Origin of the sequence: Anabaena sp. PCC 7108 (genome assembly GCF_000332135.1) — a bacterium.
Lineage (GTDB): Bacteria > Cyanobacteriota > Cyanobacteriia > Cyanobacteriales > Nostocaceae > Anabaena.
Map to the genome: position 1 here is coordinate 1,313,403 of NZ_KB235896.1, position 115,343 is coordinate 1,428,745.

Here is a 115,343-nt window from a genome sequence, read left to right on the forward strand (position 1 = left end):
GACTCAATCGTCAGGGAATACGCCTTAGAGTGCAACTTAATCCCCTCATCCATCGCTTCCTTAGCCTGACGTTCCCCCCTAGAGAGAATCACCCACCGCTTCTTCCTACCCATCGCCTGAGATGCAAAGCAGCTATCAACAACCTCCAAAGTCGTTGTAAAAGTCTTGCCAGTTTGACGGGCAAACATCCCAATTTTGAATCGGTTCTTATCCTTCAACCACAACTTTTCATAATCGTATAAAGGTATTGCAGTCATAATTAAAACAGTCCGTAGACTTCCTCACGCACCCGCTTTAAAGTCTTTAAGTGCGGATTCTCATCTCCTTCACCCCCAGCCTTAATCGCTTCAGCCTCCAAAATCTTTAATTTCTCATCAATTTTCTTCCGCACTTCAGCCGAGTATTTCTTCACCGTCACACTAGAGCGGTTCAAATCCGCCACCATTCGCCCTAACTGAGGCAAAGACATCTCCCTGACATCAGACATCTCCATTAATGCCTGATAAGCCTTCATTTGCGTTAAGCGAGTGAGAGCATCCCCCAAGGCATTTTGATCATCTCCACAAGCATCTGCCAACGCTAAAGCCTGTTCGGTAGCTTCCTTCAATTCAGTTAATTGTGCCTCAAACTTTACGCCGTAACGATGGATTGATGATCGACTAATTTCATATCCCTTTTCCGCCAACGCATTAGCCAAATCCTGATATCCCGAAAATGCCTTATTAATCAAGCTGGCATTCAACCAAGCTCGAATATCTTCAGGTAACAGACTGATCGTTGACCTCTGAGGCATTGTTATCCTTTTCTTTTTTTAATAGATACCAAATATATCTTCGACTCAAATTAAATTCTTTTGCTAAAGCGTCAATAGTTCCAGACTGTCTTTTTTCAGCAATCTTTTGATTTCTGACGCTTTTTTCCATCGCTCTACATAGAGGGATGTATATAAAAGTACCCGCGAATTCTCGCACCAATAGTTCGATATGCTCATAAGCAAGGTAGGAGAGCTTGTGTCCCTCTTTTATGGATTTAGGGATGTAGAGCGCTGATCCGCCAAATTTCTCTACCAGGGAAAGAGTAGCATCTAGTCCAATTAATTTATTTAAATCTTTAAGAGTTTTGGGCAAAACTTCAGAAATATCGCTGTTTTCCATTGTTAAAAAGTCAAATAATATCTATATATTAAAACATTTGTACTACTTAATAACAAAATCCCTGACAAATAGTGCCAGGGATTAATTAATAATATCCAAGTTAAAAAAAACAAGTGTAAATCAGGAGAGTGGCGAAATTAAAATTACATCACAAAAAGGTATTTTCCGCCCTCCATAATCTAATCGCACATACCCATCCCCGACCTCATAAATCTCTTCTAATCTAAAAAAACTTCGCAGGTCAATCGCTCTCGTTCAGTCTAGTAAATTCTCCAACAAGACATTCAATACACAAAATATCGCTGTACCAAAGCAACTGTCCATCCACCCTATCGCTAAACCTTACGCCTTTCTCCGTAGGCGCATAGGCATTATTAGCAACTCTTTCCTGAAACCCACACTTAACTAGAATCATCTGAACAAGGCCATTGTGCCAGTATGGAAATTTGGGATATCGCTGCTTGATAATTTCTGTAAGTTCCGCCACAGTCAGCAAAGCACCACTACGAGCGTAAAGCCTATTAACGGCCGATACTACATGAGTTGCAACCTGCAATTCTGGGTAGTAATGTGCAACCAACAGCAATTTAATATTCGTCGCCTCATGTTCTGGAGTTTTTGTCAAAAATGCGTCTAACAACTCCGAAATTTGCTGAATTGAAGGACTAACCGGACTATCGGTATGATAGATTTTCTTAGAAAAAATCTCATTTTCTATAAAATTTGCTAATTCCTGTTTAATTAAATTTTTCAGAGTATTAGAATCAGTAGCAGCTTTTTCTCTTGACCGCAATTTTTTCTCGCACTCGATAAAATATTGCCTAGTCTTATGTCCTGTCTCAGTCTGTGCCAATAAACAAAAATGCTTGAAAGCGTCGCACGTCATTTTGATTAAATCGCTAGAACGCCCGCATAGCTCCGATTCGGTAGATCGGCGGAATATCCCTTTCTCTATTTGATAATCCTGATCTTGCTTCAAAAAACTCTTTTTAGAGACAAGCTTTCTTTTCCCAGTAGCTTTATCGCAATACCCCGCAATCTTCCAAGCTACATCAAAATCAACAGGAAACTGCACACCCTCCTCTTCTTGTTTTAGCCACTGCTCAATCAATACCTGCAAATTTTCCTGATATTCAAAACTTAAACCTGTCATTGTTTTTCTATATGTGTAAATTCTTGCTTTAGATTTGCTAATAAATTAATCGTCAAAACTTACGCCAAAATCTACACCTAAAACTTCTTCAATCTTGCGAAGCGTTTCTTCTGGGAGGCTTTGTTGTTCCTTCTCAATTCGATACCAATTCATTTGAGATATACCAGCCGCTTCGCAAATCGCTTTTAAAGACCGAGGATCGGATTCTCTGGTCAATTTTATTTTTGCGCCTAATCCGGGAGTCTCAATTGACAGCGTTTTCGTTACTTTCATTGCTTATACACGCATCATTGCTTTTTTCTGTTTAGCTTTAGGCTTAACGCAGCAATTTTATATTAAATTATCACGTTATGAGTTGACAACCTATAACGTGATGAGTTAAGTTATGAACATAAAGAAAGCGATCGCACAAGCCTGGAAAACTTCAAGCGATCACTTTCTCTTCAACCCATTCATGAAAAAGGATTTCCTTTATTATGTCACAGCCTTGCGATGAACACGCAATGGCTCAAATTGAGCTATATGCACACCTTGAGCAGCAAGCGTCCGCAATCTCCCCAATTCCCCCAGAAATCGAAATAGATTCCATTGACGACCCCGACTTTGGCTCAATGTACCGCGTTTGGCACGGTATGCGCTTGCTCGGTACATTTTATCGCCGACTGGATGGCTTTTACATATCCCAGCCCGTCAATTCCAATCAAGTTCAGGAATGGGCAACAGATACGGAAGCTATTGAAGCGATTGTTACTGCCTAGAAATTCGTACTTAGGGGGTTAAAATGCTAGACCCCCCAAATTCATATCTCATTAAAACCATGAACAGTATAACAATTCAAACACACTTCTACAACGATCACGTCATAGATCAGTTAGCTCAAGAAGCCAGAATTGCTAAATTCAACATTCCCGCAGGTTACGTAAATGCCACTCAGATGTGCGATGCAAGCGAGAAACAATTCAATGATTATGCTCGTTTAAAAGGCACAAAGGCTTACTGGGAGGCGCTTTCGACAGAAACGGGAATTCCCGTTTCTGAACTTGTACTCGTAGTTAGGGGTGGAAACGATGAGCAAAGGCGATCGCAAGGAACATGGGTACACCCTGAAATTGCCATTGATTTAGCCCAATGGGTAAGTGTAGAATTCCGCATCTGGGCAAACAGAGAACTAAAGCGCGTTATAGAACAAAAAGCCCAAGACCAAATAGAAACACCACACAACCCACCCAAACAGATTGAATCAGAAACAATCACAATCACGCCTGAACTGCCAGATACAGCCTTAGAGTTAAAACTCAAATTTGAAAACCACGAAATTCGTTTCATGGGTACAGCCGAAGATCCTTGGTGGTCTGCCGCCGATATCTGCGCCATTTTGGAAATCAGCTTCGACCACCAAACCAAGAAACTGGATGACTACGAGAAACGGCTACACCCACTGCCCACCACGCGTGGTCGTCAAAAAATGCTTTGCGTCAACAAATCCGGTTTCTACTCCCTCATCCTGTCAAGCCGCAGTCCCCAAGCCAAGCGACTCAAAAAGTGGGTAGTGTCAGCTATCCCCTTCATCCGCGAAATCACCAATCGCCAACCGCACGAAGAAACATTCTCCTTCGTCAACAAAATCGACAAACATCAATCACAGGAAAAGTCCAAATTAACCGAACCACAAACAAGCGGAATCATACTCACCACGCCCTCAATCAAAGACATATCCGACTTATTTGATACCACCCTGAACGACATAGACCCCAAAATAGTCGCTCAAATCAAACTCAAAGCCATAGCCAGTTGTTACCCAGAACTAACAGCTGCAACTGAAATAGCCAACCGCATCCTAGAAGCCCCGGTTGAAAGCCAACTACTTAACCCAACACAGCTTGCACAGATGCTCAATACCCGCACCCTGTGTAACTCCTGGACAGCACAGAAGGTGAACACACTCCTGATAGAGCAAGGCTTTCAAGAGAAAAATCCTTACGGCAACAATCCCCCGTACATCCCCACAGAAAAAGGCAAGCCATACAGCCGCATCATCCTCACCACTGCCACCACCAGCAAAACCACAATTCAAAATCTACGCTGGTTTCAAAACATTTTAGACGCAACAGAAATCTAACTCAGGAGTGCATAACAATGAAAAATTTCCCACTGGTCAACTTACCCTTCCGCAAATTTAATGTAGGCGATCGCGTCCAAAGCCTCATAAAAGATACCAATAGCGACTACTTACTAGAAGGTACAATTTTCGGCTACCAATACCAGCATCAGCTATGGTCTGATTTACTCAACTCAGGTAACGATTTATTTCTTGATGGAACTGGCTGGATCTATGCAGTCCTCATTACCTACGAAGAACCGGACGATGAAACTGTACAGAACTATCCTCTCTTAACACACTTTCACGAAAAAGAACTAGAACTAATCCAAGGACTAGGGCATACTGAACTGCTACTAGATAAAACCGAAATCCGTACACTATTCGGCTGTTTCCCTGTAATTACAGAAGCCTTACTACATTCTTCCGTATTCCTAGTTGGCAAAAGTGAAGACAGTGAAATATTGATAGATTGCGGTAATAACGAAAACATTGCCAAGCAACTATGGGAAAAGCAGTCAACCATCAAAAACATCCTGCGAGCAATAAACCTATCAACCAAAGTAAACTTAAAACTTGACGGACAAATTCAGGCATTTTTGAACACATCCCTTGATTTGAGTTCCATCTCACCCCTCAAAATCCCCGTGATCATGCCAGAAAACCTCGAAATCATCAAACGCGCTCAAAAGCACCAGTCCTTACTGCAAGCCATCAGCGCCTCATCCGTAGCCGTCACCCTGCATGGCAGCAACGAAACCAACGGATTCATCTACCTTGACCTCTGCGTAGATATCCCAGAAAGATTGAACAAACCCAGAGAAGAACTCATCGGCTACCCATCTAGCATCGTAGACCCGCAAATTTCCGAACCGCGCATACATCACATCAAACGAGCATTAGCACATGGACAATGTGAAACCTACAGCTACACCTACGAAGATCACAAAAACGATTGCCTGTGGAAATTTAACGTCAGTGTCACCCCAGTATTTGGGACAGAAGAAGTAATTACCATCGTTCAGGATGCAGAAGCATGGCAAAAAGGCTTCTGGCTTAATAAACTCAACAGAAAAATCCGCTAACTTGAACAACAAAAACCAATAACTGTAAGGGGTTTAGCGGTGCTAAACCCCTTTTTTCGGTTCCGATTTTAGTTTCGACTTAGCTAATTTGCCCATAAACATCTAAAATCTCTTCACCAGATATAGAAACAACCTTTTCCATAACTTCCAAGCCTCCTTAAACTCTTCTAAATCCTCAAAATCATGAGGGTCTGGCGGTTCCTCACTACAATCAAAAAAGATAGTTAATTGCAACCCATCCCGTAAAAATGGCGGCGGTTCGCCAAAGTGTGCAGGGTTCCACCTATCGGCATCAGTGAGATCAAGAATTTCCTCATCAGTCATGATGCCAACGCCCTCACTTGCTCCTCAGAGACATCCAAGAACATCAACACACCCTTTCCATCTGGAGTTTTCATGTAATGAAGCATCCAAGATTTGTCATCAGCCAGAATCGATTTACCAGCTTTGATTTCCCGCCACAAACGGCAGAAATAATCACCATCACGCACCATTTCCGGTTGTCGTTCAATCCGAGCCATAGCCGCGTCAGCTTCAGCCAACTCCTCAGCCGACATCTGCGAATATTTCTTAGGTTGCAAAGCTTGAATCACGTCCGCTGCGGTTTTTAAAGCATACGTCCAACTTACGTCCAACTTACGTCCAACTTACGTCCAACTTACGTCCAACTTACGTCCAACTTACGTCCAACTTACGTCCAACTTACGTCCAACTTACGTCCAACTTACGTCCAACTTACGTCCAACTTACGTCCAACTTACGTCCAACTTACGTCCAACTTACGTCCAACTTACGAATCCTAAATCCCGAAAACACCTGCCTGTAAACAATTCCAGTGTTTTCTAACAACGTCCAACTTTAAACTTTCACAGTAGCATCCCGACACATAAACCTACTGTCCCGGTCAATTACCAGCAAGCATTCTACCCCCCAACCCCAGCATGGCAAACCAAACCCTTGAACAAGCCCTAGCCAGTCTTCCTGACAGCGCACAGGAACCTGTAATTAGCTCATTATTCATGCCTCACTTGTTCAAGGCACTCGGCTTCACCCCCACAGAAGTATTTCCTGAATACCGCACAGGTCATGGTAACGAAGCAGTAGACTTTGCCCTACGCCACAACCCAGATGACACAGATATATTTCTTCACACCAAAACCAACCCCAAAATATTAATTGAAATCAAAGGCAAAGATATAAACCTTGCCGAAAGTACAACCGAATATCACAAAACCGTCAAACAACTAAAAAAATATCTGCTTTCCCCAAACTGCAAAACCGTAGAATGGGGTATCATCACCAACTCATCCCATTTGCAACTATTCAGAAAACACGGTAAAGTCATTCATCCCGCCACGCAATGTCTAGAAATAGACACTAATAACATCACTAAAATCATCAAACAAATCAAACAGAAAATACACAGTCCAGCCACAGCCTTAACCGTCACCATCTACAACAACAAAGGTGGCGTAGGCAAAACCACAACCACCGTCAACCTAGCTGCAATCCTCACCTTGCAAGGTAAACGAGTATTAGCCGTAGACTTCGACCCCAACCAAAGAGACTTAACATCATCATTAAATATTAAACAAAATAAAGATACTTTATATTCACTTTTAGAAGATAAAAAAGACCTTATTTCTATCAAAAATGTACTCCAAACTTACTCAATGGAATTTAAACCTATAAAAAAGACCTTCAGTTTTGACGTAATACCTTGTGACACAGAATTAGGCAACAAAAGCGAACAAGAACTCATCAAACAACTCAAAATTCCCAGACTCAAACAAATATTAGACAAAGTAAAAACCAACTACGACTACATCCTTATAGACTCCTCACCCAACTGGAGATTTTTCAGCATCAGCGCCCTCACCGCCGCAGACGTAATATTAATCCCCACCAAACACAACAACATCTTCTCTCTAACCAACGCCGCCACAGCCATCAAACACTACATCCCAAAAATCCAACAACTCAAAAAAGACGGCACACCCATAGCTCTACCCATATTTTGGAACGGTGAAAAAACTACCACACCCGCCAAAGAAGCCGCCCATAAAGCCATAGACTACATCATCAAACAGTCCAAAGCAGATTCAGAAAACCCCTTTAACCTTCTCCCCTACTTCTACCCACACTACACATCAACCACGCGAAATCGTGAGATATTTGAAATCCCAGGCTACGCAAACATAGCTAACGCCACCTTTGCTCAAATACCATCCGTTTACAAAGATAAAACCGCCCACCAATACTATTTAGACCTAGCCAAAGAATATTTTTTAGATCGCTAAACCCCTGCAACATCAGCAGTGTAGGTTGGGTAGAGGAACGAAACCCAACACTCAATCCTGTGCATCCTTAAATCCTGGGCATCCTGATTCAGACAAAAGCTCAAAACTTTTGCACTCATCCTCCCAAAAACCATCATCTTCAGAAGGATGATTGCAAAACTCAATACCCCACCAAAATGAATGATCAAAAAACTTACATTTCCTACACATTGTCATCCTGTTAATCCTTAAATCCTGGACATCCTGATTCAGACAGCAGCATTCACCCCAGGCTGTGACTTCAAAAACTCCAGAAACTCTCTCAATTCATGCTCAGATAACATCACCCTTCCACGTTTCCCATAGGTGTTGAGCAAGTAATTCTGTCCCCGTGCAGCCGTCCAACCAAGCCTTTGCATATGAACATCTGTCTGCGCTATCAAATCAGACAGATCCACAATCCTACCTGGCTGAGTTGGCGAAATAACTGGTTTAGGTATTTCCATAATCCCCAAAACAGCCAATGCCCTAGCTCTAGCTATATCTTCAGCAACAGTAACTCGAACATCCATAGCCAAACCCGTCGCGCGAGCAACACCATCAACAATTACAGTTACTCGCACCACAAACTCAGTTTTAAAAATATGCGTAACTTCAGAGGTTAAACACCCGTTGGGGTACACACTTCGGAATTGGTCTAACATAATAATTCTTGCTCAATTAAAGTCACATATTTATATAAATCAAGGCATTTCCATAATCTATAAAAATGCCTTGTCCAACATTTGCAATTACAGCTTAAAACTATAGCAATAATACAAACGTACTAAAAATTCACATTAAAAATGCCCTCTTTAGGAGGGCAGATAATGTCAAAAGTACATCACCAAATCTACCAGAATTAGCCTAATTCACCGTCTAAAGCAGGCGGGGGAACTTCTACAGATGGCGAGGTTGCAGCAAGAGCGGTATCAATTAGATTTTGAAGTGCTTCATTACTCACCTCAAGAGCTTGGGCATTAGCCTCATCAACCGCCAAAAGTTCAGCAATCTTAGCCTCAGCCTCAGCCCTAAACGCAGAATCATCAGGCTTAGATTTAATCAAGTCAATGAGAACATAAGCTAATGATTCCAGCAAAGTGCCTAGCTTACTCAAAGCCCCAGAAGTCTTACTCATAGTTATAAATACTTAAAAAACGCAGTCAGAACTAAACAAAATATTTATAGCACACCTGTACTATAAATAGAACCCTGCAATTTCACACTATAGACACACATCCCCTTATAGAAATTAGATAGAAATTTAGATCAAATAAAACCTAAATCACCTAAAAATGATTCTTAACGACCAAAACAAATTGCTGCCATATCTATCTGCTGGACTATCATCAATGGTTTTAGCCGCAATCCTCCATATAGCAACAATCACCCAGTCCACATCCCAGGGGCAGGTCCGTGTAGAAGAAAATCTACGGCAACTCAATAAACAAGTCGAATCTATTCAAGAAAAAGTCGATTACGCTTTCTTTACAACCCAACAGAACAAAGAGTCCCTCGACAAAATGAAAAAGTGAGTAACCTACTAGCTCAAATCATCACCACCGAAGATCAAGTTAGAGAGCTAATGAAAACCGTTTGCGATCATGGAGACTACGAAAGCTGCCACCTTACCGAAAAAATCTGGGACTTATTAAATCAACTAAAACTACGAGAATTAACCCACCTACAATTAGACAACCCACACTAAACAGAAACCCAGCCAAGCAATAGCCTAACTGGGTTTCTAGCATAAATGACCTGATAAAAGAGCGATCGCATAGAGCCTTACTACGCTTTTTGCTAGAGAAATCGCCACAAGCCTTGCCCTGCAAGAATAAAAACTTACTACAAAATCAAAATCAAACCAAGTGGCGCGTTCACCAAACCATCTGCCGTTTTAGCGACACCGTCCACCAAACCATCTGTCGCAACCAACCCTAGCGCGGAATCCCTAGAACCCCCTCATCCCAACACTTCCCACCACATCCCAGCACTTCTCGCCATTCACCAATCCATCTGTCATCCTACACCGAAATTTTTATCCATGTTAATCGTTTTTGCCCCCTCAACACCTTGAGTTATTCATATCCTAGTTCTCTCGCTAGATAAAGAACTTCAGGAAGAAATCCTTTTTTATCTTTAGACCAAGGCAATGGACCTGCCAATTTCGATATTTTACTAGTTGATGGACGAAAAACCGGGGACTTTTGAAATCCTGGATTGTTTCCCCATTCAGTTCCATATGGACCCATGCACGCATAAGGAGATTGCTCGGTACGTAACATAGCTTGATAAGCTGACTCATTCCAACTTAAACCTAACCAATGACAAATTTTATCTAGGTATGCCTCAGGATTACTAATGATTTCTTCCCCGCGGATAAACATCTGTTGATGAGCTGGAATTGTATTCAGAAAGTCTAAAATTCTGGATTGACTTCTATACCAGTCATATTGAGGATCAATCACAGGGGGATAGACAGAATAGTCAAGAGAGTCAGCGACGGCTAGCTCCGCAACAGCTTGGGGCGCTTTCATCATTGATTTTCCTTGTTCTCGGGGATGACGAGTAATGTAGAGATAATAAGCGTCAGGGAAAGTTTTATTGATACGTTGTAGTGTTGTAATTTGTTTGGGGTATGCGGGACTTTTATCGATAATTCGTAGAGGAGCAACTTTATTACAGAGATCCCAATAGATATCTGCTGTGTTGTAATCAAGTCGTTGTCCAATCCAGCGGCGAGCCATTGCCACTGATTCTATAGTCTGCTCACCGCTGTAAAGTTGTGCGATTGTCCTCAACAATCCATGAAGTATGAACTGGCGCGCGCCCTGGCTCACATCTACCAGTTCTTGCAAAGTTTCTTTGACAAACAAATTTATTTCTGGTACTCCATAAGCTTCTGGATGCTGACCCAGCATGGCACAGACTAGTGAAGTAAAAGAGCGCGGAGATGCCAGTATAATTACAGGTTGAGGAAATGACATGATGTAACTACAACATATTTGGATATTAAGGCAACCAAGACCATATTTCTATTTGAATGAATCTAACTAATGGCCGAGTCAGTAGTACGAATAATGGTTTTCTACCAGCATCAATTTTGGCATAGCCAGACATTCCAGTTTTTAATGTCTGGGGAGAATTAGCTAGATCAATTATAACTTTGAAAACTCGATTAGTTTGGGTAAGATTACTTTGAATCGAAGAGTTAGGGTCAGTTTTGGAATCAGTTTCAACTTTAGTCGCAGGTTCTATAGAAACAACTTTCCCGGAGAAAGGATTATTGGGATATAACAGTAACTTGACTTCAGCTCGATCTCCAATCTCAATTTCACCGGCATCATATTCAGGAACTCGAATTTCGCCAAATAGCAGATTACTATCTTGGACAACGGCAAACTTTTCTCCTTGCTTCAAGTAAGTGCCAATTTTCTGATTGAGATACGAGTCTACTAAGTATCCATTGAAAGGCATCAATAACTGAGTGCTTTTCTTTTGAGCTTGTTGATATTCCAATTCCTTGCGTAACTGCTTTAATTCTGACTGAGATGCTTTCACTTCTTGGCGAGCTGCTTCAATATCTTCTTTACGAGAACCACTAAGTATTAGAGTTAGTTGCGCACGAGCTTGCTTGAGACTATCTTGCTTGGCTGCCAATGTTTGATACATTTCATCCACGTTCTTCTTCTTGAGTTCTATGGTTTGCCGTGCTTGTTCAATTTGAATTAGATCCACTTCATGTTTTTTCTTAGCATCTTCATAAAGCTCACGGCCTATACCGCCTTCTCGATACAATACTTTTAGCCGATCTGCTGAAGCACCACTATATTGAGCTTGGGCATTATCTTTTTGCAAGCCCTTCCTGGCGATTTCAACTTCATCAATGGCTGCTTTTAACTGAGCATTTACAGCAGAAACTTCATTTTGGATAATGCTTACTTGTGCTTCTACTACAGCAACTTCCTCATTTCTCGCACCTGCTACCAACTTACTAAGTTCAGCCTGTCGCTTGTCAATATTGGCTTGTTGTTCCTTGACTTTTTCTTGCAAGGTTTGAATTTTATTCTCAATATCCGTGGAAAGCATATTGGCAACAACTGTTCTCTTACCGATTCGTTGGCCATCACCACCGTTAAAAAAGACTTGAGTAATTTTGCCTTCAACAGGCGCTTGAATTTGTTCCTGGCTTGGCGGTATTAATTGCAGTTCTCCACCAGGTGAGTAGGAGAAAGGAAGACAAAGAATAATAGCTAAACAAACTAATACTGTTAGCTGAATCCAATTACTAGACAGAAAATTACTGACACTTTGGACAGCTTTATCTTTTGTAGATATTAGTTTCTCTGAGTTTGTAGAAGTTGAACTTGTAACCGTTTTTTTTCGGTTGAACCTTGTGACTTCTGGAATCACGAAAGCAAGCCAACGTATAAAGGCAACTATAACAAGAAATAAGACTATATAACTAGTCACTCTTCCTAAAATTCCTGGAAAGATACTTTCGAGTTTAGTTGAGATATCAGGGACAATAGATAAAACCAGATATCCCCAAACTAATATTAGTCCAGAAGCATAGGCTAATAATATCTGCTGCTTACGTTGAGAAATAGTAGTTGGCAAGGGTCTAAATTTCAACTTAGCTAGCAGAATGTAGAATGCTTCCTGGAATAAATGGGGAGGTAAATTATAATAGGTTATTACCCATTTGAATACATCAGATTGACGAAGTGGTAAAGCGATTAGCAAAAAGGAAACCAGCCCAACTTGGCCTATCATTGCTGACCAATAAGCCAACTGAGTACCTGTTCCTCGAAATCCATACCAGGCAATAATTCCTACAATAAATATAAATGCTCTTGCCGCAGGAGCTGAACAGTAAGACCAGAGCTTTACAGATCGAGATGTCTTTCTGAGACCGTATCTACTAATAAAAAAGCGAGGAAGGATGCCAAAATGAAGTCGGATACCAAGTTCTTTAACTTGTCCACCAAAATGGGCGAATACTGCTCCTGCTACTATGCGGCTAAAAATATTGACGCTAATGAGAGACAACAAAAAGGAACTGATATAATCAAGTTCTTTATCAATACTAGTAAGGTCATACAAGAATAGAGCTTGTTGCCGGAAGAAGAGTTGGAGTGCAACAAAGAATCCTGGAATCAGCAGCCACGTTAGTGCAACAAATAGGAGATTAAATGGCCGAGTGACAGCAGCCAAAAAATTAAAAGTAGGTTCTGGGTTATACAGTACGAAGCGTAGTTCTGTAAATTCATTGTCTTCATCCTCTACAGCAGCAGAGGATTTTGCTTCAGAGGCACTTTCTGTGATTGCTCCTCCCCGGTCGTTAGTGATAGTAGGAATCCGCTCTAATAAGCCAAGTCCATTAATCTGTTCAATAAAATTCCGTAGATCTTCTTCTGTAAGAACTTTACTAAAAGACTCACTAAATGAGGAAATAATTTGTTGAGAATCAGAAGAGCCATCCAATAGTCGACAAATAAAGAGTTCTTCCTCCCTAAGTAAAAAGGTTTCTCCAGATGTAGGGTTTTTAATAAAATAGGATTTTGCTTGATCTCCTACTTTTTGGGTTTCCGTAATGACAAGATCTGGACGGAAGCGAGTTTGGGTCGTTGTAGACATTGGTGTTAATAAGATTAAGCCTGGCTACTATGCAAAAAAATTAAGTAAAATAACCTGTTTAGGAGCATACCTTATCTTTCCTCATTTTCTGTCGAATCAGAATAATTTGAAAAGAAAGCTTCAGAAACTTTTGATTGATTTGCCAAAAATTCTTGCATTAGTTCAAAGTGGAGATCAACTACTGATAACTGTACATCCGGTGATAATGGTGTTGTTCTACCTGCCACTGATGTAAATGAAGAACCTGGCGAAACAATTTCTTCTGCAACTCTCTGGGTCGTGACTCTTGTTTCTGAAACTGGAGAAAAATTGTCTAAAGAGATGCTATTTAGAGCAGGAGAACTCAGAGTCATATTATTAGACTCATTTTCTGTTGGTAATTGCAACTGGTTCAATCCAGGTTCATCTAACTTGCTTCTTACCTTCTCAATCAATTCTGAACTCAAACTCATTCTAGGCATCAGAAGATCCAGAACAGGAGAACTTTTTGGTTTGACCGTTCCCACATTAGACGCATCCAAATCAACTGGTTCAGCGGTTCGGTATTGATACAGAGGTTTCCAGTCAAGTTTAGTGCCTTTAACGAACAGTTGGGCTAGTAACAATAATAATTGCTCAAGTCCTGATTTTCGCTGACTGTTGCTGGCGATCGCTAAGAATTCTCGCTTACGCAAAATATCTTCTACAAAAGAAGTGAGGTTGTTACTAGGTCCGACTTCGATGAAGGTACGAATTCCTTCTTCATAAAGCCGCTCAATCATCTCGCAAAATCTCACTCTAGTTGACCACTGTTTCGCTACTAATTCTCTAATTGCATTAGCCTCAGTTGGGAATGGGGCTACGCTGGCACAGCTATAAAGTGGTGTATGTGCAGTTCCAACGGGCAAATCCTCATAATAGCGCTCTAAAACATTACCCATTTCCAGAAACAGAGGGGTGTGATAGGCTCGGTCAAAGGGTAGCTCTTGATAAATTCCTCCCCAAGCTTTAACTTGTTGGGCAACTTCTGTAATGACTTCAGGCGCACCAAATAGTATTTTTTGATTAGGGCAATTATCCATTGCTAGAAACAGTTTTCCCTCAAATTTTTGCAATAGATTTTCTACAACTTGAGGATCTAGAGCGCCAACTGTTAACAAAACCCCTCGCGGAACTGTGTTTGCCGCTTCCAGTTCCTTATATATTTGATTAAGATTACGTTTGATCTTGATTTGGTCATCCAAGTTATCTGCTTGAATAGTCCCGCTGGCTGACAGTGCTGCATACTCGCCAGTACTGTGTCCTACCATAACATCAGGTTTGATACCAAATTGACTTAATAAATGGTAGAGAGCAATATCAGCCGTGAAAACGGTTTCAGTTGCTACATCAATGTTGTACAACCCCTGAGAAAGCATTTGTTTTTCCTCACCAGTCAGGCAAGTTGGTGGAGGAAATACAAACTGGCTGGGAAGCGTTTCCCAAAGTCCTGTGAATGTAGCATCTGAAATGTCAAACCAGCTACGAACGCTGGGAAAATACAAGCACAGGTCAGCTAACATATTGACATATTGAGATCCTTCTCCAGGAAATAGGAAGGCAGTTTTCCCCTCCTTAGAGTTAACAGTAGGTGTAGCGTAATAAACACCATTTCTGGTTTGCAGACGCTCACAGTCCGGTTTAGCAATCTTCTCTAGCGCCTGTTTGAGTTTTTTCTGTAAATCAGTAGCGTTCTCAGCAACAATTGCCAGTCGGTAAGTTCCAGCTTGTTGACTGGCAAGGGTAACAGCCAGACCTACTAGAGAAGGCAGAGGGTTAGCTTGCAAATATTGCTGTACTTGCCGACCCAGCGTCAATATATCTTGTTTATTTTCACCAGAGAAGATAAACAACTCATGGCTCCATTGTGAATGAAATTGTTTATCAGCAGTATTTGGACCTGTGTACTCCTCTAGAATCGCATGAGCATTGACACCACCAAAGCCAAAGGCACTAATACCTGCTCTCCGAGGCGATTCTTGATTGCCATGAATCCAGGGACGAGTTTGGGTATTGACGTAAAAGGGTGTTTCTTCTAGTCCCAAATCTGGGTTGACTTCATCACAAAGGGTAGGTGGCAGAATTTTATGGTGAAGAGCCAATGATAGTTTGATAAAGCCAGCAATCCCTGAAGCTGGAATACAGTGACCAATCATAGATTTTACTGAACCTAGCCCGCATTGAGGAAGCTTTCCTTGGCGCGAGCCAAAGATTTGGGTTAAAGTTTTAATCTCTGTTTTGTCACCGACAGGAATTCCAGTTCCATGTGCTTCTATTAAGTTAACAGTTGTCGGATCAATGCCTGCCTCAGAATAAGCTCGTTCTAAAGCTAACACTTCCCCTTCTAAACGAGGTGCTAATAAGCCTAATGCTTTACCATCGCTAGAAAGCCCTACTTGTTTCAGAACAGCATAGATTTGGTCTCTATCTCTTTCGGCATCAGTTAGTCGTTTCAGGACTAAAAATCCGCATCCCTCTCCCAATAACGTTCCAGCCGCCTCTTTATCAAAAGGACGAATTTTGGTACGAGACAGAGCATTTAGCTTACAGAAAAGCATATATATCTGGGGAGTCATGGATGCTTGAACTCCACCGACCAACATCATGTCAGACCGATTACTACGCAATTCTTTCATTGCCAGTTCTACTGCAATTAAAGAAGAGGAGCAAGCAGCATCAATCATGTAGCTGGGGCCTCTTAAATCAAGACGATTAGCAATCCGTCCAACTGCAATATTAGAGACCAAACCCGGTCCTGCTTCCGGAGGCAGGTCTGGTATGCTAGCTTTTAACTCCTGACGAATTTCATTGAGGGTTTCTTGATCTAGTGTCGGCAGCAGTTTTTGTAACAAATCTATAGTTTGATCAAGAATCGCTCCATGCTGCAGACCTGTTAGTGTTCCACGATTTGGAGTAGCCCCCCTCCCAAGAATGACCCCAGTTTTTTCTCGACCAAGAGGTTTATCAAGATAACCAGCGTGTTGTAAAGCATCCCTAGCAAGCTTTAGAGCTAAAAAATGGTCTGGTTCACTACCTGGGATGGAGGTTGGTGGTACGCCAAATTCAAGCGGATTGAATTCAGCCAGTCCACCTAGCAATCCAACTTTACGGGTATAAATACGGCTGAGTTCTGTAGAACTAGGATCGAAGTATGGAACAGCCCATTCGTCTGGCGCATCCTGAACATAATCTGCTTTGTTAAGAATGTTATGCCAGAAAACATCGACGTTTTGAGAACCAGCGAATAGACCTGACATCCCAATAATCGCAATGTCAGCTTGCTGTTGGTTACTACTGATCATTTCCCTTCCGTTTGGTTGATATGTTATTGATAGTTTTTCTTCTAAATTTGATACATCACTCTCTAGCTGTTAGGCGGTTGAGCGCTTTACTACAGGTATTTTCCATGTCCTCAAGCCGCAAATAAAGACGGTTGCTTGAGTCCATAAACATAGCATCAAAGACCATAGTAGTGAGATTAAAAAGCTTGACACGTAATTCTACGCGCAAATTACTCTTTAATGGTATCTCTCCATAGCGAATGATACGTTTAAATCGTGCAGGTAATCCCCCCATATCGCCATGGATGCGAGTCCATATTAATGCCATCTGTAAGGAAGCATCAATAAGACCTGGATCAAACAACCAGCTCTTATTAAGTTGAGAATTATTCAACCAAACAGCAGGTGCGCTTGTGTTAACTTTTGCTTCCATACCTTGTTCATTAAAACGGTCTATCGATGTCAGAAGTTGAAAAAGCGGTCCATGAAAGCAATAATTTTGGTAAGCAGTAGAAATGTTTAATCCCGTATTGATATTCAAAGAAGGAATCTCTATTTCCTTAACTTCTTCCAGTTGTGGACGAAGAACAAAAAAGGCACGGTAATGAGCTGCACCATCTGAATCTAAGATTTCTGCAGCTACTTGCAGAGTGTCTCCATCTGTATGAGTAGAGGCACGCGCTTGCAGTTTAATTTCATGCCCTTTCTCTGATTTAAGGACAATACCTCTTAATACTTTAAGGTCACGGACTTCGCTGACAATCCAATCTGGCCAAGCTGATTGAACAAATTCGGCCATGAGTTCCATCGCGCAGGCAGCAGCTAGTACTGGCTTACCATCAAGGCAATGGTCTTGAAGATATGGATGAGATGACAAAGAAATGGTCTGATTGAGACTAACAGTTCCATTAGGTTGAATGGTAGGAATAGTGGGGATAAAAGGAAACAACAATTGTGTTTGTGTTGTTTGTCTACTTGAATCCTGCTTTAGCTTGTCATCACCACCAGCCATTGTGCTTTCAGGTGCTTCCCCCTCAAAAAATCCTGTGATTAATTCTACTTGGTTATCGTTTCCATAAAGAAGTTCATTGATAAAGAATTGTTTTCCTGCTGCTGGAGGAATAGGAATCACCCCTCGCTCTCTAAATTGACGGTTTACTTCTTCAGAAGCCATTCCTGTCACGTCCCAAGGACCCCAATTGATTGACAAAACTTTAGTATTCGGCCACTCATAGTGCATCCACCAGGCAAAGCGATTGATGACCTCGTTAGCAGCTGCATAGTCACATTGCCCTCGATTGCCTGTCCGACCAGCAACTGAGGCAAAAATAACCATTAACTTCAGAGATTCAGGACAAAGATAACGACTGAGAATAAAGGTGCTATTGACTTTAGTATTGAAAACTTGTTCAAAAGACGCAGTTGTTTTATCAATAATCAGTTTGTCCTGAATAATACCAGCACCCTGGACAACAGCATCAATTCGTCCATAGCGCTCATATACTTGATCAATTAGAGCGCCAAACAAGCCAACATCGGTTACATCAACAGAGTAATATTCAACATTAGCTCCTGCTTCTTTAAAGAGATTTAAGTTATCACGAATAGCGCGATCGCGCTGCAATTGCTTAACCTGTTGTTCAATTTGTGCAGGTGTTGGTGTTTGACCTTCCTCTCTAGCTTGCTGTATTAGTAATCGGCGCAAAATACCTATATCTTCAATTCCTTGAATCAGAGATGGTTCTTCGATTGGCTTTGGAGATCGGCCTACCAGAATTAGTGTCATACCAGGAACTAGCATTGCACTAACAATCTCAGATGTAATCCCTCTAGATCCACCAATACAAAGCACAATCCAGTCTTGACTAGGAAGAGCTAAAGTGTCTTTTTCTAAGTTGGTTATTAAAGGAGATATTATCGCATCAAAAACTGTGCGTTGCCCTTGAGGATATCCAATTTCAACATCCTTGTTCTGGCTGATTAATTCTCCTACAAGACTGGTCGCAATATCAGCAGCGCCAGTGTCAGCCGCAAAATCAATTGATTTCGCCTTGACGGTTGGCCACTCAATCATCATGGTTTTCAGCAGTCCATTGCTACTACCGCTCAGAGGAAGACTTGGACCACAATGACTGCGGCGACCAAAATTTCCTCCCAACATAGAAGCAGCCAGGACTTGGCCTTGAGATTGTTTTAAGTCATTTGCACACAATTGTAATAAATGAAACAAGCTCTTAGACTGAGTATCTGCCAACTCACACCACTCTTGAAAATTTGTTGGCATTGGAATGTTTGTTAAGCCAGCAAGGTGAATGATTCCCACTACTGATCCGTGGGATTCTTTTAGTTGGGAAACAACTTGAGCTAAATTTTCTTTCTTGCCTAGGGTAGATGTAGTTAGAATTGCTGCTGTAATCCCGTATAACTGGAGTGCTTCTACAAGATGAGCAGCTACTCCCAATTGATCCTCGGTGATTAAGTGTAGCCCTGTTAAGGTTTTAGCCTCAGCTATATCAATGAGCGGTAGTGGTTTGTGTGTCGCTTCCATCACGTAGCGCGGGGAAGCTACCGCGCTATGGGCTTTCCCAAGCCACTTGTCTCCGGTTCTGGCTGATAACCATTATTGTTGACGTTTTTGAGAACAACATCAACCACCCCGTTGAGGCTCTTTGCTTGGGTCAATGTTTCCATCTGATTCTGTACAGTAGCAGCCAAAGGTGCCGGCAAGTGGTTGAGAAGTGTGCCAAAGATTTCAACTCGTTTAATGGAGTCAATTCCCAGTTCCGCTTCCATGTCTTGATCAAGCCCTAGCATCTCTTGAGGATAACCAGTGCGATCGCTCACTAGGTCTAGAAGAATTTGGATTAATTGTTCACGACTGGGGATATTAGATTCTGTACTTGTAGGTGCAGGAGCAATAACATTTGGTTTATGCTCTTGAATGATTGGTGCTTCTACTTGTTTTTGAACAGATTGAACCTGGTGGATAGGATTAGTTTCATTAGGCTTTGCAGTCATGGATGAATTCTGAACAAAGGTATCATTTGTAAATGACACTGAAGGCACCGCAGGAGTCGAATTTACTGGTACTTGATGATTTTGAATTTGAGGAACAGAGGGTGGTGCAGCTGTACTGTTAGTAGGTATGGAATTAACATAAACAAGCTGTCCCGATGTAACGCTGCTCAAAAACTGTTTCATGACTTCTTCTTGAAGCTTCAGAAACTCTCGCATTGTGTGTTGGTAAGCCTGATATGCCAAGAGAGAAGCTTCTTTTGAGTCAGGAGTTGGTTGAATGGATTGAATTTGTGACATTTTCGATAGTTTTGCTTGATTGGGTACTACTAAAGATGTTGAGTTGCCGTTAGCATCTGTTGAAAAACCATTTGTTTGGTTAGATGTCATATTAATAACTTTTTTATCATTGTTATTTCCAGTTTTATCCACAGATATTTTTGCTAATTCCTGTACAGTGTCTAAGTTTAAAGGAGATATGTTCCCTGTCACTCCTACTACTTCATTACTCTGCCTAACTGAGCCACCAGTAACAAACCAAGTATTTGGAGATAATTCTTTTTGACGACTTGTTTCCTGAAGCTTTGATATCTCAAGCTGTTGGCAATGACGCTGTTCATAGAGAGCCAATAAATTAATTTCGATTCCCTGACTAACTAAAATTCCTAAAGCATCTAATAATCCCTTCAATCCTCTACTTTTGCCATCAAGAGAAACAGCAGTATATTCTTTACCTGCCAAAGTTTGGTTAACAAGTCTAGTTAAAATCTGCTTTGGTCCTACTTCAATGAATGTACGCGCTCCTGCCTCATACATGGCATTGATTTCTGAAACAAACTCTACAGGATTGAGTAGATGTTTAGATAATTGTTGACGAATTTTGACTACATCAAATTCATAGGGAATAGCTGTGACATTGGAATATACTGGAATATTTGGAATGGAGATAGAAGCAGAAGTAATGGCTTCAGTTAGTGGCTTTTGGGCTGTGGCGATTAAGTGAGAATGAAATGCTCCAGATACAGGCAACATCCGCACGGTGATGTTATCAGATTTTAGTCGTTCTACAACTGCTTCAACTGATTTTGTTTTTCCTGAAATTACTGCTTGCAAAGGAGCATTGTGATTAGCAATAATAACGTCCTCAATTCCTTCCAAATAAGTTAGTAAATCCTCACGGGACAATTGAACAGCAGCCATAGTCCCGTCAGAAATATCACAGGCATTTGCCATCACTTGTCCACGTATTTCTGAGAGTTTTAGAAACTCTTCACGAGTTAAAACTCCAGCTGCATACAGGGCAGTATACTCTCCATAGCTGTGACCTGCTACTAGATCAGGTTTCAATCCTAGCTTAGTTATAAGCGCTAGGTAACCTGTTTCTATAGCACCAATAGCTGGCTGGGCAATATGTGTGTTTGTTAACTGATGTTTGGCATGAGTTTTCTCTGCTTCAGAGTAAGCACTGGGAGGATAAATATATTGACTAAGCAATTTCGGAAAAACCGACTGCATTTGCCGATCTGCAATTTCAATTGCTTCTGCCATTTCCGAGAAATAAAGCGCTATTTCTTTTGCCATTCCTGGATATTGGGCAACTTGTCCAGGGAACAGAAAAGCAATTTTGCTCTTATTTGTTTTTGAGGCTGGTTTAACAAATAAATTCAAATAGATGTTAGGTGGAAGAGAAATAACTTCCTTGTTTGTCAATGAAGCCAGAACTAAATTTAATGAATCAGTGAGTTGTGAGAAATTTTCCACTACCAAACAGAGACAGGTACTGTAGTTCTTCTGCTCTTGAGCTTGTTTGGTTAGTGTATAAGCTATGTCTCTGAGTTTTAGTTTTGCGCCATTTAACAAGTTCTGTTGTAGTGTTTTTAGAGCCTGAATCAATGTTTCACGGCTAGACTCTTTCCACACAAGAAGTTCCTGTGGCCAAGTGTTTGTGCCTCGTGGCAGATTCCTATATTCACCTTGATATTCTTCTAACACAGCATGAAAGTTGGTGCCACCAAAACCAAAGGCACTAATACCTGCTCGTCGAGGATAATGAGGATGACTTAACCACGGATGAGCTTCCTGTAATAAATAGACAGGACTGGTATCTTGCTGTAAATTCTCTAAAGGTTTTTCGACATTATTATGGGGTGGTAATACCTTGTAATGTAGAGATAAAGCGGCTTTGACTAGAGCTACGATGCCAGCGGAGCTTTTCGTATGACCGATCATGGTTTTGACAGAACCCAAAACACAAGATTTGGGAGATGCTTGATTGTCCTTCAGGACACTGATAACAGTTTCTAATTCTGTGCGATCGCCTGCAACAGTTCCGGTTCCATGAGCTTCATATAAGCCAAGAGTGCTGGGAGAGAACCCTGCTTTACGATAAGAGCGATGAAAGGCTCGTTTTTGTCCAGCACTAGCAGGGGCTGTCATGCTTAAGCCTTTTCCATCGCTAGAACTGGCTACACTTTTAATAACGGCATAGATTCTGTCACCATCTCTTTCCGCATCGGCCAGACGCTTGAGGATGACAACTGCTACTCCCTCACTAATTACAATGCCATCGGCAGATTGATCGAAACTCCGAGTAACTCCTCGTGGTGAAAGAGCTTGAGTCTTACTAAAGCAAAAATAAGCAAATGGAGATTGAACTGTATCTACTCCTCCAGCAATTGCGACGTTGCATCGTCCCTGCTCTAATTCTGATACAGCCAAATCTATAGCTGCAAGTGATGAAGCACAGGCAGCATCTACAGTGTAGTTGGCTCCACCAAAATCAAAGCGATTAGCAATTCGTCCGGCTGTGACATTAAAGAGAATTCCTGGAAATGACTCCTCAGTCCACTGTGGTAATCGCTCCCAAGCCTGGGCATCTGGTTTGTCAACCATGCGGGGAACTTCAGATCTTGTAGCATACTGCTGCCCTAAATCTGCCATCCCACCGCTGGCTCCTAAAATAACTGATGTATTTTCTCGATCAAAGTCAGCGTTCTCATAACCTGCATCTACCAAAGCTAGTCGAACTGTTTCTAAAGCTAATAGTTGCATTGGTTCAATTGACTTGAGTGATTTAGGCGGAATCCCAAAGCGGATGGGATTGAATGCTACATCATCTAAAAAACCACCCCATTTTGAGTAAACTTTGTCTTTGGCTCTGCGGTCTGCATCATAGTACAATCTCCAATCCCATCGATGAGAAGGAATTTCGGTAATAGCATTCACTTTGGAGATGATATTTTCCCAAAAAGTATCAGGATCTTGAGCCTTGGGAAGCAATGTTCCAATGCCGATGATGGCGATATCAGAAGGCTGAGGCTGAGAATCTTCTGATGTTTTGACAGATAAAATTTGCGGTGATTTTACTTGTAGCCACTCCACACCACCAGATGAAACTTCTTCATGCAAGTCTTTAACTGTGCAGATATCGTTTCTTAAGGTTGCGACTTGCCCAATCATGTACATACCATCTTTGAGTTGGGTGGATTCATCAACGTTGGTAATCCCCAACTGAGTTCGCCTCAAACCTTTAGCTGCTACACGTAATCTTCCTAGTGTTAAATCTTCCAGAGTATTCTTAATTTCCTCTGAGCTTTTACCAGCTAATAACATACTGAGTCTGGTTTTATAGAACTCCTCTGCAAAGGGAGTGACAGCGCATCGGGAGGCATGACCTGGACCTGTTTCTAGGTTAATAGTTTCTGTACAAGTTAAGGCTTGATTCTGGTACTCTTTGACGATAGCACCACAATCTACAGCTTCTTGCGTAAATAGATATGCACTTCCCATGAGAACGCCAATTTTCATTCCCCGTTCAGCTAAGGGAGCGGCCATAGCACTAATCATTGCTGCTGAACAAGCATCATGAATCCCTCCAGCAAACAGAATATGAATTTCCTGCTCTGTACCTGAAGGGACTTTTTCTAACAATACTTCTATAGCACTTTCCCATAAAACAAAACTACTCAGGGGACCAACGTGTCCGCCACACTCTCGCCCTTCAAATATTAAACGCTTGGCTCCTTGTGATAGATACAAACGTAAAAGGCCTGGGGTGGGAACATGAATATAAGTAGCAATTCCCTCTGCTTCTAACTTGGCTGCTTGATCAGGTCGTCCGCCAGCAATCAAGGCAAAAGAAGGTTTAACATTTCTCACAACTTCTAGTTGCTCCTCTCGTAAGGCATGAGGTACAAAACCTAAAATTCCTACGCCCCAAGAACGATGACCAAGTAGTACTTTAGTTTGTCGTAGCAATTTATCAACTTGCTCTTTTTGCATCAGTGCTAAGGCCAGCATTGGCAATGCACCTGCTTGAGAAACTGCATTAGCAAATTCACCAACATCACTCACCCGTGTCATCGGTCCCTGTACAATTGGGTATTGTGTCTGATGGGAAATAGCTAAAGGCGATTCAGGTCGTAAAGGTTGAAGTTTATTGCTTGTTTCTATGTGTTTTTCACTCTTCTTTAGTAATGCCTGAATAAATTTACCAATGGTTCGATAACGATCACGAATGCCTTCTGCCAAACCTATGGTTTGTCCAATTGGCCAAGCATTTACGCTAGGAGATCCCCAACCAATTAACTGGTCAGCTTCTATCTGCCATTCTGAGCTGTCCTTGCCTTCAATCTCGGCTTTTTCTGCCAGCTTTTTCAAATTTTGAGCAATAGGAAGACTGGGATGGTACAACACTCGAACCGGATTACCTAATCTTTCTCCATAAACAGTCGCTTCTTGCCCACCCAGGTTATGAAGATATTTCTGCCAGTCTTTCGGTAAAGGAGATTCGGGCATCAACCATAGCTGATCATCTAATACTACACCTGATGCTCCGGCTGCACGGCAGGCGGCTGCAGTATGAATACTGATACCACCTTGTATATAAATAGGGTTGCATTGTAGCTGCACTAATTTCTGAAGCAGGATAAATGCCGGGTCATTTCCACCCCATCCCCCGCTTTCGCTACCTTTAGCAATTAATCCATGAATCTGGGAAGATACAGTTTCTAGATCAGAGACTTGATTAACATTAGTTACCTCAAGTAATAGCTGACGAGACGGAGTCTGTGGAAGTGCTGCGATCGCTTTTTGTAAGTTATCAGGAGTCCAGCGGCATAAAATTAAGCAGTGAGGCTGCTGATTTAACAACTCTAGCAAAGGCTGAATCAATGGCAGTTGGTTCACTCTTAGGCGTAACCCCACTGATTTTTGCAAACCTACTGAATTTATCAATTGATGAAGAGTTTGAGTTGCTTTCTCTAAATCAAAATCATTACAAAATTCCAGGTCTAGAATACCTACACCACCTGCGCGCACTGTGGCAACAGCTATTCCAGGATGAGGCATTGTGATCGGGCTAATGGAAAAGCAGGTAAACATATTCATGTTGCTCTAGTGTCTAAAATCCTTAACTTCTTTTTGCAAGTAGTTCTCAAAACTCATTGCTTAACGTCGTGCTAAAGCTATTATCAGGTCTTTCTAGATTTCAGAAGTACTCTAATCTAAAGTTTTTCATGCATCTCATGATTGTGCTAATTGCTGATTAATCTACGCATACTCTTTTTTATACATGGTGTGCTATATGATTAACTATACTTCTATGAGACGTATTTCGTCACCATTGAGGTAGGAAATCTCGTAGAAGAAATTATGGCTATTTAAAGGTTACATTATATCATACAAGTAAAAATTATCACGTTAGCATTGACTCAACTCTACAGGTTTTAGACCCAAAGCAGGAATTAAAGCCTCGGAATCGTCTTTAATCCCCAGTGAGTTTCATCCTGATACATATATCTAATTTGCTTGCTGAATCCAAATTCATCTTGTATGAGATTAGCACGTCTTTATACAGAAGAAGGATAAACTATGATAAATTTATAACAATTTTATAACAATTTTATATTAGTGGTTTATGGTAAAAAACACGGCTACTTACTCAGTAAATGTGTGATTTTAGCTTAAATTTTCCGTATTTGGTGGTAAATCGAAATCCTGAGAGTTAAGAATTTCGTGTTTAACTACATAATTTATAGCAATCCGATTTGATTTATAGCAGGTGACAGTCTCAAAAGTCTTTTGGTGTCTAGGTTTGATCATCAGTTGGTGTCCTAACTGCTCTGTCTTGTTGGTATAGTTGAGATAGGGAACTCCTTACAGAGAAGAAGGATTTTAGCCAAATTGTATTTGATACAAAGATATTCAATGTTATGGCAAACTTGAGAACAACATCGTCAAAAGTAGGGATGATGTAGTAGATTTATCCACTAATACCAATTCTATGTAAAGCTGCGCCAAATTTATTTGGTCAGGACTTACGCAACTGGCACATTGGTAGGGTGTGGTTCGGCAAGCTCACCAACCACGTCAGATATCAACAATCTGTTTATTTGCAGGATTTATGCAGTAGTAAAGCACCCTACAACAGATTTTCGGTGTGACACTTGCGTAAGTCCTATTTATAAGGAAACAGTATAAATTGCAGGAGCTACAACAATTCTCAACAGCACTGTATCAATTTCAACCTGATCCAAGTTGAGAACTGGAGTTTTTCAAAAGGGAACAGGGAACTCTTAACAGGGAACTCTTAACAGGGAAGAGTATAAGATTTGGGAATAAAACCCAATTCTAAAAAAACTAAGGATTTCAAAGTAGACGTGGTTTCATTTTAATTAAGATGCTTACTAGACAATAAATATTAATTAAATATAAAAAAATATTTTTTGTAACTTGGGCTACAGTTTTTCCTATCTGGTAACGCTTCAATACAAAAACAACTTATTCTTATAAAATGAAAAACAACAGCATCTCAAGGATAAAGTAATGGGGATCACTACAAAGCTAGAAAATCACAAGTAAATTTATATATCTAAAGTGTGATGACAAACAGTATCAAAGTGACGATGATAAAAGCGAATATCAATTTTTTCTTTGTTAAAATTTGTTAAAAATCATTAGCCTAAATTAAGACGGAAATATTTCCTGATTAGGATTGCAGTTTTTTTCTAAAAATTTATTAAATCCAGGGGTTTTAAAATGCAAGTTTCACAAAAGATTCACTGCCCAAACTGCGGTAGTTCAGCTGAACGTCACTATATTGCTGAGAGTCAAGTCACGCGGACACAATGCCCAAATTGTGACTATTTAATGATAACTTGCACTCGCACTGGTAAAGTAATTGAGGCTTATGCCCCTGGTATTTACGCTAAAAGATAGGGGACTGGGGACTGGGAAAAATTAAGATATTACCTTCTTGCTTCTTACTCCTATTAGCTGTCACCTGTCACCTGTCACCTTTTCCTTGTTCTCAATTGTCCACAAGCCGCATCGGCTTCTAAACCGCGAGAATAACGAACACTAACAGCAGTATTTTGCTGCTGGAGAACGTTAACGAATGCTTGAATGCGATCGCGGTTTGGTCTTTTGTAGTCTACTTCTTGAATGGGATTGTAAGGAATCAAGTTGACATGACTTTGAAAACCTCGCAGACGTTTTGATAGTTCTAAAGCGTGTTCTGGTAAATCGTTCACCCCAGCTAAAAGAATGTATTCAAAAGTAACTCTGCGTCCAGTAATTTCTACATATTCTCGACATTCATCTAGTAAATCTTCTATGGGGTAGGGTTTAGCACTAGGGATAAGTTGTTCACGTAATGCTTGATTTGGTGCGTGGAGACTGACAGCTAAAGTGACTTGAAAATGGTGTTCAGCTAATTGACGAATGCGATCGCGGATGCCTACAGTAGAAACAGTCAGAAATCGCGCTCCTATACCCACATCTTGATTAATAGATTTGATTGCAGAGATGACATTTTGTGTATTCAGCAAGGGTTCACCCATGCCCATAAACACCACATTACTTACCCGTTCCTGAAAATCTTCTTGCACAGTCAAAACTTGATCAACGATTTCCGCACAGCTAAGATTACGCTTATAACCACCTTTACCAGTAGCGCAGAAATCACAAGCCATCGGACAACCGACTTGAGTAGAAACACAGACTGTTAAACGCTTACCGCTGGGAATACCAACGGTTTCCACAATTTCCCCATCTGCAAGCTTGAGTAAGTATTTGACTGTGTCATCGGGGGCAACGGAACGGTAATGTAGAGATGAGCGGCCAATGGGGATATCTGCAACTTGGGTGCGCCAATTTTTAGGAAAGACAGAAATATCAGCGAGCGATCGCACTCCCTGATTATAAATCCAATCATGCAATTGTTTTCCCCGATAAGCAGGTTGTCCCTGTTGCTGCACCCAAACAGTTAACTCCGCTACCGAAGCACCGAGGAGGGGGGGAATAAATTGAGATTTTGCGGAGTTGGGTGAATCTACCGGAGATACAAACGATGTAGCAGACATAAAAAATTCAGAATTAATGCTGGATCTCTATCCTACAGCTGCTATCTCAACTTGTCGTGGCTTTGAGATTTAAATTGATAGGAATTTCAATTAAAAATTCTGTTCCCTGTTCAGGTTCAGAGATACACTCTATCTTACCACCATGCTTGTCTACGACAATTTGATAACTAATTGACAATCCTAAACCCGTACCTTCACCAACAGGTTTCGTCGTGAAAAAAGGATCAAATATACGTTGCTTAACTTCAGAACTCATTCCCATACCATTATCTTTAATCGTAATTCTTACCCAATTTTTGTTACTGATTTGAGTATGAATAGTAATATGACTAGAATTACTTTTTCGGATTTCTGGTGATAAATTCTGCTCATATGTATGTAGTGCATCAATAGCATTACTAATAATATTCATAAATACCTGATTTAACTGAGAAGGATAACAAGTCACTAAAGGTAGTTGAGCATAATCTTTAATAACTATATTTGGTGAATATCCTAACTTATCTTTAAAACGAGGCTGTAAAAGCATTAATGTACTTTCAATACCTTCATGAATATCTACAGGCTTCATCTCAGATTCATCAAGTCGGGCAAAATTACGTAAGCCCAGAACAATCTTGCGAATCCGCTCTGATCCTAATTTCATAGAATCTAGAACTTTTGGCAAGTCTTGAATCAGAAAATTAAAATCAATATTTTCTTTATTCTCCTGAATACTTTTAGTAGGATTTGGATACTCTTGTTGGTAGATATTGAGTAAATTTATTAAAGCCTGAATATAGTTACTAGCGTGTTCAACATTTGCATAAATAAAATTTACGGGATTATTAATTTCATGGGCAATACCTGCAACCATTTGCCCCAAGCTAGACATTTTCTCGGTTTGAATAAGTTGGGATTGTGTTAACTTTAATTTATGCAATGTTTTTTCTAAAAAAAGATTTTTTTCATTTAACTCCTGAGTTCTATAAGCCACCTTTTCTTCTAATTTACTATATAATTGAGCATTCTCTAACGAAATAGCTGCTTGGGAAGATAGCAGCTTTAATACTTTTAACCTTTCGGGATTGAATGCACCTGTAATTAACTCATTTTCTAAATAAATAATACCGACAATTTTTCCATGACTAAGAATAGGACTACATAATATAGACTTGGGCTGATATTTTATAATATAAGGATCAGCAATGAAATTACCTGCCGCACTAGCATTATTAATTAATAAAAATTCTCGTGTATTATAGACATAATTAATAATACTTAAAGGTATATTTTGACTGTTATTAATAGGAATGGATTGCAACCCAATCCCCTGAGCATCAATAGATTGCGCTACCAGGATTAAATTTCCCTCTTGTTGCAAAATCAAAGTTGCTTTTTTTGCTCCTACATTTTCTATAATTACTTGCAAGAGAGTATGCAATAATTTATCTATCTCAATTTCCGAAGAAATAGCTAGAGATGCTTTAGTAACAGTTTCTAAGTCTAAAATAGCTGAAACACTTGTAATATTAGGCTCAGATATAATCTTGCTAATAAAAGCAGGTACTTCACTTTGGTGCAGTATGATTTTTTTCTGCTTGAGAATGGGATCTAGCAATTGAGGGTAGGATTTTTCTAAATCCTCAATTTTAGCTTTAGCACCCCAATTAACGTAACAGTAATAAGCATCTATTAAATATGTTTGAGCAATTTTTTCCTTACCCAAATTTATAAAAAATTGAGCAGCTAATTTATTAGCTAGTGCTTCTTCCTGAATATATCCAGTTTCCTTAGCTCCTTTAATGGCTTGTTCATAAAGTTCTACAGCTTGCCAATTATTCCCTAAAACTCTAGCTTTTTCAGCTTCCACTAAATCATACTTATGTTTAAAATTACAGGGGGCATAATTAGTCCAAATTTGCATCTGTTGCTGATTAGCTAAAACTTGTTGTAAATATTGTTTTTGGTCATTGATTGATTGGTGATGATATTCAGCTAAAAGAGCCAAAGAGTAGTAGTAAGTATGTTCACAGACAATAATTTGTCCTCTCACAGAGGCTGTATATTGTTTGCCTAAAACAGCACTATTAATAGCTTGCTTATTTTTTCCAAACAAGTAAAAGAGTATGGTCTCAGCTAGATAGAATGTGAAAAGACAATTATAATTTTTAGTCTCAAGCAATGATAAATATAATTGTTCATTGACAAAATCACCATTTAGTTGGTGTTGATTGTCAGTGAGTTCCATAAGATTAAATATCATTTGCTTCCAAATTTTTTGATTACTAATACTCCATTGTTGTTGAAGATTAATCATTAAAGCAATATGCTGATCTATGGATTGGGATATATCTATTAAATTCTCACCAGCAAGTACTAACTTAAATACATAATTAGCAGAACAGTAAGCAACATATTCTATTTCTCCCATTTCCAAACCGTAATAGATATTTTCTTGTAAAGGAAGAAGTAATTCTCGAAAATGCTGCTTCCAACATTTAATACCTCCATACCAAAAAAGTATGACTCTAAATCTGATATTGCCAGCGTTAAATTTATCAGACAAATTTAATGCTAATTCACCATAACGATATCCAGTATCTATCTCTAAAAAAGTACCGCATAGGAGGAAACCATAGAAAACATATCCGTAAGCCGAAGTGGAAGAGTTTCCATATTTAACAGATATATCTATCATAGTAAATATAATTGGCAGTAAGAATTCTGAATTCACAAAATAGGCTGCTGCAATCATACTCATTAATATCCGCATGACTGCCAGTTGATCAGGATCTGTCATGATTGGTAAATTGATTAAATCCTCAATGTTTATGATTTGTGGAGGTGATTTTTCTAAAATAACTCCAAACATTTGCAGTAAATTTAACCCTGTATCAATTGCTAATTGCATCTTTACTTGAGCCATATACATCTGCATTTGAGCTTCATAAACTCTGACTTGATCAAGTAGACTAATTGCATTTTGCTTGACTATTTCTACATAAATGCTAGATTGCTCAAAGTTAACGTTTAAATATTCTGCTTCTACGGCTTCTACATAAAGATTTAATGTCAATTGATATTGATGCTGCCAACTATCTGTAGGTAAAAATCCTAAACCCATATTCAAATATTTAACAGCAGCATCATAAGCTGTAGAAGATTTGGCTTTAGAACCAGCAATTAAATTAAGTTGAGCTAATTTATATTTTTCTGAATCAGTTGTAATTAAATCAATTCCAAAATTAAACTGATTTACGATAGTAAATATATGTTCTTCTAGTTCAACAGAATTTGTGTGTTGTAAAATGAGTTGACCAATTTTTAAGTGAATTGCTCGTTTATCTCTTTCAGGAATAAGATGATAAGCAGCTTGTTGAACTCTGTCATGTAGAAATTTGTATTTAATTATTACTTGTTCAGAGTTATTAATTTCTAAATCTGCGGTAGATACAGAAACATTATCTGTAAAGAACTTGTAGACTTGATTTTGTGGTAGAATAAGCCCTTCTTGTAAAGCTTGCCACAACTCTGCGGCTGTTTCTGCATGGGGTCTTCCATAGACTATAGATAAAGTATGTAAATCAAATTGGTTGCCAATACAAGCTGCTATTTTTAATATATTCTGTGTATTATTTGGTAATTTTTGTAACTGGATGGCTAAAAATTGCAGTACATCATTATATTGATGTAAAGCCTTAGCTTCATTAATATCACATTGCCAATAACCGAGATTAAAATTAAAACTAATTAACCCATCTTCATAAAGAGATTTTAGTAATTGGTTACTAAAAAATGGATTACCTTGTGCTTTTGTTAAAAGTAATTTAGTTAAAGTTATGGCTTCTGCCTGTGAGCAACCTAGAGTATCTGTAATCAAAAGATTAAGGTGAGATTTATCTAAAGGTCTCAGGGTAATTTGATTAACTACAGCTTGAGTTTTACGAATATTATCTAATGTGATGATGAAAGGATGTCCAGGGTAAACTTCATTATCTCGATATGCACCAATTAATAAAAGATATTGTACATCTGTTTCATTCATCAATAATTCTATTAACTTTAAAGAAGTAGCATCTGCCCATTGTAAATCATCCAAAAAAATCACCAAAGGATGTTCTTTAGCGGCAAATACTTTAATAAAATTACCAAATAGCAAATTAAAGCGATTTTGAGAAGCAATCCCTATCAGTTCTGGAACATTAGGTTGCTTACCAATAATATTTTCTAATTTAGGAATCACATCAATTATTACTTTTGCTTGCTCCCCTAAAGCTAATAAAATCTTATCTTTCCATTGTTGTAGATTGGCTGCGCTTTCAGTTAATATTTGATTTAATAAGCTTTCTAATGATTCCAAAAACCCAGAGAAAGGAATATTACGTTGAAGTTGGTCATATTTACCAGAAATAAAATAAGCTTTGTTAAGAATAATAGGTTTATGAACTTCATTAATAACAGATGTTTTGCCAATTCCAGAAAAACCCCCAACTAGCATCAATTCCTTGGTGCCATTGCTAATTCTTTCAAAGGCATTTAATAATGTTGTAATTTCATTTTCTCTACCATAAATTTTTTCGGGAATCAGAAAGCGTTGTGATATATCACTGGTTCCTAATTGAAAATTAGAAATTTCTCCACTATTTAGTAACATCTGCTGACAAATTTCTAAATCATGTCTAATTCCTTTTGCAGTTTGATATCTGTTTTCAGGCATTTTTGCCATTAGCTTTGTAATGATATCTGCAATAATCTGAGGAATGTGAGGATTAATTTCTCTAGGATTTTTTGGTTGTTTTGCTAAATGGCAGTGTAGTAATTCTAAGGGATTATTACTATCAAAAGGTAAGTTGGCTGTGAGTAGTTGATAAAAGGTAACACCTAGAGAGTAAAAATCGGTACGGTAGTCTATGGCTCGATTCATTCTTCCTGTTTGTTCAGGTGACATATAAGCAAATGTCCCTTCCAATACATTCGGGCTTTTTATTTCGGCGTTTTCTTTAGGCAATAGACAGGAAATACTGAAATCTATTAGCTTAATTTGTTTATTTTCTGGATTAATAATAATATTTTTAGGCTTGATATCTTTATGAATAATATTTTGTTCATAAATAAAATCTAATGCTTTAGTAATTGGAATAGCAATAGTAAAAAAAAGCTCTAGGCTTAATGGTTGAGAATTAGCATATTCATGTAGAGATATTCCGCCAATATCTTCTATAATCAACGCATAACTATTAGCATAGGGTTCTAGTTTATAACATTTAATAATATTTGGATGTTCTATTTTTTGGGCAATGGCAAATTGATTTTTTAGCGAAATCAATTCGCACAATTGAGGATACTGTGCATTCAAGGTTTTGATAATGACAGGAGTCTGTGTCTTCTCTTGCTCACCACGATAAACAGTAGTTCTGGGACTAACATAAATAACTTCCGTAATCCGATAACCAGGAATAGTAATAGCAGAAATTTTGCTTTTGCTCATAAAGCTGGGTACAAATCAATTCCAAATCAAAAATTGTTAACTTAAACAATGGAAATTATGCTATTAATTTTACCTTCCTCTTGATTATTTAATGATGAGATGAACGAAATAAATGATTATGTTCAGGGTGGTATAAACGAGAGCGTCCATTTACTGCTAAGAGTGCAGGACTAATTATATAAAGTGTAGTCCGTAGCAATTGTTCTTGATGGGTACAGTTAGCCATTTCCGCAAGTGGGACAACCCGGATTTTTTCATCAGGCCAACCAACACGAAAACAAATGGCTACTTGGGTTTGTGGTGGATAATGTTCTAGTAGTTTAGCTTGTGCCTCAGCAACATGACGCGCACTTAGATATAAACAGATACTAGCCTGATGTGCTGCTAAAGTGGCTAATTCTTCTGTAGCGGGAACCTCTGTGCGGCCACTAATGCGGGTAAGGATAATAGTCTGTACCAACCCAGGGATAGTTAGTTCGATTTTCAGTTGAGCGGCTGCGGCTTGAAAGGCACTGATTCCAGGGATAACTTCAAAGGGGATATGATCTGCTGCTAAAAGCTGCATTTGCTCTTGTATGGCACTGTAGAGACTAGGATCACCAGAATGAAGACGAACCACAGATTTATGCGATCGCACCCTTTCAATCATAATCGGTAAAATCTCTTCTAAAGTCTTATTGGCAGTTTGAATGATCTCCGCATCTGAGCGACAAATATCTAAAATCTGTGCTGGTACTAAGGAATCAGCAAATAAAATTACATCAGCCCTGGCCAAGAGTTTGTGCGCTTTAACCGTTAATAAATCAGGATCTCCCGGTCCTGCACCCACAATATAGACAGCGGCTGCTAAGGAATTTAACTGAGCTTTATCACTCAAATTACGCATATATTCACTCATACACAACTATAAATTAATGTCGCTAAAAAATTCTTTTGGCATTTCTGCCGCAGCTTTCCGGATTCACCCCCTTGAGGTTGTAGAAAGAAATGGTAGATGCACCCTGGTTAAGCCCTAGAGAACACTCTGGGGCATTTTTTATGGGGATAGAGGATAGGTAATATCATGTCCCCAGGTCAGTCGTAATAATTAAGTATTCAACCAGATACAATATCACTCTTTGAGGGGGGAACTACATCGGGTAAAGAGCGTTTTAGCAAATAAAGCCAAGCTAAACCAATTATTCCGAAAATAATGCCACTTAAACTGACTATTTGGGCAATTCTCAGCGGACCTAGCATCAAGCTATCTGTGCGTAAGCCTTCTATCCAAAAGCGTCCTAAGCTATAAGCCACCCAGTAAACTAGAAATAGCGTCCCTAGCTTCAGCCGTGGGCGATTAGATAGAGTGCGAAAAAATAAAGTCAGCAGCAGGGCAAACACCATTAAATCCCACAAAGACTCATAGAGAAAGGTGGGATGGAAATATTCAAAATTAGCCAAGCTGAGGGGACGACGCTCTGGGGGAATATATAATTTCCAAGGTAAACTTGTGGGACCACCAAAAGCTTCAGAGTTGAAAAAATTTCCCCAACGTCCAATCGCTTGCCCTAAAATCAACGAAGGCGCTACCAAATCGGTTAATTGCCAGAAAGATATGTGTTTAAGTTTGGCAAAGATTAACGCCGCAGTTACACCACCGATAATCGCACCATGTATGGCAATACCTCCCTGCCAAATAGCAATTATTCGCTCTGGGTGTTGAGAGTATTCTGACCATTGAAACAAAACATAATATATCCTAGCTGCTGGAATAGCGCCAATTACCAGCCAAATGGACAAATCGCTGAGTAAATCTGGATTAACGTGACGACGCTTTGCTAAGTATTGGGAAAGACTCACACCAATTAACACAGCCGAGGCAATCAACAAGCCATACCAGCGGATAACTATTGGTCCTATTTTTACCAGAATCGGTCCGGGAGAAGTAAATTGAAACGCTAAGGGCAATGCCGAAAAATCCAGTTCCATGCAAAATTACCTTAAATATTTTGATGACGAGAGGATTTTAAAATCCTTATTCCCTTTCTAGTGTAGGATTACGTATCTTTTTCCTTTGCATCCTACTCTTTGAGACGTTTCGCTAATACAGTTCATTTAATCGGTATTCTTTTGGTGGGAACGAGGTAGGCGCGACCCACCCTAAAAATCATAAGCTGTAGTGATTTGAATTTCTACATTTTGGGAAGATGAAGATCAATCAATTCAAAATGCCAAAGCACTCCTACCAACTTCATTCTGGTTTTTAGCTTCTACTTGTAATGCTAGATTTAAGTAAGTTAAATTAGATTATGTCGATATAATCACCTAAAGTACATTGATGCATCTACGATTGTGATTGCGATTTATCCTGGTAGTTTTGATCCCATTACCTTGGGACACCTTGACATAATTCGGCGCAGTAGTCGGCTGTTTGAGCAGGTGATAGTCGCTGTATTGGGAAATCCTAACAAAATGCCACTGTTTACAGTGCAGCAAAGGTTAGCACAGATTCGCCTAACTACAAAACATTTACCAAATGTGGAAGTAGATAGCTTTAATGGTTTGACTGTCAACTATGCCAATTTGCGACAAGCACAAGTTTTAATCAGGGGTTTAAGAGCAGTTTCTGACTTTGAAATCGAGCTACAAATGGCGCACACTAATAAAACACTTTCGACTCAGATAGAGACGGTTTTTCTGGCCACCTCGAATGAGTATAGTTTTTTAAGTAGTAGTGTGGTAAAAGAGATTGCAAAGTTTGGTGGCTCTGTTGATCATCTTGTTCCTCCACACATTGCCCTGGATATATACCAATGCTACAACCAAAACTCTCCAGTCCTGAGTCCAATCACAACGGAAACAATCCTCTCCCCCAGGAGCATCCCAATGGACAACCAGGGGTAGATATTCAGCAGGAACTTAACCGTCTAGAGGATATGGTTCTCTCTAGTTTAAGAATTCCGCTGACGGGACGTACGCTCATAGATGAAGAAAAGCTCTTAGAACAGTTGGATTTTGTCCGTCTTTCCTTACCATCTGTGTTTCAGGAATCAGCAGAGTTACTCCAACAAAAGGAGGAAATCATGCTGGAAGCTGAGGAATATGGACAGCAGGTTGTGGAAGCTGCACAAGCTAAAAGAGCGCAAATTTTGGCGGAAAGCGATATTATCAGACAGGCCGAACGGGAGGCTGAACAATTGCGGCGCAAAGTCCAGCAGGAATGTGACGCAATGATGCAAGACACTGAGGCAGAAATTGACCGCAAACGGCGTGCTTGTATGCAAGAATTGGAAGAAATGCGCCAAAGTGCGATCGCACAAGCTCAAGAAATTGAAGATGGTGCTGATCAATATGCTGATAATGTCCTGGAAAATATCGAACAGGATCTTCAAGAAATGTTGCGAATTATTACTAATGGCAGGTTACAACTGCGTGGAGATATACCAAAGCAGCGTAATTCACCCAATCCTAAGAAGAGATAATCATTCGTAATTCATAATTGTGGGAAAGTTGAAAATCATCTTGATGCCTTACCTTTTTTGGTATTGCATCCAATTTTGATTACATTGATGATGATATATTTTAAACATTAAAATGTCAGAATCAAGATTTATAGGATTTAAGGATTTGCAGGAATTTTATTGTCTAAATCAGATACAGCATCAATTAATAATTTACTTTATTAATATCGGTGTGGGTAAAGTCATTACCTTTGAATAATAAAGGTTGATTTGTAGATTTTGCCAAAGCATAAGAAAAACAATCTCCCATATTCAGTTTTGCTGGATGACGACCCTTACCAAATTTCAAGAATGCTTCACTTGCTAATTGTGCCTGTTCTACACTGAAAGGTACGATAATTATAGACAATGCTGCAATTAATAAATTTAAATTTTCTACACCCTGCTGACCATGTTTAGTACCCAAAACTATTGATGCTTCAACATAACCTGGAGAAGAAAGTAAACAATCTTCGCTTTCGTTAATAAGTTACAGAAAAATCAGTTCTTCAGGTTCAGCATAAATAATTGCCATAATAGCAGAAGTATCAATAACCATTATTCTGGGATTCCAAACTCGTTATAACCAATAATTTCATCAGGAGTTCTGCTATCAAGAACTGGTAAACTTCTAATTTGATGACAAATACTACGAACAAGATTAATATCTATTTTGTTCTCTTTTCGATTTGGTAAGGAAATAGGATGAGCTTGATATAAAAGTTTTCCTGTTATTTCCACCCCGGCAAAATTTTGGGGCAGTTTCAGATATAAAAAACCATTTTCATCTACACGAGCATCAAAATTAATTTGTTGCATTGTCTTTTCTTCTCAATTTAATTACGGAATTTTCGATTTTAGCTCTCTTCAGATTGTAACATATTGTCTGAATCAGGATAACCAGGATTATAGGATTTACCTGAAGGGGAGACAAACAAGGCTGAAAGCAAGGCAATGTAAAGAATGTGACGATTTATGGTAAAAAAAGATAGGTCAAGTATTGTCAATAAGACCTATCTAATGAAAATGATACCAACATTCTATCAAAACCATCTCAGAAGTCAATTAAGTCTAGCAGAATACCTATTGTTAAAAATCCTGCTTCAGATTTTACAGTCAATTAAACAGGTAAGTCTAGAAAGTTTAGCGAATGCCTTACCAATACCCATAAAATTTGAAAGTAGACGCAGAAAAATACAAAGATTTTTATCATTGCCAAAATTAACAATAAAGAAGATATGGTTACCCATAATTGAAGTCTGGTTAGAGACATACCTTCAAGAGAAAGAAACAATATATCTAGTAATAGACCGGACTAAATGGTCATGTATAAATTTATTAATGATCAGCATGGTGTGGGAGAAACGAGCAATACCGATATATTTTGAATTATTGAAGCAAAAAGGAAATAGCAATCTCAAACAACAAACAGAAGCGTTGACCGAGATTTTAGCGATAGTAAAAAAATATAAAATATGTGTATTAGGAGATAGAGAATTCTGTTCTGTCAAATTAGCGAACTGGTTGAAGCAGCAAGGTTTAAGCTTTTGTTTAAGGTTAAGAAAGAATGAATTTGTCAAAAAAGAATCAGATATTTGGTTAGAGTTGAAAGATTTGGGATTAGCACCGGGATTATCGTTATTTTTGCCGGGAGTTAAAGTTACGAAACTTAGAGGTTTTGGATATTTTAATTTAGCCTGTAAATGGAAAAGGAAACTCCAGGGTATAGCACCAAAAGAAGGATGGTTTATTCTCACAGATTTACCAGAGTTAGGAGCAGCTATTACAGCTTATAAACAACGCTTTGATATTGAGGAAATGTTTAGAGATTTTAAAACAGGAGGTTATAATTTAGAAGATACGAAAGTCACGGGAGAACGGTTGATTTCACTAATTTTATTAATAGCTATTGCCTACACATCAGCCACAATTCAGGGACAACAAATTAAACGCAAGGGAGTACAAGAATATGTCGGAAGAGTTAAAGAAAACAGCCGTAGTACCAGACGACATAGCAGTTTTTATATTGGTCTATATGGTTATACTTGGATCAGTTTTATGGATAATTGTCAACCTTTAGTAGCCCAATTAATGAGACTTAATCCTAATAAGCGCAAGTATTATCAACAAGGTCTAAGAGCTATGAACCTTATACAGTCAGTCTTTTAGTTGATTTTGTCCCCCCTTCAGGTTGCAATTTATAAGATAAAATAATTTGTAATCAATAATGAGTCTTCACTACTTGTTATACCAAATATAAGTCTATTCACACCGCTTTAGCAACAAATTTTTTATGAAAAAACCATCCCTATTTAGATTTAAAAGTATTACCCATCGGTTAATATTTAGTTGTGTTGTCGCAGCAATCGCTATTTATGGAGTTTCCTATTGGCAAGCACGTAAACTGTTGCAAAAAAGTGTAGATGGTTGGTTGATTGATTTATCTCAGTCCCGGATTGACACTGTTGCAAATGAGATGGAAGGGAAACTGCAAGCCATTGAAAGAAGTATTCTACTGTCGATTTATGGTATTGAAAAATCTGCACAAAATGCCAATGCTGTTAATCAAAATGAACTGTTACCATTACTAAAAACCCTAGTCGAAAAACAGCCTCAAATTCAGGCAATTGCACTCATCAATGCCAGCAATATTGAAACTGGATGGTACTATGATCGACAGGGAAAATACACCAAACTTAATCCAGAAACAAGCAGAAATTGGCTTAACCGTTGCCAAATCAAGGACAATACCCCAACTTCATCGTTTTGGACACAACCCTATCCCCTAAATCATCCATCAGCTATCACTTATTGCGTTCCTTTATCTGCTAATAGTAATCCAGAAACTAGCCATTGGTTGGCGATTTCAGTGAATTTAGATTGGGTATCTTCTAATATGGCAGAAAAGTTAGCCCAGTCAAATCAATCTCATGGTCTAGAATTGGGCAATTATTTTGTGTTTTCACCATCAAATGCACAATGGATTGTCAAACCAGAAAATCTCCCATTGCTTCAGCAGTGGTTATCTCAGCAAAATAATACTTTAAATAACCTGCAACAAAATCGGGGATTGATTAATACCAGAACTAATTCCCAAGGCATTTTGGTGACGACAAAGGTGAACTCTACAAATTGGATTGTCGGCATCATATTTCCCGCTGCAAAGTTAGAGGAGTTTCAGCAGCAATACCTGTGGTTGATAATTATTTCTATGTCGAAAGATATGTTATTGATATGTGTGGTAATTGCCTTCATTTCTCAACTTACAATCCGTCCACTGCGTCAACTCAACAGCAGCACACAAGAAATGGCTAGAGGCAACTTAGATACCATTCTACCAACAGTTACTTCCGACGATGAAGTGGGGCGGTTAACCCAATCTTTTCGCCAAATGCGCGACTCTCTGCAACTCTATATCAGCAATCTGCAAGAGACAACTGCTGCTAAACAAAAACTAGAAAGCGAACTTTCTATTGCTGCCCAAATTCAGCGCACAATGGTTCCCAAGACTACTGTGGACAGTAGTTGCAATTCGCCATATCTGATATCTGCTTTATTGAAACCTGCGCGGATTGTGGGTGGTGATCTTTATGACTTTTTTCTTTTAGGAAGCGATCGCTTGTGCATAATTATTGGTGATGTCGCTGACAAAGGATTCCCAGCAGCATTACTGATGGCACGCACAGTCACCTTGATTCGCACTCTCACCAAACCCTTCAATACCCCTAGCGAAATCCTGCACACCGTTAATCAGGAACTATGTGCTGAAAATGAAGAATGTTTATTTGTTACCGTATTTTGTGGTGTGATTGATTTACGCAGTGGTAATTTTACTTACGCCAGTGGCGGTCATGATGCCCCTTTATTGATACATAATCGACAAGTTCAGTATTTAGATTTGGAAACTAGTTCACCCCTGGGGTTATATGAAGATTCCGTATTTGTAGAAAGTGAGTGTATACTAGCACCTAATGATTTAATCCTACTTTATACTGATGGCATCACAGAAGCGATGAACTGCGAGGGTGAGATATTTTCTGAGGAACGGTTAATTGAGATTATTACCTCTTATCCACCCACCAATCCAGCCCGTGCAGTACGCACAATTGTACATTTTTGCCAGCAGTTTGTGGGGGATGCACCGCAATCAGATGATATTACTTTGTTAGCTGTGCAGTATTTACCGTCAAGTCCTTTTTCTCAAGCAGTAAATGTTATGGAATGGAACCTGACTCTCAACAGCGAGTTAACCGAGTTGGAGGAAGTGAAACAAAAGTTAAGTGAGATTTTGCAAGCTGCTAGTCTGACTGTGGAATTGATTGAAGATGCCCAGTTAATTGTGGAAGAGGTTTTGGTCAATATTATTGAATATGGTTATGAGAATCGCAGCGACGGTTATATCGATTTGCGGATTGAAATCAATAATCAACAGTTGATGATGACTTTTAAAGATAGTGGTAAGCCTTTTAATCCTTTAACTGACATTGCCTCACCAGATATAATGATGGATGATGAAGAGCGATCGCTAGGAGGATTTGGCTTTTTCTTGGTGCAAGAACTAGCAGAGCAAGTAGACTATGTTTATCTCCACGGTAAGAACATTTTGACAGTCCGGCAAGCGATCGCTCAATTAGCTTAGTACAGCTTTACATAACATCATGGCGAATTAACTATGAAAATTTAAACGCAGAGTGGCGCAGAGGTACACGCAGAGATACGCTGATAATCTGCTATGAATTAATGAAATATTATACTTAGAATCACCCAATTTTAGCTAAACTACAAATAAATACTTAATTGCAAAATAAAACCTATGGCATTGCAAATCTACGTAGAAAATACTGACTCTACCACCTTGTGTTTAGCTTTGGATGGTAAGCTTGATACGCTGACAGCTACTGATTTGGATACATCTATTCAAAAAAGCTTGACACCGAACATCCAGACTCTGATTTTAAATCTCCAGAACTTGAGTTTTATCTCCAGTGCTGGACTACGTGTGTTGGCCAAGGCGCGAAAAACTATGACATCAAGAAAAGGCAAAGTATTTTTCACCCATCCTACCCCTCAAGTTAAGAAAGTATTTGATATTGTCAAAGCTGTTCCTCTCTCTGAAGTGTTTGCCAATACTCAGGAGTTAGATGCCTACTTAACAGCTATGCAAGCTGATGTAGATGGGGAAAATGATTAAAAACCTCATTGAGCAAGCCAAATCTGTAAATGCTTTTCGCCACTCAGCTCCATTACTTCGAGAACAAATAGTAAGCCAAAGGCTGTAGACATAGCCTCTTGTATCTTTACTTGGTAATAACTAGTGAGTTCATTTGGAGGAAATAGAAGCCAATTCTCACCATCCTGACTAGACCAAAGCTGAAATCCATCCTCATTATTGGCTCCAAGATACAGATGTTGAGAATGAGCTACGAGGCACTGAAAAATAGCACCACTTCCCATGTCGAAACTTGGTCCAGTTCCTGATAGAGGAACTCTCAGACCATCAGGTGTACATCTGGGTATACCAGCAATTACATCCCAATCATTATTTGAATAGAGTCGAGTTAATTCAAAAGAATTTAAGTACCAATCTTGAGTAATAGATGCCACACCAGGTACTATGCCACTAACAAAATACAAATCACTGTTAAAAACAGTCATTGCATAAATTTTTTGATTATGAGCAAATCGATAAGCACCATTAGTAATAGCTAATTCCCAAGTATTTGTCTTCTCATCATTGTCTCTATATTTCCATATTTGGAACCCCATCTTTTTATTTAAAGTCGCAATAACTAGAGAATTATTGAAATCTATAAAACCATACAAATCTAGATTGTTTTTATCTTCAAATATTCTCTGAAGATCGATTTCTTGCCAAGTTCCTGAAATGAGAGATTCTCTCGTTAAAATACAAGATTGGCAATTTTTATTGGTAAGACCTTTAAAAGCTAAAGCATATAACTTTTGGCTGGTAGTAAGGAAATGATGAACATCAATAGCCTTTGAGGTTAGATCATTATTGTTAGTAAGAAGCTGATAGTTTTCGCCATCAACTGAATATAAAATTTTTGAACCTAGAGAAGAAATTACACTTAATGTTAGTATAGAATTGCTACCATTCTCTAGGTTTAAGGTACTCAATTTAACACTTAATTCACTTGAACCTATTTCAGAGTCTTTCTTCTCATCTTCTGCTGGCAATTGGATTACTGATAAATCAGTCTCATCCCTATTTAAAACCTCATAATATACTTCCGTCCATTTATTTAAATTAGGTTGATAACGCAGGACTTTAATGCACCATTTTTGCCTTTTATCATCGCTATAACCCATAGCAAAGTAAAGGCATTTCTGGAAAAGAGATATTGAACAAGAATACTGATTTAGTACACTTGGTAAATCGCTAGGAGTAATTTTAGTTAAGTATTCTACTCCGAGTGTCTGTATTGTTAATATGCTATTCTGCATTATTTGTCAGGATTTAGTGATAGCCCATTAAATTTGCTAGTCTAGTTATCTCTTCGATAATTTCTTCATCTGAGGCCAACTGTAATTCGCTTTCCTCCAAAATCTTTTTAAATTCATCTGAAAACCAGTCTAGTTTTTCTTTCTTAAAAAACGCCTCTAAAGATGGTTCCTTAACTCTACCACTACGCAAACTGGGACTTTGCATAAATTTAGGGTCGTTACCACCTCTAGCTGGATAGGGACCAACATAAGCATATGGAGAATTTTCCGGATGTTTCATAGCCTCAATTGCCTCTTTATCAGTCCTCAACCCCATCCACTCAGAAATTTGAGGCAAATACACATCTGGCTCTGATAAAACGTCTTCCCCTTTAATTCGCATTGTTTGGCCTGCTGGCAACGAATTAGTAAAGTTAATAATATTGCAATGGATCTGATACCAACCAATTAAGGTCTCAATCCGACTTTCATTTTGATTATCTAGACGAGCTCGCCTATCTTGAGAAAACTCTTGCATTGATTTCCTTGCCGACACTGGATGCCGAGTTAAATGCAGAAAATACGCTTGGGGATAAAAGGCATACGCTCGTTCTATGTATCCCGGTTTTGCCGATGTCGGAGGGCTTTTCTCTACGCCAATTTTGGGTTTTACCCCTTCAAGTAGATAATCAAGTAGTTGTTTAGTAGTCCAATCTCGTCTTTCATTCAGCCATGCTATAGCCCTAACAATACTTCCTGTTGTTTGTATACCATCATGAAGTTGTGCTAAGGTTCGCAAAACACCAGGAGAACCAGCATATCGTTTAGCTTTTTTGTACTCTAAATCAATTACTTCCTGAACAGTATCTCCAACAAATAAATGCAGTTCTGGAAAGCAATATAACTGAGGATGCTCACCAATAACACTAGAAACAACTGACGAAAATGAGCGAGGAGGAGATAGGATTATTAAGAGATCATGCATTGCAAAACAACTGGTAAATAAAAAATCTTACTTCTTCTATTCCTTGGTATTATCAAGTCATAGCCTACTTTAATAATAGGAAAATCAGCGCTAATTTGGAAGTAATTAATAACAAGTTCAAACTGATCAAAAATTCTGGATATAAATCTAGAAACTTGGAAAGTTTCCGAATTTGGTGTTTATTAAATTAGTATTTTGTTTGCAATTTTAGCATAACAAGTACCGAAGAGTCTTTTTCTGTTAATTCTTTTATTCATTATCCTCGCCAAGTTACAGAAGATAGTTGTGTCCTTATTTTACTTGATATTCAGTCATTAATTACTATCGCAGCTGGTTGTGGTTTTGACCTATCTATTTTCAGGTGGAAGATATGAGATGAGTAATTCGCGGAATATTTCCGCGAATTGATTCCCCTGCTCTCTATTTCTCAGACGCTTAACCACTCTTGATTCTTCTAACCCTTATCCTCGTGCCATTCGGCTATGGGGTTTATATAGCAACCACTTTAACTTCTTTTTCCCCTCCTCCAGCCCTATTTTATGTGGCTTCATCCTAAGATTCGTATAACTCCTGAAAAAATGGGCGAACCGTGAGCTGTTAATAGGAGATATTGGAGTTTTCAGCAGTCACTCTTGCAGTGCTATTATCAACTTCACTATTTTGCTTGAAAGAAGCAGATTCTAGCTAATCAGAACCGCTTTTTCTTAGATAGCCTAGCTCTTCTAAGGTTGTTATGACTTTTGACACGCTCTCTTCCAAGGTTTCTAAGTCGGTTCTACATTCTACTTCTGGATTTGTAGGAGGTTCATATGGATCGTCGATACCAGTAAAGTTTTTGATTTCACCTGCTCTTGCTCTTTTGTAAAGCCCTTTAACATCTCGTTTTTCACAAACATTAAGTGGAGCATTCACATATACTTCAATAAAATTTCCAATACGTTGGCGAACTTCATCACGAATAACTGTGTAAGGTGAAATTGCCGAAACGAGAACGATGACATGGTTCCGAGTTAAGAGTTGTGACACGAAGCCGATACGGCGGATATTTTCATCGCGGTCTTCTCTGCTAAATCCCAGTCCTTTTGTTAAATTCTCTCGTACAATATCCCCGTCTAAAATTTCTACTTTGCAACCACGGGAATGCAGTTCTTGTTCTAATGCCCGAGTAATGGTAGTTTTTCCTGCTCCGCTCAAACCAGTAAACCACACAGTTACACCAGGTTTCTGCTGCTGTGTAAAGTTAGTACTGATTTCAGATTCTAAACTGGTCATTGACTTAACCTCAAAATGTATTGACATTGGACTTCAGATAAAAAGACAATTGCCTCTGGTCTATCACTCTGCGAAAACAAAAATCGCAGGCAACTTTTAAAACTAGTTCGACTGGATTTGTGGCTTTATTGTCTAATTTTGTTAATTTCGGCGACGCAAAATAAATTTGGTTTTTCGTAACTGCCCAGGTACGAAGGTCAGGATAATTCTTATCAGGGAAGAAATACGGTAGTGTTCAAGCATTAGTCCAGAAGAAAAAGATCAAAAAATCGAGAAGTTAGAGTAAGAGAATCAAGCACTGGGTGAAAGTATAGCTAGAGAGGCGTTTAGGGTAAGATAGCAAAACAAGTTCCAAACCAGCGACAAGCGACTGACTCAAAGAATCAAGTAAAATACGGACAAAAAGTTTAAGAGAAAAAGGAAAGCGCCCATCAGGGGGATTAACTGGTCATTCAGGGTAGATATTAGAACAAATTTTACAACCAGATAATATTATAGTCCAACACCATGCTTATGTCATGGATGTGATATTTCGATTGTATTGACAAAAAAATCATCAACCGAAAAGTATTTGATACGCCAGCCCCAGGAATTATCTCACAGAACACAGAGTAGCAGTCAAATTCATTCGCCAATATTTGGTTCTTTTCTTTCCACTGCTTCCAAAAGTTAAGTTTTATTTGACTTTTCTCCTTAATCAGGATATGATATTATGTTTTTTAATTCTAAAATATGGGGGAATTGAGAACGATAGACACTGGATGCTTGATTGTACATTCACTGACTGATCTAGCTAAATTGCTGTATCATTATCACCTTGATTTCTAGTATTAGACATTGCAACAGTGTTAGGATATTGAGTATCGGTTTTAAGCTGTTGATCTGGAAGACTATAATTCTATTACATCAGCGCTCTTTTCATACCCCTTTTTTTTGGCGAAGGTATCGACTAAAATGACTCAATTTGTTCCTGGTATTGAGCGAGTATTCACGCCTGATATTAAACGAGTAGAAGTTGATATTTCTCCGCGAGGAGATATAAAGCAAGGCCAAGAGCTTGCTAAGGCTACTAAATTTGACGAGGCTTTAAAGGAATTTGATGCTGTACTGAAGGAAGATCCTACTTCCATAAAAGCCCACCTGTCAGCAGGAAATGTAAAGTATAAGCAAAAGCAGTACCAGGATGCAATTGCCCATTTTGAAGCAGCCATTAGGCTAGATCCTATTTCCACTAATGCTTACTTAAGAGCAGCCAGAGTTCATTTAGAACAAGGGGGAGTAGAGCAAGCCTTAGAACACTTTCAAAACGCTCTCAAACTTGATCCAAACTTGGCAATGGCTTATGTAGGTCTGGGACAAGTGTTGCTAAAGCAAGAAAATTTTAATGAAGCTGTACAACAACTTACTAAAGCTTTACGTATTAATCCACGATTGTTGGCAGCTCGGAAGAGACTAGCTCAAGCGTATGATCATCAGGAAAAGCATTCCGAGGCTGCTGCTCAATTAAAAGCTGTACTGAGAATCAAGCCTACTGATGCTAACGCTTATGCAGGAATGGGCAAAATATACTTTATACAGCAAAATTATAATGCAGCAAGGGAAGCTTTTAAGAAAGCAATTGCCTTAGAACCTGAATCATCATCTAACGCCCAACTGGGGCTAGCAGTATCTCTTATTGAAGAAGAAAAAATTGAAGAAGCTAGTGCAATTTTAGCAAAAGTTGCGCTTGATTCTTCTAAAAATGAAGAATGAATAAAAAACATTAAAGATACTAAATGCCATCATCCTACTGGGTAAAAACATTCCCGTAATATTTTAAAGTGGCAATGGTAAGTAGGACTGAACACCCCTGCTGTATGCAAAGCATCAGCGTCGTCGGGTACTTCAAACAGTGTTTACAATAGCCTAGTGATCAGTGTAAAGGGAAGTTTCATGCAACTCACAGCAATACAAGTCCAACACGTAGTTGTAGATATTATAGAAACAACTGTCCAGTCTTGGGATGGAGAATTAGATGAACCAATCAGCCCAGATACCTTATTAATCCAGGATCTTAACTTCGCTTCTATTGATTTCATCCAACTTATTGTGACGATTGAGGAGAAAATTGGCAAGAAGTTAGGCTTTCACGATCTACTTATGCCTAATGACAAGTACATAGATGAATTAAGCGTTGCTCAGTTGACTACTTTTATCGAAAGCAGGCTCAATTCAGATCAAGTCTTCGATCAACCAATTAATCTATCACAATCATCTATTGCTGTAGAAAGTAAACCAATTGCTAATGAACGCATTGATAAAACTAAATTAGAGCAGTTTAGACAACACATTCCCATACCAAAGAGATGGGAGGGAGAAGATACTCCCAAGAACAAAAAAGCAGTTTTCGTTCTTTCATCTCCTCGCTCTGGTTCAACATTACTTCGTATTATTTTGGCAGGTCATCCACAACTATTTGCTCCACCAGAATTGCACTTGCTTGATTACAATACACTTGATCAAAGAAAAGCTGCTCTGGCCAATAAACTTAATAGTCATTTGCTAGAAGGCACTATCCGAGCAATTATGCAGATCAAAAACTGTAATGCAGAAGAAGCGCGGAAGTTGATGGAAGCTTATGAAGAGCAGAATCTTCCGAGCAAATCTTTCTACGGAGTACTACAGGAATGGATAGGTGATAGAATACTTGTTGACAAAACTCCAACTTATCCTTTTCATCTGGATTTTCTAAACCGTGCTGAGAACCAATTTTCTGAGCCACTTTACATTCATCTAGTCAGACATCCCTATGGCATGATTAGATCCTTTGAGGATGCCAAGTTGGATCAACTAGTTTTGTTTATGAGGGAAAGCTCTTTCACTAGACAACAACTGGGAGAATTGCTCTGGTTAGTTTCCCAGCAAAATGTCTTAAAGTTTTTAGAAGGAATTCCTCAGCACCGTCAACTTCGTATTAGGTTTGAAGATTTGGTGGATACACCAGAGATCACAGTCCAACAAATCTGTAATTTCCTCAATATAGATTTTAATACGGATATGCTAAATCCTTACAAAGAGAAGGAACAGCGAATGACAGATGGAGTGGAGTTGGTATCAAGATTTAGTGGAGATTTAAAATTCCATCTTCACCAGAGAATTGAGCCTAATGCAGCTTATAGATGGAAACAATTTCATAATATTGACTTCCTTGGAGACATCACTTGGGATATAGCAGCATCATTTGGTTATAAGGAGTAACGATTGCCAGTTGCAAATTTGAATGACTTTGATTGTCACTACCTGCAATTAGAACAACAAGGTAGGAGCTTAGAGTTAAATAGCTCTGAAAACAACCTGATTATGGTGCATGGGTTAGCCACGAATTTAGCATTTTGGTATCACTTAGCCCATGCTTTTACTAACACCCATCGAGTCACTCTATTTGATCTGCGCGGGCATGGTAAGAGTTCTATGCCCAAGAGTAACTATACTCCCAAGCAACTAGCAGATGATCTTAAGGACTTGATGGATCATCTCAATATTAAGACTGCAAGCTTAGTGGGACATAGCTTTGGCGGCACAGTTCTTCTACACTTTCTGGCAGAGTACCCCAATTATGCAGATCGCATTATTTTGGCAGATGTGCGATCAAAGTTATTTCAGCCTTTGCAAATGCCTTGTAACTGGCCTCGTTGGTCTATCTTACAACCTGCGTTAAGGGCGGCAGGTATAGATTTGGATGAAAATGAACCAGAAGCAGGCTATAGGATTCTAACAGAGATTGCTAAATTACAGTTGCGGACACCTCGTGGACAACATATTCCTGAAAACCAGCTATTATCTAGCTTATTCCCCTTAGGAAATAGCACGCGCACTGCTTCTCAGTGGTTGAAACTGCTAGAAACTACCACTGCTTGGGAAGACTTGATCAAATCGGAAAGTCTGATAATCGATCAATTACAGCTAGTCAAACTACCAACTTTAGCTATCTATGGAGAGAATTCTTCTACCTTACAAACAGCCCATGGACTTCAAAAACTTTGGCCTCATTTGCACCTGGAAATAGTTGATGAGGCTGGACATTTCTTTCCTGTATCCCATCCTCAAAAATTTATAACATCAGTTCAAAAGTTTTTATCTTTAGGGACAGACAAGCCAAGTCAAACCTAGACGATGAAGGGTTTTCAGCATTCCCTTTATAAAAGTAGAACGCTAAAAGGAGTCACAATGCGTGTTTACAACCCAGAACCACATCCAGGTCTCCGTAGGAATCACTTCCGTAAAGTTTGTGAGAACGGCTTTGGCGATCGCTACAACGGGTATGCCTATTCAATGGCCTGGTTTAATAATCATCTTTATGTTGGTACTTCTCGTGCTAATTTGTGTCTTCTCAAGTTTGCCATGCCATTTGTCACAATGGATCATTGGCCTGTTGAATGCCCTCACCTCAACTACACACCAGAATTCGAGCATAAATGTGCGCGGGGTGAGATATGGCGCTTTAACCCTTTATTAGACCAATGGAATCGGGTTTATCAGTCTCCTTTCATGACAGATGATGAAGGTGTTGAGTTTAGCCGGGACTTAGGTTATCGAGGAATGACAGTATTTCAGGGGAAATCAAATTCCGCGCCAGCTCTCTATGTATCAACCTGGTCACGTTCTCGAGGATCAGGTCCTGACATTTTGTGTAGTGAAGATGGTCAGACATTTATAACTACGCCCAAACCTCGTTTTACGACTCAAGGAAGGGAGATAACAGTAACGGCTATACGTGTACTAGTTTCCTTCAAGGGTAAGCTATATACAGCCCCCGTTGGTGCTGCCAAGGGAAATGTCAATGCTTCTGGTCTTTCCCTGGTTTATGAGAGCGACGACCCAGCAACGGGAAACTGGCGCTGTGTGAATGAGCCTGGGTTTGGAGAGTTACCAGATGTGATGACCATTTATGAAATGGCTGTTTTGGGCGAATATCTGTATGTTGGCACTGCTGGCTTAAGTGGATTTCAAATTTGGCGCACAGATGCAGAAGGAGTTCCACCTTATCATTGGGAACAAGTAATTACTAATGGTGCTGAACGTGGTGGCCTAAACCAGGGATCTGCTAGTATGATTTCCTTTAAAGGCGCTCTTTATATTGGAACAGGAATTCAGAATGGTGGATATGATCATCGTAATAAAATAGGACCAGCTGCCTCGGAAATTATCCGACTGCACCCTGATGGTTCTTGGGATATTATCGTTGGTAGTGCTAGGAACGGTAAAAAACCCTTAAGTGGGCTGGGTCCTGGGTTTAATAACTACTTCTGCGGCTACCTGTGGAGAATGGGAATTCACCAAGGCTGGCTTTATGCAGGTACAATGGACTGGAGTCTGATTTTACGATACGTCAAGCTAGAAGAAAAACCAGTAAAGGTTGCTCGAATGATTGCGGCCTTGGGAGTGGAAGAGTTTATTAAGAATAATGGAGGAGCTTCTCTCTGGCGGACTTATGATGGAGAGAATTGGCTTCCTGTCACTCTCAATGGCTTTAAAAATCCTTATAACTATGGGATTCGCAACATTGTTTCTACACCTCATGGTCTTTTTATTGGCACAGCTAACCCATTTGGTCCTCGTGCTGCTATAAAAACGAGCAAAAAAGAGTGGGAGTGGAGTTATGTTGATAATCCAGATGGCGGACTCGAAGTCTGGCAAGGTATTTCTTAGAGGTTTTTATGGAACAATTTCCTGGTGGAAGAAAGAAGCGCTGGCGTGCCATTGTTAATGAGATGTTGGGTTTAGAGAAGGAATCTTCTCCAAATGCGGTTGGAAATCAGTCTATCCAAATGGACGAAGTCCTTCCCCAAGATACAGATATAGCGATAGATGATTGGTTGGAACCGCATTATGTTGTGCTTGATCAGTCTGTTACTCTTCGCAATAAGCTGGCTGTTTTCTTTCCCGGTTCTTTTGGGAAAGGAATGCGGCAGCAGCTAATTATTCGGGAATTGGCTCGCCTTGGCTATCACACCATCAATTTGAGCTACCCCAACTCCTGGACAGTTGGTAGTCTATGTCGGCATCACTCAGATCCAGACTGCTTAGAGAAAGTCCGGTTAGAAATTATCTCTGGTCGAGGTTGTTGTGATGTTCTAGAAGTTGGTCGGCCTAACTCAATCGAAAATCGGTTAGTTAAGTTGTTGGCATACTTAGACCTCAAATATCCACACCAAAAATGGAGCCAGTATTTACATGGGAATATTCCTAAGTGGGATCAGATTATCGTCACAGGCCATTCTCAAGGAGGAGGTCATGCAGCGTTACTGGGGAAACAACATTGTGTCGCACGAGTGGTGATGTTAGCCGCTCCAGCTGATTTTAGTTGGGTGCTAGGCGAATCTGCACCGTGGCTATCGGTTCCTGGACAAACACCATCAGAACGCTATTATGGCTTTGCTCATATAAAAGATGAAGGGTATGATCGGATTCAAAAGGCGTGGAAGTTATTGGGAATGACAGCCTATGGTTCTATTATAAATGTGGATGAACAGCAGTCACCTTATCATCATTCTCATTGCTTAATTACAGACATAAAACCTGATCGACCAGATAAGTATCACGGTAGTGTTGCTACAGACAGACCAACACCCAAATTTTCTGATGGAACACCTGTATTTAGAGAAGCTTGGCACTATCTCTTTAGCATCTAAAACTCACCAATTCAAATACTGAACTTCAAAAAATTCACAAACAAAAATGGAATGAAATATTAGGTAGATTAATGATTAATGATTAGAGTAAAAATAAATTTATATTCCTCAATTTGGATGGAAATAATCATAAATCTCCTGTGCTAAACGTGTTCCAATTCCCGATACTTAAGCGAGTTGTGTAGGTGTCGCTTGACGGATATAATCAACAGAACGAAAATGAGCTAAAAGCAACTTTTGACGATGATTGCCTAAAGTTTGCCATAATATAAAACCTCTTGATTTGGTATCAAATAGTATTTTGACTAATTTTTTATGGAAAAATTTAAACTCAAATTTGCTGATCTCTTTGCAGGTATTGGAGGTTTTAGATTAGGTTTTGAAAAAGCCGGGTATGACTGTGTATATTCATGTGAGATTAATGAAGCTTGCCAAAAAGTCTATTTTAATAATTTTGGAGAAATACCTGAAGACGATATCAGAAAAATTGATTTTAAAAATTTACCTTATTTCGATGTTTTAACGGCTGGTTTTCCTTGTCAACCTTTTAGTATTTGTGGCAGAAAAAAAGGCTTTCATGATACTAGAGGAACTTTATTTTTTCATATATGTGAAATCATTGAATATATCAAACCTCCTGTAATTATACTAGAAAATGTTAAGCATATATTGCATCATGATCAAGGTAAAACATTAGAAGTAATATTATATTCTTTGGAAGATATAGGTTATGTAGTTAACTACGATATCCTTAACTCTAAGGATTTTGGTTTACCACAAAATAGAGAAAGAGTAGTCTTTGTTGCCACAAAAGACAAAAAATTTGATTTTGGGCTTCTGAAGAAAACTTATCCATTTCCCAAGCTAAGAGAATTTTTGTGTAGTTCTGGAGAATTTGAATATTTAAACCCTCAAGAATACACAATGATAGATAATCCAAAACAACAACCATCTGGATTGATTTTTGTAGGATATCGTAATAAAAGTATTTGGAAAACAGGTGTGAGGCCAAATACAGAACATTTATCAAGGGTTCATCACCAGCCTAATAGAATCTATTCTATAGAAGGGGTACATCCAACAATACCTTCTCAAGAAACTTCAGGTAGATTTTTTATTTATATACCAGAAGAAAATGCAGTTCGTAAATTAACGCTGCGGGAGTGTTATGGAATTATGGGTTTTCCTGATAATTTCAAAACCCACAATAATTTAGCAGAATGTTATAAACAAATAGGTAATTCTGTATCTATACCAGTTATGTATGAACTTGCTAATCAAATCAAAGAACAGGTTTTTTCTGATATAAAAATGCAACCTGAAATAATCAATTTCAAGGCTGAATATCATCTACAATCACACATTTCATTATAAAGTCTAGTGTTTAACAATATGAATCATAAAGAAAAATTGTTGCAAATTTATAATGAATTACCAGAATTTGATATTACACAAGTTAAAATTCTACAGGAATATCAAGATTATGTTATTGAAATTGCCAAAAAATGCTTTGCAAGAAAAGCAGTTTATACGGTACTAATCACTCTTTTAGTACATAAAATTCTATATCCATCTCAGGATATTAGATATCATCAAGCTGAAATGCCAGGTGGGTTTTCAGGGAGAAATATAGACTATAAATATATAACTCCTACATTAACAGAGTTAGGTTTACCTGCAATGGCGGAAAGTGGTTGGTTAACTCGTTCTTTTGAACAACCTTATCCTTATACGTTAGATTATAACGGAAACATAAGTCCTAAACCTCTGAAAACGGCATTTTAAACATTATTGATTTTGTACAAACCCATCCTGAACAATCAGAAGATGTATTAAAACTACTCCTAAAATTTATCCAATCAGCTAAGGATGCTAACTTAGTTGAAATTATTAAATTAACCAATCCTGAAAAGTTAGATATAAAAAGTTTAGTCGATGCGTTAGAAGATCATTTTAATGATAACTATAGAACTAAGGGTGGCTCAAAATTACCTGTTATTGCCTTCTATGCTATTTATCAAATTTTAGTGAGAGAAATTTCTAGGTATAATTCATGCACACTTGGAAAATTAGGTAGTCATACAGCTTCAGACAGAACTTCTGAGACTGCTGGAGATATTGAAATTTTTGATGAAAATAATCATCTTGTTGAAGCTGTAGAAATAAAACATGGACAAGAAATAACTCTGCAAATTGTTTATCGTGCTAAAGAGAAAATTCTGAAATATAATCCTGGCAGATATTATATTTTTGCTTCAAAAGATGTTAAACAATCAGAAGCTGCTCAAATTAATGAAGTTATTAACAAAATCGCATTAGAACATGGATGTCAAGTAATTGTTAATGGAATTATCCCCACAATTAAATATTATTTAAGGTTAATTATGTCTATTACTGATTTTATTGAGCTTTATTCTAAATTAATTGAATTAGATACTGAACTTCAAAAAATCCACAAACAAAAATGGAATGAAATATTAGGTAGATTAATGATTGATGATTAAAGTAGAAATAAAGTTAAATTCCTCAATTTGGATGAAAATAATCATAAATCTCCTGTGCTAAACGTGTTCCAATTCCCGATACTTCAGCGAGTTGTGTAGGTGTCGCTTGACGGATATAATCAACAGAGCGAAAATGGGCTAAAAGCAACTTTTGACGATGATTTCCTAAACCGGGAATTTCATCTAAATGCGATCGCTTTAATTTATCACTTCTTTGCTGACGATGAAAACTCACAGCAAATCTATGGGCTTCATCTCGCAACCTTCGCAATAACTGTACTCCTGGTTGTTCTGCTTCTGTTTTCAAAGGTAACGATGAGTCTGGTAAAAAGATTTCTTCTCGTTTTTTCGCCAAACTCACAACTCGCAAATCTGCTAATAAATTCATTTCTTGCAAAATACCAACCACCGCAGATAACTGACCTTTACCGCCATCAATCATAATTAAATCAGGCCAGTCAGCATTCCCCACTCGTGATAATTGAGGATTTTCAATATATTTACGAAAACGTCTATTAATAACTTCCGCTAAACTCGCAAAATCATCTGAATGTCCGATAGTAATATCGGGATTTTTGATTTTGTAATGACGGTAATATTGTTTAGCCGGTAAACCATCAATAAACACAACTTGAGAAGCTACCGCATTAGAACCTTGAATATGAGAAATATCATAACCTTCAATACGATGAGGTAAATCTGGTAAATCAAGAATAGCAGCTAAATCTTCTAGAGATTGTTGATTAATTGCACCCAATTTTTGGCTTCTTTGTAATTCATATTGGGCGTTTTTTTCCACCATCTCTATTAATTCTGCCTTAGTTTGCCGCAAAGGAGCTAAAATTGTCACTTTTCTACCTTTGCGTTCAGTCAAAACATCTGCCAAAATTTCCCCATCTGGTAAATCATGTTGTACCAAAATTTCGCTAGGAATTTCTACACTTTCCGCAGTTTGGTAATGTTCTTCTAAAACTCGTTGTAAAATAGCTCCAGGTTCAGGATGAGCATCAGCCATAAATGCTAAACGTCCAACTAACTGACCTGCACGAATTTGGAATAATTGAATATGGGCGTGTTGGTCATCTGTAGCTAACGCCACCGCATCCCGTGATACAGTATCATCTGGTAAAGAAACTTTTTGCTGTGCATTTAGAGATTTTAAACCAGTAATTTGATCACGAATTCGGGCTGCATTTTCAAAATTCAATTCTTCCGCAGCAGTTTCCATTTGTGCTGTCAAAATATCAATTAGTTCCTGAGTTCTTCCTTGAAAAACCATCGCCACTTTTTGGACAATTTTTCCATATTCTGCGGGAGAAACTAATTTTTGACAGACACCAGGACAGCGACCAATATCATAATTTAAACAAGGACGGTCTTTAAATAGGGGTTGAGGTCTTTGTCTGAGGGGAAATATACGTTTACATAAATGGACAACTTCACGTAATAAACCAGAATCTGTATAAGGTCCGTAATATTTATCTTTGGCTTTACCTAATTGACGTTTACGGGTGATGAAAATACGCGGATATTCTTCTGACCAAGTAATGCAGAGATAGGGATATTTTTTATCATCTTTGAGTAGGACGTTAAAATATGGCTGGTGTTGTTTAATTAAATTTGCTTCCAGTGCTAAAGCTTCCACTTCGGTGTCGGTGACGATAAATTCAATCTCTGTCACCAGCTTCACCATTGTGTTGATGCGTTCCGTCTTGTTAGTGGAGTCACGGAAATAGGAACGAACACGCGATCGCAATTTACGAGATTTACCTATATAGATTATGCGATCGCTCCCATCCCGCATCAAATACACCCCCGGTTCTGGGGGAATTTCCCCAAGACGGTTTTCCAGTCTTTCGGGATTTTTAACTAATGGTAGTGTTTGAGCAGATAGAGTCACGGCTAAAGTTAGGTAATTTTACAAATATACCCCAACTCTATTTTAAGAAATATTTCTGGGAAATTGGCTAACCCAATGTAGAACGTCAAAGAATTGTTTGTACATAAAATTTGGGCGTTGCATAATTGCGGGATGATTTAAGAATCCGCATCAATATATAATCACCGCGTCAGTCTCAATCATCCCCTTATTCAGCAACGCCAAAATTTGTAGGGGTAAAGCGCATTACTCATAAGTATCAACTTAAGCTCAAACGGCTTTCATGTTAAGTTAACACCAATGAGCATTGCTAAACGCCTACTTGCTGATCAGAAATCAGTCGTAATTAAGCAGATACTTTTTTAAACTTGCGTTTTGCAACAAAGATACCAGCGACACCAAGAATACCAAAAATAGCAGAAGGTTCTGGTGTGGCTTTATATCCAGGTGTATTCCAGGTATAAATTGCATTGTAAGATACGCCGTCATCAGAGGCTGTAATTCCAGATGCAGTCGGGTTAAAACTGTAAGCATAGTGAGTTTGACCACCAGTTACAACCTTAGCAATTTCACTCGCTTGCAGTGGTCCTTCATATCCGTTTAAGGTAGTTTGTAAGTTAAATACATCTTTAAACGTCTTCAGTCCATCTAACTGTAATTGCAAGGCAGCTTTTGTAGCACCTGTAGCTAAATTAACCTGTGTTTGCAGTGATGTAATCTTTGCGTCAATGGCTGTAATGGTTAATGAACTTAAGGTTGTTCCTGTGGGGAAAAGTGTTTTCACTCCAGCATTCCACGCAGTATTCATTTGACTAGAAACTGTAGTCTTAAGTTTTTCCTTCACATCCAAGTGACCAACTAATTTCAGTTCCACACCGCCATTTTGACCGAATGCGAAATTACCAATGTTAGGATCTCCCATGCCTAATGTAGGAAAATAACCTGTAACTAATGTTTTGGTATTTGCTGAAAAACTATTCCATACGGACTGAAATGGTGTATATGTACTTAGTAAATCATTTAGCCATTGAGAACCAAAAGTATTCCAATCAGTAGCTGTAACACTGCTGACTGTAGCACTATATGCTCCTTGTGTAGCGGTAAAGCCAACGTTAGCAGTTGGGTTTTCGTCAGAATACCAAAGCTCGACGTTGGAGGTGACATCCCCATCAGTTAGAGCTTTGGTAGCTTTGTTGGTATCATTGGCAATAAAAACTCCATCTGACCCACCAGTGTAGGTTTTAATTTGACTGGGGTTGTTGTAACTAAAAGATACAGCTTGTGCTGGGTTAGCTGCAACTGCACCGAAACCAATAGCCATTGACGCACTAACTAACAATTTACCAAAAGTGTTTTTCATTTTTTTAGAGTTGTGTTTAATACTGTATCTAGGTTTGAGCCGAGTTAACAAATCACATTTATCAGTGTTTTATTAATAGGAGCGGAATAAAATATTACTGTTATTCCCGATTTAGTGGTTGAACACACAAGTCTATCTTACGAAGATATAGCAGTTTATTTGATAAAGGTAGTGTATTTTTTTAATAAAAAGATGAAGAATATTTCTAGCTATTTCTACGTTTAATTACTTAAATGAGCCAATTACGCGGAATGTGGGTTTGTAGAACAGTCGTTAGTAGTAGACTCTATGGTGATCCTATTTGAGTTATGAACATATAGCAGGTGACAGGTGACAGGTAACAGGTGACAGTCTGAAAAGTCTTTTCGTGTCTAGGTTTTATAATTAATTGGTGTCCTAACCGCCCTGTCCGTTGCTATATATTTTAAGTAGGTAAACAGAAAAATTTAAAGGTATTTGAAGAAAAGTAAATAGGGCTGAAACCCTCTTTCCCCCTGCTCCCTGCTCCCTGCTCCCTGCTCCCTGCTCCCTGCTCCCTGCCTTACCCCAACGACAATTTTTAATGCCCACCTACTTATGTTGAATGTTGGTTTACATCATGTCTGCCTAATCACTTATCAAAAAAAATTCTCCGTGTCCCCGCGTCTCACCAAACCTACAAGGTATTCACTGAGTACAAAAGTCAAATTAATTGCACTCAGTACTAAAGCTGAACCACTGCTGAATTAAGAAATTCAGCCATTCTCTCGACAGCAGTTTCTAACACTTTTGGTTCTTGTACCAACGCAAAGCGAACATAACCTTCACCAGCTTTCCCAAAACCAGCACCAGGGGAAACCGCAACACCAGTTTTTTCAACTAACTCTGTACAAAATCCAATTGAATTATTACTCCATTGTGTAGGTAATTTTGCCCAAATGTACATTGTGGCTACGGGTGTGGGGACTTTCCAACCAATGCGGTGTAAGGCATTAATGAAAGCATCTCGACGTTGACGGAATGTATCAACAGCAGCTTTTACACTTTCTTGATTTCCTGTGAGTGCAGCGATCGCACCATTCAAAATTCCTAAATACTGATTAAAATCAACGGCAGCTTTTACTTGTCTTAAAGCTTGAATTAGTTCTGCATTACCAATTGCATAACCAATACGGAAACCACCCATATTGTAAGACTTGGATAGGGTAAAAAATTCAATTGAGACACTTTTTTCTGGGTCAGCTTGCAAAATTGAAGGGACTAGGGATTTTGGATTTTGGATTTTGGATTTTGGATTGGGGGTTTCGTCTTCTGTGAAAACTAAATCCACGTAGGGAAAATCGTGAACTAGGACGATATTATGTTGTTGACAGAAGGATACAGCTTCTTGGAAAAAAGATAAAGGAGCGATCGCACTGGTAGGATTGTGAGGATAACTCAACACCATCAACCGCGACTGAGCCAAAACATGAGGGGGAATCTCGCTAAAAACTGGTAAAAAATTATTTTCTGCTGTTAGTGGCATTGTGTAAACTTGACCACTAGCTAAATAAACTCCTCCCATATGAGAAGGATAACCGGGATCTAATAATAGGGCAAAATCGCCAGGATTGAGAATTGCTAAAGGTAAATGGGCTGTTCCTTCCTGAGAACCAATCAAGGGTAAAACCTCAGTTTCTGGGTCAACTGGGACACCAAATTTTTGTTCATACCATTGGGCTGCGACTTGGCGAAATTCTTGAGTACCACGAAACAGCAAATAGCCGTGAGTACTGGGATCATTAAGAGATTTAGCGATCGCTTCAATCACATGATTCTCAGTTGGTAAATCCGAAGATCCCAAAGACAAATCAATTAATTCTTTTCCAGCAGCCACAGCCACAGCCTTGGCTCTGTCCATATCAGCAAATACATTAGATTGTAAGGGTTGTAAGCGTTTTGCAAATTTCATTTTAGTCATTAGTCATTGGTCATTGGTCATGAGTCAGTAGTCAAATACTATTCACGACTGACTCATGACTACTACAGCATGGCAGAATTAAAAATTAAAAATCAAAAATTAAAAAAGCAGATTAAACCAGCTTTTCATTAATTTCTAATGGTTGATTGACTTATGCCGTAGTCTACTAGTTACTATTTAAATGCTGATCTAGAAGACTGAGTAATTTCTCTTTACTAATCACTCCCTCAGTTGATTCTAATAGTTGATCTCCTTTCATTAGTCTGAGAGCGGGGACACCTTCCACCTGGAACTGTTTGACAGTTAGGGGATTAGGGTCGATTTCCATTTTCACGATTTTCAAGCGCTCGCTGTACTTAGTAGCAGCTAAGTTAATCACTGGTGACATCAATTGACAAGGACCACACCAGGAAGCCCAAAAGTAGACTAATACAGGCTGCTCGGCTTTCAACACTTCGGTTTCAAATTCGGCATCAGTGATAGTGATTACACCTTTATTCATAACAGTCTCCATTAGGCGGCATTGATCAAAGTTGACACACAGAATACTCTATCCTAAAAAGTGCTGAGTTCCGAGTGCTAAGTTGTTAGAAATCAGCATCTGGATTGTTGTTTCCTACTAACTAACGTCAGTGATTAGTACACGGCGACGAAATGAAAAATCAAAACTTACAACTTAAAAAATTAGATTAAACAAGCTTTTCAGGAATTTTTAATGGGTATTTGACTGCGTTGTGTACTTACAAAAGAAGGGAACAGGGAACAGTGAACAGTGAACAGTGAACAGGGAACAGGGAACAAATAAAAAACTAAAGTTTAAGAGTTTAAAGCTCTGTCAAAAAAAAGGATGTTTTTACAAGGAGAGTGACACGAAAAAAACAGTGTCATTATTTCAATCTCATGTTTTTAAACATGAGTTTTTTCTGTTAAGAGTTGCTTCCTGTTCCCTCTGAAAAATTGGTGGACTCAGAACTGCATCAAAATTAGCAGCAAATAGAGCCATCTCAGAGAATAAAATGCTGACTCAGAACGCATAGATAGACTGTCAAATAAAACAAATATCCCATCGCTTTGAAGATAGGGGAATGATTTTGCCGGGTGAAAAAAAGTCGTTTTGATGCGGTGAAATTGGATAATTTATGTTTTGGATTTATCTAAATACCAATTTGAAATCCCACAACTAATGGTGTGGGATTCACTCAAATGATGTTTCTGCAAAGCTTACATATTATCCAATTGTTTCTTAAGTTCTGCCAATTCAGCATCAACTGGTTCAATAGGTTTAGATTGACTTGTTGGTTGTGTTGGGGATGCCGTACTTGGTTGTTCTGGGGTGAGTAGTTTTGGCTCAGGGGCAGGTGCTAAGGATGCTTTTAAAGCTGCCAATTCATCATCCACATCACTACCAGATTCTAAACGAGCAAATTGGCTTTCTAAATCTGCACTTGCCAACTCTCCCATAGATTGGGCGCGGGCTTCCTGAATCATCACTTTTTCTTCCATGCGCTCAAAAGCAGACATGGCACTGCTGGTATTCATCCCACTAACCATGCTTTGAAGCTGCTCTTGGGCTTTGGCGGTAGTAATCCGGGCTTTGAGCATTTCTTTCTTGGTCTTAGCTTCTGAAATTTTGCTCTCTAGCTGGATTAAATTGCGTTTGAGGGTATCTACTTGAGTAACTTGTTGATCAAGACTGGTTTTGAGAGCAGTACTAGTTTCTGTATAGGTCTTTTTGCGCTCCAAAGCTTGGCGTGCTAGATTTTCATCACCTTTTTGGAGAGCTAGTTGGGCGTTGCGTTGCCATTTATTGATTTCATTTAGTCCATCATTATACTGTTTTTCAGTGCGTTTTTGAGCAGCGATCGCTTGAGCAACGCCCTGACGCAACTGTACCAAGTCTTCCTGCATTTCCAGGAGAGCTTGTTCTAGCATTTTTTCTGGGTCTTCGGCTTTGCTGATCAAATCGTTAACATTAGCACCAACTACTCGTTTAAGGCGATCAAATAATCCCATAACTTTTTTCCTTTTGAGGTTTACGCGCTTTGTTGGACAATTAGCTTTTTTACTGTTTAATAGCTACCTATTTCAATTTAATCTTTTCAGTTTAGCTTGGTATCCTCTCTCCATTCTGAATCATGATGCGGTGGATCAGCCACATTAACTCCCAAATTTACAACTCTGAACTTTTGGGTAACTCCTGCTGGTGCTTCAACAGCTGACTGGTTTCTGCTTCCGTATTGTTGACCTCACCTAAAATCTGAGTTTTCATGGCTGCCAGTTCAGTCTCAATGTTATTCATAGATTTCAACTTAGTAAATCTTGTTTCCAGATCGTCACTACTAAGTTGAGAAATTGCTTGAGATTGCGCTTCCATCTGTAAAACTTTTTCTTCCATTCGTTCCCATGCATTCAAACTTGTTGTAGCAGAAACTCCCTGAAGCATTTCCTGTAGTTTATACGATGCTTCGGCAGAACGAGCGCGAGCAATGTACATATCTTTTTTGGTTTTGATCTCAGCAATTTTCAATTCGAGCGATCGCATTTGCTGTTTTAGCTGCGTCACCACATCTTTTTGCTGATCTATTTGATTAAAAAGGGCTGTAGCCGTTTCTTGGTAAATTTGGCGTTTGGTGAGAGCTTCCCGTGCTAGATGTTCACTACCTTGTTGCAGTGCTAGTTGAGCGCGACGATACCATTCTTCGGCTTGGGATTGGGCTGATGTTGCTTGGCGTTCAGTGCGTTTTTGGGTAGCGATCGCACCAGCTACACCTTGCCTTAACTGCACTAAATTTTCCTGCATCTTTAGAAAGGTTTGCTCCAGAATTTTTTCTGGATCTTCTGCACCGCTGACCAGACTATTGAAATTAGCACGAATCACCCGCAGGATACGCTTCATCACTTCCATTTTGGCTTTGCTCCATTCACTTTGTGCCAGCTGCTAGAAAGCTCCCTCCATTGAAGAAGACACGGAGAAAGAGGGACACGGGGACACGGGGATAATCTCTCCGCGTCACCGCGTCTCCCACTCTCCGCGTCCTCTTTGGTCATTGCTGTACGCGGGCTTGAATTCCCTTGGCCTGTAGCTGCTGTAACCTCAGTTTTACTTCATCTTTGGTTTTCAAAGCACCAAGATAAATATACTTTTGGTTAGGAGATAAATAAGCATCTGGAACAACTTGCCGCGCCGTAGCTAAAGCACCAACTCCTTTATTATCAACTACTAGATAATAGAATCCATCGGCTGATGGTTTAATTTCTCCATTTGGAACTGGTAAGGTTGTCGGTTTCTGAATCTCCGGTGCTGGGGTGACAAGAGGAATTGCACTGAGCGGTGGAACTGGTTTTAGAGATGGTTTGGTAGCAATAGGTTTAGGTATGATTGCCGGAGTTGATTGCACTTTTGGTTGTAAAGCGACAACATCATTAGGATCTCTCACCTCTGGAAACTCACGAGCAGCTAAATTGGGATATTTAGGTATAGGAGTGATTTCTGGAACTGCTACGGATTGGTCACTATTAATTTCTTGAGAGTTTTGAGCAGATGGCAATGAACTAGTATGAAAAAATTTACCTATATTCAACTGTGGCCAAGTTTTGGGATTCAGGACTACATAGCCTAACATCAGACTGGCTAATAATAGCAGCAACATCGAAACAATACCTAAAGGTGACAGCAAACTGTCACTCCCAGAACTAGATTTCTTTGGTTCTGGGGGTTTTTCTTTAAGACTCCGCAGCAGTGCTTCACTAGATTCTAAATAGTCATCTGGGTGAGTGGGAGGATCTTCTGTAGGCAGGATATTTTCGCTTTCAGCAGCCTGAATTTTTGTAGTAACCATACTACTGCTGAGAGATTTTGGTGCGGATGGATTTGAGGTTTTGGCAGATGCAGAGGACATTTGGAGATGATTTAGCTCCGGGGTATCTTCTATTGGTAATGTTGGTTTTTCTGGAGAAATTGCGTTAGTGTTGACTTCGTCCACAGATGGCTGAGGGTTTCCCACTGTCGCAGTCATGCCTGGTAACTTTTGGGGTTGGTTATTGCTATAACTTTCTGTACTAAGTGGTTGCGGCTGCCTTAATATATTGCGTGTGCGTCGGTATCTGATTAACTCTTGATCTAGCTGCACTTCTAAACTAGCCAGTGATAAAGCTAGTACAGGCTTTAAGCCTTGTGTTGTAGACGAATGGGTGTTGGAATCGATGATGGGATTTTGACTCATGCCACTGTGCCTGAAATGAAGACTGCTGGATGAATTTTAGTTGATTTGAGAATTAAGCTAAATTTTTGCTCTGTTAAACAATGTCGTTGAAATCAGTTAATAGTATTTTAGGCATTCTGGAACAAGAAGCCAAATGGCAACAGCAACCGTTGCAAATTTTGCTCAAGTGTTGGGGGGAAGTTGTGGGTACTGTGGTTGCTGCCCAAACTCGTCCCTTATCAATCCAACGTGATGTCTTGTGGGTAGCAACTTCTAGCGCTGCTTGGGCGCAGAATTTGACTTTTGGACGCAGAAACATACTTTTGAAATTAAATCAAAAGCTACCTACGCCTTTGATAGATATACGGTTATCCACGGCTGAGTGGAAGCGATCGCCCATAACGCCAAAACCACAGACTGTTACACCACAAGAACATCCCAGTTATTTGGGTGGAAGAATTGATAATTTTGGGGTTAAATCCTCGGTTAACAATGCTAGTGCTGCTTTTGAGGATTGGGCTAGGATTAGGCAAGAGCGATCGCAAGGTTTACCCTTTTGTCCTCATTGTCAATGTCCTACCCCACCAGGTGAACTTCAACGCTGGGGTGTTTGTTCTCTTTGTGCTGCCAAGCTGTCTTCCGATAAGTAGGTTGGCGTTAAAAATTGTCGTTGGGATAAGGCAGGGGGCAGGGGGCAGGGGGCAGGGTGCAGGGGGAAAAAGAGTTTTAGCCTTATTTACTTTTCTTTACACAGTTTGGTTTTATTCTGCCCACCTGACTTGAAAATAAGACCCCACCCCTAACCCCTCCCCGCTGTTTCGTGGAGGGGAATAAGAAGTTTTTCATCCCTCCTGGTGTACGCAGTTCATGATGGCTACTTACCTTTTAGGATAAGTTCATCAGTAGGTGGGCGTGAATAATTCATTTTTATTCACATAGTTATGTTTATTTTTGCCTACTTACTTAGTATTTACTTGGTATTTGGGTATCTACTTAGTATTTGGCAACAGCTATCCCTATTCAAGAACACGGCATAATTGGAATAATTAAGGCTACATAAAGTAATTTCAGTCTGCCTAAAGGGTGAGTTTAAAATATTGATTAAATGTAAAAGTAGATGTTTAGTCTTGATCCCCAATTATTTTTTGTTTAAAGTTTGTATGTAGACACTCCTACAATCATTTACAAATATAACGAGATTCTAAAGACATCCTAAAGTTTATTTACATACAAAAATAGCTGGAACCCAGATAAAATAATCACTTGTCGGCTTTGATCCCCGTTTTGGAATAGAAGGAAAATATTAAGTGTGAAGGTTAGCCCTAAATGACACTAAAGATGAACCCAAATGAAACCTATTAAACGTTTAACATCTGCCTGTCGATATTGCCGTCATTACCAGCCAGAAGGTCGTCGCGGTGGAATGTGTCAACAGTTAGGCGCACTAGTACAAGCCAGTTGGAAAGCTTGTCCTTTAGCTATACCCGCTTTTGCGCCTTCCTGGGAAACTTTAGAAGATGCTTGGAGTTTACCAGTAGCACAACCACTTGCATCTGCTTCTCACACCCTAAATTCAGAAAATTCAGATATAAACAATCTTGAACTTCCTCCTGTGGAAGTAACAGCTAAGGTAATAGTCATTTAACCATCGTTCTTTACTGTAATAAATTTTTTTTTCAGGTAACATAATATTTGATTTTAAAATTCCGCTGCTATCACAGTTTATATCAACAAATCTCGCACCTTGTTATAAGGTGCGAGTTTAGAAATTTCTAAGGTAGCCAAGGAAAGTCCCGAAAATTCGGCGGACGTTTTTCTAAAAATGCTTGTTTTCCTTCTGCGCCTTCTTCTGTCATGTAATAGAGGAGGGTAGCGTTACCGGCAAGTTCTTGTAAACCAGCTTGTCCGTCACAGTCGGCGTTAAATGCTGATTTGAGACAACGAATAGCAATGGGGCTTTTTTCTAAAATTTCTTGCGCCCATTGTATACCTTCGGTTTCTAGTTGTTCTACAGGAACGACGGTATTAACTAAACCCATTTCTAAAGCTTGTTCAGCATTATATTGACGGCACAAAAACCATATTTCTCGTGCTTTTTTTTGTCCGACGATTCGGGCTAAATAACTTGCACCAAAACCACCATCAAAACTGCCAACTTTGGGGCCTGTTTGTCCAAAAATGGCGTTATCAGCAGCAATAGTTAAGTCACAGATTAAATGTAAAACATGACCGCCACCAATAGCATAGCCAGCAACTAAGGCAATAACTACTTTAGGCATAGAACGAATCAGACGTTGTAAATCCAAAACGTTTAAGCGGGGAATTCCTGCGTCATCTACATAACCTGCTTGTCCGCGTACACTTTGATCACCACCTGAACAGAAAGCGTATTTACCGTCTGTGTGGGGTCCAGCACCCGTAAATAGGACTACACCAATACTTGTATCTTCACGGGCATCCCAAAAGGCTTCGTATAGTTCAAATACAGTTTTAGGACGGAAAGCATTACGTTTATGAGGACGGTTGATGGTGATTTTAGCGATACCGTCGCTTTTTTGATAAATGATGTCTTCGTAGATTTTGACGGTTTTCCAGTCGATTTGCATGATTATACAGTGGGTTTCTGGTGCTTGAAAATTTTATCGCGGACTTGGGGTGATGCGATTCCTGCGGAGCGCTGAACGCTATCGCTATGGGATCTCCAGCCTTTACAATCTGGTAATTATCTCGCAGTGGTGTAATAAAAATGCGACGTGACACTATATTTTATAAGCTATTCAAGCAATTTCCGGGTTTATTGTTTGAATTGATAGACGAACCACCACCAGAAGCAAAGGACTACCAATTTGAATCCGTGGAGGTGAAAGAAACAGCTTTTCGGATTGATGGTGTGTTTCTACCACCTGATAATGCAGTTTCTAAAATAGTATTTTTTGCTGAGGTGCAGTTTCAGAAGGATGAAGACTTATATCACCGCTTTTTTTCTGAGTTGTTTTTGTTTCTCTATCGTCACTCTATTCGTTATGAAGACTGGTTTGGAGTGGTAATTTTTGGTTCTCGCAGTATGGAACCCTCCAACTCAATGATTCACAGGGGTTTGTTAGAAAATGGTCAAGTCCGACGGGTATATCTGGATGAGTTGGGAGATTTGCGACAACAACCTTTGGGTTTAGGTTTGATGTTGCTGACTACGATTCCTGAAGAAGAAGCTGTGGAATCAGCGCGGTTTTTGCTTGAACTTGCACAGCAACAATCGGAACAAGCGATAATAGATTTAGTAACGACGATTATCGTCTACAAGTTTTCTAACCTGAGTCGAGAGGAGATTGCAGCAATGTTAGGACTGAATCTGGAAGAACCACGGGCTATTCGGGACGCGAAGGAAGAAGGAATAGTAAAAGGAGAGCGATCTCTTGTCCTGCGGCAATTAAACCGACGATTAGGTACTATTCCTGATGCGCTTCTGTCTCAGATTCAGACTTTGTCGGTGGAACAGGTGGAAGCATTAGGTGAGGCTTTGCTAGATTTTTCTACTCTTGCAGATTTGGAAGGGTGGTTACAAGGTTAATCAGTAGACATCTCCAGAAAAAATGTAGAGCCGAGAATCCCTATCCATGGAACGTCTCTACAAATGACTCATTGTTCATTTGTAGAAAAATTTGATGCGATCTATCTAATATACTAGAAAATGTGATTTTTCAGCATTCAGTAAAATCCAACGTAATAATTAAATCCCAGTATCAAAACTAAACTTCCCTAAATTCTCCTTCCTCCACATAGCATCCCTTTTCCGATTTGTCTTAATTTCTAAAACCCTAATTCCTGTCTTTGGTAAAACCTTCAACCTTTCCTGCAAATCTTCCCAAGAATTAATTAACTCATGCTGCACATTATAAGTAGCGCATAACTGAGCAAAATCAATATTTTGGGGAGTGGCAAAAAATTCTTCAAAAGGTGGATCAAATTTGGCAACTGGTAACATCTCAAATATCCCGCCACCATTGTTATTAATTAAGATAATTATCAGATTCCCAATAAATTTATTTCTAATTAAAAAACCATTTGTATCATGTAACAAAGCTAAATCTCCTGTTAACATGACACTACTTTTTTGATGATGTGCTATTCCTAAAGCGGTGGAAAGTGTGCCATCAATTCCATTTGCACCTCGATTAAAATAAGGTTTAATTCTTAAATTATTTGGTTTCCAGAAAAATTCTACATCCCGCACTGGCATACTATTAGCAATAAATAATGGTGTTTCGGGTGGGAGAAATTGGGAAATTAACCAAGCCGCTTTACTTTCAATTAATTCCTCCATATTTTCCAAATTATCATCAATATTTTTTCTAACTTTTGCTTCTACATCACACCATTTTTGCAAATATTCTAAGTTCTTATTTCCTAGTTTCCAATTTTCCGTCTTTAAATACTCTATAGATGTCCTTAAATGTGTGGTTTTTCCATGCAAAGGATCTAAATTTTGATCGCAACTATCAATTATCCACCGTTGAGGTTTAGTCGCAATTAACCAATTACGCAATTCTTTACTTGTCGGCATTTCTCCAATTTGAATTACCATTTCTGGTGTTAATTCTTGAGCAAGTTGCGGATTACGTAAAATGATATCGTAGGTAGAAATTAAATAGGGATTTAAATCTGCGTAATTTCTAACTGGGGAAAGTCCTTCAGCTAAAACTGGCCATTGGAGAGATTGAGAAAGTTGTGCGATCGCTCTACAATATTCTTCAGGTGCTTTTGGTTGAGCTACACCAGCAATAATAATACCTTTTTGGTCATGGGTAATCGGTAATTGGTAATGGGTAATTGGTAATGGAGTCGAGACTATTCCTGAAAAGAAATCTTCAACATCTAAGGTAAAATTTATACCATCTGGAAGTGGTGCAAGCGGATCACGAAATGGTATATTTAAATGCACTGCTCCCCCGTCGGGAAATTGACAACGTTCCCAAGCATAAATTACCGTTTGTCTGAGATAACTTAACATTTCCATGTCAGCAACAGGTGTCGCTAACTCGGTTTGCCAATTGGGATAATTACCGTATAATTTTACTTGGTCGATAGTTTGTCCAGAATGACAATCTCGTAATTCTGCTGGTCTATCGGTGGTTAAAATTAATAAAGGTACACGACTTTCTCTAGCTTCAATTACCGCAGGGTAAAAATTTGCTCCTGCTGTTCCCGAAGTACAAACTAATACTACAGGTTTTCCCGTTGCTTTGGCTTGTCCTAATGCAAAAAAAGCCGCAGAACGTTCATCTAAAATCGGAATAGCTTCAATTTCCGGCGTTTGCTGGACAAATGCTAAAGTTAAGGGTGTAGAACGAGAACCAGGACAAATAACAGCACAATTTAAACCCAAGCGTTTGAGGGTTTCCGTTAACACATAAGACCAAAGTTGATTAAGATTATAAAAACTAAGTTGCATTTATTAAGTAATTGCTAATTAAGTAAATTTATCACCAGTCACCTATCATTAATTTATGGACTCTATTCATTTAACAGGAATTCGCTGCTACGGCTATACTGGGTTTTTACCAGAAGAACAGGTATTAGGACAATGGTTTGAGGTAGATGTCAAATTATGGTTGGATCTTTCTCGACCCGCTAAAACAGATAATATTGAAGATACAATAGATTATCGTCGCACAATTAGTTTAATTCAAAATTTAGTCAAAACCTCAAAATTTGCATTGGTAGAGAGATTAGCAGGTGCGATCGCAGATGGTATTTTAGAAGATAGCGGTGGTATTAATCAAGTACAAGTTATTCTCAGTAAACCTGCTGCACCCATACCTGACTTTAGTGGCAAAATTAGCATTGAGTTAACACGAAGCAAGTCTAATTAACTACCTTGTCATGGAAAAAACAGAAAAACAAAAAATGCTGGCAGGGGAGTTATATTTATCAGAAGACGCGGAATTAATTGCTGAAAGTCAGCGTGCTAGTCGTCTACTGCAAATCTACAACTCAACAATCGCAGAACAGCGACAGCAGCGACAGCAAATTTTACAACAATTGTTTGGGGAAATAGGAGAAAAAATCCACATTATTCCACCTTTCCACTGCGACTATGGTGGTAATATTTACGCTGGTAATAACTTATTTATAAATTATGGTTGTGTAATTTTAGATTGCAATACCGTTCATATTGGCGAAAATGTGTTAATGGCTCCTTACGTGCAGATTTACACAGCTTATCATCCCACAGACCCAGAAACTCGGCTAACAGGTAGAGAACTAGCCGCACCAATTAAAATTGGTAATAATGTCTGGATAGGTGGTGGTGTAATTATTTGTCCAGGTGTCACCATTGGTGATAATACTACCATTGGGGCAGGTAGTGTAGTCATTAAAGATATACCTGCAAATGTCGTCGCTGCGGGTAATCCTTGCCGCATTATTCGCCATTTATAGCAGTTAATGCTTCTAATTCTTCCTCCTGACTCCTCGATTCTATTCGATAAAAATCCCCCAGCGACCAACTGAGGGAAATTTCACAGAACGCGTACTGACAGCAATCTATCATTAATACTAGAGTACCATATTTTAGTAACTATGTACTAAGAATTTTTGCCAATTAAACCACTATTATGACCATTATCGTATTCGGCAGTATCAATATAGACTTAGTAGTCACAACACCGCGCTTACCAGTTCCCGGAGAAACACTAACGGGGAGAGATTTTTTGACAACACCGGGAGGTAAAGGTGCAAATCAAGCCGTAGCACTGGCAAAATTGGGAATTCCTACCCATATAGTAGGGCGTGTAGGTGGGGATACTTTCGGTGTAGAATTAATTGAAAATTTGCAATCATCAGGCGTAAAAACTGCAAATATCTTCATAGATAATAACATTAATTCGGGAGTTGCTATCATCACAGTTGAGGATAGTGGAGAAAATCAAATTATTATTATTCCCGGTGCAAATGGGCGTGTAAATGATGAAGATGTAAACAGATTATCCCATTTATTACCAGAAGCTACCGCAATACTTTTACAATTAGAAATTCCCATTAATACAGTAGTTGCTGCTGCCAAAGCGGCGAGAAATGCTAATATTAGCGTCATTCTCGATCCCGCACCGGCACAAACTCATTTTCCAGATGAACTTTACCCCTTAATTGATATTATCACACCCAATGAACTAGAAGCAGAAAGGTTGGTGGGTTTTCCTGTAAATGGAGAAGAAACAGCCGCAAAAGCCGCAGGTATTTTATTGCAACGAGGAGTAAAATGTGCAGTGATAAAATTGGGTGCAAAAGGCGTTTATTGTGCCAATGCTGAAGAAGCTTTCTTTACACCTGCTTTCCCAGTTCATGCAGTTGATACCGTTGCCGCAGGTGACGCTTTTAATGGTGGTTTAGCAGCAGCACTTTTTCAAAAATTGCCTTTACGAACAGCAGTAGTTTGGGGTGCAGCAGCAGGTGCTTTAGCAACAACAAACAGAGGCGCACAAGCATCACTTCCTGATAGGAAAACTTTTGACGCTTTTTTGCAAGACAAAGGCATTTTATGAAATATGTAGGACTTACGTAAACTTATGGAAAAACGTTCGCGGAGCGTGCCGTCAGGCATACCACAGAGGCACAGAGTTCACAGAGAAAAGAGGCTTTGAGAGATATTTTTCGTAAGTCCTGATATGTTTATTTACCAATATCCTCATTCCATAATTCTGGTTTTTCTTGAATAAATTCACTCATCATTTGTTCGCATTCATGCAAATTCAAATCTATTACTTCCACACCATGAGAAACCATAAATTCTTTTGCACCTGGAAAAGTTGTTGATTCGCCAGCAATTACTTTTTTAATGCCAAACTGTACTACAGCACCAGCACACAAATAGCATGGCATTAATGTTGAATATAATGTTGTCCCTCTGTAGCTGCCAATTCTGCCAGCATTGCGAAGACAATCAATTTCGGCATGGGTGACAGGATCACCATCTTGCACACGTTTGTTGTGTCCTCTGCCGAGAATTTTACCATCTTTGACTAGAATAGAACCAATGGGAATTCCTCCTTCTTGTCTACCTTGTTTTGCTTCTGTAATAGCAGCTTGCATAAATTCGTCCATTTGTAAATTCTCCTCAATATGAAAAAACAACTTGTGTTAATGGATCATGATGGCGGTGTAGATGATTATTTAGCAACTATGCTGTTATTGACAATGGAAGATATCGAACTTCTTGGTATTGTCGTTACTCCAGCAGATTGCTATATTCAATCGGCTGTTAGTGCAACTCGCAAAATTATAGATTTAATGAAATTCTCTCACATTTCGGTTGCAGAAAGTACAGTGCGCGGAATTAATCCTTTCCCTCGTCTTTATCGTCGTGATTCTATGATTGTTGATCATTTACCAATTCTCAATCAACAGGAAAATATCATCACGACTTTGGTTGCAGAAACAGGACAAGATTTTATGGTGCGGGTATTGCAAGAAGCGCCGGAACCTGTAACATTGATGATAACAGGACCTTTAACGACAATAGCAACTGCATTAGATCAAGCACCGGAAATTGAAACCAAAATTGAAAAGATTATTTGGATGGGTGGTGCATTAAATGTTCCTGGTAATGTAGAAAAAAGTATCGAATTAGGACAAGATGGTTCTGCGGAATGGAACGTTTATTGGGATGCAATTTCAGCCGCGCGGGTATGGAAAACCCAAATTGAAATTATTATGTGTCCTTTGGATTTAACTAACAATGTACCTGTCACATCAGAGTTAGTGCAGAAAATGGGGAAACAACGACATTATCCTATTTCTGATTTAGCTGGACAATGTTATGCTTTAGTTATTCCCCAAGATTATTACTTTTGGGATGTTCTAGCAACTGCTTATCTCGGACATCCAGAATTTTATCAATTGCAAGAATGGGAAACAGAAATTGTCACTAGTGGTGTGAGTCAAGGACGAACAAAAGTAGTCTCAGGTGGCAGAAAAATTTATGCTATGGATCAAGTAGATAAAAAAGCTTTTTACGATTATATTTTACAGCAGTGGGCGAGGTGAGTCAATCTCACCCGAACTTTATTGACAAAGTAGTTTTAAAAATTAGGAGAGTGATAGATTATTGCATCAAATCATCACTTGCAGATTCACCAGGATAAAAGTTTAAGTCAAAACCAGATTAACTTGAATTAATTATAACTCCCTTCTTCCTCTTTGCGCCTCTGCGCCTCTGCGTGAGAAAAAAATTAAAACGTCACCACACTACGAATAGACTCCCCCCTGTGCATCAAATCAAAAGCATCATTAATCCTTTCTATCGGCATCACATGAGTAATTAAATCATCAATATTAATCTTTCCATCCATATACCAATCTACTATTTTTGGTACATCAGTCCGCCCTCTTGCACCACCAAAAGCCGAACCTTTCCAAACCCTACCAGTCACCAATTGAAACGGACGAGTGCTGATTTCTTTTCCCGCACCAGCAACACCAATAATGACACTGACACCCCAACCTTTATGACAACATTCTAATGCTTGACGCATAACATTAACATTACCAATACATTCAAAAGAATAGTCAGCACCACCTTTTGTTAAATCTACCAAATAAGGAACTAAATCACCTGCAACTTCCTTGGGATTAACAAAATGTGTCATCCCAAACTTTTCAGCTAATTCGCGTTTATTGGGATTAATATCGACACCAATAATCATATTTGCGCCTACCATTCGCGCCCCTTGGATGACATTTAAACCAATACCACCCAAACCAAAAACTACCACATTTGCGCCTGGTTCTACTTTAGCTGTATAAATAACCGCACCAATACCTGTAGTTACACCACAACCGATATAACAAACTTTATCAAAAGGCGCATCTTCACGAATTTTAGCAACGGCGATTTCTGGCAAAACTGTATAATTAGCGAAAGTGGATGTACCCATATAATGGTGAATCATGTCACCACCGATACTAAAACGGCTAGTACCATCTGGCATTAAACCTCGTCCTTGTGTGCCGCGAATTGCTTGACAGAGATTCGTTTTGAAGCTTAAGCAATAATCACACTGACGACATTCAGGCGTGTATAAAGGAATTACATGATCTCCTGGTTTTACACTCTTGACATCAGCCCCCACTTCTACAAGTATACCAGCCCCTTCATGTCCTAAAATTGCCGGAAATAAACCTTCAGGATCATCACCAGAAAGGGTAAAAGCATCAGTATGACAAACCCCACTGGCTTTAATCTCAATTAATACTTCTCCAGCTTGTGGTGCTGCTAATTGTACGGTTTCAATCGTTAGGGGTTTACCTGCGCTGTAAGCTACTGCTGCTTTGACTTCCAAGATATAGTTCTCCGTATTTGTGAGGATTTACGTAATTTTATCTCACGCAGAGCCGCAGAGAGGAGATGAGTTTGGAAAGGTTTTGGAGAATATTTTCAATAATTGCTTGTCAAGTGATTCTCTATATAGTACATTAGTACCTATTACAAGAGAAATCCCCCACCTTCACAAGTGGGGCTTTATTATTTTTCAGAGTTCTGTAACTGCCAGATTTTGTTAAAATCGCATTCACTGGTTTAGATTGGTTAAAGGTATTGGCTGTTTTGGCAACTATAATAAACTTGGTATTAGCTGCTATCACCCAATCAACTATCCACTTTTGCGATTATTTAAGTCTGTAAAAAGCCTATGAAACCTGCCCTTACTAAAATTGGCGCTCAAATGTCTAACTTAACTGGCGTGAGAGCGATTATGAAAGATATTAACGAAACCCTCAGAGCAAGTAAGGGACAGGAATTATATAATTTGAGTGCTGGCAATCCGTTGATTTTACCAGAGGTAGAACAGTTATGGCGGGATTGCACCGCAGATTTATTAGCTAGTTCTGAATATGGTGAAGTTGTTTGTCGTTATGGTTCTAGTCAAGGTTATTCACCATTAATTGACGCAATTGTCAAGGATTTTAACCAGCGTTATGGGTTAAGTTTAACTGAGCGTAACATTTTAATCACTGCGGGTAGTCAAACTATCTATTTTTACGCAGCTAATGCTTTTGGTGGATATACTGAAAACGGCGGTTTAAAAGAAATAGTGTTGCCATTAAGTCCAGATTATACTGGTTATGGTGGTGTTTGTTTATTCCCAGAAGCCTTAGTTGCTTACAAGCCTACTTTAGATATTGATACAGCTGCACACAGATTTAAATATCGTCCTGATTTTAATCAACTTTCGATTACGGAAAATACTGGTTGTGTGATTTTCTCCCGTCCTTGTAATCCTACGGGTAATGTTTTAACTAATGATGAGGTGAACAAAATTACTGATTTAGCTGCACCTTATGATGTACCCGTGCTAATTGATTCAGCTTATGCACCTCCTTTCCCGGCGTTGAATTTTACAGAAATGACTCCGGTGTTTGGGGAAAATATTCTCCACTGTATGAGTTTATCAAAGGCGGGTTTGCCAGGAGAAAGAATTGGGGTAGCGATTGGTGATGAGAAGCTAATTCAAGTTTTAGAATGTTTCCAAACCAATGTGGGGATTCATTCTTCTCGATATGGTCAAGCGATCGCTGCTCGTGCGATAGAATCAGGTACATTAGCGAATATTGCTGAAAATGTAATTCGTCCTTTCTACCAGAAAAAGTTCGATGTGTTAGAAAGCACTTTGGAAGCAGCGATGCCTAAAAATTTACCTTGGTTTTTACATCGTGGTGAAGGAGCTATTTTTGGTTGGTTATGGTTGCAAGATTTACCTATGACTGATTGGGAATTTTACCAGGAATTAAAGAAGGTTGGTGTGATTGTTGTTCCTGGTAGTAGTTTCTTTCCTGGTTTAAAAGAAGAGTGGGAACACAAGCATCAATGTCTGCGAATTAGTTTAACTGGTAGTGATGAGGATATTACTATCGGTATGCAGCGTTTAGCTAAGGTTGCTGAACGAGTTTATCAAGTTGCGCCTGTGAGTGTGTAAGAGAAATGAACCGCGAAGACGCAAAGAACGCGAAGAAGAATGTAGGGGCGGGGTCTCCCCGCCCTCCTAAACCTAATCCTAAACCTCTTAACCCAGTCCCTAGTTCCCAGTCCCCAGTTCCCAATCTTGATGATTGGTTGGAAATTGGTAAAATTGTTTCACCTCAAGGTTTAGTTGGGGAGTTGCGGGTTTATCCTAATACTGACTTTCCAGAACGCTTTGAGGAACCGGGAACACGCTGGTTATTACGTCCAGGGGAAACAGAACTACAACAGGTAGAGTTATTAGATGGGCGGTATATTGAGAATAAGAATCTTTATGTGATTAAATTGAAGGGAGTAAGCGATCGCCATCAAGCTGAAAATATGCGTGATTGTCGATTTTTTGTCCCAATTAGCGATCGCCCACAATTAGACGAAGGTGAATATCATGTTTTAGACTTGATAGGATTGCAAGTCTTCATGCAGGAATCTGGTCAATTTGTGGGAACAGTGGTGGATTTATTACCTTCAGGTCATGATTTATTAGAAGTACAATTAGATCCAGCTTTTGCAACTAATAAAGAAGAACCAGCAACGGAAAAAGAACGAAAAAACGTTTTAATTCCTTTTGTTATGGAAATTGTTCCTGTTGTAGATTTAGAAACCCGTCGAGTTGAAATTACTCCTCCCCCCGGTTTGTTGTCAATTAATGATTAGATAATTGTAGGTTGGGTTGACACAAGGAAACCCAACATTTTTAGTTTTTCTGGTTGGTATTTTTGCAGAATATTTTTTTACAAACCACTCCAGACACAGAGAACACAGAGATTATTAGATAATTTGTTATGGAAGGTTTAGTATTCCTAAATAAAACAAAAATAGTCGGTTTTAACCGACTTTAGCTATTAGACTCTTAATTTATTCCCTGGCTTTTATGATTGCCTTTTATTCCCTGGCTTTTATGACTAAACTCCAACCTCTATAAATCCTTCTAAATTTCATCAGGATTAATACCTAACTCACGCAACCTTTGGGCTAATATTTCCGCTTTTCTTTTCGCTGCACTTGCTTCTTGTTCAGCAAAAATAGCCCTTTCTGTCGCAGCAGCAACTTCCTCTGTTGGTTCAGGAATTAATTCTCCTTCGAGAGTAAACCACCTTAGCCACAATTTAAAAACCCCTCGAAATGTACCTTCCCACAATCCTAAACTTAACCCTAATTCTGGCATTTCTAAACGATTTTCAATCAAATTCATCGGTTCATAATGACCACCAACTAAATGAAATGCGCGGAGTTCATTGGTATAGCGACTGAAAACAATATAATAAGGAATGCGTAAAATACGTTCATAAACTTCCCATTTTGTCGGAGGTTTATCTTTTTGACTTTCCTTATTACCTAAATCTTCATCTTCTGTACCCGGAGATAATAATTCAACTACTACAAAAGGATCTATTTTTTCTTGCCAAGTCACATAACTTAAACGTAAATCTTCACCTCTATATAACCTGGAAACTCCAACCACACCAAACCAATCTGGACGTTTATACCATAAAGGATGTTCAAGATCATAGTAAAGATTCAAATCAGCAGCACTATAAACAAGTTCTGGACTCCAGTTTAGAGGTTGAAAGGTTAGGTATAAAAGTAAAGGTTGTAAAAAATGAAATTCGTCTGGCAAACCTTTTTCCTCTGGATTTTCGCTAGGTAAATCATACATTGTCGGTAGGCTTTCCCAAGGGGGAAGGGGTGGTTCTGATTGAGAAATTAGAGGAGGGGAAAAGGTCATAAATAAATTAAAATAAATTTTGCTTTCTTAACTCATAGTTTAACAAATATTATGAACCATGAACAACAAGATCCTCGCTTTATTTAAAAAATGAGGATCTATGTTTATAATTACTTTCTAAATTTATGTTCTAAGAAAGCGATAATTTCCCCCCAAGCTGAAGTAGCAGCAACAGCATCATAACGATAACCATCATCTCTCATAAAAGTATGTTCCGCTTCATAACAGAAAAATTGATGAGGTGTTTTTGCTGTTTCCAAAGAATTAATTATAGTATGTCGGTCATTTTCAGAAATATGCGGATCTTGAGTTCCGAAAATTAACAACATTTCTCCTTTAATTTCCTCAAATCTGTGAATAGTATCCGCTACACCTTTACCTAATTTCCCGCTAGGAATACCTGTAGGATAACAAGAAACACAAGCTTTTATTTCATTTTCAAAAGCAGCGCGAAAAGCTAAATGTCCACCAATACAAAAACCCAAAGTACCGATTTTATCAGCAATAATTGAATTGTCATTTTTGAGAAAATCAATTACCGCGCGAGTATCAGCATCATATTCAGATATTAACGTGCGTCGTGCATCATCATTACCACGCATTCTCCCAAGATCATTAGGTTCAATTACAGAACCCACAGGTTCAATGCGGTGAAAAATTTCCGGTGCTGCGACAACATAACCAAATCCCGCTAAATAATTAACTAAGCGAATTATGGCATCACCTAATTGATAAATATCACTGTAAAAAACAATTCCTGGATATTTACCCTCTGGTTTAGGAGATGCGACATAAACCCGCATTAAACTATCATCTACTCTTAAGTCAATATTGCGTTTAACGATTTGCATTTTTCGTTTTTTGGTAATGTGTTAATTTGTAATTCTTCAGATTTAATAATAATCAGTAAGTTTTCCCAGAATACCTGTTTTTGTAAAGAATCTAGGGATCTCTGAGTTATGATATACAGAGACAGGGTTATAAAAGCAACATCTTATGATTGGTACTATCCTCCGTCAACGTTACAAGATTATCAAAGAACTAGTAATGATTTATTAAAGCAATTGGGGAGTTAAAATTAGGTCAAAATGTGGAATATTAATAATATAAAACACATAATTTTCAGGAGTCTCTAAATTAGTGTCTGAAAAAATCCATTCCAGATATGCGGATGGAACACCAGTTTATCAAAGTCAAAGACCTCCCAGATTTGGTGAACCTATAGCCGATCCTTTAGCACAAGCAGCCCATTCCAGATTAAGATGGGATCAATACCATCAAAGAATTTATCAAGCTAGAGAATTTGATACTAATGGTCAGCCAGTGCGAGATATTGACTTTACCAGTCCTACATATCCTAATGGTACACCCCGCCCTGATCATTTACCACCGCCTCATCAACATCTTTGGCTTGCTAATATAACAGGTGGTATTCCCAACCGTAGTAAACAACCACAACCTCTATGAATAACCTCCAGAGATCGGCTTTTACCCTAGTTATTCAACCAGAAGAAAAAATAGAAAATCGTGTTTATATCATCGTTGATTATCTAGCTAAAACATATCCTGAATCACAATGGCTGATTACTGAAATAGATGCTACAGGATTATTAGGAAATAGTTTAACATCTATTTTGAATAATCAAGAAAACATCTCTATTTCTGCTTCAGATTTTTTACAACTTTTGCTAGAAGAAGGACAAGTCATAGATTTAGAAGCGACTTTAGTTAAAAATACTCAAGGAATTATTACTGTATTTATCAGGGATGGTTATTCTGTAGATATTTTAGGTTTTACAGAATTATTACCTGTTAATGTTTTGAATGATTATATTGAAGTTGACACTAATTTATTTGACACTCAAGAAACAGAAACATCTCAACCTAAAATTAATGTTGTTTATCAAAAAATTGCTTAACGTCTAGCTATGCACATTATCAGCAAAATTGGAAACAAGACCCTTGGTACACCTAAAACATATCTAGAATTGATTACCTCCTTTACTCCTCGAAAAATTACATCAGAAGAAGAACTAGCTACAACTCAAAATATCATTGATTCTTTATTAGATCAAGAAAATTTAACTCCTGACGAACGAGATTATCTGCATTTATTAGGATTGGTAGTATCTGAATATGAAGAACATCATTATCCTGTGGCTGACATTTATGGAATCGAATTATTAAAAGTATTACTTGAAGAATTAAATTTAAAAACAAAAGCTTTAATGCCGATTTTTGAAGAAGAAACTATTTTATCTGAAGTTTTCAGTGGAAAACAACAAATGACTGTTAATCACATAGATAAACTGGCTAATTTCTTTCATGTTTCTCCTGCAATTTTTTTTAAAAATGTTTAAGCAGCAGGTTCTCCATGCTTTTAAAAATAAATTACACCAAAGTATCAAAACATCTCAACAAACTTCTCAATTTATTACTAACAAATGTTGGGTTACGCTGTCGCTAACCCAACCTACTTTTATTTTAAGAAAAAATAACTTTAAAATCATTTCCTCCTCTTTGCGTCTGGAGCGTGAGATAAAAAAAATATTTAACTTTGCACCAAAAAAATTAATCACAGGTAAGATGACACTGAGTCAGCAAATCAATACACTGACACCATTCGTGCAAATACCATTTTGGAGTTTAAAATGACCTTAGCAAGCACTCCACAAATAAAGCCATTATCAGACACAGAATTACAGAAAATTAACGCCTACTGGCGTGCAGCCAATTATCTCTCTGTCGGGCAAATATACCTCCTCGACAACCCCCTACTGAGAGAACCACTCAAACAAGAACACGTCAAACCGCGACTGTTAGGACATTGGGGAACTACACCAGGGCTAAACTTGATTTACGCCCACCTCAACCGAGTCATTAAAAAATACGACCTCAGCACAATTTACATAGCTGGCCCCGGACATGGTGGTCCCGGACTTGTCGCCAACACCTACCTAGAAGGAACTTATAGCGAATATTACCCCAACATCTCCCAAGATGCTGGAGGAATGCAGAAACTGTTTAAACAATTCTCCTTTCCTGGTGGTATTCCTAGCCACGTCGCCCCAGAAACCCCTGGTTCTATTCATGAAGGGGGAGAATTAGGTTATGCATTAGTTCACGCCTTTGGTGCTGCTTTTGATAACCCTGATTTAATCGTCGCTGCGGTTGTTGGAGACGGAGAAGCAGAAACCGGCGCATTAGCTACCAGTTGGCATTCTAACAAATTCCTCAACCCTGTTACTGATGGCGCAGTTCTACCAATTCTGCATTTAAATGGATACAAAATTGCCAATCCTACAGTATTAGCACGGATACCCCACGATGAACTAGAAAGCCTATTTATCGGCTATGGCTATAAACCTTACTTTGTCGAAGGTTGCGACCCGGCTGAAGTTCACCAAAAAATGGCAGCAACTTTAGATACCATCATTCAAGAAATTCAAGGTATCCAAAGAGAAGCGCGGGTACATGGTTTCAAAGAACGATCGCAATGGCCTATGATTATTTTGCGGACTCCTAAAGGTTGGACTGGTCCGAAAGAAGTTGACGGGAAGAAAACAGAAGATTATTGGCGATCGCACCAAGTCCCCTTTGGTGATATAGCTGGTAAACCGGAACATCTGCAACTTCTAGAAGATTGGATGAAGAGTTATAAGCCAGAAGAACTCTTTGATATTAACGGTACACTCATTCCTGAACTCGCAGAACTAGCGCCCCAAGGTCAACGTCGCATGGGTGATAATCCCCACGCAAACGGCGGTATTTTGCTGCGTGATTTGATTATGCCCGAATTTGAAGATTATGCTGTACCTGTTCCTTCTCCTGGTAAAGCGATCGCAGAAGCTACTAAAGTTAGTGGTAAATTCCTGCGGGATATCATGAAACTCAATGAGGAAAGCCGCAACTTCCGAGTTTTCGGTCCTGACGAAACCGCATCAAATCGTCTTGATCCAGTATTAGAAGTCACAAACCGTACTTGGGTAGCCCAAACTCTCCCGGAAGATGACCATTTATCACCCAATGGTCGAGTCATGGAAATGCTTAGTGAAACCAACTGTCAAGGATGGTTAGAAGGTTATCTTCTCACAGGTCGTCATGGTTTCTTTTCCTGTTATGAAGCATTTATTCATATCATTGATTCCATGTTCAATCAACACGCCAAATGGTTGAAAACAACTCGTGAAATTCCTTGGAGAAGACCAATTTCATCTTTAAATTATCTGCTAACTTCCCATGTTTGGCGACAAGACCACAACGGTTTCTCACACCAAGATCCTGGTTTTATTGATCATGTAATTAACAAAAAAGCCGAAATTGTCCGCGTCTATTTACCACCTGATGCGAATACTTTGCTATCAGTTACTGACCATTGTTTAAGAAGTCGTAATTATGTCAATGTTATTGTTGCCGGCAAACAACCAGCATTACAATATTTAGACATAAATTCGGCAATTAAACATTGCACAAAAGGCTTAGGAATTTGGGAATGGGCTAGTAACGACCAAAATAGTGAACCTGATGTAGTTATGGCTTGTGCTGGTGATATTCCCACCTTGGAAACTTTAGCAGCAGTGGATATTTTGCGTCAGCACTTCCCAGATTTAAAAGTGCGGGTTGTGAATGTTGTTGATTTAATGACACTACAGCCACAAAGTGAACATCCTCACGGTTTAAGCAGCAAAGATTTTGATATTATTTTCACAACTGATAAACCGATTATCTTTGCTTTTCATGGTTATCCTTGGTTAATTCATCGTCTCACTTATCGTCATACTAACCACAAAAATCTTCATGTCCGTGGTTATAAGGAAGAGGGAACAACAACGACACCTTTTGATATGGTGGTAATGAATGATTTAGATAGATTCCATTTAGTGATGGATGTGATAGACCGTGTACCCAAATTAGGTTCTAAAGCTGCTTATGTGAAGCAAAATTTACAAGATAAGTTGATTGAACATAAGCATTATATCGAGACTCACGGCGAAGATATGCCAGAAATCCGCGATTGGACTTGGCCTTATTAGACCCTAAAACTAACTGTTTCCAGAACCCCGACTTATTCAAGAAGTCGGGGTTCTAATTTCTGAGTTTTTTTGTTATATTAATCTTAGGTAGTTAGCCTTTGAGGTTAAGAGAAATGACACAGGAGTTAATAGACCTCAGAAATAGTATTTTAGCAGGACGTTATCAAGATGCGTTAGCTATTGTAGACGAGTTAGAGGGGATGAGTAAACAAGCAATTTTACGCAATATTCAATCATTTTTACGAGTGTTATTCATTCATTTGATTAAAATTCAAATAGAACAGCGTTTAACAAATTCATGGTTAGCATCTATTCGTAATTCCCTCATTCAAATTAAAAAGATCAATCTTAAAGAAAATAAAAAATCATATTACATTAATCAAGATGAATGGGATATTTATTTAGCAGAAGAGATGGAATTAGCAATAGGTGATGCCAGTTTAGAAGTTATGAATGGCAAATTTACCAGACAAAAACTTTCGCAAATCTTAGATAAACAACAGTTAATATTAACTACCACGGAATTAATTTACTTCACCTATAATTATCAAATCCGAGAATTACCAGATATTATAGATGAATATATAAGTAAATTACCTGGTGCTGAAGATTGACAATGAGGATAAAGGGAAAAATATGACACAGGAATTAATAGATCTTAGAAATAGCATTGTAGAAGGGCGTTATGCTGATGCTTTGGTGATTGTGGATGAGTTGGAGGGGATGAGTAAAAAGGCTATTTTACGACAAATTAAATCTTTTCTCAAGGTGTTATTAATACATTTGATTAAAAATCACATAGAACAACGTTTGACTAATTCCTGGGCTGCTTCTATTCGTAACTCATTAATAGAAATTCAAGATATTAATCTTAAGGAAAATAAAAAATCCTATTACATTAATCAAGATGAATGGGATAGTTGGTTAGACCAAGAAATTGAATTAGCGATAAGTGATGCTAGTTTAGAAGTTATGAATGGTATCTATAATGAATTTCAACTAGCAGAAATGGTAGATAAAAATCAGATAATTTCTACTGGCTTGAAATTTCTGGAATTGACATATTTACATTCGGAGAAAGAGTTACCAAAAGCTATTACAAATATCTTAATTCAATTACCTGGTGGTGAAGACTGGAAGTTAGGTAAAAGGTGAAAAAAGATGACTCAGGAATTAATCGACCTCAGAAATAGTATTTTGCAAGGACGTTATGCTGATGCTTTGGTGATTGTGGATGAGTTGGAGGGGATGAGTAAACAAGCTATTTTACGCAATATTGAATCGTTTTTAGTGAGATTAATAATTCATTTGATTAAAAATCAAATAGAACAGCGGTTAACTAATTCTTGGGCTGCATCAATTGAAAGTTCAATTCTAGAAATTAAGAAATTGAACTTGAAAGATAATAAAAAATCTTACTATCTTAATATCAATGAATGGCTGGAAATATTAGAAGATGCTATAGAGTCAGCAATTCGTCCTGCAAGTTTAGAAATAATGAATGGAAAATTTCAAAGACAACAAATTTCCCAAATGTTAAACAAACCACAATTAATATTAACTGCAACTGAGTTAATTAACTTGACTTATAATTATCCAATTAGAGAATTACCAAATATTATTGATGATTATTTAGGTGATTTACCTGGTGGTGAAGACTGGAAGTTAGGGAGAAGTTGAGAAAATAAATATGACTCAAGAATTAATCGACTGCTTTGGCTATTGTCGATGCTGATGGTGCTGAATGGATTTGGAAACGTATTCCTCCACTTTTAGAACGGTTGGGTTGCCCATCTGAAACCCACATTCCGCAGATGTGACTCAGATTATTAATAGTTTTGAAAAATTCCTAAATACCTGACAATCTTTTCACGTTCCTCTGTTAAATTACTCATTTTTATTCACTTCTTCTACCAATTCCATTTCGTCTATTATTCCCGCTACTATCCCTAAATGGTCTATATTTAGGATCTGCATGGCAACTTGAGGCTCTTTCATGTTTTTTCTCTTTCTCTACTTCACGCTTATTATTTTACAAATACAAAGCCTGAAATGATTATCAGATAATCATTTCAGGCTTTTTAATTTTACAATTCATAATTATTTAATCTGCTTCAATATCTGCGGAATGTGGGTTGTAATAAGTTCGTTATTAATGGTGGGTATTGTTGGGTTTATCTGCGTCAACCCAATATACAAACTACTACTTTTTAATACCTTTAATAAATGCTGTTCTCGCATCAATAATAGAAGGCATTAAAACACAACTCGCCAATAAATATATATCTAAATCTGGCAATAATTCACTTTGATTAATTTGCTCATAATTATCGTTTTTAAGATGATATAAATACAATTGATTATTTTCCCAAAACCAGACTTCAGTAATATTAAAACGTTTGTATTTTTCTAGTTTATCAATACTGCCACTGGTAATATTAACCTCAATTGCTAAATCTGGATTTTCCTTTTTTTCTCCGATGTAATAAGATTCATCAGGTTCAAAGGAAGCACTCTTTTCTTTTGCGCGACGAGTAGCACTACCTACTGGGATGAAGTTTATACCTTTTTCAAAAAAGTATAATGCTAAGAATATAGCAATTACACTTCTAATAATTTCGTGTTGTTCACCAAGTGTCATAAATTCGATGCACCCATCAAGATAAGTTATCCGCAAACGTCCTGGATCTGCGGTTAAGGTTTCTATTGTTTCAAATTCCTCCCAAGTGTAATAACTAGGTAGAAGAAATCGCTGTTCGGAAATTGTGGTGGTTTTGTTTAAGGTTTGGATAGTCATAGTAATTTTATGGTTATGACTTTAATCTTGATTATAGCTTATTGTCAAAGATCCCCGACTTCTTTTCAAGATTTTTCTATCATATCCATAATTAATCTTAGAAGTCGGGGATCTAAATCAGGTGAGGTGAATATTTTCAGGTGTATCTGTGATGGTTCTATTGTCTTCTCTTATTTACATGATAGTTGGTGATGGTTGGGTGAGATGATGTGAACAAATACAGGGTTTTTATAGACTAATCCACCATCATTTGATATAATGTAGAATAATGATCGCATGATGATAAAAGCAATGTCACAGGCAGGATTAAATCTATTTATTCCGATGGAGTTATTAATTAACTCCTTGAATGCGCTAAGTTTATCAGAAAAACGGCAAATTTCGCAGCTTCTTAATGAAGCTATTGCTGATGCTGAAGAGGAAAATTGGCAAAGAGATGAAGAGACTAAAAAAGAAATTCAATTAGTGCGTGATGAATATGCAAATGGTAATTACAGTGAATTTAGTAATATCAAAGAACAGTTGAAACAAGGAGCTATTACAAGAGCGGAACGTGATTTAGGATTAGTTGAAGAGTGGTTTAATTTGGAAGAAGCGTGTTAAGTAAAGGAAAAATTATCTATCCCCAACGTGGTGAAATCTACTTGGTTAATTTTGATCCCACTATCGGTTCAGAAATCAAAAAAACACGACCAGCTTTAATTTTACAAAATGACGTTTCTAATCAATATAGTCCTATAACTATTGTAGCTGCTCTTACTTCTCAGTTTACAGAACCCTTGTATCCTACTGAAGTGCTAATTAAAGTACCAGAAGGAGGTTTACAGGTTGATTCTGTTGCGCTTCTTAATCAAATTCGTTCTATTGATAAACAAAGATTAATTAAACGGTTGGGTGTTCTGGAATCAGTCACAATGGAACAAGTAGATAAAGCAATTCAGATTAGTCTAGGTTTAGTGAATTTAACATAGGTTATTATTTCCAGTTATACCACTACCAGGAACTTTTTTAAGGTGCAATCCAGTTTTCTAATTTTAGCTCAGAAATTCGGCTATAATGACGAGTGTTATTAGTTACTAAAATATGGTTTCTAGTTATTGCAACACTAGCAATTAATAAATCAAAATCTGCTACTGGTTGTCCTGTTTTTCTAAGTTCGGCTTTTAATTCTCCAAACTTTTTGACAGCGTTATTATCTAAATTTATAACTTCTATATCTTGAATAAATTTTTCTGCACGAGTTAAATTTTCTGCTACTTTTTGAGAATTGTAAGCACCAAAATACAGTTCAGCAACGGTGATGTTGCAAATATAAATTTGCTCCCATCCTATTTGTTGAATTTTGTCTCTGACGGAATTAACATTTTTAATCCAGTAGATGCAGGTGTCAGTATCTAATAAATAATTCATAAACTAATATTGTAGTTAGAAATAGTTCGGCTATCATAAATTTCTTTAACTATTTCTGCTGCTGTGCGTTCATCTTCCCAAGCACCATATTTTTCTATAAATGTGTCTAGTGGATGTGGTTTTGGTTTTTGGGTAGATGAGAAAGTTATCTCATTTTCTATGAGTTGATTTTCTGGTTGTGGATAGCGTTTTTTGAGTAATTGAATAAAATCAAGTAGTAAGATTTGGGCTTCTTCTGGTAAGTTGTCAATATCTTTAGATATTTCTGCAATTTTTATTACCATCATTAACTCCTCAATTGAGTAAATTTTTTCGGTATGATTCTATTATAAACTACACCCCAAAGATCCCCGACTTCTTTTCAAAATTTCTCTATCATATCCATAATTAATCTTAGAAGTCGGGGATCTGAATCAGGTGAGGTGAATGTTTCCATGTGTATCTGTGATGCTTCTATTGTCTTCTCTTATTTACATGATAGTTGGTAATGGTTGGGTAAGATAATGTGAACAGATACAGGGTTTTTGGGTTGTAATCAGTGCGTTATTAATGGTTGGTATTGTTGGGTTTCCTTGCGTCAACCCAACCTACTAACTTACTACTTCCTCATATTTCTAAATCCTCATCTAATATTGTTTCAATGTCTCTTGCACCATGAATAACTCGCAAAATATCAACTTCTAATTCAGTGATACGATAAAAAATCAGATATTTTCTAAATCCTTTAATTGATTGTTGTCGAATATCTGCTAAATTGGGATGAGGAAATTGACAGATTTTTCCCATAGCTGGAGTTTTAGCTAATTGTTTAAATGTTGTTTCTGCTGCTATTAAAAAGCGGTCGGAAACGTCTAAACTGTCTTCTGCTATGTAGGTAGCTAAATCTATCAAGTCGCGGATAACTTGAGGTCTTTTTTTAATTGCAAACATCATGGCTAATTTGCACTTTGACGTTTGTTAGTTTTTTCACGAACTGCTTGACGAATATCTTCCCAATCTTGAGCAGTCATTTCTGTTGCATTTCCTGAGTTTAATCCTTCTAAGAGCATGGTTTGTAGTCGTTCGTTTGCTCTTTGTTTTTGGTCTTGTCGCACTAATTCCCGAAAATATTCACTAACGCTGCTGTAACCACCTTGCGCTACCTGTTCTTCTATATAATCGCGCATGGTGTCAGGTAAGGAAATATTCATACTTTTCATAATGTGACTTCCTAAATCTACTTTTTTATATTATGGCAGGCTTTGTCATTTTCTGCCATTATAATCAAGATAAGTATTTATATTTAGTAGTTATAGTAGCCAAAGATCCCCGACTTCTTTTCAAGATTTTTCTATCATATCCATAATCAATCTTAGAAGTCGGGGATCTAAATCAGGTGAGGTGAATATTTCCAGGTGTATCTGTGATGGTTCTATTGTCTTCTCTTATTTACATGATAGTTGGTGATGGTTGGGTGAGATGATGTTAACAGATACAGGGTTTTTGGGTTGTAATTTAGTGTTATTAATAGTGGGTCTCGTTCCTTAACCTAACTTATGGAAATACTATTCCAGTAACATTTGCACTATTCGTGTAAGTATCAATACCAGGATTCGGTTCTACTCCCAATTTATTGTAAAATAGTTTAACAAACTTCAAGCTTGAATCAGCAGCCCATTGAGCGCAGCCATGTCCCAAACACCTGTCAGGAAAATAAGCATTTCCACCTTCAAGTAGAGGATTTTGAATAAATTTATTTGCTGATTCCAATGCGTGAAAATTCAGACCATTAAACTTTTTTGTTATTGGTATTGATTCAATGCTTGAGCTTCTTACAATCATTTGAGGCTTATAGTGCATTAGAACATTACGTATTTTAATCAATTCATTGATATCTTGATAAGGTGAACTATCTTGTTCTAATGCATCTTTTTCTGCTATGCTTAAAACCATTTGAAATTTCTCTAATGTACGTTTATTTTCAATCAAATTATAAGAAATTGCTTCTTTCGCACTTGGATTCTGAACATCAATTTTCCATAGTATTTTTATTTGTGATTTAGTATTATAATCGAGTTGTTTTGCATAGTATCCATTAGGAAATTCTACTATTTCTGCAAATAGCTCATTAATTGTTGCTTCCAGAAATGCCACGGAAGAAAAAATTGCTGACGTTACACACGCTCTATGTTGCTTAAAATATTTGTCCAATATAATAATTCTGTCTTGTGGCTGTCTTGTCGCACGTTCATTTTGATATACCTGTTCAATATGCTTACTCAAATTAGCAAAATAAAAAGCTGCATAAATGTGATATAGAGAGTAATAAACCCATTCATTTGATATGATACCAAATCCAAAACCAATACCAAAGTTAGCTTCTATAGCTGCTAATTTTTCATTGTTGTTATCTGAAGAAGTGTTTTCGGTTTCGCTACTCATTAGGTTTTAAGCTCCAAGTTTTATTCTGACTATAAAGCGAATGTATTACAAATGTAGAATAAACTTATATTTTTCACCCAAAATATAGTTTTACAGTTGCTCATGTCCTACAGTAAAAGATAATGTTTTTATAGTTTTAATAAATGACACTCCTCTAATTATGAGAAACGCGGATAAACGCAGATAAACGCAGATGGGTTTAGAAATTACGGACAACACGCTTTATCTCTACTTTGGGATTACCAAAATTAATTAATAGACATAGAGTAAGTCCAGAGGCTTTAAGATAATTCATACATTGGGCAAAATTCTTACTATCTAGTGCTGTTACTGCCTTTAACTCCACAATAATAGCATTCTCTACCAATAAATCAGCCCTATAGTTACCCACAACTATACCGTCGTACCAAACTTCCAGTATTTTTTGTTGCTCAACCAACAAAGAAGTTTTGCGTAACTCATGTACTAACGCATTTTCATAAACCGCCTCCAAAAAACCAACCCCCAAAGTATTACCCACCTTAAAAGAACACCCAATAACCTGCTCCGTAACCCTATTAAAATCTAATCTGCGTTCATCTGCGTTCATCTGCGTTTCCCTCCAATAAAAAATCAGCAAATGTACGCAACCAAACGCCAAATCATCCGCGTTTATTTGCGTACATCTGCGTTCTAATAATTAATGCACCAACTCAATAGCCCGCTTAGTCAACGCCTCCGCAGTCAAGCCATTAAACGCCATCAACTCACCCGCACTAGCCGTAGTTTCCCCACGCTTCCAGGCGAAAGAATCACGCTTAGAATTACTGCGTAACATGATAGGTTCTAACATCGCCGCAGCGCCACCTGTGATACCAATTAAGGCATCTCCACCAAACAATTGCTCAAAATCGGCATCACTTAAAAAACCGTTATCTGGTTCAGAACAAGTATCCCAAGCAGTATCATGAGGACGATATAAACGGCGAGGATTGATAATAGAAACAATCTTCACACCAATACCTTCAGTTTCTAAAAATGCCGCCGCTTCAAACACAGGAATTAAAGTCAAATCGCCAATTACAGCAAATACAACAGTCTTCCCACCAGCCACTTCATGTAATAACACCGCACCATCATTTAAGCCTTTTTCAGTTTGGGCAAAGGTGCTACGAATTGGCAAAGGAGACTTACTAGCAGTAATGACAATGCCCTTATTTTTTGTTTGCAAAGCCCAGTCATAACAGACTTGAATACTGTTAGCATCTGGGGGAAATAATGGGAAGACATTTCCTGTTCTCATCAAAGAAGCAAAATAAGCTTCAATTTCTGGTCTTTGGTGAGTCCAACCGTTGCGTCCTTGTTCTAAAGCCCCGGCTGTAAATAATGTAATTGTTGAGGGAGTTTGACGGCGTAATTCTGCCATTGCTTGGGTGACAGTTTGCCAAATTGGTAAACCATTGATGGCAAAAGATTCGTAAGAACACCACAAAGTTCTCGCCCCCATTAAGGATAAACCAGCCGCTAAACCAGCACAAGCATCTTCGCTCAAAGGTTCGTAAACTTGACCTCCTGGGGCTTGATGATAGGTATCATCTGTGGTGGGGTGAATGATTTTTAATGCCTCATTAATATTACCAATTCCTGAAGCGGCGTTACCATCGGCGTTAGTCACGAGGAAATTTTTATCCTTATTTCCGACTATTCCTACTAACCTTCCCATTGCCGTTGTTGCCACTTGGGGAACTGCCCCAACCTTATATTCTTCTAATGGTAATTCCCCTAAATCTGCTAAGGGTAATTCAAATTCTGTCACCACAGTTTTCGCAGCCGGACCACCTCCAGCCCGTTCGGCATTTGTCCGCACAATTTGCCATGCTGCGGCTGATAATGCCCGTTTTTGTAATGCGGTGACAATATGGGGCGCGTCTAATGTATCTTTAGGATAGAGGTTGTGTGATTTTGCCCCCAAGGCGTGAACCCCTGCCCCTTTGAGTTGTTTGATAATAAATACGGTCAATTTACCGCTAAGTGCTGAACGGGCGGCTTTATCCATGCCGACTAATACGGCTTTGGTAAATTCTAGGCGGTTGGCAAAGGAAAATGCGGTACTATCAACATATTCACCGGGTTGATTTTGGTCGTCAAAATCTTTAGCATTGACTAACACGACTTCGGCAAAACCGTTACCTTGCCAATAGGCGATCATCTCTGCGTTGGTTTTCAGAGATACCATGCTGTGGTGTTCTTGGCTGTAACCGTTCCACACCAACACGGGTAAGAAGTTGGTAACGGTGGGGTAAGCGGTGTTGAAATGTGCCATTGAACTCATGATATAGGGTTCACCCAGTCCCCCGTCTCCCACGGTAAAGGGGAAGAGTTTATCACGGTGCAACAGTGCAGCAGACATGGCAAAATGTTGTCCTTGTCCCAGGGGTCCAGCCGGTGCGAGAATACCGGGAATGTAGCCGGAAAGGTGTCCTAATAATCCATGCTTTTCTCGAAAGCGATCGCGCAATTGTTGTACAGTAGAAATGCCCATGTCTTCTAAGGAACGGTCTAAGAACATGGCACTATAAAAACCGGGGGCGTGGTGTCCCACTTCGGTGATAATGTTTTTATGTCCCAGCATGACCAAAGCTGCATAAGCTTCCGCTTGGCTGGCAAAACCGCCGGGATGTCCAGAAGCCTTACTACCAGTAATTTGTAGGGTTAGGTAGCGCAGGGCATCAGCCGCGAGTAGAGTTTGATATACTGCATTTGGATCTGTGGGGGAGGCGATCGCACTCTTGCCCGATTCTATCACGGGAGTTGCCCCATATTTTTCAAAATCTGGCAATGCTTCCCCAAAATATTGTATCCCTTCACAAAAATTCGGAACTGCGGAAGATGCCTTTGTCGTAATAGCTGTCATGCTGAGTACCTTAATAAAATCAGAATAAACTTGTAATGTTTGTTCAAGTTAATAAAGATTTTACATCTTTCAGGTTGTAATACCAATTTTCTATAAAGATGAAATAAATTATTTAGTGATTTAATTTGTGTCGTCAGCGTTCTTGCAAAACTTGGTATCACAATAATTCCACCTGAGTTTATAGAAATGCTAAAAAAGCCAGTTAATCTATAGCAATCATCAATAAATCCAATTTGAAAAATGATAACAAAAAATTATTATATAAAAAGGTATTTCCAATCTCAAATGCTCTAATTTATGAGATTAGATTTGTAAACTCATGAAGTTAACTGAAAAATCAATATCTCAACCTAAGTATTTATATACAAATAAGTATTGTAGGGTGCGTCAGATATTACAAATCTGTTTATTAATAGAATTTATGGAGTCTGACGCACCCTAAGTATCTTTTCATAAATCAAATATTATTCCTATACAAATAAGGGATTAGCATTACTAACCCCCTCAGTACAAATCTAATCAGAATTTTATGGAATAGATAGATATCCTCTAAAACCTCTTTTACATCCCTGATATTTGAGAACAAGAAATGATACTTACAAGTAATTAAACTACCAAGTAGATATTTAAATTGGAAAAATCAATTGTCAGAATTTTGTTGTTGTAAAAACCGAATGATGTAGTTGATAATTTATTTTCCCAATCAGGAAAAGCACTTAAATAAAAATCCTTTAAATTACTATTCCATAAAGGTATCAAACTATTACCTCCTACCGTAGACTCCATTTCTTCTAAAGCTAGTTTGCGAAAAAGTGTATTTACTTCCACGGAATGTGATTTATGATTCATGATTACAGCCCTTATCTTAATATTTGAATCAAGAAGTGAACGGTTATATAAATTGAATGAAGGTAAAAAAATCAAACAAAAATGCCCTGAGATGTTAGTTTTTACCTGTAAATAATCAATATCTGTCTAAGATCATGACATTAAAATGAATTGATCAAAATATATATTGACCGGGAAAAGTCTATAGTATTGACCTTGTTATCACTGAATCCACCACTCCCTTCACCTGGAATAGGAATCGTCGATGGCCTATTACTAGTAATAGTACTAGTAAAATCTCCAGTATTAGACGTTATAAAATAATTATTAATACCACCGAAACCACCTCCCGATACAGTCTCTGTCTCAGCTATAGATAGATCATAAAAAAGGATTTTTTGATCCTGACTATTTAAATTGGAAATTACTATTTTTTTCATTAAATTATTCTCCGGTTTGAGAGTTGACTTTACCTTTATATTTTTACATTACCAAATTATAAAGAATATGAATTTTCAATAAAGACAAAAGTTTTTAGACATTATTTTAGGACATTAATCAATATATTTTGTCTTTAAAAATAAGAAAAAATAAGGCAATGAAAGAGTGGAAAAATAGACAAAAAATAAACAAAAAATAAATTATTTTACAGATTATCTCAAGACATATTTACATGAATTTTGTCTATAATTCTAATAATTGTTCTAATTAATATTTTTTAGATGCCCAAATTAAAGATTATGTAAACATTCAACAAAATCCAAGTTTTATGCACATTAATTGAGGACATATTTCCATAAATTTTGTCCGATAATTGCACATTATCATAGCAGTTGTTGGCAAAGTTGTGAACCCCGTCTACATTAGGTTAGATGTAGTAATTAACTCACGGACGATTACAAGTTATAGGAGATACAAACTGTAAATTAAAAGTTTAAATTTAAATCAAATTAAAAATTAAATTAAAAATTAAATTAAAAATTAAATAAATCGGTTCCTAATTACATGAGGTGTATCATAGTTCGCTCCTCACTTGCGGGGTGAGTTAAAACATTATCTAATATCTTCCTTGTCAATGAGTATATTTTTCATATACTGCTATATAGTAAACATAAAATTTTGTGAAGCGAGGACTAGGAATGTACATAGTACAAATTGCCTCAGAATGCGCTCCTGTGATTAAAGCAGGAGGTTTAGGGGATGTTGTATATGGACTCAGCAGAGAATTAGAGAATCGAGGAAATACAGTCGAGCTAATTCTGCCTATGTACGATTGTATGCGCTATGATCATATTTGGGGGTTACATGATGCCTATCTGAACTTGTGGGTTCCCTGGTATGGTGCAGCGATTCACTGTTCTGTATACTGCGGTTGGGTACATGGTCGGGTTTGTTTCTTTATTCAACCCCACAGTGAAGACAACTTTTTTAATAGAGGTTGTTACTATGGTTGTGATGATGACAATATGCGCTTTGCATTCTTCAGCAAAGCAGCTTTAGAATTTCTGCTGCAAAGTAACAAAAGACCAGATATCATCCATTGTCATGACTGGCAAACCGGTTTAATTCCCGTCATGCTTTATGAAATTTACAAATATCATGGTATGGAATACCAACGAGTTTGTTACACCATTCACAACTTTAAACATCAAGGTATGGGTGGTGTGGAAACTCTAAAAGCAACCAATTTAAATCGACCAGATTATTACTTCCAATTGGATAAACTACGCGATAACTTTAACCCCTTTGCTTTAAACTTTATGAAAGGGGGGATTAATTACTCTAATGCAGTCACCACAGTTTCACCTAACCACGCAATAGAAGCTCAAACCAGTGATGTTGGTTGCGGTTTAGGTCATACATTGCATTTACAAAAAGATAAATTCACTGGAGTTATCAACGGAATTGATTATGATTTCTGGACTCCCGAAATTGACCGTTACATACCCCATCATTACAGCCGGAATGATTTTGAACAAAAAGCATATAACAAGAAAGCTTTACGAGAAAGGCTGATGCTAGGTCATGCTGATAAACCAATCGTGGCTTATATCGGTCGATTAGATAATCAAAAAGGTGTGCATCTTGTTCATCATGCTATTTATTATGCTTTGAGTAAAGGAGCGCAATTTGTCCTACTAGGTTCAGCCACAGAACCAGCAATCAATGCTCATTTTCAACATGAAAAACAATTTTTAAACAATAACCCAGATGTACATTTAGAACTAGGGTTTAATGAAGAATTATCTCACCTCATTTATGCTGGTGCAGACATGATTATTGTTCCTAGCAATTATGAACCATGTGGCTTAACTCAGATGATTGGGTTAAAATACGGTACTGTCCCGATTGTGCGTAGTGTTGGGGGACTAGTAAATACAGTCTTTGATAGAGATTATGACCAAAATCTACCGCCAGAAAAACGTAATGGTTATGTATTCTATCAAATGGATAACCACGCACTTGAATCAGCAATGGGACGGGCAATTGATTTGTGGTATCAGCATCCTCAACAGTTCCAGAAACTAGCTATTCAGGGTATGGACTATGACTACTCATGGAATGCACCTGGAACAGAATATTTAGATATCTATGATTGGATTAGACACAAGTGGTAAGTCATACCAATTCTATGTAAAGCTGTGCCAAATTTATTTGGTAGAGACGTTCCATGAGTAGGGATTCTCGGTTTTACTACAAAGGATAAATCGCATCTTCATCAAGAAACGGTATCAGTAGTTATCCTTGTTAATTAACACATCTTCAATTTTTCAGTTAACTTAGAAGAACATAGATTCACCGGTAAAGGCAGAGGGCAGGAGGCAGGAGGCAGAAGGAATGTCTCCTCTGCCCACGACTGAAAGGAGTAAGGGTATGAAGCCCCTCCCAAATCGAAAATTTGGGAGCTTCCGATTGGGAGGGGTCACAATCCCTTTCCAATTGGTTCCTTCTGCCCTCTGCCCTCTGCCTCCTGCCTTCTTGAAACCAAGCAAAAAAATTTTATGCCTCTACCAGCCGGTCCAAAAACTCCTGTCACCTTGCAAATGCTAAACTGGGTACTTAAGCCCATGCCCTACATGGAAGAATGTACCAAAACCTACGGTGACATTTTCACTCTCCAGCTGCAAAAAAGCTTACCTCCTATAGTTTTTATCCAAAGCCCCGAAGATATGCAGCAGGTTTTAAGCAATGATACGAAAGAATTAGAAGCCCCTGGAGAGTTGAATAGCGTTTTTGAATACTTACTAGGGAAGAGTTCGGTTATTTCACTCAGTGGTGCAGAACATCAAAGACAACGCCAGTTAATAATGCCTCCTTTGCATGGAGAAAGAATGCGGAATTATGCTGACTTAATCAGTGATTTAACTGTAAAAGCTATCAAAAAACAGCCGTTAAATCAGCCCTTCAATGCCCGAACAGTTACTCAAAATATTACCCTAAGTGTAATGATGCAAGCTGTTTTTGGACTTTATGAAGGAGAACGAGCTGAAAAATTACAAGATGTACTGTGTGAAATTTTAGAAGTAGGTAGTGCAGTTTGGAGAGTTGCTGTACTTTATTTTCCCGCTTTAAAAAATGTGATTGGTATCTCCCAACTTTGGGAAAAACAGCAACGTCAGCAAGATAAATCTGACCAACTTATTTATGAAGAAATTCAGGAACGACGAGAAAATCCTGACCCGTCGCGGACAGATATCCTTAGTTTACTCATGGCTGCCAGAGATGAAGCTGGTCAACCTATGAGTGATGTGGAACTCCGGGATGAATTAATGACTTTGTTAGTAGCAGGTCATGAAACTACAGCTACTGCGATCGCATGGGCTTTATACTGGATTCATAAACTACCAGAAGTCCGGCAAAAATTATTGCAAGAATTAGATAGTTTAGGCGACAATCCCGACTCCAGCACCATCTTTAAATTACCCTATCTCACTGCCGTCTGTAACGAAACCTTACGGATTTACCCAATCGGAATGTTGACTTTTCCTAGACGAGTAAAAACGTCCATTAATTTGTCTGGACATGAACTCGCACCAGGTACAGTCATTATGGGTTCAATTTATCTAACTCACAACCGAGAAGATATTTATCCCCACCCCAAACAATTTAACCCAGAACGCTTTTTAGAAAAACAATTTTCACCCTATGAATTTCTACCTTTTGGTGCAGGTGCTAGACGTTGTATTGGTTTAGCATTTGCTCAATTTGAAATGAAGTTAGTACTAGCTAAAATTCTGAGTGGTTGGGAATTAGAATTAGCTGATACTCGTGATATCAAACCAAAACGCCGTGGTTTAGTTACAGGTCCAGACCGTCCTATTCAAATGGTGGTCAAGAGTCAGCGTCAGGTGAAATCTAAGACTTTAGAAACCAGTGCTATTTCATGAGTACCGAGTACCGAGTAACTCCATAACTAAAGTTAAGTTAGGAGATTGAAAGAAGGAAGCATTATTCTCGTGCTTTGCATTTCAAAATCAAAATAAATATTGTTCCTTCTTCCATGAAGGAATTTAGGGGCTATAGACCTATTTGTGCTGAGTTCTAAGTAGGGATATCACTCATTACTCGTTACTCAGCACTATTTCGGTAATTAATTCTGGGAATTGAGGTTAATAACTTTATTAAGTAACAAGTTTTGTAGCGGAGTTTATCTGTCAAAATCTCCGTTACGAAACTCTATTACCAATTACCTATTACCTATTCCCAGCCCAGACAAATATGACAAGTATACTAACGAACATAATCAAATCTACCAATTGAATTATGTCTAACTGGAGATACTCTTCTTAGGAATCAGGGTATACATTATTAGCCAGTAGTAGAAAGTTAGGAAAATAATATTTTTATATGCCTGAACAACTAAAATTTGAAGAAAAATTATTATCTCAGGCAGCTAAAAACATAATATCTGAGGAGTTAAATGAAGTAGAACAAATAGATATAGAGATAAAAACTGATATTGGCAAATTATTTCATGGAGAGGTAAATCAAGTTGTTCTTGCTGGTCAAGGTTTGGTAGTTCAAGACAAAATTCGTGTCCAGGATTTAAAACTGCAAACAGATAGTATTTCTATCAATCCTTTAAGTGTGATTCTTGGTCAACTTAAACTCAATGAACCAGTAAATGCTAATATTCGCATTGTTCTCACGGAAGCAGATATTAACGATGCCTTAACTTCAGAAGTGATTTACAGCTGGGTAAGAAAATTTCACTTGAATGTAGACGGAGAAATTGTCAGCTTGGAACCGGAAGAAATGCAGGTATTTTTACCCGATGATGGCAAACTAGAATTTAAAGGTAAGGTATGGCTCAAAGAAAAGGATAATACTCATATCTTAGGTTATCATGCTACTGCTCATCCCCGAACTCAGACAAAACCTGCCTTGTTGGAGAGTTTTCGTTGCACTGAAGGAGAAGGAATAAGAGTGGAATTAATAACTGCTGCCATGCAAAAAGTTAAAGAAATAATCAATTTACCATACTTAGAGTGGGAAAATATGGTATTTTCTATCAAAGATATGGAAGTAAAAAAAGGTAGTTTAATCCTGATGGTCAAAGCCCACATAAAACAAATTCCCTCACAGGAAACCGTGCTTTCTCCTGATTAGGATTTACCCTAGTAAATATTAATTTTTATAAATAACAAATTCTGGAAATTTATAAAAATCTTCCTCACCTTGAAAACCTAGTTTATTTGCAAAGAAAAGTTATGGAAGAATATGATGTTATCATGATCGGTGCAGGACATAATGGTTTAGTCTGTGCCGCTTATTTACTTAAAGCTGGTTATAGTGTCCTACTACTAGAAAAGCGTCCTGTTCCTGGTGGTGCAGCCACAACAGAAGAATGTATTCCAGACCAAGCACCAGGTTTTAAATTTAACTTGTGTGCTATTGACCACGAATTTATTCATTTAGGTCCCGTTGTGGAAGAGTTAGAACTGACAAAATATGGTTTAGAATATCTAGAATGTGACCCAGTAGTTTTCTGTCCTCATCCCGATGGTAAATATTTTTTAGCTCATAAATCATTAGAAAAAACCTGTGCAGAAATTGCTCGTTACAATGAGCGTGATGCTAAAAAATATGCCGAATTTACAGATTACTGGCAACGGGCAATTAACGCCATGATTCCCATGTTTAATGCCCCACCCAAATCAATTATAGATATTTTTGGTAACTACAATATTCAGAAATTTAAAGATTTATTTTCTGTAGTTGGTTCTCCGTCCAAAAGTCTAGATTTTGTCCGCACTATGCTTAATAGTGCTGAGGATATTCTCAATGAATGGTTCGACGAAGAATTTTTGAAAGCACCGCTGTCTAGATTAGCATCAGAACTCGGTGCGCCACCTTCACAAAAAAACCTGGCAATTGGGGTGATGATGATGGCAATGCGTCATAATCCTGGTATGGCTAGACCTCGTGGTGGTACAGGTGCATTGGTGCAAGCATTGGTGAATTTAGTCACAAGTAAAGGTGGCGTAATTCTCACAGATCAACACGTTGAAAAAGTTTTAATTGATGATGCTAAAGCTGTGGGTGTACGAGTGGCTGGAGGTCAAGAATATCGGGCTAAATATGGGGTTATTTCTAATATTGATGCCCAACGTTTGTTTTTACAAATGACTGATAAAAGTGATATTGATGCAGTCGATTCTGAACTATGGGAAAGATTAGAACGCCGCATTGTTAATAATAATGAAACCATATTGAAAATAGATTTAGCTTTAGATGAACCCCTCCATTTTCCCTACCATGCCCACAAAGATGAATATCTAATTGGTTCCATCTTAATTGCCGATTCCATGCATCATGTAGAACAGGCTCATAGTAAATGTACATTAGGAGAAATTCCTGATTCTGACCCATCAATGTATGTAGTCATGCCTAGCGCCCTTGATCCTACTTTAGCACCTCCAGGTAAACATACTGTATGGATTGAATTTTTTGCTCCTTATCAAATTGCTGGTGCAGAAGGAACAGGTTTAAAAGGTACAGGTTGGACTGATGAATTAAAAAATCAAGTTGCAGACCGGGTAGTTGATAAATTAGCAAGTTATTCGCCAAATTTAAAAACATCAATTATTGCTAGACGGGTAGAAAGTCCCGCAGAATTAGGGGAAAGATTAGGTGCTTACAAGGGGAATTATTATCATATTGATATGACGATGGATCAAATGATATTTTTCCGACCTTTGCCAGAATTAGCCAACTATAAAACCCCTATTGATCATCTATTTTTAACTGGTGCAGGAACACATCCAGGTGGTTCAATTTCAGGTATGCCAGGACGCAATTGTGCGAGGGTATTTTTACAAACCAAGCATCCCATTAGTCAGACTTTAAAGGATGCAGGAAATTCCCTTAAATCTACCGTAGGTTCGGTGTTTGGGATTAGTTAGATATAACTGAATTTAGGCGGTGCTAAACAACATTATTAACGCACCTGATTTTGTTCTTCATCAGCAATTCCTACTTATTACCGATGACAAATAAGAGCAAAAGCTGATGAAATAAGCATCATGTTACCCATATGCAAGTCATGACAGACCAAGTTTTACAAGTTTTAATTATTGGCGGAAAAGGGCGGATTGGTAGCAGTGTTGCCCAAGATATAGCTACTCACACCCAGGCAGAAATTACTGTTACCGGGCGTTCTCCAGAGATGGGAAGAGGTGTTAGCTTTGATTTAGGTAAAAAATGCCATTTTTTGGAATTAGACTTGGCAAATACTGATAAGCTGCGGAATGCGATCGCACAATCTGATTTAGTCATTCATTGTGCTGGACCATTTCACCACCGAGATACTCAAGTTTTGGAAATATGTATTGAACAAGGTGTTAATTATCTAGATGTCAGTGATCATCGTTCCTACACTAATAAAGCGTTAATTTTATATAAAAAAGCCGTTGATGCGGGAGTAACAGCAATTATTAACACGGGGATTTTTCCCGGTATTTCTAATAGCTTAGTAAGGCAGGTGATTGAGCAATTTGATCAACCAGAAAAAATCCATTTAAGTTATTTAGTTTCGGGTTCAGGTGGTGCAGGAATTACCGTGATGCGAACCACATTTCTCGGTTTACAGCATCCTTTCACAGCTTGGATAAACGGTAACTGGGAAGAAATAAAACCTTATACTGACCGAGAAAATATTAACTTTCCACAACCCTATGGAGTTAGTGGCGTTTACTGGTTTGATATGCCAGAGACGATTACATTACCTGATTCTTTCCCCACCGTGAAAACTGTAATTACTAAATTTGGTTCTATTCCTGATTTTTATAATCATTTAACTTGGATAACTGCTCATATTTTTCCTAAGTGGTTGATGCAGCGTCATTACATGATTGAATTTTTGTCTCATGTTAGTCATAATATGACAAGTTTTACAAATATGTTTACTGGAATTGGGGTAGCAGTGCGGGCAGAAGTAACAGGTAAAAAAGATGGTAAAACAGTAGTCTATTCTGCAACTTTATTACATGAAAATACTGCTGTTGCCGCTGGTATTGGTACAGGTAGTATCGCTAAATTATTACTAGAAGGTAAACTCAAACACCCCGGAGTTTTACCTGTGGAAGCGGCATTACCAACAAATTTATTTACACAAATTATGGCAGAACGAAAAATTCAGATTCATTCCGATTGGGGATAAAAGTGATTTTTTGACTTTGAATCGGAAATTAGAAGTTATAAATCTTCGTTTATATTCCTAAAATGGATTCATTATTTACCAAAAGTTAGAGAAAACCTATTAAATAAGTTGAATGGAGTAACTTTAACAGATTCTATACTCGTAAATGGGAAAGAGTGAAGATTGCTGTTAGGGTTTAGTCCTGTAGGGTGGGCATTGCCCACCACAACTATAGCTATCAATGATACATAGCCTATACAAACTCTTCCAATTGTTCTAACTTTAACCAAATATTGGGAGTTGGCACTTTTCCAAACTTCACCAAAGCATAATCACCTTTGATATCTACCACTTCCCCCTGACTCTCAAATAAATAGGCAGGAAACCGAGAATCACTAGCTTTAGCTTCTAGACTATTTTCTAACTTTTCGCGGATAGCCCGCACCATATTTCCCTTTTTAACAGCCATGAGTTCCCCTCGTTCCAAAATAAACACTTTTACTCAAAATTTTATCTCGCTCTCAGACCTAAAGGCATAATTTCTTTCCTTAAACAAATAGAACCACCTACTCTGGTGGTAAGCGGTTGAGGAGAAAGTCTATATTTTTTATGTTAGATAGTTATTCCTTATCAAGTCCATGATAGCAAATCTAAAACCTGTTGTCAACCCTCCCCATACTCTATATTCTCGACTTTGATTAATTTTCAAATTCTTTTGTAACTTGCTGATTTTTCCATTTTTCCAGCAATTATTGGGCAAATCTAGCTAATAATTCCTCACGAGATGATTGTAGAAGCAAAGGAGTAAATTCTTCTCTAGTCATTGCAATCAGAAAGTCGATAATTGCTGCTAATTCTGAATCAACTTCCCCAAAACGTACTTGCATGATGCTTTCAATCATAGCGCGTCGTTCTCTTTCTAGACCTTCTTGTCGTCCTTCTTGTCGTCCTTCCTGGAGTCCTTCCTGGAGTCCTTGTTTTTTCAGTTCTTCTAATTGTTGTTGATACATTTCCGATAGTTTCATAATTAACTCCTGGTCATCTTTATCAATATCTTGCTCTTGACGTTGACGAGCCGATAAAACAGCAATCAGGTCATGTACTAATTGTATGATATGGGAAAGATTCGGGCTGTTTTTAGGTAGTGCTTCTAATTCTTCAACTGCTTGTCGTTGAACTTTCCCTTTACCTAATATCCTGAGAAACAGGGTTTCTGGTGTATTGGGGAGTTGGTGAATAGCAATAATGACGGTTTTTAAGCTCTCTCCCAAAAAATAAATGCCTTTACTCCAGTTTTCTTCATCAACTGTAGTATTAAAACTTGTTATAAGTTCCACTGAAGCCGTAGGAGAAAAAATCCACAATCTGGGTAATTCTGCTTCATTTATACGGGTATTGTTGCGGTTAGATTGACGCTCTATGTCCGCATGGATGTCAAATAATTTACCCATACAACTGCGAATTTCGCTTTTGGTGACGGCATTGCGGAATGGTTCAAATATAGCATAATTTGTCGCCATTCGTCCTAGTAGTCCGAGTATTTCTAGGCTTTGTGTAGGTTGAGGTGAAGGAATAAACAAAACGTCAATTTGTCTGATTTCTGCTGTGATATCTTTGCTGGTTTCTACTTGTCCATAAGGTGTTAATAATTCAGTCAGATATTGTTTCGCAAATTGATCATGTATAAAGCGAGTCATTCAAGTTTATTTAAAGACAGAAATATTAATTTTACACTCTTTGGATAAGATGTAGTGAAAACGAAAATGTAGGGGTTTAGCAATGCTAAACCCCCTCATTTCTGACATTGATCACAAAAATGACTAGAACGCCCACCTAATTTAATTCGCCCGATAACATTACTACAAACTTTACAAGGTTCCCCAGTGCGGTTATAAACCCATGCCTCACCGCCATAGTTGCCATTTACACCTTTGACATTGAGGAAATTACTAAAAGTTGTCCCACCTGCGGCTATACTTGCGGATAGAACTTGAATTATTGCTGTTCTTAAAAGTTCGATTTGTGGGCTTTGTAAATCTGCACAGAGAGTAGTTGGTAAAATCCCACTTTTAAACAAAGCCTCATCAGCATAAATATTACCTAATCCTGCAACTATCGACTGATCTAACAATGCAGTTTTAATCGGACGACGAGATTTTTGCAGCTTATTTGCTAAATACTCAACGGTGAACTCTGGTGAAAAAGGATCTACTGCCAGTTTTGCCAAACCTGTAATAATACTTTCTACAGCCACATTAGGGGGAACATACCAGATTTGCCCAAAGGTGCGTTGGTCAACAAAGCGTAATTCTTGTTCTTCCCCAAAAAATAATCTGACTCTGGTGTGTTTGTGTAAAGGTTCATCTCGCTTTAGCCAGAGTAATTGACCTGTCATTCGCAAATGCACACCTAGCCAGGTTGAAGAACGAGAAAGTTCAGCTAAAAGATACTTACCGCGACGATGCCAAGATATAATGGCGCTTCCTTGAATATTGGCTATAAATTCTTCAATAGAAAACGGGTAGGCGACAGTGCGTAGTAGCAGCACATCTCCCCCCGTAATAGTTTGATTTAGGGTTAATTGATTTAAACCCCGTCGGACTGTTTCAACTTCAGGCAGTTCAGGCATTTCTAAACTAAATGATTGCGGTACAAGCCCAGAGGGAAGCTTCCCGCAGGGTGTGCTGAGTTATGAGTAATGCCTCACGAAATAAATCGAGGACATGGAAACAGCATATTTAGTTTACTGCTTTTTCCCATTTCTATACTCAGGACTCAGCACCCAAAACTGTGCGACTGTTTACTTCTTCGCTGCTTTAGCTGCTGGAGGTGCAACTTCTAGTAATTCATCAACAGCAAAGTTATTGGTATTGATTCCAGAATAATTGACCTTATCAAACCGGACAATTACGGAGTACTTGATACCGCTTTGGTCTACAGTTGCCACAGTTCCTACATCTTGAAACCAGTAGGATTCGGGGCGGAGAACACGTACTTTAGAACCACGTTGAACCATGATTATTTTCCCTTTGAATTATCAATTGCCAATAAATTAGGGCTAATTGATTTCACTCTACAACCTGAAGGTCGTTGCTAGAGTGTTTGTTAAGTTATTTGTCACATTAGGGAACTCATAACCAGGAAGAGGAAACAGGAGGCAGGAAACAGGTTAATTTCCCATACTCTCCTTGTCCTGGACACAAAACAATATCAAACTGCACTTGACAAAGTACCTATAATAGAATAAGGTCGTTCGCAAACACTTCTTGCGAATAAATGCCCTATGCCTTACTCAAGACGAATACGCTACCCTCGTTACCTCTACCAATGCGTAGATCATTGTCTATATAAGTGATATCCAACCATCCTTGTTGTTGTTCACTTTTAATAGGAAAATCAAGTGCAGTGAATTTTTTTCCGGATTCAATTTGTTGGATAAAAGTTGCAGGTGACTTATAGTCAATGAGCTTTTGTAAACCAATAATAGAACGCTGGAATTTCACTTGGACTCGACGTTCTGAGACTGGTTCAAATTTAGCAGCTACGCTAACTAATCCTTCCAAAGAAGGTAGTCCATAAATTTCTGCTATGTTATAAACGCTAGTAGTTTCTACTCGAATAGATTGGTAAATTTGTCCAAGTTTGCAAAAGGGGAAACGATCCAAATTTAGTAAAGCCTTGCTGGTGGTGTAAAGTAGTCGCCAATCACCCTCTAGTAAGTGACTGGCTGCCAAAGGGCGCGGTGTAGGGTTAAAATCTTCCAAACTAGCGATCGCAGCTAGAATAGCCTGTTTTTGGGTTTCAGTTGCCAGCAAACCGCGATTTGTACCACTGATTGCATCCAGGACAGCAGATTTTGTGATCATTGTCTTTTACCTTAAAATATGCCTATGAAATCAGAATTAACAAGATATTAATGCTTTATGTATATAGCTATGCAATTCACCTCTGGAAGGGCTTACTGTTTACCATAGGTAACGAGATAATCTTTTTTGTTTAATTCGGATTTATCGATGAAAGAGTTGAATCATTAATTAAATTATCCCGTATCAAATGATAGACTTTTAATGTCTAGTTACATAAATCTCTTCGTGTCTTCGTTGATATGTTAAATTCGCCCCTACGTGAGGAACCCCGCAACCAGCGAGCTACTGTAATTCCCTTAAAGCAAGCATCCTCCATACTGGATTGGCTGCAATCTAGCTGTCGTCTCATAGAGCGTGGTGTTCACGAACCTAATTTTTTGGACGTAGAAGCAGTGATATCCGATTTTTTGGGTGGAGAAGACGGAATTGGCGATCTTGATGACGACGATGATATCAGCATAGGTGAGGATGAGCCTTAAGAGGCGTGGAGACTGAGTTTTATCAATAGTCTCTGTTTGTCGGTTTTTTTAAAGTGTGGAGTGAAGGACAATTTTCTGTGGACGCTAAACTATCTCCTGACCAAAGTTTGAATATTTCTGGAATTGGGCTGGCCTCTTTGTTGGCTCTATTACTCAGTACAGCAGCCTTGACTTTAGATTGGCTGGGGAATAGACTACCTTGGCAAGCTACATCACTAACCCTGCCTTTGTTGTTATGTGCTGTGGGTGCTGGGACTGTAGGAACATGGGTAGTACCGCTACTACAAGCACTGAAAACAGGGCAAATTATCCGAGAAGATGGACCCCAAGCCCATCTAAAAAAAGCTGGTACGCCAACTATGGGTGGTATCTTTTTTGTACCTGTAGCTGTGGTATTTGGCTGTGTATTGTCTAATTTTGCTCAAGACGTACTAGCTGTTTCGGCGTTAACACTTAGCTACGGTTTGATAGGCTGGATTGATGATTGGCAAATTTTGCGCCGTAGATCAAATAAAGGTATATCTCCAAAAATGAAACTGGCTTTGCAGATAATTTTTGCAGCTTGTTTTTGTGTGTGGATAATTTTTAACCAAGATTCTAGTATAACAAATATCGCCTTACCTTGGGTGAGTTTTACCCTACCTTTAGGATTTCTCTTTTGGCCTTTGGCTGGTTTTGTGTTAGTAGCAGAAAGTAATGCTACCAATTTAACTGATGGGATTGATGGGTTAGCAGGGGGAACAGTTGCGATCGCTATTTTCGCATTAGGCGCTGTCATTGCACCAACTTCTCCGGGATTAATGATTTTCTGTGCAGCTATGAGTGGTAGTTGCTTAGGATTTTTAGCGCATAATCGTAATCCAGCCCGTGTTTTTATGGGAGATACTGGTTCCTTAGCGCTGGGAGGTGCTTTAGCTGCTGTAGCACTGTTAAGTAACAGCTTAGTAGCTTTATTTATTCTCAGTGGTATCTTCTTTGTAGAAACCCTATCTGTAATGGCGCAAGTTAGTTATTACAAAGCCACCAAGGGTCCAGATGGTAAAGGTAAGCGCCTGTTCAAAATGGCTCCCTTACATCATCATTTAGAATTAACTGGCTGGTCAGAATTGCAAGTAGTTGGAGTCTTTTATATAATCGCCGCAATTTTGGCTGTAATTTGTATGACAAGCCTAAAATTCTAATTTTTGGTCTAATTCTTGGCCAGAATTAAGCGAAGACAATTAGCAACTCCCCAATTAGGGATGTTAGTAAAAAGCCTCTCTTCCCCATGGGGAGAGAGGCTTTCAATCTTTTATATTACCAAAAATACTTTTATTGCAGGTATAGCAACAGACAGGGCGGTTAGGACACCAACTGATGATAAAACCTAGACACCAAAAGACTTTTCAGACTGTCACCTGCCATAACAAGTAACAGGTTAAAATTTCAGCAATTACCATCACCAATGACTATGCAGTTACCTTTTCACTTTCTAAACGAGCCAATCTTTCGGACAAGAGTTTTTCCAAAGAAATCAAAGCCTTAGTGAAACCATCAATACCTTCTGAGAGTTTATCAGAAGCCATGCGGTCAGCATTGTGCATTTGATCAAAAGTAGCTTTATCAACAGAGATTTTCGCAATTGATAGATTTGCTACCTTCGCCGGATCGAGTTTACGGGGTAATTCGGCGACAGTATTTTGCAGTTCCGTTAACAAACCGGGAGAAATAGTCAGCAAATCGCAACCAGCAAGTTCAGTAATTTCACCAATATTGCGGAAACTAGCACCCATCACTTCAGTTTTATAACCAAACTTCTTATAGTAGTTATAAATTGTAGTCACAGATAATACACCTGGATCTTCCGCTGCGGGGTAGCTATCTCGGCCAGTATCTTTCTTGTACCAGTCAAGAATCCGACCAACGAAGGGAGAAATCAAAGTGATTCCAGCTTCAGCACAAGCGATTGCTTGATGCAGACCAAATAGTAAAGTTAAGTTACAGTGAATGCCTTCTTTTTCCAGAATTTCCCCAGCTTTGATACCTTGCCAAGTAGAAGCAATTTTAATCAAAACCCGTTCTTTAGAAATACCAGCAGCTTTATACTGAGCAATTAAATCACGTGCCTTAGCTACAGTAGCATCTGTATCATAAGATAACCGAGCATCTACTTCTGTAGACACGCGACCGGGAATAATTTGCAAAATCTTTAATCCAAAAGATACCGCCAAGCGGTCAAAAGCCAGAGATACCACCTGTGCTTGACTAGCACCAGCACCAGCATCTTTTTTAGCGTTGAGTAAAGTTTGATCAACAATATCCTGATATTCCGGCATTTGTGCAGCAGCGGTAATCAGTGAAGGATTGGTAGTAGCATCTTGAGGTTTAAACTGTTCAATTGATTGGATATCTCCGGTATCCGCTACCACAACGGTTACTGCCCGTAGTGCTTCTAGTAAGTTTTTAGGCATAACATACTCCAATGTCAGTGGTCAGAGAATAGGGAATAGGAAATAGGGAAGAGGGAACAATAATTTTTCCAATCACCAATTACCAATTACCCATTACCAATTACCTATTTTAGATGCGTCATGCCGTAATTGGCTGTCCAATAGAATGCACTTTAATTAAACTTGTTGTTCCTGATTGACCAACTGGGACACCAGAGGTAATCACAACCTTGTCTCCTTCTTGGACTAAACCACTTTCGACAACGGTATCTAGCACATTCACAAACATTTCTTCAGCATTGTGAACAGGTTGAATAAGTAAGGGTTCTACACCCCAAGATAAAGCTAATTGACGGTAAGCAGTACATTCAGAAGTAAGCGCAATAATCGGCGTGCTGGGACGATATTTAGAGACTAATTTGGCTGTACTTCCTGAGGAGGTATTACAGAGAATCGCTTTAGCACCAGTTTCATAAGCAATGCGACATACCGCTTGAGAAACTGATTCTGTGACTGTGAGACTACCTGCTGTCGGAGTCCAAGAATGTCTATTTCCCTCTTGTAGTGCTGTTTCTGTTTTTAAGGCGATATTGTGCATGGTTTGAACAGCAGCAATCGGATATTCGCCCATTGCAGTTTCTCCAGATAACATAACTGCATCTGTGCCATCTAAAATCGAGTTAGCAACGTCGGTAGCTTCAGCGCGAGTCGGGTCAGGAGCGCTAATCATCGACTCTAACATTTGAGTAGCTGTAATTACTGGTTTACCAGCTTGATTACAACGACGAGCAATTTCTTTTTGAATCAGAGGGACTTCATAAATTGGTACTTCCACCCCTAAATCACCACGAGCAATCATAATGCCGTCAGCAGCTTCCAGGATAGCATCTAGCTGTTCCACTGCTTCGGCCCGTTCGATTTTAGCAATGAGGCGAATTTTTGAGCCAGCCCCTTCAATCATGCGGCGGGCAGGTTCGAGGTCTTGAGGCGATCGCACAAAGGAAACCGCAACCCAGTCTACTCCTAATTGTATCCCAAATCGCAAATCCATTAAATCTTTTTCTGTAATTGAACTTACAGGTAAAGGAGTTGCGGGTAAATTTACACCTTTGTGAGAAGAAATCAAACCACCAATATTCACATGAGCGCGAATTCTATCAGCGTCACGAGTTGTAACGGTTAATTTTACCCTACCATCATTAATTAAAATCGGTTCACCACATCGCATCATTGCGAATAGAGTGGGTAGAGGCAAGGGTAACTCATGAATATTTTCACCCTTCTCATGTAAGAGAAATGTCACCTCAGTCCCAGCTTCTAACATCAATCCTTCCGGTGGTAATTTCCCCAACCGAATCTTTGGACCACACAAATCCTGCATAATCGCAATGGGCTTGTGTAAATCCTTACTAATCTGCCGCAAATGATGAAAAACCTGGGCATGATCTTCATAAGCGCCATGAGAAAAATTCAACCGCGCCATATTCATTCCCGCCCTTACCAAAGCTTCTAACTTCTCAGGTGAAGATGTAGCAGGTCCAATAGTACAAACAATTTTAGTGCGACGCATAAGTATGTAGGGAGTAACGGTAAAGTAGCACACCCCGTTAAGCCCTGGTTTGGTGATTGGTGATTGGTGATTGGTGATTGGTGATTGGTGATTGGGAAGAATGTTTTACCCATTACCCATTACCCATTACCCATTACCTATTACCCAATTACCTAAATCAATCCTTCTTTCTGTGCCATTGACAACATCAAATCAATGACGCGGTTGGAGTAACCCCATTCGTTGTCATACCAGGAGACAACCTTGAAGAAATTGGAATTAAGTTCAATTCCTGCACCTGCGTCGAAGATGCTAGAGTTAGTATCACCCTGAAAATCTGTAGATACTACCTCTTCATCTGTATAGCCTAAAACACCTGCTAACTCACCAGCAGATGCTTTTTTCATCGCCGCACAGATTTCTTTGTAAATAGTAGCTTTAGTAGTTTTGAAAGTTAAATCAACTACGGAGACATCAGGAGTAGGAACTCTAAAAGCCATACCAGTTAACTTACCTTTCAACTCTGGTAACACCAAAGCCACGGCTTTAGCCGCCCCTGTAGCGGAGGGAATAATATTTTGACCAGCACCTCGTCCACCGCGCCAATCTTTTTTGCTGGGGCCATCTACCGTGGGTTGGGTGGCTGTTGTAGCGTGAACTGTAGTCATTAACCCTTCAGCTAAACCGAAGTTATCATTAATGACTTTAGCAATAGGCGCTAAACAATTTGTAGTACAACTAGCATTCGAGACAATTAAGTCTTTTGCTGGGTCAAATAGGTGATGATTTACACCCATGACCATTGTTTTTACCTTTTCAGGTTCTTTTGTCGGTGCAGAAATTACAACCCGCTTTGCACCTGCTTTCAGGTGATTTTCAGCCCCAGCGTAATCGGTGAACAGTCCTGTAGATTCAACAACATAATCTACTCCCAATTTAGCCCAAGGCAATTCCGCTGGATTTCTTACCGACACACAAGGGATAAAATGACCATCAATAACCATTCCATCTTCTCTAGCTTCCACCTTACTTTTTAATCTACCGTGTGTAGAGTCGTACTTTAAAAGGTAAGCGAGATTATCAGGTGGAACTAAATCATTAATTCCTACAAATTCAATATTGGGGTTAGTAAGACCGGCACGTAACACAAGTCTACCAATGCGACCGAATCCATTAATACCAATTTTCAACTTCGTCAAAATTAAACCTCCTGTTTTTGGGACTGCAACCAAGGATGATTGGCCGGGTTAATTCTAATCTGACTTAGCTGATCGTTACAGTCACACAAGGCATAAAGCTGATTTAGCTGGCATATTTTAAGGTTTAGTTATTGGTCATTGGTTATTAGTGATCATTCGATACTCAGTTTAACTATCTAACGTAAGTTGCTAGTTAGGTAGATTGTCAGAATCAGGATGTCCAGGATTAAAGGATGAACAGGATGAAAACAGAGATTTTATCATCCATTACCTATTACCTATTAGCAGCCTCAACTAGATTAGGACTAAAGCTGCGTGTCACACTCAAAATCTGTTGTAGGGTGCATCAGATATCAATAATCTAGTTATTTGCAGGATTTATGCAGTCTGACGCACCCTACCAATGTGCCAGTTGCGTAAGTCCTGTAGATAACTAGCAACTTGAGTTATCTATAGTAAATATCTCACTTTTTACCTAATTTCCAAAGCCTCTGAGCAACTGTGTCCAATAAAATAAGCGATGTCTACGACGGGCTATTATCCCCAACAGGGACATCTAAGATACATTCTCTCATCTCTAGAAAATCCTCAGCTGTATCTGGGTTTGAACTTTCCCTCATTTTTCCCTCAACTGAGTTGTCGAGTGGGGGAAAAACGGGGGAAAATCTACTTAGGTCAGGTTGGTAGCCAGTTACCAAGTGCCGATAATCACATCACTTTCACGATTAGATTCCCGCTTCAGCCAGTTTTTTAACTGCAACACTAGCGCCAGCGTCAAAAGTCTGATATCATGAGTCCTAGTGTGGGTGAGTAGCTCAACGGTAGAGCAGTTGACTCTTAATCAATTGGTTGCGGGTTCGATTCCCTCCTCACCCACTAAATGTTTTAGACTAAATAAGAATATTCTATACTTAAACCCTAGGTTCATACATACCATTTTTTCGCTGTGACAGAAAATTGAGAGGGTTGATCGCTCCAAATACTAAAAAGTTTTTGATGATATTGAGTCAAAATTGCTTTTGCTATATCACAAGCTTGTGGCGAGATAAGAATACAAGGAAAAGCAATCAAGCAAACCAGGCTTGAGGAACGGTTGCCGTCAAGTGTAATATTTCGTTGCTACGATGGAATGTCTGCCCGGATGTCCTTATTAGTACAAAAGTTCTATATTAGATTAGGTACATAGAGTATCTAATCCCAACCCTACATTATGGCACGTGGCGAAACCCTTAGAAAACTCTTCAAAAGCTTCTCTCGCAATGAGAGAGAAGAGTTTTTGGCTGCGGCTAACGAACTAATTGAAGAAGAAAGAAATAAAAATCACATCCTGCTGGCTAGAGATTTGGAAAAGCTGCTGCACAATGGAAATGGATACACTAAACCCTTAGCTGCTAACCTAGCTCCCTGGAATCAATTTCCTGAACCACCTAAAGATAAGGATACTGGACTTGCCTTACTTGAGGTAAAGAAGTTCGATCTGACATGGGATCACATTGTCCTGAGTGAAAAAATTTTCGATATTCTGCAAGAAATTGTTCTCGAAAACCGTAAACAAGACATCCTTGCAGCCTATAACCTCAAGCCCAAAAATAAACTGCTCTTTTGTGGACCACCGGGTTGTGGTAAAACCCAAACCGCAAAAATTCTCTCTAGTGTTTTGAGTCTACCCCTTGTTTACGTCAACCTAACAGCCGTATTCTCTTCTTACTTAGGTGAAACAGCAACTAATCTTCAGAAAATTTTTACCTACATTGAACAAGGAGAATGGTTGGTTTTGTTCGATGAATTTGATGCGATCGCTCGTGATCGAGATAACTTAAATGAACATGGTGAAGTCAAACGTCTAGTCAATAGCTTGTTACAACTCATTGATAATGCAACCAATCAAAGTATATTTGTTGCAGCCACTAATCACGAGAAACTACTGGATAGTGCAGTTTGGCGACGATTTGATGAGGTGATTTTTTTTGATAATCCAACAGTTGAACTACGGACGGCTCTTTTAAGTCGTTATTTGTCTGGTATCCGTTATACTGTGATTAATCTATCTACTTTTGCAGAACAGCTAGAAAATGCTACAGGAGCAGATATAGAACGTATTTGTTCTGATGCAATTAAAGCTGTAATTCTACGGGGAGAGCGTACCTTGACTGCTGATGATTTAGAAGTTGCAATAGGACGTTTTTTAGAAAGGCAAAGTATAATAGCAAACTCAAAATAATCATCTACGTCAAATCCTCATGGTAAGTCAGTTTGAACACCTTAAATTGCCGAGAATAATTAATATCGAATTACCACGACGACGATCTCATGGTGGTGGAGGTAGTGGAAAACGTGCTGATTTCATTGAACATGGTAAGCATTTAAGTACTAGGACAGAATTAATTACACAATGTCATTGCGAATGGAACGCAGTGGAATGACGCAATCGCAAGGGCTGGGATTGCTTCGCTTCGCTCGCAATGACTGTAAATATTTTTGTCCAATTACTTATTAGATCAAATTTCTGGACTGACTGAGCCGAAACAGGAAAAAAGCAACCCTTTCCGTCTTGATCCAAAATTAATTTTTAAGATCAAACTGACTAAAAAAGGATCTATTGAAGATAAAGATTTGATTAGAACAGGATTAGATATTTTAGCAATTGAGCCTGATAAAGCTATAGTTGTCTTCTCGTCTGATCTAGAGTTAACAGAATTTAGGAGACGTTTAAAAAATTACAGTCAAATTATAGAAGGTAACAAATATGAATATTTAGGGGCAATTGATGATTTAGTCCCCCTTGAACGTGAAGATCGGATTGGTCGTTTGTTAGAGTTAAAGCCTGTACAACCAGGTGAACTTGCAGCTTTAGATTTGGAACTCTGGCACACAGGCGATCGCAAAGAAATGAAAGTGTCTTTAGAACATATCGCCGAAAGGTTAGAAGACTTTTCTAGCGATACCGCTCCTATGAGAATGAGTGATAGCTATGTTGGTGAATATCTGTGTATAGCTCGAATTAAAGTCACTCACGAAGTTTTAGAACTTTTACTAAAAGAAAAAATCGTCAAAGAAATTGATCGTCCTCCCCAACCTGCATTTGAGATAACTGCCGATTATAATTTACCAATTTCCAGTTTTCCTGAAGTTATTCCTCCACCTAAAAAGAATTGCGGCATTCTAGTTATAGATTCAGGTGTGCAAAGAGGTCATCCATTAATTGCTCCTGTACTGAATAAAGCTGATGTATTTCCAGATCCAGAACAGAAATTAATAAAAGGTGGTGCAAATGATGTAAATGGACACGGTACAAGTGTTTCTGGCATTGCTATCTATGGAGATGTTGAAAACGGTATTAAAAAACGGTCATTTGATCCAACAGTTTGGTTATTTTCTGCTCGTGTAACAGATGAAAATTGTCAGTATTATGAGGATCTTCTTTTAGAAACTCAACTAGATCAAGCTATTCATGCTTTTGTGGATCAGTATCCTAACTGCAAAGTAATTAATATCTCATTAGGAAATGCTGAACAAATTTATAGAGATGGGATGAAGCAGTTTCGATTAGCAGCAAAAATAGATGAAATTGCTTATCAATACCAAAAGGAAAACAAAAACATTATTTTTGTAATTTCAGCAGGAAATACTAACCCACCTCATGAAGAGGCTAAATCAGATGAGCAATTAATAACTGACTACCCAAATTATTTACTGAATCAGAATGCTCGAATTATTGATCCAGCAACT

At 38.6% G+C, this 115,343-nt stretch carries 103 protein-coding genes, 1 tRNA gene and 1 pseudogene (1 of these 105 only partly in view); 51 read left to right on the top strand and 54 right to left on the bottom strand.

Going from position 1 to position 115,343, the window contains the following annotated elements; genetic code table 11:
• The 5 genes from ANA7108_RS26945 to ANA7108_RS0106710 form a co-directional block, all read right to left on the bottom strand.
• The coding region (locus tag ANA7108_RS26945) for a terminase large subunit domain-containing protein (RefSeq protein ID WP_042490293.1) at nucleotides 1–257 on the bottom strand (257 nt) is incomplete at its 3' end.
• Nucleotides 258–259: 2 nt separating this feature from the next.
• A complete protein-coding gene (locus ANA7108_RS0106695; RefSeq protein WP_026104023.1) occupies nucleotides 260–793 on the bottom strand; it encodes a DUF3486 family protein in 534 nt (177 codons plus the stop codon).
• On the bottom strand, nucleotides 759–1,154 hold the full coding sequence (locus ANA7108_RS0106700) for a Mor transcription activator family protein (RefSeq protein ID WP_016950004.1): 396 nt from the start codon (nucleotides 1,152–1,154) through the stop codon (nucleotides 759–761). Before ANA7108_RS0106700 ends, ANA7108_RS0106695 begins: the two co-directional genes overlap by 35 nt.
• A gap of 241 nt (nucleotides 1,155–1,395) precedes the next feature.
• The gene (locus tag ANA7108_RS0106705; RefSeq protein ID WP_016950005.1) at nucleotides 1,396–2,307 is read right to left on the bottom strand and encodes a hypothetical protein; all 912 of its coding nucleotides are present in this window, start codon (nucleotides 2,305–2,307) and stop codon (nucleotides 1,396–1,398) included.
• Between the two features lie 45 nt (nucleotides 2,308–2,352).
• Nucleotides 2,353–2,580, bottom strand: a complete 228-nt coding sequence (locus ANA7108_RS0106710; protein ID WP_016950006.1) for a helix-turn-helix domain-containing protein — start codon at nucleotides 2,578–2,580, stop codon at nucleotides 2,353–2,355.
• A 203-nt stretch (nucleotides 2,581–2,783) separates the two neighbouring features.
• On the opposite strand from ANA7108_RS0106710, the gene ANA7108_RS26950 reads away from it, so the two are divergent.
• Genes ANA7108_RS26950 through ANA7108_RS0106725 form a run of 3 tightly spaced genes read left to right on the top strand, consistent with a single transcriptional unit; the run spans nucleotide 2,784 to nucleotide 5,490 of the window.
• Entirely contained in the window at nucleotides 2,784–3,065 is a 282-nt protein-coding gene (locus ANA7108_RS26950) for a hypothetical protein (RefSeq protein ID WP_016950007.1), read from the top strand.
• A gap of 59 nt (nucleotides 3,066–3,124) precedes the next feature.
• Nucleotides 3,125–4,426, top strand: a complete 1,302-nt coding sequence (locus tag ANA7108_RS28130) for a KilA-N domain-containing protein (protein WP_016950008.1) — start codon at nucleotides 3,125–3,127, stop codon at nucleotides 4,424–4,426.
• A 17-nt stretch (nucleotides 4,427–4,443) separates the two neighbouring features.
• Nucleotides 4,444–5,490 carry a hypothetical protein gene (locus ANA7108_RS0106725; protein WP_016950009.1) on the top strand — a complete coding sequence of 349 codons (1,047 nt, stop codon included), beginning with the start codon at nucleotides 4,444–4,446 and terminating at the stop codon, nucleotides 5,488–5,490.
• A gap of 102 nt (nucleotides 5,491–5,592) precedes the next feature.
• Here ANA7108_RS0106725 and ANA7108_RS0106730 read toward each other — a convergent pair whose 3' ends face one another.
• Both ANA7108_RS0106730 and ANA7108_RS0106735 read right to left on the bottom strand, forming a co-directional pair.
• Entirely contained in the window at nucleotides 5,593–5,814 is a 222-nt protein-coding gene (locus ANA7108_RS0106730; RefSeq protein WP_016950010.1) for a hypothetical protein, read from the bottom strand.
• On the bottom strand, nucleotides 5,811–6,083 hold the full coding sequence (locus ANA7108_RS0106735; RefSeq protein WP_158318347.1) for a hypothetical protein: 273 nt from the start codon (nucleotides 6,081–6,083) through the stop codon (nucleotides 5,811–5,813). The genes ANA7108_RS0106730 and ANA7108_RS0106735 overlap by 4 nt, the downstream gene beginning before the upstream one ends.
• A 348-nt stretch (nucleotides 6,084–6,431) precedes the next feature.
• Between ANA7108_RS0106735 and ANA7108_RS0106740 the strand changes: the two genes are divergently transcribed.
• Nucleotides 6,432–7,790: a ParA family protein gene (locus ANA7108_RS0106740; protein ID WP_016950012.1), complete on the top strand. Its 1,359-nt coding sequence runs from the start codon at nucleotides 6,432–6,434 to the stop codon at nucleotides 7,788–7,790.
• A 248-nt stretch (nucleotides 7,791–8,038) separates the two neighbouring features.
• On the opposite strand, the gene ANA7108_RS0106750 is transcribed toward ANA7108_RS0106740, so the two are convergent.
• Both ANA7108_RS0106750 and ANA7108_RS0106755 read right to left on the bottom strand, forming a co-directional pair.
• Nucleotides 8,039–8,473, bottom strand: a complete 435-nt coding sequence (locus ANA7108_RS0106750) for a hypothetical protein (protein WP_016950014.1) — start codon at nucleotides 8,471–8,473, stop codon at nucleotides 8,039–8,041.
• Between the two features lie 197 nt (nucleotides 8,474–8,670).
• Nucleotides 8,671–8,946, bottom strand: a complete 276-nt coding sequence (locus ANA7108_RS0106755) for a hypothetical protein (RefSeq protein ID WP_016949806.1) — start codon at nucleotides 8,944–8,946, stop codon at nucleotides 8,671–8,673.
• Nucleotides 8,947–9,103: 157 nt separating this feature from the next.
• On the opposite strand from ANA7108_RS0106755, the gene ANA7108_RS0106760 reads away from it, so the two are divergent.
• Both ANA7108_RS0106760 and ANA7108_RS30120 read left to right on the top strand, forming a co-directional pair.
• Nucleotides 9,104–9,343: a hypothetical protein gene (locus ANA7108_RS0106760; protein WP_016950015.1), complete on the top strand. Its 240-nt coding sequence runs from the start codon at nucleotides 9,104–9,106 to the stop codon at nucleotides 9,341–9,343.
• Nucleotides 9,340–9,516 (top strand): hypothetical protein, encoded by a 177-nt coding sequence (locus ANA7108_RS30120; RefSeq protein ID WP_158318348.1) that lies wholly within the window; start codon nucleotides 9,340–9,342, stop codon nucleotides 9,514–9,516. The genes ANA7108_RS0106760 and ANA7108_RS30120 overlap by 4 nt, the downstream gene beginning before the upstream one ends.
• Nucleotides 9,517–9,886: 370 nt before the next feature.
• On the opposite strand, the gene ANA7108_RS0106770 is transcribed toward ANA7108_RS30120, so the two are convergent.
• The 5 genes and pseudogenes from ANA7108_RS0106770 to ANA7108_RS26975 all read right to left on the bottom strand — a co-directional run.
• Nucleotides 9,887–10,795, bottom strand: a complete 909-nt coding sequence (locus ANA7108_RS0106770) for a sulfotransferase (RefSeq protein WP_016950017.1) — start codon at nucleotides 10,793–10,795, stop codon at nucleotides 9,887–9,889.
• A 25-nt stretch (nucleotides 10,796–10,820) separates the two neighbouring features.
• On the bottom strand, nucleotides 10,821–13,448 hold the full coding sequence (locus ANA7108_RS0106775) for an HlyD family secretion protein (protein WP_016950018.1): 2,628 nt from the start codon (nucleotides 13,446–13,448) through the stop codon (nucleotides 10,821–10,823).
• 71 nt (nucleotides 13,449–13,519) lie between these two features.
• Nucleotides 13,520–16,768 carry a type I polyketide synthase gene (locus tag ANA7108_RS26965; RefSeq protein WP_016950019.1) on the bottom strand — a complete coding sequence of 1,083 codons (3,249 nt, stop codon included), beginning with the start codon at nucleotides 16,766–16,768 and terminating at the stop codon, nucleotides 13,520–13,522.
• Nucleotides 16,769–16,823: 55 nt separating this feature from the next.
• The gene (locus ANA7108_RS26970; protein WP_052311091.1) at nucleotides 16,824–19,295 is read right to left on the bottom strand and encodes an SDR family NAD(P)-dependent oxidoreductase; all 2,472 of its coding nucleotides are present in this window, start codon (nucleotides 19,293–19,295) and stop codon (nucleotides 16,824–16,826) included.
• A gap of 190 nt (nucleotides 19,296–19,485) precedes the next feature.
• Nucleotides 19,486–25,150 (bottom strand): annotated as a pseudogene (locus tag ANA7108_RS26975) (beta-ketoacyl synthase N-terminal-like domain-containing protein); the annotation flags it as partial.
• A gap of 1,650 nt (nucleotides 25,151–26,800) precedes the next feature.
• Here ANA7108_RS26975 and ANA7108_RS30865 point away from each other — a divergent pair.
• Nucleotides 26,801–26,980, top strand: coding sequence for a replication restart DNA helicase PriA (locus ANA7108_RS30865; protein ID WP_084776881.1), 180 nt, complete (start codon nucleotides 26,801–26,803; stop codon nucleotides 26,978–26,980).
• 74 nt (nucleotides 26,981–27,054) lie between these two features.
• Here ANA7108_RS30865 and rlmN read toward each other — a convergent pair whose 3' ends face one another.
• From rlmN to lgt, 4 genes are all read right to left on the bottom strand, one after another.
• The gene (gene rlmN, locus ANA7108_RS0106795) at nucleotides 27,055–28,125 is read right to left on the bottom strand and encodes a 23S rRNA (adenine(2503)-C(2))-methyltransferase RlmN (RefSeq protein WP_016950020.1); all 1,071 of its coding nucleotides are present in this window, start codon (nucleotides 28,123–28,125) and stop codon (nucleotides 27,055–27,057) included.
• Nucleotides 28,126–28,171: 46 nt separating this feature from the next.
• On the bottom strand, nucleotides 28,172–33,595 hold the full coding sequence (locus tag ANA7108_RS0106800; protein WP_016950021.1) for an ATP-binding sensor histidine kinase: 5,424 nt from the start codon (nucleotides 33,593–33,595) through the stop codon (nucleotides 28,172–28,174).
• Between the two features lie 88 nt (nucleotides 33,596–33,683).
• The gene (gene cobM, locus ANA7108_RS0106805; protein ID WP_016950022.1) at nucleotides 33,684–34,493 is read right to left on the bottom strand and encodes a precorrin-4 C(11)-methyltransferase; all 810 of its coding nucleotides are present in this window, start codon (nucleotides 34,491–34,493) and stop codon (nucleotides 33,684–33,686) included.
• A 197-nt stretch (nucleotides 34,494–34,690) separates the two neighbouring features.
• A complete protein-coding gene (gene lgt, locus ANA7108_RS0106810; RefSeq protein WP_016950023.1) occupies nucleotides 34,691–35,563 on the bottom strand; it encodes a prolipoprotein diacylglyceryl transferase in 873 nt (290 codons plus the stop codon).
• A 363-nt stretch (nucleotides 35,564–35,926) separates the two neighbouring features.
• On the opposite strand from lgt, the gene coaD reads away from it, so the two are divergent.
• Both coaD and ANA7108_RS0106820 read left to right on the top strand, forming a co-directional pair.
• Complete coding sequence (gene coaD, locus ANA7108_RS0106815) at nucleotides 35,927–36,478, top strand: pantetheine-phosphate adenylyltransferase (RefSeq protein WP_016950024.1); 552 nt, start codon at nucleotides 35,927–35,929, stop codon at nucleotides 36,476–36,478.
• Nucleotides 36,388–37,056, top strand: coding sequence for a DivIVA domain-containing protein (locus ANA7108_RS0106820; RefSeq protein WP_042490300.1), 669 nt, complete (start codon nucleotides 36,388–36,390; stop codon nucleotides 37,054–37,056). Before coaD ends, ANA7108_RS0106820 begins: the two co-directional genes overlap by 91 nt.
• Before the next feature lie 184 nt (nucleotides 37,057–37,240).
• On the opposite strand, the gene ANA7108_RS26980 is transcribed toward ANA7108_RS0106820, so the two are convergent.
• A complete protein-coding gene (locus tag ANA7108_RS26980; RefSeq protein ID WP_202804367.1) occupies nucleotides 37,241–37,561 on the bottom strand; it encodes a type II toxin-antitoxin system VapC family toxin in 321 nt (106 codons plus the stop codon).
• Between the two features lie 71 nt (nucleotides 37,562–37,632).
• Nucleotides 37,633–37,893 (bottom strand): hypothetical protein, encoded by a 261-nt coding sequence (locus ANA7108_RS0106830; protein ID WP_016950027.1) that lies wholly within the window; start codon nucleotides 37,891–37,893, stop codon nucleotides 37,633–37,635.
• Between the two features lie 207 nt (nucleotides 37,894–38,100).
• Between ANA7108_RS0106830 and ANA7108_RS0106835 the strand changes: the two genes are divergently transcribed.
• The 3 genes from ANA7108_RS0106835 (at nucleotide 38,101) to ANA7108_RS0106845 (ending at nucleotide 42,265) form a co-directional block, all read left to right on the top strand.
• On the top strand, nucleotides 38,101–39,243 hold the full coding sequence (locus ANA7108_RS0106835; protein WP_026103995.1) for an IS4 family transposase: 1,143 nt from the start codon (nucleotides 38,101–38,103) through the stop codon (nucleotides 39,241–39,243).
• Between the two features lie 124 nt (nucleotides 39,244–39,367).
• Nucleotides 39,368–41,713: a SpoIIE family protein phosphatase gene (locus ANA7108_RS0106840; RefSeq protein ID WP_016950028.1), complete on the top strand. Its 2,346-nt coding sequence runs from the start codon at nucleotides 39,368–39,370 to the stop codon at nucleotides 41,711–41,713.
• A 174-nt stretch (nucleotides 41,714–41,887) separates the two neighbouring features.
• Nucleotides 41,888–42,265, top strand: coding sequence for an STAS domain-containing protein (locus ANA7108_RS0106845; protein ID WP_016950029.1), 378 nt, complete (start codon nucleotides 41,888–41,890; stop codon nucleotides 42,263–42,265).
• 5 nt (nucleotides 42,266–42,270) lie between these two features.
• Here ANA7108_RS0106845 and ANA7108_RS0106850 read toward each other — a convergent pair whose 3' ends face one another.
• Both ANA7108_RS0106850 and ANA7108_RS0106855 read right to left on the bottom strand, forming a co-directional pair.
• Nucleotides 42,271–43,404 (bottom strand): hypothetical protein, encoded by a 1,134-nt coding sequence (locus ANA7108_RS0106850; protein WP_016950030.1) that lies wholly within the window; start codon nucleotides 43,402–43,404, stop codon nucleotides 42,271–42,273.
• Nucleotides 43,405–43,552: 148 nt separating this feature from the next.
• Nucleotides 43,553–44,503 (bottom strand): sulfotransferase, encoded by a 951-nt coding sequence (locus tag ANA7108_RS0106855; RefSeq protein ID WP_016950031.1) that lies wholly within the window; start codon nucleotides 44,501–44,503, stop codon nucleotides 43,553–43,555.
• Nucleotides 44,504–44,541: 38 nt separating this feature from the next.
• Here ANA7108_RS0106855 and ANA7108_RS31365 point away from each other — a divergent pair, with 38 nt between their 5' ends.
• On the top strand, nucleotides 44,542–44,694 hold the full coding sequence (locus ANA7108_RS31365) for a transposase (protein WP_369750737.1): 153 nt from the start codon (nucleotides 44,542–44,544) through the stop codon (nucleotides 44,692–44,694).
• Nucleotides 44,695–45,187: 493 nt separating this feature from the next.
• Here ANA7108_RS31365 and cysC read toward each other — a convergent pair whose 3' ends face one another.
• Nucleotides 45,188–45,775 carry an adenylyl-sulfate kinase gene (gene cysC / locus ANA7108_RS0106860; RefSeq protein WP_016950032.1) on the bottom strand — a complete coding sequence of 196 codons (588 nt, stop codon included), beginning with the start codon at nucleotides 45,773–45,775 and terminating at the stop codon, nucleotides 45,188–45,190.
• Nucleotides 45,776–46,729: 954 nt separating this feature from the next.
• Here cysC and ANA7108_RS0106865 point away from each other — a divergent pair.
• From ANA7108_RS0106865 to ANA7108_RS30880, 8 genes are all read left to right on the top strand, one after another.
• The gene (locus ANA7108_RS0106865; protein ID WP_016950033.1) at nucleotides 46,730–47,527 is read left to right on the top strand and encodes a lipopolysaccharide assembly protein LapB; all 798 of its coding nucleotides are present in this window, start codon (nucleotides 46,730–46,732) and stop codon (nucleotides 47,525–47,527) included.
• A 180-nt stretch (nucleotides 47,528–47,707) separates the two neighbouring features.
• Nucleotides 47,708–49,012: a sulfotransferase gene (locus tag ANA7108_RS0106870; protein WP_016950034.1), complete on the top strand. Its 1,305-nt coding sequence runs from the start codon at nucleotides 47,708–47,710 to the stop codon at nucleotides 49,010–49,012.
• Between the two features lie 3 nt (nucleotides 49,013–49,015).
• On the top strand, nucleotides 49,016–49,924 hold the full coding sequence (locus ANA7108_RS26985) for an alpha/beta fold hydrolase (protein WP_016950035.1): 909 nt from the start codon (nucleotides 49,016–49,018) through the stop codon (nucleotides 49,922–49,924).
• A 57-nt stretch (nucleotides 49,925–49,981) separates the two neighbouring features.
• Nucleotides 49,982–51,463 carry a hypothetical protein gene (locus ANA7108_RS0106880; protein WP_016950036.1) on the top strand — a complete coding sequence of 494 codons (1,482 nt, stop codon included), beginning with the start codon at nucleotides 49,982–49,984 and terminating at the stop codon, nucleotides 51,461–51,463.
• 8 nt (nucleotides 51,464–51,471) lie between these two features.
• The gene (locus ANA7108_RS28135; protein WP_016950037.1) at nucleotides 51,472–52,446 is read left to right on the top strand and encodes a hypothetical protein; all 975 of its coding nucleotides are present in this window, start codon (nucleotides 51,472–51,474) and stop codon (nucleotides 52,444–52,446) included.
• A 315-nt stretch (nucleotides 52,447–52,761) separates the two neighbouring features.
• Entirely contained in the window at nucleotides 52,762–53,820 is a 1,059-nt protein-coding gene (locus tag ANA7108_RS30870; RefSeq protein ID WP_237741492.1) for a DNA cytosine methyltransferase, read from the top strand.
• A gap of 18 nt (nucleotides 53,821–53,838) precedes the next feature.
• Nucleotides 53,839–54,231: a hypothetical protein gene (locus ANA7108_RS30875; protein WP_237741493.1), complete on the top strand. Its 393-nt coding sequence runs from the start codon at nucleotides 53,839–53,841 to the stop codon at nucleotides 54,229–54,231.
• A 242-nt stretch (nucleotides 54,232–54,473) separates the two neighbouring features.
• On the top strand, nucleotides 54,474–54,950 hold the full coding sequence (locus tag ANA7108_RS30880) for a hypothetical protein (protein ID WP_237741494.1): 477 nt from the start codon (nucleotides 54,474–54,476) through the stop codon (nucleotides 54,948–54,950).
• A 22-nt stretch (nucleotides 54,951–54,972) separates the two neighbouring features.
• Here ANA7108_RS30880 and uvrC read toward each other — a convergent pair whose 3' ends face one another.
• The 7 genes from uvrC to ANA7108_RS0106935 all read right to left on the bottom strand — a co-directional run bounded on the left by uvrC (nucleotide 54,973) and on the right by ANA7108_RS0106935 (nucleotide 64,351).
• Nucleotides 54,973–56,850, bottom strand: coding sequence for an excinuclease ABC subunit UvrC (gene uvrC / locus ANA7108_RS0106895; protein WP_016950038.1), 1,878 nt, complete (start codon nucleotides 56,848–56,850; stop codon nucleotides 54,973–54,975).
• A 325-nt stretch (nucleotides 56,851–57,175) separates the two neighbouring features.
• Entirely contained in the window at nucleotides 57,176–58,189 is a 1,014-nt protein-coding gene (locus ANA7108_RS30460) for an NF038130 family PEP-CTERM protein (protein WP_016950039.1), read from the bottom strand.
• A 703-nt stretch (nucleotides 58,190–58,892) separates the two neighbouring features.
• A complete protein-coding gene (locus ANA7108_RS0106910) occupies nucleotides 58,893–60,128 on the bottom strand; it encodes an LL-diaminopimelate aminotransferase (protein ID WP_016950041.1) in 1,236 nt (411 codons plus the stop codon).
• Nucleotides 60,129–60,294: 166 nt separating this feature from the next.
• Nucleotides 60,295–60,630 carry a co-chaperone YbbN gene (locus ANA7108_RS0106915; protein WP_016950042.1) on the bottom strand — a complete coding sequence of 112 codons (336 nt, stop codon included), beginning with the start codon at nucleotides 60,628–60,630 and terminating at the stop codon, nucleotides 60,295–60,297.
• Between the two features lie 719 nt (nucleotides 60,631–61,349).
• Nucleotides 61,350–62,141: a PspA/IM30 family protein gene (locus tag ANA7108_RS0106920; RefSeq protein WP_016950043.1), complete on the bottom strand. Its 792-nt coding sequence runs from the start codon at nucleotides 62,139–62,141 to the stop codon at nucleotides 61,350–61,352.
• A 157-nt stretch (nucleotides 62,142–62,298) separates the two neighbouring features.
• Nucleotides 62,299–63,033, bottom strand: coding sequence for a PspA/IM30 family protein (locus tag ANA7108_RS0106925; RefSeq protein ID WP_016950044.1), 735 nt, complete (start codon nucleotides 63,031–63,033; stop codon nucleotides 62,299–62,301).
• A gap of 139 nt (nucleotides 63,034–63,172) precedes the next feature.
• Nucleotides 63,173–64,351: a hypothetical protein gene (locus ANA7108_RS0106935; protein ID WP_016950046.1), complete on the bottom strand. Its 1,179-nt coding sequence runs from the start codon at nucleotides 64,349–64,351 to the stop codon at nucleotides 63,173–63,175.
• A gap of 80 nt (nucleotides 64,352–64,431) precedes the next feature.
• Between ANA7108_RS0106935 and ANA7108_RS0106940 the strand changes: the two genes are divergently transcribed.
• Entirely contained in the window at nucleotides 64,432–64,980 is a 549-nt protein-coding gene (locus ANA7108_RS0106940; RefSeq protein ID WP_016950047.1) for a DUF721 domain-containing protein, read from the top strand.
• A 698-nt stretch (nucleotides 64,981–65,678) separates the two neighbouring features.
• On the top strand, nucleotides 65,679–65,975 hold the full coding sequence (locus ANA7108_RS0106945) for a hypothetical protein (RefSeq protein WP_016950048.1): 297 nt from the start codon (nucleotides 65,679–65,681) through the stop codon (nucleotides 65,973–65,975).
• A gap of 127 nt (nucleotides 65,976–66,102) precedes the next feature.
• On the opposite strand, the gene menB is transcribed toward ANA7108_RS0106945, so the two are convergent.
• Nucleotides 66,103–66,936 carry a 1,4-dihydroxy-2-naphthoyl-CoA synthase gene (menB, locus tag ANA7108_RS0106950; RefSeq protein ID WP_016950049.1) on the bottom strand — a complete coding sequence of 278 codons (834 nt, stop codon included), beginning with the start codon at nucleotides 66,934–66,936 and terminating at the stop codon, nucleotides 66,103–66,105.
• Nucleotides 66,937–67,076: 140 nt separating this feature from the next.
• Here menB and ANA7108_RS0106955 point away from each other — a divergent pair, with 140 nt between their 5' ends.
• The gene (locus ANA7108_RS0106955; RefSeq protein ID WP_016950050.1) at nucleotides 67,077–67,898 is read left to right on the top strand and encodes an Rpn family recombination-promoting nuclease/putative transposase; all 822 of its coding nucleotides are present in this window, start codon (nucleotides 67,077–67,079) and stop codon (nucleotides 67,896–67,898) included.
• A 159-nt stretch (nucleotides 67,899–68,057) separates the two neighbouring features.
• On the opposite strand, the gene menD is transcribed toward ANA7108_RS0106955, so the two are convergent.
• Nucleotides 68,058–69,779 carry a 2-succinyl-5-enolpyruvyl-6-hydroxy-3-cyclohexene-1-carboxylic-acid synthase gene (menD, locus tag ANA7108_RS0106960; protein WP_016950051.1) on the bottom strand — a complete coding sequence of 574 codons (1,722 nt, stop codon included), beginning with the start codon at nucleotides 69,777–69,779 and terminating at the stop codon, nucleotides 68,058–68,060.
• 55 nt (nucleotides 69,780–69,834) lie between these two features.
• Between menD and folB the strand changes: the two genes are divergently transcribed.
• The 3 genes from folB (at nucleotide 69,835) to rbsK (ending at nucleotide 71,871) form a co-directional block, all read left to right on the top strand.
• On the top strand, nucleotides 69,835–70,200 hold the full coding sequence (folB, locus tag ANA7108_RS0106965; RefSeq protein ID WP_016950052.1) for a dihydroneopterin aldolase: 366 nt from the start codon (nucleotides 69,835–69,837) through the stop codon (nucleotides 70,198–70,200).
• 10 nt (nucleotides 70,201–70,210) lie between these two features.
• Complete coding sequence (locus ANA7108_RS0106970; protein WP_016950053.1) at nucleotides 70,211–70,768, top strand: sugar O-acetyltransferase; 558 nt, start codon at nucleotides 70,211–70,213, stop codon at nucleotides 70,766–70,768.
• Between the two features lie 176 nt (nucleotides 70,769–70,944).
• A complete protein-coding gene (gene rbsK, locus ANA7108_RS0106975; protein WP_016950054.1) occupies nucleotides 70,945–71,871 on the top strand; it encodes a ribokinase in 927 nt (308 codons plus the stop codon).
• A 127-nt stretch (nucleotides 71,872–71,998) separates the two neighbouring features.
• Here rbsK and ANA7108_RS0106980 read toward each other — a convergent pair whose 3' ends face one another.
• Complete coding sequence (locus tag ANA7108_RS0106980) at nucleotides 71,999–72,430, bottom strand: nucleoside deaminase (RefSeq protein WP_016950055.1); 432 nt, start codon at nucleotides 72,428–72,430, stop codon at nucleotides 71,999–72,001.
• Between the two features lie 18 nt (nucleotides 72,431–72,448).
• Between ANA7108_RS0106980 and ANA7108_RS0106985 the strand changes: the two genes are divergently transcribed.
• On the top strand, nucleotides 72,449–73,372 hold the full coding sequence (locus ANA7108_RS0106985) for a nucleoside hydrolase (RefSeq protein ID WP_016950056.1): 924 nt from the start codon (nucleotides 72,449–72,451) through the stop codon (nucleotides 73,370–73,372).
• A gap of 185 nt (nucleotides 73,373–73,557) precedes the next feature.
• Here ANA7108_RS0106985 and ANA7108_RS0106990 read toward each other — a convergent pair whose 3' ends face one another.
• Nucleotides 73,558–74,667: an S-(hydroxymethyl)glutathione dehydrogenase/class III alcohol dehydrogenase gene (locus ANA7108_RS0106990; RefSeq protein ID WP_016950057.1), complete on the bottom strand. Its 1,110-nt coding sequence runs from the start codon at nucleotides 74,665–74,667 to the stop codon at nucleotides 73,558–73,560.
• Nucleotides 74,668–75,015: 348 nt separating this feature from the next.
• Here ANA7108_RS0106990 and ANA7108_RS0106995 point away from each other — a divergent pair, with 348 nt between their 5' ends.
• On the top strand, nucleotides 75,016–76,299 hold the full coding sequence (locus ANA7108_RS0106995; RefSeq protein WP_016950058.1) for a valine--pyruvate transaminase: 1,284 nt from the start codon (nucleotides 75,016–75,018) through the stop codon (nucleotides 76,297–76,299).
• Between the two features lie 5 nt (nucleotides 76,300–76,304).
• Entirely contained in the window at nucleotides 76,305–76,997 is a 693-nt protein-coding gene (gene rimM, locus ANA7108_RS0107000) for a ribosome maturation factor RimM (RefSeq protein ID WP_016950059.1), read from the top strand.
• Nucleotides 76,998–77,271: 274 nt separating this feature from the next.
• On the opposite strand, the gene ANA7108_RS0107005 is transcribed toward rimM, so the two are convergent.
• Both ANA7108_RS0107005 and ANA7108_RS0107010 read right to left on the bottom strand, forming a co-directional pair.
• Nucleotides 77,272–78,069 carry a Uma2 family endonuclease gene (locus ANA7108_RS0107005; RefSeq protein ID WP_016950060.1) on the bottom strand — a complete coding sequence of 266 codons (798 nt, stop codon included), beginning with the start codon at nucleotides 78,067–78,069 and terminating at the stop codon, nucleotides 77,272–77,274.
• A gap of 110 nt (nucleotides 78,070–78,179) precedes the next feature.
• On the bottom strand, nucleotides 78,180–78,920 hold the full coding sequence (locus ANA7108_RS0107010; RefSeq protein ID WP_016950061.1) for a dienelactone hydrolase family protein: 741 nt from the start codon (nucleotides 78,918–78,920) through the stop codon (nucleotides 78,180–78,182).
• A gap of 289 nt (nucleotides 78,921–79,209) precedes the next feature.
• Between ANA7108_RS0107010 and ANA7108_RS0107015 the strand changes: the two genes are divergently transcribed.
• The 8 genes from ANA7108_RS0107015 to ANA7108_RS0107050 all read left to right on the top strand — a co-directional run bounded on the left by ANA7108_RS0107015 (nucleotide 79,210) and on the right by ANA7108_RS0107050 (nucleotide 84,782).
• On the top strand, nucleotides 79,210–79,536 hold the full coding sequence (locus ANA7108_RS0107015; protein WP_016950062.1) for a hypothetical protein: 327 nt from the start codon (nucleotides 79,210–79,212) through the stop codon (nucleotides 79,534–79,536).
• On the top strand, nucleotides 79,533–79,988 hold the full coding sequence (locus tag ANA7108_RS0107020) for a hypothetical protein (RefSeq protein ID WP_016950063.1): 456 nt from the start codon (nucleotides 79,533–79,535) through the stop codon (nucleotides 79,986–79,988). The genes ANA7108_RS0107015 and ANA7108_RS0107020 overlap by 4 nt, the downstream gene beginning before the upstream one ends.
• Nucleotides 79,989–79,997: 9 nt before the next feature.
• Nucleotides 79,998–80,429 carry a type II toxin-antitoxin system HigA family antitoxin gene (locus tag ANA7108_RS0107025; RefSeq protein WP_016950064.1) on the top strand — a complete coding sequence of 144 codons (432 nt, stop codon included), beginning with the start codon at nucleotides 79,998–80,000 and terminating at the stop codon, nucleotides 80,427–80,429.
• Nucleotides 80,422–80,724 carry a hypothetical protein gene (locus tag ANA7108_RS0107030; protein ID WP_144052363.1) on the top strand — a complete coding sequence of 101 codons (303 nt, stop codon included), beginning with the start codon at nucleotides 80,422–80,424 and terminating at the stop codon, nucleotides 80,722–80,724. The genes ANA7108_RS0107025 and ANA7108_RS0107030 overlap by 8 nt, the downstream gene beginning before the upstream one ends.
• Nucleotides 80,721–83,102, top strand: coding sequence for a phosphoketolase (locus tag ANA7108_RS0107035; protein ID WP_016950066.1), 2,382 nt, complete (start codon nucleotides 80,721–80,723; stop codon nucleotides 83,100–83,102). The genes ANA7108_RS0107030 and ANA7108_RS0107035 overlap by 4 nt, the downstream gene beginning before the upstream one ends.
• A gap of 113 nt (nucleotides 83,103–83,215) precedes the next feature.
• Nucleotides 83,216–83,716 (top strand): DUF29 family protein, encoded by a 501-nt coding sequence (locus tag ANA7108_RS0107040; protein ID WP_016950067.1) that lies wholly within the window; start codon nucleotides 83,216–83,218, stop codon nucleotides 83,714–83,716.
• A gap of 22 nt (nucleotides 83,717–83,738) precedes the next feature.
• Nucleotides 83,739–84,257, top strand: coding sequence for a DUF29 family protein (locus ANA7108_RS0107045; protein WP_016950068.1), 519 nt, complete (start codon nucleotides 83,739–83,741; stop codon nucleotides 84,255–84,257).
• Nucleotides 84,258–84,263: 6 nt separating this feature from the next.
• Nucleotides 84,264–84,782, top strand: coding sequence for a DUF29 family protein (locus ANA7108_RS0107050; protein ID WP_016950069.1), 519 nt, complete (start codon nucleotides 84,264–84,266; stop codon nucleotides 84,780–84,782).
• A 207-nt stretch (nucleotides 84,783–84,989) separates the two neighbouring features.
• Here the strand turns inward: ANA7108_RS0107050 and ANA7108_RS29525 are convergent, their stop codons facing one another.
• A complete protein-coding gene (locus ANA7108_RS29525; RefSeq protein ID WP_016950070.1) occupies nucleotides 84,990–85,100 on the bottom strand; it encodes a DUF4277 domain-containing protein in 111 nt (36 codons plus the stop codon).
• A gap of 205 nt (nucleotides 85,101–85,305) precedes the next feature.
• Nucleotides 85,306–85,899: a Uma2 family endonuclease gene (locus ANA7108_RS0107060; protein ID WP_016950071.1), complete on the bottom strand. Its 594-nt coding sequence runs from the start codon at nucleotides 85,897–85,899 to the stop codon at nucleotides 85,306–85,308.
• 276 nt (nucleotides 85,900–86,175) lie between these two features.
• Between ANA7108_RS0107060 and ANA7108_RS0107065 the strand changes: the two genes are divergently transcribed.
• Both ANA7108_RS0107065 and ANA7108_RS0107070 read left to right on the top strand, forming a co-directional pair.
• Nucleotides 86,176–86,502 carry a hypothetical protein gene (locus tag ANA7108_RS0107065; protein ID WP_237741495.1) on the top strand — a complete coding sequence of 109 codons (327 nt, stop codon included), beginning with the start codon at nucleotides 86,176–86,178 and terminating at the stop codon, nucleotides 86,500–86,502.
• A complete protein-coding gene (locus ANA7108_RS0107070) occupies nucleotides 86,496–86,870 on the top strand; it encodes a type II toxin-antitoxin system PemK/MazF family toxin (protein WP_016950073.1) in 375 nt (124 codons plus the stop codon). Before ANA7108_RS0107065 ends, ANA7108_RS0107070 begins: the two co-directional genes overlap by 7 nt.
• A 37-nt stretch (nucleotides 86,871–86,907) precedes the next feature.
• Here ANA7108_RS0107070 and ANA7108_RS0107075 read toward each other — a convergent pair whose 3' ends face one another.
• The 8 genes from ANA7108_RS0107075 to ANA7108_RS0107110 form a co-directional block, all read right to left on the bottom strand.
• Nucleotides 86,908–87,309 carry a type II toxin-antitoxin system VapC family toxin gene (locus ANA7108_RS0107075; protein ID WP_016950074.1) on the bottom strand — a complete coding sequence of 134 codons (402 nt, stop codon included), beginning with the start codon at nucleotides 87,307–87,309 and terminating at the stop codon, nucleotides 86,908–86,910.
• Nucleotides 87,306–87,593 (bottom strand): hypothetical protein, encoded by a 288-nt coding sequence (locus ANA7108_RS0107080; protein WP_016950075.1) that lies wholly within the window; start codon nucleotides 87,591–87,593, stop codon nucleotides 87,306–87,308. Before ANA7108_RS0107080 ends, ANA7108_RS0107075 begins: the two co-directional genes overlap by 4 nt.
• Before the next feature lie 322 nt (nucleotides 87,594–87,915).
• Complete coding sequence (locus tag ANA7108_RS0107085) at nucleotides 87,916–88,242, bottom strand: type II toxin-antitoxin system RelE/ParE family toxin (protein ID WP_026104026.1); 327 nt, start codon at nucleotides 88,240–88,242, stop codon at nucleotides 87,916–87,918.
• 2 nt (nucleotides 88,243–88,244) lie between these two features.
• Nucleotides 88,245–88,508 (bottom strand): type II toxin-antitoxin system ParD family antitoxin, encoded by a 264-nt coding sequence (locus ANA7108_RS0107090; RefSeq protein ID WP_016950077.1) that lies wholly within the window; start codon nucleotides 88,506–88,508, stop codon nucleotides 88,245–88,247.
• A 334-nt stretch (nucleotides 88,509–88,842) separates the two neighbouring features.
• Complete coding sequence (locus tag ANA7108_RS0107095) at nucleotides 88,843–89,730, bottom strand: hypothetical protein (RefSeq protein ID WP_016950078.1); 888 nt, start codon at nucleotides 89,728–89,730, stop codon at nucleotides 88,843–88,845.
• A gap of 199 nt (nucleotides 89,731–89,929) precedes the next feature.
• Entirely contained in the window at nucleotides 89,930–90,319 is a 390-nt protein-coding gene (locus tag ANA7108_RS0107100) for a GxxExxY protein (protein WP_016950079.1), read from the bottom strand.
• Between the two features lie 90 nt (nucleotides 90,320–90,409).
• Nucleotides 90,410–92,623, bottom strand: coding sequence for a hypothetical protein (locus ANA7108_RS0107105; RefSeq protein WP_016950080.1), 2,214 nt, complete (start codon nucleotides 92,621–92,623; stop codon nucleotides 90,410–90,412).
• Between the two features lie 606 nt (nucleotides 92,624–93,229).
• Complete coding sequence (locus ANA7108_RS0107110; protein WP_016950081.1) at nucleotides 93,230–93,472, bottom strand: hypothetical protein; 243 nt, start codon at nucleotides 93,470–93,472, stop codon at nucleotides 93,230–93,232.
• 1,118 nt (nucleotides 93,473–94,590) lie between these two features.
• Between ANA7108_RS0107110 and glgA the strand changes: the two genes are divergently transcribed.
• The 5 genes from glgA to ANA7108_RS0107140 all read left to right on the top strand — a co-directional run bounded on the left by glgA (nucleotide 94,591) and on the right by ANA7108_RS0107140 (nucleotide 102,113).
• A complete protein-coding gene (gene glgA / locus ANA7108_RS0107120) occupies nucleotides 94,591–96,069 on the top strand; it encodes a glycogen synthase GlgA (RefSeq protein ID WP_016950083.1) in 1,479 nt (492 codons plus the stop codon).
• Nucleotides 96,070–96,453: 384 nt separating this feature from the next.
• Nucleotides 96,454–97,839 carry a cytochrome P450 gene (locus ANA7108_RS0107125; RefSeq protein ID WP_016950084.1) on the top strand — a complete coding sequence of 462 codons (1,386 nt, stop codon included), beginning with the start codon at nucleotides 96,454–96,456 and terminating at the stop codon, nucleotides 97,837–97,839.
• Between the two features lie 460 nt (nucleotides 97,840–98,299).
• A complete protein-coding gene (locus ANA7108_RS0107130; protein WP_016950085.1) occupies nucleotides 98,300–99,061 on the top strand; it encodes a DUF2993 domain-containing protein in 762 nt (253 codons plus the stop codon).
• A 101-nt stretch (nucleotides 99,062–99,162) separates the two neighbouring features.
• Nucleotides 99,163–100,857, top strand: coding sequence for a beta-carotene ketolase CrtO (gene crtO, locus ANA7108_RS0107135; RefSeq protein ID WP_016950086.1), 1,695 nt, complete (start codon nucleotides 99,163–99,165; stop codon nucleotides 100,855–100,857).
• Between the two features lie 140 nt (nucleotides 100,858–100,997).
• On the top strand, nucleotides 100,998–102,113 hold the full coding sequence (locus ANA7108_RS0107140; RefSeq protein ID WP_026104027.1) for a saccharopine dehydrogenase family protein: 1,116 nt from the start codon (nucleotides 100,998–101,000) through the stop codon (nucleotides 102,111–102,113).
• Between the two features lie 232 nt (nucleotides 102,114–102,345).
• Here ANA7108_RS0107140 and ANA7108_RS0107145 read toward each other — a convergent pair whose 3' ends face one another.
• From ANA7108_RS0107145 to ANA7108_RS0107165, 5 genes are all read right to left on the bottom strand, one after another.
• Entirely contained in the window at nucleotides 102,346–102,561 is a 216-nt protein-coding gene (locus ANA7108_RS0107145) for an NAD(P)H-quinone oxidoreductase subunit O (RefSeq protein ID WP_016950088.1), read from the bottom strand.
• A gap of 280 nt (nucleotides 102,562–102,841) precedes the next feature.
• Nucleotides 102,842–103,789, bottom strand: a complete 948-nt coding sequence (locus ANA7108_RS0107150; RefSeq protein WP_016950089.1) for a hypothetical protein — start codon at nucleotides 103,787–103,789, stop codon at nucleotides 102,842–102,844.
• Between the two features lie 95 nt (nucleotides 103,790–103,884).
• On the bottom strand, nucleotides 103,885–104,721 hold the full coding sequence (locus ANA7108_RS0107155; protein ID WP_016950090.1) for a DNA-formamidopyrimidine glycosylase: 837 nt from the start codon (nucleotides 104,719–104,721) through the stop codon (nucleotides 103,885–103,887).
• Between the two features lie 171 nt (nucleotides 104,722–104,892).
• On the bottom strand, nucleotides 104,893–105,108 hold the full coding sequence (locus ANA7108_RS0107160; protein ID WP_016950091.1) for a photosystem I reaction center subunit IV: 216 nt from the start codon (nucleotides 105,106–105,108) through the stop codon (nucleotides 104,893–104,895).
• A gap of 265 nt (nucleotides 105,109–105,373) precedes the next feature.
• Nucleotides 105,374–105,958, bottom strand: coding sequence for a PAP/fibrillin family protein (locus ANA7108_RS0107165; protein ID WP_016950092.1), 585 nt, complete (start codon nucleotides 105,956–105,958; stop codon nucleotides 105,374–105,376).
• Between the two features lie 239 nt (nucleotides 105,959–106,197).
• Here ANA7108_RS0107165 and ANA7108_RS0107170 point away from each other — a divergent pair, with 239 nt between their 5' ends.
• Complete coding sequence (locus ANA7108_RS0107170) at nucleotides 106,198–106,437, top strand: DUF3134 domain-containing protein (protein WP_016950093.1); 240 nt, start codon at nucleotides 106,198–106,200, stop codon at nucleotides 106,435–106,437.
• A gap of 77 nt (nucleotides 106,438–106,514) precedes the next feature.
• Nucleotides 106,515–107,618 (top strand): phospho-N-acetylmuramoyl-pentapeptide-transferase, encoded by a 1,104-nt coding sequence (mraY, locus tag ANA7108_RS0107175; protein WP_026104028.1) that lies wholly within the window; start codon nucleotides 106,515–106,517, stop codon nucleotides 107,616–107,618.
• Nucleotides 107,619–107,885: 267 nt separating this feature from the next.
• On the opposite strand, the gene ANA7108_RS0107180 is transcribed toward mraY, so the two are convergent.
• From ANA7108_RS0107180 to gap, 3 genes are all read right to left on the bottom strand, one after another.
• Complete coding sequence (locus ANA7108_RS0107180; protein WP_016950095.1) at nucleotides 107,886–108,887, bottom strand: transaldolase; 1,002 nt, start codon at nucleotides 108,885–108,887, stop codon at nucleotides 107,886–107,888.
• Between the two features lie 118 nt (nucleotides 108,888–109,005).
• Entirely contained in the window at nucleotides 109,006–110,436 is a 1,431-nt protein-coding gene (gene pyk / locus ANA7108_RS0107185; protein WP_016950096.1) for a pyruvate kinase, read from the bottom strand.
• Nucleotides 110,437–110,588: 152 nt separating this feature from the next.
• Nucleotides 110,589–111,614: a type I glyceraldehyde-3-phosphate dehydrogenase gene (gene gap / locus ANA7108_RS0107190; protein WP_026104029.1), complete on the bottom strand. Its 1,026-nt coding sequence runs from the start codon at nucleotides 111,612–111,614 to the stop codon at nucleotides 110,589–110,591.
• Nucleotides 111,615–112,418: 804 nt separating this feature from the next.
• On the opposite strand from gap, the gene ANA7108_RS0107195 reads away from it, so the two are divergent.
• From ANA7108_RS0107195 to ANA7108_RS27005, 4 genes are all read left to right on the top strand, one after another.
• Nucleotides 112,419–112,490, top strand: a tRNA-Lys gene (locus tag ANA7108_RS0107195).
• A 334-nt stretch (nucleotides 112,491–112,824) separates the two neighbouring features.
• Nucleotides 112,825–113,835, top strand: coding sequence for an AAA family ATPase (locus ANA7108_RS0107200; RefSeq protein WP_016950098.1), 1,011 nt, complete (start codon nucleotides 112,825–112,827; stop codon nucleotides 113,833–113,835).
• Nucleotides 113,836–113,854: 19 nt separating this feature from the next.
• The gene (locus tag ANA7108_RS30125; protein WP_158318350.1) at nucleotides 113,855–114,037 is read left to right on the top strand and encodes a hypothetical protein; all 183 of its coding nucleotides are present in this window, start codon (nucleotides 113,855–113,857) and stop codon (nucleotides 114,035–114,037) included.
• Nucleotides 114,038–114,092: 55 nt separating this feature from the next.
• Nucleotides 114,093–115,343, top strand: the 5' portion of a protein-coding gene (locus ANA7108_RS27005) for a S8 family peptidase (protein ID WP_016950099.1). 1,140 nt of this gene lie beyond the right edge of the window; 1,251 of the gene's 2,391 nt are visible here — the first part of the coding sequence; it begins with the start codon at nucleotides 114,093–114,095; its stop codon lies beyond the right edge, outside the window.

What these genes read in the sequence shown, in the direction of transcription:
- ANA7108_RS0106695 (WP_026104023.1), bottom strand. Translation starts at nt 793, where the DNA reads ATGCCTCAGAGGTCAACGATCAGTCTGTTACCTGAAGATATTCGAGCT.
- ANA7108_RS0106700 (WP_016950004.1), bottom strand. Translation starts at nt 1,154, where the DNA reads ATGGAAAACAGCGATATTTCTGAAGTTTTGCCCAAAACTCTTAAAGAT.
- ANA7108_RS0106705 (WP_016950005.1), bottom strand. Translation starts at nt 2,307, where the DNA reads ATGACAGGTTTAAGTTTTGAATATCAGGAAAATTTGCAGGTATTGATT.
- ANA7108_RS0106710 (WP_016950006.1), bottom strand. Translation starts at nt 2,580, where the DNA reads ATGAAAGTAACGAAAACGCTGTCAATTGAGACTCCCGGATTAGGCGCA.
- ANA7108_RS26950 (WP_016950007.1), top strand. Translation starts at nt 2,784, where the DNA reads ATGTCACAGCCTTGCGATGAACACGCAATGGCTCAAATTGAGCTATAT.
- ANA7108_RS28130 (WP_016950008.1), top strand. Translation starts at nt 3,125, where the DNA reads ATGAACAGTATAACAATTCAAACACACTTCTACAACGATCACGTCATA.
- ANA7108_RS0106725 (WP_016950009.1), top strand. Translation starts at nt 4,444, where the DNA reads ATGAAAAATTTCCCACTGGTCAACTTACCCTTCCGCAAATTTAATGTA.
- ANA7108_RS0106730 (WP_016950010.1), bottom strand. Translation starts at nt 5,814, where the DNA reads ATGACTGATGAGGAAATTCTTGATCTCACTGATGCCGATAGGTGGAAC.
- ANA7108_RS0106740 (WP_016950012.1), top strand. Translation starts at nt 6,432, where the DNA reads ATGGCAAACCAAACCCTTGAACAAGCCCTAGCCAGTCTTCCTGACAGC.
- ANA7108_RS0106750 (WP_016950014.1), bottom strand. Translation starts at nt 8,473, where the DNA reads ATGTTAGACCAATTCCGAAGTGTGTACCCCAACGGGTGTTTAACCTCT.
- ANA7108_RS0106755 (WP_016949806.1), bottom strand. Translation starts at nt 8,946, where the DNA reads ATGAGTAAGACTTCTGGGGCTTTGAGTAAGCTAGGCACTTTGCTGGAA.
- ANA7108_RS0106760 (WP_016950015.1), top strand. Translation starts at nt 9,104, where the DNA reads ATGATTCTTAACGACCAAAACAAATTGCTGCCATATCTATCTGCTGGA.
- ANA7108_RS0106770 (WP_016950017.1), bottom strand. Translation starts at nt 10,795, where the DNA reads ATGTCATTTCCTCAACCTGTAATTATACTGGCATCTCCGCGCTCTTTT.
- ANA7108_RS0106775 (WP_016950018.1), bottom strand. Translation starts at nt 13,448, where the DNA reads ATGTCTACAACGACCCAAACTCGCTTCCGTCCAGATCTTGTCATTACG.
- ANA7108_RS26965 (WP_016950019.1), bottom strand. Translation starts at nt 16,768, where the DNA reads ATGATCAGTAGTAACCAACAGCAAGCTGACATTGCGATTATTGGGATG.
- ANA7108_RS26970 (WP_052311091.1), bottom strand. Translation starts at nt 19,295, where the DNA reads ATGGAAGCGACACACAAACCACTACCGCTCATTGATATAGCTGAGGCT.
- ANA7108_RS30865 (WP_084776881.1), top strand. Translation starts at nt 26,801, where the DNA reads ATGCAAGTTTCACAAAAGATTCACTGCCCAAACTGCGGTAGTTCAGCT.
- rlmN (WP_016950020.1), bottom strand. Translation starts at nt 28,125, where the DNA reads ATGTCTGCTACATCGTTTGTATCTCCGGTAGATTCACCCAACTCCGCA.
- ANA7108_RS0106800 (WP_016950021.1), bottom strand. Translation starts at nt 33,595, where the DNA reads ATGAGCAAAAGCAAAATTTCTGCTATTACTATTCCTGGTTATCGGATT.
- cobM (WP_016950022.1), bottom strand. Translation starts at nt 34,493, where the DNA reads ATGAGTGAATATATGCGTAATTTGAGTGATAAAGCTCAGTTAAATTCC.
- lgt (WP_016950023.1), bottom strand. Translation starts at nt 35,563, where the DNA reads ATGGAACTGGATTTTTCGGCATTGCCCTTAGCGTTTCAATTTACTTCT.
- ANA7108_RS0106820 (WP_042490300.1), top strand. Translation starts at nt 36,388, where the DNA reads ATGCTACAACCAAAACTCTCCAGTCCTGAGTCCAATCACAACGGAAAC.
- ANA7108_RS0106830 (WP_016950027.1), bottom strand. Translation starts at nt 37,893, where the DNA reads ATGCAACAAATTAATTTTGATGCTCGTGTAGATGAAAATGGTTTTTTA.
- ANA7108_RS0106835 (WP_026103995.1), top strand. Translation starts at nt 38,101, where the DNA reads ATGATACCAACATTCTATCAAAACCATCTCAGAAGTCAATTAAGTCTA.
- ANA7108_RS0106840 (WP_016950028.1), top strand. Translation starts at nt 39,368, where the DNA reads ATGAAAAAACCATCCCTATTTAGATTTAAAAGTATTACCCATCGGTTA.
- ANA7108_RS0106845 (WP_016950029.1), top strand. Translation starts at nt 41,888, where the DNA reads ATGGCATTGCAAATCTACGTAGAAAATACTGACTCTACCACCTTGTGT.
- ANA7108_RS0106850 (WP_016950030.1), bottom strand. Translation starts at nt 43,404, where the DNA reads ATGGGTTATAGCGATGATAAAAGGCAAAAATGGTGCATTAAAGTCCTG.
- ANA7108_RS0106855 (WP_016950031.1), bottom strand. Translation starts at nt 44,503, where the DNA reads ATGCATGATCTCTTAATAATCCTATCTCCTCCTCGCTCATTTTCGTCA.
- cysC (WP_016950032.1), bottom strand. Translation starts at nt 45,775, where the DNA reads ATGACCAGTTTAGAATCTGAAATCAGTACTAACTTTACACAGCAGCAG.
- ANA7108_RS0106865 (WP_016950033.1), top strand. Translation starts at nt 46,730, where the DNA reads ATGACTCAATTTGTTCCTGGTATTGAGCGAGTATTCACGCCTGATATT.
- ANA7108_RS0106870 (WP_016950034.1), top strand. Translation starts at nt 47,708, where the DNA reads ATGCAACTCACAGCAATACAAGTCCAACACGTAGTTGTAGATATTATA.
- ANA7108_RS0106880 (WP_016950036.1), top strand. Translation starts at nt 49,982, where the DNA reads ATGCGTGTTTACAACCCAGAACCACATCCAGGTCTCCGTAGGAATCAC.
- ANA7108_RS28135 (WP_016950037.1), top strand. Translation starts at nt 51,472, where the DNA reads ATGGAACAATTTCCTGGTGGAAGAAAGAAGCGCTGGCGTGCCATTGTT.
- ANA7108_RS30870 (WP_237741492.1), top strand. Translation starts at nt 52,762, where the DNA reads ATGGAAAAATTTAAACTCAAATTTGCTGATCTCTTTGCAGGTATTGGA.
- ANA7108_RS30875 (WP_237741493.1), top strand. Translation starts at nt 53,839, where the DNA reads ATGAATCATAAAGAAAAATTGTTGCAAATTTATAATGAATTACCAGAA.
- ANA7108_RS30460 (WP_016950039.1), bottom strand. Translation starts at nt 58,189, where the DNA reads ATGAAAAACACTTTTGGTAAATTGTTAGTTAGTGCGTCAATGGCTATT.
- ANA7108_RS0106910 (WP_016950041.1), bottom strand. Translation starts at nt 60,128, where the DNA reads ATGACTAAAATGAAATTTGCAAAACGCTTACAACCCTTACAATCTAAT.
- ANA7108_RS0106915 (WP_016950042.1), bottom strand. Translation starts at nt 60,630, where the DNA reads ATGAATAAAGGTGTAATCACTATCACTGATGCCGAATTTGAAACCGAA.
- ANA7108_RS0106920 (WP_016950043.1), bottom strand. Translation starts at nt 62,141, where the DNA reads ATGGGATTATTTGATCGCCTTAAACGAGTAGTTGGTGCTAATGTTAAC.
- ANA7108_RS0106925 (WP_016950044.1), bottom strand. Translation starts at nt 63,033, where the DNA reads ATGGAAGTGATGAAGCGTATCCTGCGGGTGATTCGTGCTAATTTCAAT.
- ANA7108_RS0106935 (WP_016950046.1), bottom strand. Translation starts at nt 64,351, where the DNA reads ATGAGTCAAAATCCCATCATCGATTCCAACACCCATTCGTCTACAACA.
- ANA7108_RS0106940 (WP_016950047.1), top strand. Translation starts at nt 64,432, where the DNA reads ATGTCGTTGAAATCAGTTAATAGTATTTTAGGCATTCTGGAACAAGAA.
- ANA7108_RS0106945 (WP_016950048.1), top strand. Translation starts at nt 65,679, where the DNA reads ATGAAACCTATTAAACGTTTAACATCTGCCTGTCGATATTGCCGTCAT.
- menB (WP_016950049.1), bottom strand. Translation starts at nt 66,936, where the DNA reads ATGCAAATCGACTGGAAAACCGTCAAAATCTACGAAGACATCATTTAT.
- ANA7108_RS0106955 (WP_016950050.1), top strand. Translation starts at nt 67,077, where the DNA reads ATGCGACGTGACACTATATTTTATAAGCTATTCAAGCAATTTCCGGGT.
- menD (WP_016950051.1), bottom strand. Translation starts at nt 69,779, where the DNA reads ATGCAACTTAGTTTTTATAATCTTAATCAACTTTGGTCTTATGTGTTA.
- folB (WP_016950052.1), top strand. Translation starts at nt 69,835, where the DNA reads ATGGACTCTATTCATTTAACAGGAATTCGCTGCTACGGCTATACTGGG.
- ANA7108_RS0106970 (WP_016950053.1), top strand. Translation starts at nt 70,211, where the DNA reads ATGGAAAAAACAGAAAAACAAAAAATGCTGGCAGGGGAGTTATATTTA.
- rbsK (WP_016950054.1), top strand. Translation starts at nt 70,945, where the DNA reads ATGACCATTATCGTATTCGGCAGTATCAATATAGACTTAGTAGTCACA.
- ANA7108_RS0106980 (WP_016950055.1), bottom strand. Translation starts at nt 72,430, where the DNA reads ATGGACGAATTTATGCAAGCTGCTATTACAGAAGCAAAACAAGGTAGA.
- ANA7108_RS0106985 (WP_016950056.1), top strand. Translation starts at nt 72,449, where the DNA reads ATGAAAAAACAACTTGTGTTAATGGATCATGATGGCGGTGTAGATGAT.
- ANA7108_RS0106995 (WP_016950058.1), top strand. Translation starts at nt 75,016, where the DNA reads ATGAAACCTGCCCTTACTAAAATTGGCGCTCAAATGTCTAACTTAACT.
- rimM (WP_016950059.1), top strand. Translation starts at nt 76,305, where the DNA reads ATGAACCGCGAAGACGCAAAGAACGCGAAGAAGAATGTAGGGGCGGGG.
- ANA7108_RS0107005 (WP_016950060.1), bottom strand. Translation starts at nt 78,069, where the DNA reads ATGACCTTTTCCCCTCCTCTAATTTCTCAATCAGAACCACCCCTTCCC.
- ANA7108_RS0107010 (WP_016950061.1), bottom strand. Translation starts at nt 78,920, where the DNA reads ATGCAAATCGTTAAACGCAATATTGACTTAAGAGTAGATGATAGTTTA.
- ANA7108_RS0107020 (WP_016950063.1), top strand. Translation starts at nt 79,533, where the DNA reads ATGAATAACCTCCAGAGATCGGCTTTTACCCTAGTTATTCAACCAGAA.
- ANA7108_RS0107025 (WP_016950064.1), top strand. Translation starts at nt 79,998, where the DNA reads ATGCACATTATCAGCAAAATTGGAAACAAGACCCTTGGTACACCTAAA.
- ANA7108_RS0107030 (WP_144052363.1), top strand. Translation starts at nt 80,422, where the DNA reads ATGTTTAAGCAGCAGGTTCTCCATGCTTTTAAAAATAAATTACACCAA.
- ANA7108_RS0107035 (WP_016950066.1), top strand. Translation starts at nt 80,721, where the DNA reads ATGACCTTAGCAAGCACTCCACAAATAAAGCCATTATCAGACACAGAA.
- ANA7108_RS0107040 (WP_016950067.1), top strand. Translation starts at nt 83,216, where the DNA reads ATGACACAGGAGTTAATAGACCTCAGAAATAGTATTTTAGCAGGACGT.
- ANA7108_RS0107045 (WP_016950068.1), top strand. Translation starts at nt 83,739, where the DNA reads ATGACACAGGAATTAATAGATCTTAGAAATAGCATTGTAGAAGGGCGT.
- ANA7108_RS0107050 (WP_016950069.1), top strand. Translation starts at nt 84,264, where the DNA reads ATGACTCAGGAATTAATCGACCTCAGAAATAGTATTTTGCAAGGACGT.
- ANA7108_RS29525 (WP_016950070.1), bottom strand. Translation starts at nt 85,100, where the DNA reads ATGAAAGAGCCTCAAGTTGCCATGCAGATCCTAAATATAGACCATTTA.
- ANA7108_RS0107060 (WP_016950071.1), bottom strand. Translation starts at nt 85,899, where the DNA reads ATGACTATCCAAACCTTAAACAAAACCACCACAATTTCCGAACAGCGA.
- ANA7108_RS0107065 (WP_237741495.1), top strand. Translation starts at nt 86,176, where the DNA reads ATGATGATAAAAGCAATGTCACAGGCAGGATTAAATCTATTTATTCCG.
- ANA7108_RS0107075 (WP_016950074.1), bottom strand. Translation starts at nt 87,309, where the DNA reads ATGAATTATTTATTAGATACTGACACCTGCATCTACTGGATTAAAAAT.
- ANA7108_RS0107080 (WP_016950075.1), bottom strand. Translation starts at nt 87,593, where the DNA reads ATGGTAATAAAAATTGCAGAAATATCTAAAGATATTGACAACTTACCA.
- ANA7108_RS0107085 (WP_026104026.1), bottom strand. Translation starts at nt 88,242, where the DNA reads ATGATGTTTGCAATTAAAAAAAGACCTCAAGTTATCCGCGACTTGATA.
- ANA7108_RS0107090 (WP_016950077.1), bottom strand. Translation starts at nt 88,508, where the DNA reads ATGAAAAGTATGAATATTTCCTTACCTGACACCATGCGCGATTATATA.
- ANA7108_RS0107095 (WP_016950078.1), bottom strand. Translation starts at nt 89,730, where the DNA reads ATGAGTAGCGAAACCGAAAACACTTCTTCAGATAACAACAATGAAAAA.
- ANA7108_RS0107100 (WP_016950079.1), bottom strand. Translation starts at nt 90,319, where the DNA reads ATGAACGCAGATGAACGCAGATTAGATTTTAATAGGGTTACGGAGCAG.
- ANA7108_RS0107105 (WP_016950080.1), bottom strand. Translation starts at nt 92,623, where the DNA reads ATGACAGCTATTACGACAAAGGCATCTTCCGCAGTTCCGAATTTTTGT.
- ANA7108_RS0107110 (WP_016950081.1), bottom strand. Translation starts at nt 93,472, where the DNA reads ATGAATCATAAATCACATTCCGTGGAAGTAAATACACTTTTTCGCAAA.
- glgA (WP_016950083.1), top strand. Translation starts at nt 94,591, where the DNA reads ATGTACATAGTACAAATTGCCTCAGAATGCGCTCCTGTGATTAAAGCA.
- ANA7108_RS0107125 (WP_016950084.1), top strand. Translation starts at nt 96,454, where the DNA reads ATGCCTCTACCAGCCGGTCCAAAAACTCCTGTCACCTTGCAAATGCTA.
- ANA7108_RS0107130 (WP_016950085.1), top strand. Translation starts at nt 98,300, where the DNA reads ATGCCTGAACAACTAAAATTTGAAGAAAAATTATTATCTCAGGCAGCT.
- crtO (WP_016950086.1), top strand. Translation starts at nt 99,163, where the DNA reads ATGGAAGAATATGATGTTATCATGATCGGTGCAGGACATAATGGTTTA.
- ANA7108_RS0107140 (WP_026104027.1), top strand. Translation starts at nt 100,998, where the DNA reads ATGACAGACCAAGTTTTACAAGTTTTAATTATTGGCGGAAAAGGGCGG.
- ANA7108_RS0107145 (WP_016950088.1), bottom strand. Translation starts at nt 102,561, where the DNA reads ATGGCTGTTAAAAAGGGAAATATGGTGCGGGCTATCCGCGAAAAGTTA.
- ANA7108_RS0107150 (WP_016950089.1), bottom strand. Translation starts at nt 103,789, where the DNA reads ATGACTCGCTTTATACATGATCAATTTGCGAAACAATATCTGACTGAA.
- ANA7108_RS0107155 (WP_016950090.1), bottom strand. Translation starts at nt 104,721, where the DNA reads ATGCCTGAACTGCCTGAAGTTGAAACAGTCCGACGGGGTTTAAATCAA.
- ANA7108_RS0107160 (WP_016950091.1), bottom strand. Translation starts at nt 105,108, where the DNA reads ATGGTTCAACGTGGTTCTAAAGTACGTGTTCTCCGCCCCGAATCCTAC.
- ANA7108_RS0107165 (WP_016950092.1), bottom strand. Translation starts at nt 105,958, where the DNA reads ATGATCACAAAATCTGCTGTCCTGGATGCAATCAGTGGTACAAATCGC.
- ANA7108_RS0107170 (WP_016950093.1), top strand. Translation starts at nt 106,198, where the DNA reads ATGTTAAATTCGCCCCTACGTGAGGAACCCCGCAACCAGCGAGCTACT.
- ANA7108_RS0107180 (WP_016950095.1), bottom strand. Translation starts at nt 108,887, where the DNA reads ATGCCTAAAAACTTACTAGAAGCACTACGGGCAGTAACCGTTGTGGTA.
- pyk (WP_016950096.1), bottom strand. Translation starts at nt 110,436, where the DNA reads ATGCGTCGCACTAAAATTGTTTGTACTATTGGACCTGCTACATCTTCA.
- ANA7108_RS0107200 (WP_016950098.1), top strand. Translation starts at nt 112,825, where the DNA reads ATGGCACGTGGCGAAACCCTTAGAAAACTCTTCAAAAGCTTCTCTCGC.
- ANA7108_RS30125 (WP_158318350.1), top strand. Translation starts at nt 113,855, where the DNA reads ATGGTAAGTCAGTTTGAACACCTTAAATTGCCGAGAATAATTAATATC.